The organism is Nonomuraea sp. NPDC049129 (assembly GCF_040648495.1).
GTDB lineage: Bacteria > Actinomycetota > Actinomycetes > Streptosporangiales > Streptosporangiaceae > Nonomuraea.
Genome location: NZ_JBEZDU010000015.1, coordinates 197,395 through 289,068 on the forward strand (window position 1 = coordinate 197,395; position 91,674 = coordinate 289,068).

90 protein-coding genes, 2 pseudogenes and 2 riboswitches are annotated in these 91,674 nt (G+C 70.8%); of the genes and pseudogenes, 48 read left to right on the plus strand and 44 right to left on the minus strand.

Features of this window, described 5'->3' with window-relative positions:
- Positions 1–50: 50 nt before the first annotated feature.
- Entirely contained in the window at positions 51–185 is a 135-nt protein-coding gene (locus AB0B64_RS38295) for a hypothetical protein (RefSeq protein ID WP_357960625.1), read from the minus strand.
- A gap of 180 nt (positions 186–365) precedes the next feature.
- Positions 366–1,013, minus strand: coding sequence for a TetR family transcriptional regulator (locus AB0B64_RS38300; protein ID WP_358183893.1), 648 nt, complete (start codon positions 1,011–1,013; stop codon positions 366–368).
- A 227-nt stretch (positions 1,014–1,240) separates the two neighbouring features.
- Here AB0B64_RS38300 and AB0B64_RS38305 point away from each other — a divergent pair, with 227 nt between their 5' ends.
- From AB0B64_RS38305 to AB0B64_RS38320, 4 genes are all read left to right on the plus strand, one after another.
- Positions 1,241–2,467: a cytochrome P450 gene (locus tag AB0B64_RS38305; protein WP_358183896.1), complete on the plus strand. Its 1,227-nt coding sequence runs from the start codon at positions 1,241–1,243 to the stop codon at positions 2,465–2,467.
- Between the two features lie 8 nt (positions 2,468–2,475).
- Positions 2,476–2,670: a ferredoxin gene (locus AB0B64_RS38310; protein ID WP_357960616.1), complete on the plus strand. Its 195-nt coding sequence runs from the start codon at positions 2,476–2,478 to the stop codon at positions 2,668–2,670.
- Between the two features lie 288 nt (positions 2,671–2,958).
- Positions 2,959–4,788 (plus strand): RICIN domain-containing protein, encoded by a 1,830-nt coding sequence (locus AB0B64_RS38315; RefSeq protein ID WP_358183899.1) that lies wholly within the window; start codon positions 2,959–2,961, stop codon positions 4,786–4,788.
- A gap of 384 nt (positions 4,789–5,172) precedes the next feature.
- Positions 5,173–6,189 carry a LacI family DNA-binding transcriptional regulator gene (locus AB0B64_RS38320; protein ID WP_357960611.1) on the plus strand — a complete coding sequence of 339 codons (1,017 nt, stop codon included), beginning with the start codon at positions 5,173–5,175 and terminating at the stop codon, positions 6,187–6,189.
- A gap of 118 nt (positions 6,190–6,307) precedes the next feature.
- On the opposite strand, the gene AB0B64_RS38325 is transcribed toward AB0B64_RS38320, so the two are convergent.
- A complete protein-coding gene (locus tag AB0B64_RS38325) occupies positions 6,308–7,924 on the minus strand; it encodes an MFS transporter (RefSeq protein WP_358183902.1) in 1,617 nt (538 codons plus the stop codon).
- Positions 7,925–8,012: 88 nt separating this feature from the next.
- Between AB0B64_RS38325 and AB0B64_RS38330 the strand changes: the two genes are divergently transcribed.
- Positions 8,013–8,609, plus strand: coding sequence for an XRE family transcriptional regulator (locus AB0B64_RS38330; protein WP_357960605.1), 597 nt, complete (start codon positions 8,013–8,015; stop codon positions 8,607–8,609).
- A 142-nt stretch (positions 8,610–8,751) separates the two neighbouring features.
- Entirely contained in the window at positions 8,752–9,582 is an 831-nt protein-coding gene (locus AB0B64_RS38335; RefSeq protein WP_358183905.1) for a glutamate ABC transporter substrate-binding protein, read from the plus strand.
- Between the two features lie 4 nt (positions 9,583–9,586).
- On the opposite strand, the gene AB0B64_RS38340 is transcribed toward AB0B64_RS38335, so the two are convergent.
- Positions 9,587–10,297, minus strand: coding sequence for a helix-turn-helix domain-containing protein (locus AB0B64_RS38340; protein WP_357960600.1), 711 nt, complete (start codon positions 10,295–10,297; stop codon positions 9,587–9,589).
- 98 nt (positions 10,298–10,395) lie between these two features.
- Between AB0B64_RS38340 and AB0B64_RS38345 the strand changes: the two genes are divergently transcribed.
- From AB0B64_RS38345 to AB0B64_RS38355, 3 genes are all read left to right on the plus strand, one after another.
- Positions 10,396–11,334 (plus strand): NADP-dependent oxidoreductase, encoded by a 939-nt coding sequence (locus AB0B64_RS38345; RefSeq protein WP_358183909.1) that lies wholly within the window; start codon positions 10,396–10,398, stop codon positions 11,332–11,334.
- A 32-nt stretch (positions 11,335–11,366) separates the two neighbouring features.
- The gene (locus AB0B64_RS38350; protein ID WP_358183912.1) at positions 11,367–12,047 is read left to right on the plus strand and encodes an SDR family NAD(P)-dependent oxidoreductase; all 681 of its coding nucleotides are present in this window, start codon (positions 11,367–11,369) and stop codon (positions 12,045–12,047) included.
- A 131-nt stretch (positions 12,048–12,178) separates the two neighbouring features.
- Complete coding sequence (locus AB0B64_RS38355; protein ID WP_358183915.1) at positions 12,179–12,598, plus strand: pyridoxamine 5'-phosphate oxidase family protein; 420 nt, start codon at positions 12,179–12,181, stop codon at positions 12,596–12,598.
- A gap of 30 nt (positions 12,599–12,628) precedes the next feature.
- Here AB0B64_RS38355 and AB0B64_RS38360 read toward each other — a convergent pair whose 3' ends face one another.
- Complete coding sequence (locus AB0B64_RS38360) at positions 12,629–14,257, minus strand: GAF domain-containing protein (RefSeq protein WP_358183918.1); 1,629 nt, start codon at positions 14,255–14,257, stop codon at positions 12,629–12,631.
- 99 nt (positions 14,258–14,356) lie between these two features.
- Between AB0B64_RS38360 and AB0B64_RS38365 the strand changes: the two genes are divergently transcribed.
- Both AB0B64_RS38365 and dxs read left to right on the plus strand, forming a co-directional pair.
- Positions 14,357–15,037 (plus strand): GntR family transcriptional regulator, encoded by a 681-nt coding sequence (locus AB0B64_RS38365; protein ID WP_358183921.1) that lies wholly within the window; start codon positions 14,357–14,359, stop codon positions 15,035–15,037.
- Between the two features lie 37 nt (positions 15,038–15,074).
- Positions 15,075–17,000: a 1-deoxy-D-xylulose-5-phosphate synthase gene (gene dxs, locus AB0B64_RS38370; RefSeq protein ID WP_358183924.1), complete on the plus strand. Its 1,926-nt coding sequence runs from the start codon at positions 15,075–15,077 to the stop codon at positions 16,998–17,000.
- A 22-nt stretch (positions 17,001–17,022) separates the two neighbouring features.
- Here the strand turns inward: dxs and AB0B64_RS38375 are convergent, their stop codons facing one another.
- The 3 genes from AB0B64_RS38375 to AB0B64_RS38385 all read right to left on the minus strand — a co-directional run bounded on the left by AB0B64_RS38375 (position 17,023) and on the right by AB0B64_RS38385 (position 19,622).
- Positions 17,023–18,054 (minus strand): hypothetical protein, encoded by a 1,032-nt coding sequence (locus tag AB0B64_RS38375; RefSeq protein WP_358183927.1) that lies wholly within the window; start codon positions 18,052–18,054, stop codon positions 17,023–17,025.
- Positions 18,055–18,225: 171 nt separating this feature from the next.
- The gene (gene ppk2 / locus AB0B64_RS38380) at positions 18,226–19,026 is read right to left on the minus strand and encodes a polyphosphate kinase 2 (RefSeq protein ID WP_357960578.1); all 801 of its coding nucleotides are present in this window, start codon (positions 19,024–19,026) and stop codon (positions 18,226–18,228) included.
- Positions 19,023–19,622 (minus strand): hypothetical protein, encoded by a 600-nt coding sequence (locus AB0B64_RS38385; protein WP_357960575.1) that lies wholly within the window; start codon positions 19,620–19,622, stop codon positions 19,023–19,025. The genes ppk2 and AB0B64_RS38385 overlap by 4 nt, the downstream gene beginning before the upstream one ends.
- A gap of 191 nt (positions 19,623–19,813) precedes the next feature.
- Here AB0B64_RS38385 and AB0B64_RS38390 point away from each other — a divergent pair, with 191 nt between their 5' ends.
- On the plus strand, positions 19,814–20,455 hold the full coding sequence (locus AB0B64_RS38390) for a response regulator transcription factor (RefSeq protein WP_358183930.1): 642 nt from the start codon (positions 19,814–19,816) through the stop codon (positions 20,453–20,455).
- 24 nt (positions 20,456–20,479) lie between these two features.
- Here AB0B64_RS38390 and AB0B64_RS38395 read toward each other — a convergent pair whose 3' ends face one another.
- Positions 20,480–21,346, minus strand: coding sequence for a universal stress protein (locus AB0B64_RS38395; RefSeq protein WP_358183933.1), 867 nt, complete (start codon positions 21,344–21,346; stop codon positions 20,480–20,482).
- Between the two features lie 30 nt (positions 21,347–21,376).
- Entirely contained in the window at positions 21,377–22,222 is an 846-nt protein-coding gene (locus AB0B64_RS38400; RefSeq protein WP_358183936.1) for a universal stress protein, read from the minus strand.
- Positions 22,223–22,448: 226 nt separating this feature from the next.
- Between AB0B64_RS38400 and AB0B64_RS38405 the strand changes: the two genes are divergently transcribed.
- From AB0B64_RS38405 to AB0B64_RS38430, 6 genes are all read left to right on the plus strand, one after another.
- Positions 22,449–22,886 (plus strand): S26 family signal peptidase, encoded by a 438-nt coding sequence (locus AB0B64_RS38405; protein WP_357960564.1) that lies wholly within the window; start codon positions 22,449–22,451, stop codon positions 22,884–22,886.
- A gap of 12 nt (positions 22,887–22,898) precedes the next feature.
- Positions 22,899–25,838, plus strand: coding sequence for a BTAD domain-containing putative transcriptional regulator (locus AB0B64_RS38410; protein WP_358183939.1), 2,940 nt, complete (start codon positions 22,899–22,901; stop codon positions 25,836–25,838).
- 74 nt (positions 25,839–25,912) lie between these two features.
- The gene (locus AB0B64_RS38415) at positions 25,913–26,107 is read left to right on the plus strand and encodes a hypothetical protein (RefSeq protein WP_357960560.1); all 195 of its coding nucleotides are present in this window, start codon (positions 25,913–25,915) and stop codon (positions 26,105–26,107) included.
- A gap of 75 nt (positions 26,108–26,182) precedes the next feature.
- Positions 26,183–26,671 (plus strand): hypothetical protein, encoded by a 489-nt coding sequence (locus tag AB0B64_RS38420; RefSeq protein ID WP_357960558.1) that lies wholly within the window; start codon positions 26,183–26,185, stop codon positions 26,669–26,671.
- The gene (locus tag AB0B64_RS38425) at positions 26,668–28,464 is read left to right on the plus strand and encodes an ABC transporter ATP-binding protein (RefSeq protein WP_358183942.1); all 1,797 of its coding nucleotides are present in this window, start codon (positions 26,668–26,670) and stop codon (positions 28,462–28,464) included. Before AB0B64_RS38420 ends, AB0B64_RS38425 begins: the two co-directional genes overlap by 4 nt.
- Before the next feature lie 173 nt (positions 28,465–28,637).
- Positions 28,638–28,928: a hypothetical protein gene (locus tag AB0B64_RS38430; protein WP_357960553.1), complete on the plus strand. Its 291-nt coding sequence runs from the start codon at positions 28,638–28,640 to the stop codon at positions 28,926–28,928.
- Positions 28,929–28,941: 13 nt separating this feature from the next.
- On the opposite strand, the gene AB0B64_RS38435 is transcribed toward AB0B64_RS38430, so the two are convergent.
- Together AB0B64_RS38435 and AB0B64_RS38440 are read right to left on the minus strand one after the other, a co-directional pair.
- Entirely contained in the window at positions 28,942–29,901 is a 960-nt protein-coding gene (locus AB0B64_RS38435) for a chlorophyllase (protein WP_358183945.1), read from the minus strand.
- 15 nt (positions 29,902–29,916) lie between these two features.
- Entirely contained in the window at positions 29,917–30,759 is an 843-nt protein-coding gene (locus tag AB0B64_RS38440; RefSeq protein ID WP_357960547.1) for an LLM class flavin-dependent oxidoreductase, read from the minus strand.
- A 277-nt stretch (positions 30,760–31,036) separates the two neighbouring features.
- Here AB0B64_RS38440 and AB0B64_RS38445 point away from each other — a divergent pair, with 277 nt between their 5' ends.
- The 3 genes from AB0B64_RS38445 to AB0B64_RS38455 all read left to right on the plus strand — a co-directional run bounded on the left by AB0B64_RS38445 (position 31,037) and on the right by AB0B64_RS38455 (position 32,967).
- A complete protein-coding gene (locus AB0B64_RS38445; RefSeq protein WP_357960544.1) occupies positions 31,037–31,618 on the plus strand; it encodes a helix-turn-helix domain-containing protein in 582 nt (193 codons plus the stop codon).
- Positions 31,619–32,252: 634 nt separating this feature from the next.
- A complete protein-coding gene (locus AB0B64_RS38450) occupies positions 32,253–32,408 on the plus strand; it encodes a hypothetical protein (RefSeq protein WP_357960538.1) in 156 nt (51 codons plus the stop codon).
- Between the two features lie 208 nt (positions 32,409–32,616).
- Positions 32,617–32,967, plus strand: a complete 351-nt coding sequence (locus tag AB0B64_RS38455; RefSeq protein ID WP_358184065.1) for a hypothetical protein — start codon at positions 32,617–32,619, stop codon at positions 32,965–32,967.
- 23 nt (positions 32,968–32,990) lie between these two features.
- Here AB0B64_RS38455 and AB0B64_RS38460 read toward each other — a convergent pair.
- Positions 32,991–33,122 (minus strand): annotated as a pseudogene (locus AB0B64_RS38460) (FAD-dependent monooxygenase); the annotation flags it as partial.
- 6 nt (positions 33,123–33,128) lie between these two features.
- The gene (locus AB0B64_RS38465) at positions 33,129–33,635 is read right to left on the minus strand and encodes a hypothetical protein (protein WP_358183948.1); all 507 of its coding nucleotides are present in this window, start codon (positions 33,633–33,635) and stop codon (positions 33,129–33,131) included.
- A gap of 165 nt (positions 33,636–33,800) precedes the next feature.
- On the opposite strand from AB0B64_RS38465, the gene AB0B64_RS38470 reads away from it, so the two are divergent.
- Both AB0B64_RS38470 and AB0B64_RS38475 read left to right on the plus strand, forming a co-directional pair.
- Positions 33,801–34,454, plus strand: a complete 654-nt coding sequence (locus AB0B64_RS38470) for an aquaporin (protein WP_357960526.1) — start codon at positions 33,801–33,803, stop codon at positions 34,452–34,454.
- 16 nt (positions 34,455–34,470) lie between these two features.
- Complete coding sequence (locus AB0B64_RS38475) at positions 34,471–35,040, plus strand: ferritin-like domain-containing protein (protein ID WP_358183951.1); 570 nt, start codon at positions 34,471–34,473, stop codon at positions 35,038–35,040.
- A gap of 122 nt (positions 35,041–35,162) precedes the next feature.
- Here the strand turns inward: AB0B64_RS38475 and AB0B64_RS38480 are convergent.
- Positions 35,163–35,367, minus strand: a pseudogene (locus AB0B64_RS38480) (hypothetical protein); the annotation flags it as partial.
- A 41-nt stretch (positions 35,368–35,408) separates the two neighbouring features.
- Between AB0B64_RS38480 and AB0B64_RS38485 the strand changes: the two are divergent.
- On the plus strand, positions 35,409–35,633 hold the full coding sequence (locus AB0B64_RS38485; protein WP_358183954.1) for a Tn3 family transposase: 225 nt from the start codon (positions 35,409–35,411) through the stop codon (positions 35,631–35,633).
- A gap of 149 nt (positions 35,634–35,782) precedes the next feature.
- Here the strand turns inward: AB0B64_RS38485 and AB0B64_RS38490 are convergent, their stop codons facing one another.
- From AB0B64_RS38490 to AB0B64_RS38505, 4 genes are all read right to left on the minus strand, one after another.
- Positions 35,783–36,850 carry an MBL fold metallo-hydrolase gene (locus AB0B64_RS38490; RefSeq protein WP_357960518.1) on the minus strand — a complete coding sequence of 356 codons (1,068 nt, stop codon included), beginning with the start codon at positions 36,848–36,850 and terminating at the stop codon, positions 35,783–35,785.
- Between the two features lie 215 nt (positions 36,851–37,065).
- On the minus strand, positions 37,066–37,926 hold the full coding sequence (locus AB0B64_RS38495) for an alpha/beta hydrolase (RefSeq protein WP_358183959.1): 861 nt from the start codon (positions 37,924–37,926) through the stop codon (positions 37,066–37,068).
- Between the two features lie 127 nt (positions 37,927–38,053).
- Positions 38,054–38,527: a cupin domain-containing protein gene (locus AB0B64_RS38500; protein WP_357960513.1), complete on the minus strand. Its 474-nt coding sequence runs from the start codon at positions 38,525–38,527 to the stop codon at positions 38,054–38,056.
- 26 nt (positions 38,528–38,553) lie between these two features.
- Positions 38,554–39,588 carry an alpha/beta hydrolase gene (locus tag AB0B64_RS38505; protein WP_357960510.1) on the minus strand — a complete coding sequence of 345 codons (1,035 nt, stop codon included), beginning with the start codon at positions 39,586–39,588 and terminating at the stop codon, positions 38,554–38,556.
- Positions 39,589–39,994: 406 nt separating this feature from the next.
- Between AB0B64_RS38505 and AB0B64_RS38510 the strand changes: the two genes are divergently transcribed.
- The 5 genes from AB0B64_RS38510 to AB0B64_RS38530 all read left to right on the plus strand — a co-directional run bounded on the left by AB0B64_RS38510 (position 39,995) and on the right by AB0B64_RS38530 (position 47,795).
- A complete protein-coding gene (locus AB0B64_RS38510) occupies positions 39,995–42,220 on the plus strand; it encodes a helix-turn-helix transcriptional regulator (RefSeq protein ID WP_358183962.1) in 2,226 nt (741 codons plus the stop codon).
- Between the two features lie 114 nt (positions 42,221–42,334).
- The gene (locus AB0B64_RS38515) at positions 42,335–42,889 is read left to right on the plus strand and encodes an alpha/beta hydrolase (protein ID WP_357960503.1); all 555 of its coding nucleotides are present in this window, start codon (positions 42,335–42,337) and stop codon (positions 42,887–42,889) included.
- A gap of 488 nt (positions 42,890–43,377) precedes the next feature.
- Positions 43,378–46,125, plus strand: coding sequence for an AAA family ATPase (locus AB0B64_RS38520; protein WP_358183965.1), 2,748 nt, complete (start codon positions 43,378–43,380; stop codon positions 46,123–46,125).
- A gap of 84 nt (positions 46,126–46,209) precedes the next feature.
- Positions 46,210–46,974 carry an alpha/beta hydrolase gene (locus AB0B64_RS38525; protein WP_358183968.1) on the plus strand — a complete coding sequence of 255 codons (765 nt, stop codon included), beginning with the start codon at positions 46,210–46,212 and terminating at the stop codon, positions 46,972–46,974.
- 11 nt (positions 46,975–46,985) lie between these two features.
- Complete coding sequence (locus AB0B64_RS38530; protein ID WP_358183971.1) at positions 46,986–47,795, plus strand: alpha/beta hydrolase; 810 nt, start codon at positions 46,986–46,988, stop codon at positions 47,793–47,795.
- Positions 47,796–48,018: 223 nt separating this feature from the next.
- On the opposite strand, the gene AB0B64_RS38535 is transcribed toward AB0B64_RS38530, so the two are convergent.
- From AB0B64_RS38535 to AB0B64_RS38560, 6 genes are all read right to left on the minus strand, one after another.
- Positions 48,019–48,831, minus strand: coding sequence for a hypothetical protein (locus AB0B64_RS38535; protein WP_358183974.1), 813 nt, complete (start codon positions 48,829–48,831; stop codon positions 48,019–48,021).
- The gene (locus AB0B64_RS38540) at positions 48,828–50,051 is read right to left on the minus strand and encodes a divalent metal cation transporter (protein ID WP_358183977.1); all 1,224 of its coding nucleotides are present in this window, start codon (positions 50,049–50,051) and stop codon (positions 48,828–48,830) included. Before AB0B64_RS38540 ends, AB0B64_RS38535 begins: the two co-directional genes overlap by 4 nt.
- Positions 50,048–50,485 carry a hypothetical protein gene (locus AB0B64_RS38545; protein WP_357960485.1) on the minus strand — a complete coding sequence of 146 codons (438 nt, stop codon included), beginning with the start codon at positions 50,483–50,485 and terminating at the stop codon, positions 50,048–50,050. Before AB0B64_RS38545 ends, AB0B64_RS38540 begins: the two co-directional genes overlap by 4 nt.
- A 192-nt stretch (positions 50,486–50,677) precedes the next feature.
- Entirely contained in the window at positions 50,678–51,496 is an 819-nt protein-coding gene (locus tag AB0B64_RS38550) for an NAD(P)H-binding protein (protein ID WP_357960482.1), read from the minus strand.
- A gap of 150 nt (positions 51,497–51,646) precedes the next feature.
- Positions 51,647–52,075, minus strand: coding sequence for an MmcQ/YjbR family DNA-binding protein (locus AB0B64_RS38555; protein ID WP_358183980.1), 429 nt, complete (start codon positions 52,073–52,075; stop codon positions 51,647–51,649).
- 40 nt (positions 52,076–52,115) lie between these two features.
- Positions 52,116–53,111, minus strand: a complete 996-nt coding sequence (locus tag AB0B64_RS38560; RefSeq protein WP_358183983.1) for a LacI family DNA-binding transcriptional regulator — start codon at positions 53,109–53,111, stop codon at positions 52,116–52,118.
- Positions 53,112–53,179: 68 nt separating this feature from the next.
- Here AB0B64_RS38560 and AB0B64_RS38565 point away from each other — a divergent pair, with 68 nt between their 5' ends.
- Together AB0B64_RS38565 and add are read left to right on the plus strand one after the other, a co-directional pair.
- Complete coding sequence (locus tag AB0B64_RS38565; protein WP_358183986.1) at positions 53,180–54,154, plus strand: nucleoside hydrolase; 975 nt, start codon at positions 53,180–53,182, stop codon at positions 54,152–54,154.
- A complete protein-coding gene (gene add / locus AB0B64_RS38570; RefSeq protein ID WP_357960471.1) occupies positions 54,151–55,095 on the plus strand; it encodes an adenosine deaminase in 945 nt (314 codons plus the stop codon). Before AB0B64_RS38565 ends, add begins: the two co-directional genes overlap by 4 nt.
- 13 nt (positions 55,096–55,108) lie before the next feature.
- Here the strand turns inward: add and AB0B64_RS38575 are convergent, their stop codons facing one another.
- Positions 55,109–56,254 carry an NAD(P)/FAD-dependent oxidoreductase gene (locus AB0B64_RS38575; RefSeq protein ID WP_357960468.1) on the minus strand — a complete coding sequence of 382 codons (1,146 nt, stop codon included), beginning with the start codon at positions 56,252–56,254 and terminating at the stop codon, positions 55,109–55,111.
- Positions 56,255–56,369: 115 nt separating this feature from the next.
- Between AB0B64_RS38575 and AB0B64_RS38580 the strand changes: the two genes are divergently transcribed.
- Complete coding sequence (locus AB0B64_RS38580) at positions 56,370–57,056, plus strand: TetR/AcrR family transcriptional regulator C-terminal domain-containing protein (protein WP_358183989.1); 687 nt, start codon at positions 56,370–56,372, stop codon at positions 57,054–57,056.
- Positions 57,057–57,065: 9 nt separating this feature from the next.
- Here the strand turns inward: AB0B64_RS38580 and AB0B64_RS38585 are convergent, their stop codons facing one another.
- A complete protein-coding gene (locus tag AB0B64_RS38585) occupies positions 57,066–57,227 on the minus strand; it encodes a hypothetical protein (RefSeq protein WP_358183992.1) in 162 nt (53 codons plus the stop codon).
- A 123-nt stretch (positions 57,228–57,350) separates the two neighbouring features.
- Between AB0B64_RS38585 and AB0B64_RS38590 the strand changes: the two genes are divergently transcribed.
- Positions 57,351–58,031, plus strand: a complete 681-nt coding sequence (locus tag AB0B64_RS38590) for an ABC transporter permease (RefSeq protein WP_358183994.1) — start codon at positions 57,351–57,353, stop codon at positions 58,029–58,031.
- A 115-nt stretch (positions 58,032–58,146) separates the two neighbouring features.
- Here the strand turns inward: AB0B64_RS38590 and AB0B64_RS38595 are convergent, their stop codons facing one another.
- The 6 genes from AB0B64_RS38595 to crcB all read right to left on the minus strand — a co-directional run bounded on the left by AB0B64_RS38595 (position 58,147) and on the right by crcB (position 61,414).
- Positions 58,147–58,575 (minus strand): DUF1232 domain-containing protein, encoded by a 429-nt coding sequence (locus AB0B64_RS38595; RefSeq protein ID WP_357960458.1) that lies wholly within the window; start codon positions 58,573–58,575, stop codon positions 58,147–58,149.
- Positions 58,572–59,222 (minus strand): Chromate resistance protein ChrB, encoded by a 651-nt coding sequence (locus AB0B64_RS38600; RefSeq protein ID WP_358183996.1) that lies wholly within the window; start codon positions 59,220–59,222, stop codon positions 58,572–58,574. The genes AB0B64_RS38595 and AB0B64_RS38600 overlap by 4 nt, the downstream gene beginning before the upstream one ends.
- 161 nt (positions 59,223–59,383) lie before the next feature.
- The gene (locus AB0B64_RS38605; RefSeq protein WP_358183999.1) at positions 59,384–60,202 is read right to left on the minus strand and encodes a sulfite exporter TauE/SafE family protein; all 819 of its coding nucleotides are present in this window, start codon (positions 60,200–60,202) and stop codon (positions 59,384–59,386) included.
- An 8-nt stretch (positions 60,203–60,210) separates the two neighbouring features.
- Positions 60,211–60,573, minus strand: coding sequence for a CrcB family protein (locus AB0B64_RS38610; protein ID WP_357960631.1), 363 nt, complete (start codon positions 60,571–60,573; stop codon positions 60,211–60,213).
- An 11-nt stretch (positions 60,574–60,584) separates the two neighbouring features.
- A complete protein-coding gene (locus AB0B64_RS38615; RefSeq protein WP_357960450.1) occupies positions 60,585–60,938 on the minus strand; it encodes a DUF190 domain-containing protein in 354 nt (117 codons plus the stop codon).
- On the minus strand, positions 60,935–61,414 hold the full coding sequence (gene crcB, locus AB0B64_RS38620; protein ID WP_357960447.1) for a fluoride efflux transporter CrcB: 480 nt from the start codon (positions 61,412–61,414) through the stop codon (positions 60,935–60,937). Before crcB ends, AB0B64_RS38615 begins: the two co-directional genes overlap by 4 nt.
- 170 nt (positions 61,415–61,584) lie before the next feature.
- On the opposite strand from crcB, the gene AB0B64_RS38625 reads away from it, so the two are divergent.
- The 8 genes from AB0B64_RS38625 to AB0B64_RS38660 all read left to right on the plus strand — a co-directional run bounded on the left by AB0B64_RS38625 (position 61,585) and on the right by AB0B64_RS38660 (position 70,228).
- Entirely contained in the window at positions 61,585–62,541 is a 957-nt protein-coding gene (locus tag AB0B64_RS38625) for a hypothetical protein (RefSeq protein WP_358184003.1), read from the plus strand.
- 240 nt (positions 62,542–62,781) lie between these two features.
- Positions 62,782–64,332 carry a M28 family peptidase gene (locus tag AB0B64_RS38630; protein ID WP_358184006.1) on the plus strand — a complete coding sequence of 517 codons (1,551 nt, stop codon included), beginning with the start codon at positions 62,782–62,784 and terminating at the stop codon, positions 64,330–64,332.
- Positions 64,310–64,439, plus strand: a riboswitch (cobalamin riboswitch). (Overlaps the previous gene by 23 nt.)
- A gap of 34 nt (positions 64,440–64,473) precedes the next feature.
- A complete protein-coding gene (locus tag AB0B64_RS38635; RefSeq protein WP_357960438.1) occupies positions 64,474–64,662 on the plus strand; it encodes a CbtB-domain containing protein in 189 nt (62 codons plus the stop codon).
- Between the two features lie 8 nt (positions 64,663–64,670).
- A complete protein-coding gene (locus AB0B64_RS38640) occupies positions 64,671–65,411 on the plus strand; it encodes a CbtA family protein (RefSeq protein WP_358184008.1) in 741 nt (246 codons plus the stop codon).
- Between the two features lie 6 nt (positions 65,412–65,417).
- Positions 65,418–66,035 carry a histidine phosphatase family protein gene (locus AB0B64_RS38645; RefSeq protein WP_358184011.1) on the plus strand — a complete coding sequence of 206 codons (618 nt, stop codon included), beginning with the start codon at positions 65,418–65,420 and terminating at the stop codon, positions 66,033–66,035.
- Between the two features lie 19 nt (positions 66,036–66,054).
- Positions 66,055–68,235 carry a VWA domain-containing protein gene (locus tag AB0B64_RS38650; RefSeq protein ID WP_358184014.1) on the plus strand — a complete coding sequence of 727 codons (2,181 nt, stop codon included), beginning with the start codon at positions 66,055–66,057 and terminating at the stop codon, positions 68,233–68,235.
- A 2-nt stretch (positions 68,236–68,237) separates the two neighbouring features.
- Positions 68,238–68,840: a cob(I)yrinic acid a,c-diamide adenosyltransferase gene (gene cobO, locus AB0B64_RS38655; protein ID WP_357960427.1), complete on the plus strand. Its 603-nt coding sequence runs from the start codon at positions 68,238–68,240 to the stop codon at positions 68,838–68,840.
- An 8-nt stretch (positions 68,841–68,848) separates the two neighbouring features.
- Entirely contained in the window at positions 68,849–70,228 is a 1,380-nt protein-coding gene (locus tag AB0B64_RS38660) for a cobyrinate a,c-diamide synthase (RefSeq protein WP_358184062.1), read from the plus strand.
- On the opposite strand, the gene cobN is transcribed toward AB0B64_RS38660, so the two are convergent.
- Complete coding sequence (gene cobN, locus AB0B64_RS38665) at positions 70,183–73,770, minus strand: cobaltochelatase subunit CobN (protein ID WP_358184017.1); 3,588 nt, start codon at positions 73,768–73,770, stop codon at positions 70,183–70,185. The two genes, AB0B64_RS38660 and cobN, sit on opposite strands and share 46 nt — an antisense overlap.
- Positions 73,771–73,804: 34 nt before the next feature.
- Positions 73,805–73,993: riboswitch (cobalamin riboswitch) on the minus strand.
- A gap of 28 nt (positions 73,994–74,021) precedes the next feature.
- On the opposite strand from cobN, the gene cobG reads away from it, so the two are divergent.
- From cobG to AB0B64_RS38680, 3 genes are read left to right on the plus strand one after another with little or no spacing between them, the layout of a single operon-like run.
- Positions 74,022–75,269, plus strand: coding sequence for a precorrin-3B synthase (gene cobG, locus AB0B64_RS38670; protein ID WP_358184020.1), 1,248 nt, complete (start codon positions 74,022–74,024; stop codon positions 75,267–75,269).
- Between the two features lie 37 nt (positions 75,270–75,306).
- Positions 75,307–75,927 (plus strand): precorrin-8X methylmutase, encoded by a 621-nt coding sequence (locus tag AB0B64_RS38675; protein WP_357960418.1) that lies wholly within the window; start codon positions 75,307–75,309, stop codon positions 75,925–75,927.
- Between the two features lie 5 nt (positions 75,928–75,932).
- Positions 75,933–77,414: a precorrin-2 C(20)-methyltransferase gene (locus AB0B64_RS38680; RefSeq protein WP_358184023.1), complete on the plus strand. Its 1,482-nt coding sequence runs from the start codon at positions 75,933–75,935 to the stop codon at positions 77,412–77,414.
- Here the strand turns inward: AB0B64_RS38680 and AB0B64_RS38685 are convergent.
- The 4 genes from AB0B64_RS38685 to AB0B64_RS38700 form a co-directional block, all read right to left on the minus strand.
- Positions 77,405–78,145 carry a cobalt-precorrin-6A reductase gene (locus AB0B64_RS38685; RefSeq protein WP_358184026.1) on the minus strand — a complete coding sequence of 247 codons (741 nt, stop codon included), beginning with the start codon at positions 78,143–78,145 and terminating at the stop codon, positions 77,405–77,407. The two genes, AB0B64_RS38680 and AB0B64_RS38685, sit on opposite strands and share 10 nt — an antisense overlap.
- A gap of 73 nt (positions 78,146–78,218) precedes the next feature.
- On the minus strand, positions 78,219–78,974 hold the full coding sequence (gene cobM / locus AB0B64_RS38690; RefSeq protein WP_357960409.1) for a precorrin-4 C(11)-methyltransferase: 756 nt from the start codon (positions 78,972–78,974) through the stop codon (positions 78,219–78,221).
- A complete protein-coding gene (cbiE, locus tag AB0B64_RS38695) occupies positions 78,971–80,176 on the minus strand; it encodes a precorrin-6y C5,15-methyltransferase (decarboxylating) subunit CbiE (RefSeq protein WP_357960407.1) in 1,206 nt (401 codons plus the stop codon). The genes cobM and cbiE overlap by 4 nt, the downstream gene beginning before the upstream one ends.
- Positions 80,173–80,559: a pyridoxamine 5'-phosphate oxidase family protein gene (locus AB0B64_RS38700; protein WP_357960405.1), complete on the minus strand. Its 387-nt coding sequence runs from the start codon at positions 80,557–80,559 to the stop codon at positions 80,173–80,175. Before AB0B64_RS38700 ends, cbiE begins: the two co-directional genes overlap by 4 nt.
- Positions 80,560–80,622: 63 nt before the next feature.
- On the opposite strand from AB0B64_RS38700, the gene cobF reads away from it, so the two are divergent.
- Positions 80,623–81,381, plus strand: a complete 759-nt coding sequence (gene cobF / locus AB0B64_RS38705) for a precorrin-6A synthase (deacetylating) (RefSeq protein ID WP_357960403.1) — start codon at positions 80,623–80,625, stop codon at positions 81,379–81,381.
- Between the two features lies 1 nt (position 81,382).
- On the opposite strand, the gene AB0B64_RS38710 is transcribed toward cobF, so the two are convergent.
- The 3 genes from AB0B64_RS38710 to AB0B64_RS38720 are packed head-to-tail and all read right to left on the minus strand — an operon-like array spanning position 81,383 to position 84,995.
- Positions 81,383–83,566 (minus strand): xanthine dehydrogenase family protein molybdopterin-binding subunit, encoded by a 2,184-nt coding sequence (locus AB0B64_RS38710; protein WP_358184029.1) that lies wholly within the window; start codon positions 83,564–83,566, stop codon positions 81,383–81,385.
- The gene (locus AB0B64_RS38715) at positions 83,563–84,543 is read right to left on the minus strand and encodes a xanthine dehydrogenase family protein subunit M (protein ID WP_358184032.1); all 981 of its coding nucleotides are present in this window, start codon (positions 84,541–84,543) and stop codon (positions 83,563–83,565) included. Before AB0B64_RS38715 ends, AB0B64_RS38710 begins: the two co-directional genes overlap by 4 nt.
- Positions 84,543–84,995: a (2Fe-2S)-binding protein gene (locus AB0B64_RS38720; protein WP_263655841.1), complete on the minus strand. Its 453-nt coding sequence runs from the start codon at positions 84,993–84,995 to the stop codon at positions 84,543–84,545. The genes AB0B64_RS38715 and AB0B64_RS38720 overlap by 1 nt, the downstream gene beginning before the upstream one ends.
- A gap of 582 nt (positions 84,996–85,577) precedes the next feature.
- Between AB0B64_RS38720 and AB0B64_RS38725 the strand changes: the two genes are divergently transcribed.
- The 3 genes from AB0B64_RS38725 (at position 85,578) to AB0B64_RS38735 (ending at position 88,179) form a co-directional block, all read left to right on the plus strand.
- The gene (locus AB0B64_RS38725) at positions 85,578–86,198 is read left to right on the plus strand and encodes a DJ-1/PfpI family protein (protein ID WP_358184035.1); all 621 of its coding nucleotides are present in this window, start codon (positions 85,578–85,580) and stop codon (positions 86,196–86,198) included.
- A 282-nt stretch (positions 86,199–86,480) separates the two neighbouring features.
- Positions 86,481–87,653, plus strand: a complete 1,173-nt coding sequence (locus tag AB0B64_RS38730; protein WP_358184038.1) for an MFS transporter — start codon at positions 86,481–86,483, stop codon at positions 87,651–87,653.
- A 358-nt stretch (positions 87,654–88,011) separates the two neighbouring features.
- The gene (locus AB0B64_RS38735; RefSeq protein WP_358184041.1) at positions 88,012–88,179 is read left to right on the plus strand and encodes a hypothetical protein; all 168 of its coding nucleotides are present in this window, start codon (positions 88,012–88,014) and stop codon (positions 88,177–88,179) included.
- 234 nt (positions 88,180–88,413) lie between these two features.
- Here the strand turns inward: AB0B64_RS38735 and AB0B64_RS38740 are convergent, their stop codons facing one another.
- The 3 genes from AB0B64_RS38740 to AB0B64_RS38750 all read right to left on the minus strand — a co-directional run.
- Positions 88,414–88,731 carry a glyoxalase/bleomycin resistance/dioxygenase family protein gene (locus AB0B64_RS38740; RefSeq protein WP_358184044.1) on the minus strand — a complete coding sequence of 106 codons (318 nt, stop codon included), beginning with the start codon at positions 88,729–88,731 and terminating at the stop codon, positions 88,414–88,416.
- Positions 88,732–88,875: 144 nt separating this feature from the next.
- The gene (locus tag AB0B64_RS38745) at positions 88,876–90,120 is read right to left on the minus strand and encodes an FAD-dependent oxidoreductase (protein ID WP_358184047.1); all 1,245 of its coding nucleotides are present in this window, start codon (positions 90,118–90,120) and stop codon (positions 88,876–88,878) included.
- A 187-nt stretch (positions 90,121–90,307) separates the two neighbouring features.
- A partial coding sequence (locus tag AB0B64_RS38750) for a helix-turn-helix domain-containing protein (protein ID WP_358184050.1) occupies positions 90,308–91,674 on the minus strand: 1,367 nt, incomplete at its 5' end.

The following is a 91,674-nucleotide window of genomic DNA, read 5'->3' on the forward strand; positions in this document are numbered from 1 at the left end:
CTACCCTTTTGGGGGGGGGGGTCCCCGCCCCCCCCCCCCACCTCCATGGGTCACCAGGTGACGGGCAGTTCGTGCACGCCGTAGACCGACCCGTTGAACTTGACCGGGACCTGGTGCAGGTCGGTGGCCAGTTTCAGCGTCGGAACGTGCCGGTAAAGGGTGCCGTGGACCACCTGCAGCTCCATGCGGGCCAGCGGCTTGACCCAGGCACTGGTGCGCGCCGAACCACAGGGCGTGCCATGCCACGCAAGTAAACCAGATGATTTAGCCAAGTCAAGCACGCGATTTAACAGGGCTCAAGTCGTCCACTTGGGGGGCCGCCTGCCGCCTCGACTGGTCGGCGGGCTGGGCAGACGGCGGGCCGGTTATGAGCGGGGTGTCACCGGGGCCTGCCACAGGCCGACGATCGCGTCGATCAGGCTGGCGGCCAGGTCGTCCCAGGTCGGATGGAGGGTGGGGGCATCGTCCGCGAGGGCCCGTTCCCGCTCGACGCACATCTGCACGATGAGGTGGCGGGCCATGGTGACGCGTTCGCGGCGGATCTCGTCGGGCAGGTCAGGCAGGGACCGGGCCAGGCCGTCCCGGAACAACCGCAAGATCGGGGCGGCCGTCAGGGCTTCGTCGACCATGACCGCGTTGAGCGCGGGGTCCGCCATGACCTGCGCGGTGAACCGGGCGTACCAGGTGGGGCTGCCCAGGGTCTCCAGGTGTTCGGCGAAGGGGCGGACCAGGCACGACGCCCAGTCCCGCGGGTCGGCGGAGTCGCCGATGCCGGTCATCATGCGTTCGCGGATGCGCTCGATATGCCCGGTGTGCTTGCGGGCGATCGCGCGGATCAGGTCGGCCTTGGTGCCGAAGTGGTAGCTGACCGCGGCGTTGTTGCCCTGCCCGGCGGCCTCGCTGATCTGGCGGTTGCCGACGGCGTGCACCCCGCGTTCGGCGAACAGCCGCTCGGCCGCGGCGAGAAGGGCTTCCCGCGTCGCGCTGACCTGCTCGTCTCGTGTCATCTTCATGATCGTCGTCTTCTACCGCACCGGGACTTCGCGCAGCCCGCGACGGCCTCAGTCCCTCAGGTCGTCGCAGGTCCTCGGCCGTGTACGGCGAGGCGTGATGGAAGGACAGCTTATGCAATGGGCCGATCAGCGGCTCTGCCCGCCGTTTGACAGGTGCCCATCCACCGCTAGAGTTTAAATCAATCGATTGATTTAATTGCTTAGCCTTTCGATTCGAGGAGGAAGCAGTGACGACAATCCCGGAGTACGACATCGCCAGGTCGGCGACGTGCCCGATGGACCCGGCGCCCGCGATGCGAGCCCGGCAGGAGGAGGGCCCGCTGACCCGGGTCCGGCTGTGGGACGGCAGCACCCCATGGCTGGTGACCGGCCACGCCGAGCACCGCGCCCTGCTCGGCGACCCGAGGGTCAGCGTCGAACCGGCGCGCGGCATCCCCCGGCTCTCCCCGGCGGAGGCCGCGTCGATGGAGAGCATGGCCGCCCAGGAGGGGGGCTCGGGCGGCATCGGCTTCATCATGATGGACGACCCCGAGCACGCCCGGCTGCGGCGCATGGTCACCTCGGCGTTCACCGTCAAGCGGGTGGAGGCGATGCGGCCGGCCACGCAGCAGATCGCGGACGACCTGATCGACCGGCTGCTGGCCGGGCCGAAGCCCGCCGACCTCGTCGAGGGGTTCGCCCTGCCGCTGCCCTCGCTGGTCATCTCCAACCTGCTCGGCGTGCCCTACGACGACCACGACTTCTTCCAGGCCAACAGCAGGACCATCATCAACCGCAACTCGACCCCCGAGCAGCGGGGAGGAGCCCAGCGGCGGCTGGCCGAGTACCTGGACGGGCTGATCGGCGAGAAGCTCGCCAAGCCCGCCGACGACTTGCTGTCCGGGCTGGTCGAGCGGGTCAAGGCCGGTGAGCTGACCCGGCCGGAGGCCGCCCAGATGGGGGTGCTGATGCTGTTCGCCGGGCACGAGACCACCGCGAACATGATCACGCTGGGCACGCTGGCCCTCCTGCAGAACCCGGACCAGGCGGCTCTCGTACGGGAGAGCGACGACCCGAAGCTGGTCGCCTCGGCGGTCGAGGAGCTGCTGCGCTACCTGACGATCACCCACGGCGGGCTGCGCCGGGTGGCCCTGGCCGACATCGAGATCGCCGGCCAGGTCATCAAGGCGGGCGAGGGCATCATCGCGGTCAACGAGACCGCCAACCGCGACCCGTCCGTCTTCCCCGCCCCGGACCGGCTCGACCTCCAGCGCAACGCCCGGCTCCACGTGACCTTCGGGTACGGGATTCACCAGTGCCTGGGACAGCCGCTGGCGCGGATGGAGCTGCAGGTCGCCTACACCGCCCTCCTGCGGCGGATCCCCACCCTGGCACTCGCCGCCGAGCTGGATGAGATCCCTTTCAAGCACGACGGCTTCATCTTCGGCGCCTACGAACTGCCCGTCACCTGGTAGAGGACATCATGAAGATCATTATTGACCAAGACAAGTGCGTCGCTTCCGGGCAGTGCGTGCTGGCCGCCGACGACGTGTTCGACCAGCGCGACGAGGACGGGATCGTGGTGCTGCTGAACGACGACCCGTCGCCCGAGCGGCTGGCGGACGTCCAACAGGCCGCCATGGTCTGCCCGGCCCTGGCCATCACCGTCGAGGAATGACCCCCGCGCCCATGCGCGTCCAGGTCTCCGTCACGACGTGCGCACCGTAATCGTGCGGCCCGAACACCATGTCTCCACGGCGGTCAGCGATCCTGACCGCCGTGGTTCCCGCCCCGGAGCCCGCGCGAGGAACGCGGGACATGAAGGCCATTGACACACCTTCGACACCGGATCTACGCTCCGGTCGAATCGATTCGTCAGAGCCGCCGCAGACGTGTCCGTGCGATGGGCGAAAGCCCGGCCATACGTACGGGCACAGCCGTCGAATTGATTCCGAAGGAGCCGCACATGTTCACGGCAACCCCACGACCGCCCGGTAGACGGCTCGCTCGCGTCACCGGGCTTCTGGCCGGGATGCTCATCGCCTTCACCATCCCGGCGCCGGCGCACGCCGCGGACGAATCCATCAGTGTCGACTTCGGCTCGGCCGGTGGCGCCCCTACCTACCGCGCGTCCGGGTGGATCTACGGCATGACGGAGAACGCGTCCGGACCGGCGGATCACTTCTACCGTGACGTCAAGTTCCGGTACATGCGGGCCGGTGGCGCGCAGCTCGGCTCACCCGGCGGCTGGGTGTCGGGCGCCTACGACCGCAGGTGGAACGCGACGCTGGCCCAGGCCCGGCGGACGATCGCGCTCGGCGGCCAGTTCATCATCCTTCCGCATGATTTATGGGGCGCGGACGGGTATCCGATCTCCCGCTTTCCGGGCGACAACGGCAACTGGGCCGATTACGACGCCTTCCTCACTCGCCTGATCAACGACGTACGAGCCGCCGGAATCACCGTGCAGTGGGACATCTGGAACGAGCCGAACATCTCCCTGTTCTGGAACCGCCCGCAGGCCCAGTACTTCGAGCTGTGGCGGCGCAGTTACCAGCGCATCCGTGCCGCCTTCCCGAACCATTTGATCGTGGGGCCGAGCTGCGCCTGTGTGCCCTCCACGACGAACGCCTGGTGGAACGGCTACCTCGACTTCGTCCGCGCCAACAACGTCATCCCTGACATCGTCAGCTGGCACTCCCTGCCCGGCGACCCGGTGGCCAACGTGGCGGCCGCCAACGCCACGCTCGACCCGCGCGGCGTCCCGCACCCGCGGCCGTACCAGATCAACGAGTACGGCGCCTCCAACGAGCAGAACCCGGGAGACGGGTCGTGGTACATCGCCCGACTGGAGCGCGCGGGCGCCGACGGGTTACGCGCGAACTGGGCGAGCGCCGGCAACCTGCACAACGATCTGGGCAACCTGCTCGTCCGCGACAGCGCCGGCCGGCATCTGCCCAAGGGCGAATGGTGGGTCTACCGCTTCTACGCCTCCCAGACCGGCCAGATCGTCTCGACGACCCCGAGTGCCGCCTACGACGCCTTCGCCACCAAGGCGGCCGGCGTGGCCAAGGTCCTGGTGGGCGGGGGCGGGACGACCGGCAACATCGCCGTCGGTCTGCGCCGCCTCGACACCACCAGCGGCATCGTGCAGAACAACCAGGTCCGCGCGGTCGTGCAGCGCGTCCCGTACAACGGCGGCGGCGCGGTCCAGGGGCCGATCACCGTGCAGAACACGGTCCTGACGCTGTCGGGGAACGCGATCACGCTGAACCTGCCGCACACCAACGCCGACGACACGTTCACCGTCACGCTGCTGCCGCCATCGGACGGCGGCTTCCAGTCCGTGGCGGTCGCGCAGCACTCCCAGCAATGCCTGGACAACACCGATCTGAGCACCGCCGACGGCAACGTACAGCAGCAGTTCCCCTGCGAGGGCGGCGACCAGCAACTGTGGAACTTCCAGCCGGTGACCGGCGTGACCGGCACGTACACACTGGTCAACCAGCAGAGCGGAAAGTGCCTTGAGGTGAACGCGGCGGCCACAGCCGACGGCACGCCGGTGAGCCAGCGGACTTGCGCCGGCGGGGCGCAGAACCAGCAGTTCGCCCTGCGCAAGGTGACCTACGCGGGCAACGATCCCCGGGACTATCAGCTCGTCGCCCGGCACAGCGGCAAGTGCGTCGACGTCAGCACCATCTCGACCGCCCCCAGGGCGCCCATTCTTCAGTGGACCTGCAACCCGGTTGGCCAGGCCAGTCCGCTCAACCAGACCTGGCGGCTCTGGGGCCGGTGACGGGTACGGGCTTGGCACACCGCCGCTCGTGGGCCGCGGCGAGAATGAGGTACGCGCCGGCCGTCCTCGATCAGCACGGTCGAGGGCGCCCAGATGGGTCGCGACAGCTCCTCCCCCAGCACGATCGGCATGAGGTCGAGCACTGATCCGGTAGCGGCGGCCGGTCTGGTAGACGGTGAAGACGTACGAGCCGTCGACAGGGTCCTGGTAGAAGTACGGGCCGCTGAACAGCGTCAAGACGGGGTCGGCGGCCGAGCGCCATAGATGTCGCGAGCGATGCGCGGCAGACGACCCGTCCGCGCCACGGAATGCGATGACGTGCCATCTCGTGAACCGGTTCGACTTACGATGGTCGCCGAGCGGTGGATTGGACGAGGAGTACGGGTGAACATCGGAGAGATCGCCAGGCGGGCGGGCGTGTCGCGCAGCACCGTCTCGTACGCGCTCACCGGCAAGCGCCCGGTGTCGGAGGAGACCAAGCGCCGCATCCAGTCCGTCATCGACGAGCTGGGCTACCGGCCCAACGCCGCCGCCAGGGCGCTCAAGGAGGGCCGTACCCGCACCATCGGCCTGGTCATCCCGCCGGCCAGCCAGCGCCTGACCGACATGCAGCTCGGCTTCGTGGCCAGCATGGTCGACGCCGCCGCCCGCGCCGACCTCGACGTCCTGCTGTCACCCTCGGGCGGCGAGCACGACCGCTCCTTCGAGCGCGTGGTCACCGGCCGGCGCGTGGACGGCGTCATCCTGATGGAGATCCGGCTGGAGGACGACCGGGTGACCCGGCTGCTGGAGAGCGGCCCGCCGTTCGTCGGCATCGGCCGTACCCGCCGGCCGGAGGACATGTCCTGGGTGGACATCGACTACGAGACGCTCATCGCCAAGTGCGTCCACCACCTGGCCGATCTCGGCCACCGGCACCTGGCGCTGGTCAACCGCAACGCCGAGCTGGTCGCCGCCGGCTATGGGCCGGGCCACCGCGCGCAGGCCGGCTTCGATCGCGCCATCGCCGAACGCGGCCTGCACGGCGTGCGGGTCTGCTGCGCCGACGACGCCCAGGCCGGGCAGAGCTGCCTGCGGCAGCTGCTCGCCGACCATCCGGAGCTGACCGCCATCGCCACCATCAACGAGGCGGCGGTGTCCGGCATGTACCGGGCGCTGGCCGAGGCGGGTTTGACCGTGCCCGGAGACTTCTCCATCGCCGGCGTCGCCGCCCAGCACTGGGCCGAGAACCTGCACCCGCCGCTCACCGCCGCCGACGTCCCCGCCGGCGAGATGGGCGCCCGCGCCGTCGAGCTGCTCATCCAGCGCATCGCCGACCCGGCCACCCCGCACCGTCACCTCCTGATCGCCCCGCCGATCTCGCTGCGCGCCACGACCGGGCCCGCCCGGCCCCGCTCCTGACGACTGACGACTGACGCCGGCGCCTGAGACCCACTCCAGGTCCCATCCAGGTCCGGTCCGCGCGACGGCGGCATGTCGCGACCGTTTCCTGGCTCTTGATCACCCCGCCAAGAGACGCTCATGGCCCAGTCGAATCGATTCGACTTGCCTTTTGAGCACTCCCCCGGACAGGAATGGATTCCCGGTTGTCGCTATCGGAGCCCAGGGTACGTTGCCGCGGACCTCGCGCGAGAACGTAGACGAACAGGACCGCCATGACCGCCGCGCCTGCCCACATGGCCTGCTGCCAGCCGTCGACGAAGGACTCCTGGGCGGCTCGGATCAGCGCCCGCGCCTGGGGGCCGGCCCCGTCGGCGGCCGTGAGGGCGTTGACGACGCCTTCACGGGCGGTGTCGGCGCCTGGTACTCCGTCGAGGCGGGCATCGATGGCACCGCGGTAGCCGGCGGTCAGGACCGCTCCGAGCAGCGCGACACCGAGCGCGGTGCCGAATTCCCGGGTGACGTCGTTGAGCGCGGACGCGACACCTTGACGCGCGCGCGGCAAGGCGGCGGTGATGGCCTCGGTGGCGGGCGTCATCGTCAAACCCATGCCGAGTCCCATGGCGAGCATGCCGGGGAGGATCGACAGGTAGCCGCCGTCGACGGAGACGAAGGTGGCCATGAGGACCAGCCCCGCGCCGCCCAGGAAGATCCCCGAGGCCATCGTGGAGCGGCCGCCGACGCGCGCGGCCACCCTCGGGGCGAGACCGGAGGCGAACATCATCAGCAGCGCCATCGGCATGAGCGCCAGGGTGGAGCGCAGGCCGGACCAGCCGAGCACCGCCTGGAAGTACGGGAAGAGGACTACGAAGATCCCTGCCTGCACGCCGAAGACGGCCAGGAGCGACACGGAACCACTCGCGAGACCTCGCTCGCGGAACAGGCGGACGTCGAGAAGTGGCGCCGGCCGGCGTAGCTCCCATGCCACGAATCCGGCGGCGGCGATGACGCCGACGAGGAGGCTCAGTAGCGTCGCGGGCGCGGTCCAGCCCCGTTCGGGGCCCTCCTGGAGAAAGAAGACGAGACCGACCACCGCGACCACGGACGACAGCGAACCGACGGCGTCGAACCCGTGCCCGGACGCCTCGCGCGAGTTCGGGACGGATCGCAGCGTCATGGCGATGGCGACGACGACGAGCACGACCGGCAGGACGAAGAGCCACCGCCAGCTCGCCAGGTCGACCAGGATGGCCGACAGGTACATCCCCAAGATGCCGCCACCGCCGGCGACGCCGGTCCACACGCCGATCGCCTTGGCGCGTTCCTCGTCCGGGAAGGTCGAGGTGATGACCGCGAGGGTGGCCGGCATGATCATCGCCGCGCCTACGCCGCTCAGGAAACGCGCGGCGAGCATGAGCTCGGACGACGTGGCAACCCCGGCCGCCGCACTCGCCACGCCGAAGACGAGCAGGCCGGCGAGCAGCACCGGCCTGCGGCCCCACCGATCGCCCAGCGCGCCGAGCGGCAGGAGCAACGCGGCCAGAGTGAGGGTGTAGATGTTGATGAACCACAGGACCTCGGATTGCGAGGTGTCGAACGCGACGCTGAGCTCCGGCTGGGCGACGTTCAACCCGGACACCGAAGCGATGACCGCCATGAGCGCGACGCAGACCCCGGCCAAGATCGTACGTCGTTGTCGTGGGTCTTGGACGGTCGGGCCGGGGGCTTCCGTGTCTGAGGACGGGTTCGTACTCACGGGATTCCTTTCATGCAGGTGCGTTCCTCATGGTGCTGAGCGTCAAGGCGGATGTGCAAACGTTGTTGCCGAATGGCAAAATGGCGGGATGGATGAGGCCATTGACCGCACTCTCGACGCCGTCGGACCGAGGTTGAAACGCCTTCGGCTGCATCGGGACGTCACACTCGCCGACCTCGCGGCGGAGACCGGGATCTCCACCAGCACCTTGTCCCGGCTCGAGGCGGGCTTGCGACGTCCCACGCTCGAGCAGTTGCTACCGCTGGCTCGCGCCTACGGGGTCACCCTCGACGAGCTCGTGGACGCGCCGCCGACCGGCGACCCCCGCGTCAATCTGCGGCCCATCTCCCGTGGCGACGGCGCCGTCATCCTGCCGCTGACCCGGAGGCCCGGAGGGATCCAGGCCTACAAGTTCGTCCTCCCGGCCGGAAGCGACGACGCCGAACCCGACCTGCGCAGCCACGAGGGCTATGACTGGGCCTATGTCCTCAACGGAACGCTCCGCCTCGTACTCGGCGAACACGACCTCATCCTGAAGCCCGGGGAGGCGGCGGAGTTCGACACGCGCACCCCGCACTGGTTCGGGGCCACCAGCGCCGGTCCCGTCGAGTTCCTGAGTCTCATCGGGAGACAGGGCGAACGCACGCACATCCGCGCGGCACCGAGACCTGGCTCGGCCGAGTGAGAGAGCTCGGGGACCTCAGGTCCTAGAAACCGCGTCCGCCGTCATCATCTCGACCGGGTGCCGCCACCGCTGGTTCACTCTTGCTTCATCGTCCTTCCCTACCGTGGGGCTCGCGTCGGCAGGCCCGCACCCCGGAGGAGCGATGAGCAAGTTAGTCGGCGGCCTCGCGCGAGTCGCCGTGGCAGCGGCCATCACCCTGACATCGGCCGGGTGCGGGATGAGCGTCCTCCGCCATACCCCGTCCATCCTGGACAAGGACGAGCTGATCGTCGCGGTGAAGCCGGACCAGCCCGGCCTGGGCCTGCGGACCAAGCAGGGCACCTTCGAGGGCTTCGACGTCGACGTGGCCACCTATGTGGCCGGCCACCTGGGCAAGAAGGTCTCCTTCGTCGCCACGACGTCGGAAGGCCGGGAGGCCAAACTGAACTCCGGCGAGGCGGACATGGTGGTGGCCACCTACTCCATCAGCCCACCGCGCAAGATGCAGGTGACGTTCGCGGGGCCGTACTACGTCTCGCAGCAGGACATCCTGGTCCGCAACGGCACGACGAACATCGGCAACGTACGAGATCTCGCGGGGCGCAAACTGTGCGAGGCCCAGGGCTCCATCTCCACGTCACGGATCATTGAAGGCCGCGGCGTGGCCGCCGTCCTGGTCCCGGCCCGCACCTACAGCGAGTGTGTGGACCTCCTCAGATCCGGCGCGGTGGACGCGGTCTCCACCGGCGACCTGATCCTCGCCGGGTTCGCCGCCCGGGACAAGGGCGCGTACACCATCGTTCACGCCCCGTTCACGGAGGAGCGGTACGGCGTGGCCCTCCGCCATGGCGACGTCGCGGGATGCGAGGCGGTCAACCGGGCCATCACCGCGATGTACCAGTCCCTAACGGCGCCCAAGCTCCTCCGCAAACACTTCGGCGCGACGGGTCTTTCGATATCCACCTCAGTGCCGCAGTTCGAAGGCTGCGCCTAAGAGGTCATCGGCGTTCTGCGGGGGCGCGGCTCAAGCGGATCATCGCCCGGTACAGGGCCGTCGGGGTGGGCGCGGGCGGCAGGGGCTCGGGGTTCGCGGGGTCCGGGACGGCGTACGACTGGATCATGCAGCCGACGAGCCGGCGCCACGCCTCCGGGGCCGCGCCGGCCGTGGCCGCGATGACACCGGCGTTGGCCATCAGCAGGATGACCAGGTCCTCGGTGGTGAAGTCGGGGCGCAGCCGGCCGGCTTCCTTGGCGCGTACGACCAGCTCGCTGAAGCCGCGGTAGGCCTCGTCCCGTTTGGCCTCCATGGCCCTGGCGCTGGGAAAGGTCATGGTCAGCACCTCGGAGAAACCGCGATCCGCGGCCTGCATGCCGCAGACGGTCTCGATGTACCAGGTGAATCCGTGCCACGGATCGGGGTCGGCCAGCGCGGTGGCGGCGGCATCGGCGTACGTCTGCATGGTGTCGGCGAAGACGGCCGCGACGAGGTCCTCGCGAGCGGAGAAATGCCGGAAGAGCGTCGCGATCCCGACCCCCGCCTCGCGCGCCACGGAGGCCATCGACGCTTCGATGCCGTCGCGCGCGTAGACCCGCCGGGCCGCGGCCAGGATGCGATCGCGGTTGTGCCGGGCATCGATGCGCAGGCCCTGGGTCGAGGGGTCTGCCGAGGGGTCTGGGGAAGCGGGGACGCGGCGGGCGGCAGGGCTCATGAAGCCATCATACAGAATCGGAATGGTCTATCCGATTCTGGTGTTACGCTGCACAGAACAAACGGATAAGCCGTTCCGATTAATTGAGGAGAGTCGCCATGCGCGCAATCGCCCTGAGTTCCGTCCCCGCGAGCCCCGCCATCACCGAGGTGGCCGCGCCCCGGCCCGAAGCCGGTGAGCTGCTGGTGAAGGTCGCCGCTTCGTCGATCAACGGCTTCGACGCGGCGACCGCGGCCGGCTACCTGCAGCAGGTGATGGAGCACCGCTATCCGCTGATCCCGGGCAAGGACTTCGCGGGCACGGTCGAGGCCGTGGGCGAAGGCGCCGAGGGGTTCGCCGTCGGGGACCACGTCTTCGGCGTGGCGATGAAGCCGTTCCTGGGCACCGGCTCGCTCGCCGAGTACCTCGTCGTGCCCGCCGCCTACGGCGTGGCGCACATTCCCCAGGGGCTCTCGACCGCTACGGCCGGAGCGCTGGGACTGGCCGGAACGGCCGCCCTGGACAGCATCGACGCCGTGGACCCGCAGAAGGGCGAGACCGTCCTGATCTCCGGCGCCACCGGCGGCGTGGGCGCGCTCGCCGTACAGGTCGCGGTGGCTCGCGGCGCCCGAGTGCTCGCCACCGCGCGACCAGGCGCGGAGAGCGATTTCGTACGAGGGCTGACCGACGCCGAGATCCACCTGGTGGACTTCACCGCGGAGGTGGAGGCGCAGGTGCGCGCCCTGGCCCCGAACGGCGTGGACGCGGTGCTGCACCTGGCCGGCGACGGCGCTCAGCTGGCGGCGCTGCTGCGGCCGGGCGGCCGGCTCGCCTCCACTCTCGGCTTCGGCCCCGACGCGGTCGAGGGCCGGGAGGTCAGCGTCACCTCGGTGATGGCCGACCCGAACCAGGTCACCTTGGACAAGCTGGCCACCGATGCCGTCGCCGGCGCCCTGCGAGTGCCCATCACCGCCACCTACCCGCTGGACCAGGTCGCCCAGGCGTTCGCCGACTTCGGCGCCGGCGCGCAGGGCAAGCTCGCGGTCTCCATCGCCTGAGTCTGTTTCCCTTCACCTGACAGGAGTTGATCATGCCCACCCTCGCCATCGTCGGTGCCGGCCCCGGTATGGGCCTGTCCATCGCCAAGCTGTTCGGCGGACACGGCTTCGACGTCGCCCTGATCGCCCGCGGCAAGGACAAACTGGATGAGCTTGTCGCCGAGCTCGCCGGCTCGGGCGTCACCGCGGCGGCCTTCCCCGCCGACATCATGGACCGCCCCGCCCTGGCCGTCGCCCTGGAACAAGCGGCGGCGCACTTCGGCGGTATCGACGTACTGGAGTACTCCCCCGCCCCGCACACCCCGGTCCCGGGCATCACCATGGCCGGCCCGCTGGAGGTGACCGTGGACAACCTCCAGCCGCAGATCGACTACTACCTGTACGGCGCGGTCACCGCCGCCAACCAGGTGCTCCCCGCGATGCTCGAAGCCGGCGCCGGCACCCTCCTGTTCACCACGGGAGGCGGCTCCATCACGCCGAACCCGATGATGGGCAACATCAACGCGGCCGCCGCCGCCCTGCGCAACTGGGTGCTCAACCTCAACGGCGTCCTGGCCGACCGAGGCGTCTACGCCGCGCACGTGGCGATCAGCGTCTGGATCGGCTCGAACGCGCCGGCGGGCTTCCCCACGGCGGAGGCGGACGACATCGCGGCGGTCTACTGGGATCTGTACAGCGGCCGCGACCGGGCCGAGCTGGAGTTCACGGGCTGATATCCGGGGTTGCTCGTGGACGCTCCTGTCAGGGCGGGGATGCGGCCAGGACGGCGGTCCTGGCCGCATGGCCGGGAAGCAAGGACGAAAGACTCTAACGTCTCCTCCCCGATCCGCTGATGCTGGGAAGCATGCAACTAGACGCGTCCGGCCTGCAGGTGCTCTCTCGCCAGGAGTGCCTCGACCTGCTGGACACGGCGCGGATCGGCCGGATCGTCTTCACCGACCGGGCCCTGCCCGCCGTCCAGCCGGTCAACTTCTGCCTGTACGGCGAGCACATCGTGATCCGCACCTCCGTCGGCTCCAAGCTGGCCGCGGCCACCCAGCGGAGCGTGGTCGCCTTCGAGGCCGACGAGTTCGACCCCGACGCGCGTACCGGCTGGTCCGTGACCGCGGTCGGGCACGCGCGAGCCGTACACGAGCCCGAGGAGATGGCCCGCCTCGCACAGCTCCCCCTGGTGCCGTGGGCGCCGGGCAGCCGTGACCACTACATCGTGGTGGCGGCCGAGCAGGTTTCCGGCCGCCGCATCACCGCGGCACCGACCACCTGAGCAGCCAGACCGACCAGCTGAACCACCGCATCACAGCGGGACCGACCAGCTGAGCCGGGTTCCGCCGCCCTCGGGTGAATCGACGGTGAACGTGCCGCCCAGCCGGGTGGCACGTTCCTCCAGGTTGGCCAGCCCGCTGTGCCGGCCATCGGGCTCGATGCCCACCCCGTTGTCGGTGACGACCAGGGTCAGCCGGCCGGCCGCCGCCTCCAGCAGAATGTCGGCCTTGGCCGCCTTGGCGTGCCGTACCAGGTTGGACAGGGCCTCGCGCAGCACGGCCGCCACCTGCTCGGCCACCGATTGGCTGACCAATGTGTCGAGCTGCCCCTCTAGCCGCAGTCCGGGACGGAAGCCCAGGTGCGCGGCGGCCCCGTCGACCAGCTCGGCGACCTGACCGCGCAGCCCGCTCGTCCCCGAGCCCTGCAGGGCGAAGATGCTGGCTCGGATCTGCCGGATCGTCTCGTCCAGCTCGTCGACCGCGTGCTGGACCCTGCTCGTGGCCTCAGGACGCTCGATCAGCCTGACGGCGCCCATCAGCGTCATGGCCACCGCGAACAGCCGCTGGATCACCACGTCGTGCAGGTCCCTGGCGATTCTGTCACGGTCTTCCAGCAGGCTGAGCCGCTCCGCGGCGCGACGCACCTCGGCCAGCTCCACCGCGATGGCCGCCTGGCCCGCGAAGGCCCCCAGCATGTGGCCGTCGGCCTCGCTGAACGGCAGCCGCCCCGAGCGCTTGCTCATGGCGACCACCCCGCGTACCGAAGGCGGCGCGCCCAAGGGCACCAGCAGCCGCATGTCGCCCTCGGTGAGCGACTCGCCGCGGGTGTAGACCTCCCCCGCCATCGTCGTGGCCACCGCGCACGAGGTGCCCAGCAGCTCGTCCGCCCGGTCACCCTCGGCGATCTCCACCACCAGCCGGGTGCCGCCGTCGGCGGGCACCATCAGCTCGACCAGGTCGGCATCCGTCATCTCCTTGGCCTTGCTGGTCAGTGTGACGAGGACGTCGCGCGGATCGGTGCCGGACAGAAGGCTGGTGGTGATCTCCGAGGAGGCCCGTAGCCACTTCTCCCGCCGCCGGGTCTGCTCGTACAGGCGCGCGTTCTCCACCGCCACGCCCGCCGCGGTGGCCAGGGCGATGACGACGGCCTCGTCCTCCTCGTCGAATTCGCCGCCACCGCGCTTCTCCGTCAGGTAGAGGTTGCCGAACACCTCCTCCCGCATCCGGATCGGCACGCCCAGGAAGGTGCCCATGGGCGGATGGCCGGGCGGGAAACCGTAGGATTCCGGGTGATCGGCGATCCGCGCCAGTCGCAGCGGCCGGGCGTCCTTGATCAACAATCCGAGCAGGCCGAGCCCGTGCGGCCAGTGTTCGATCTTGGCGATCTCTTCCTCGGTCAATCCCACGGGTATGAACTCGATCAGCGTGCTCTCATGGCCGATCACCCCCAGTGCGCCGTAACTGGCGTCCACCAGGTTGGCCGCGGTCTCCACGATCCGCCGCAGCACCGTTCCCAGATCGAGATCGCTGCCCACCGACACCACCGCGTCCAGCAGCGCGTGCACGCGGTCGCGCGTGGCGAGCACCGCGTTCAGCCGCACCTGCAGCTCAGCCAGCAGCTCGTCCAGCCGCATGGACGGCATCACCGATCCATCGCTCATACTCGCAGTTTCTGCCCGAACGATCGATCGGTAAAGCTCCCTCGAACAGCCCTGGTGGCCTATGAGACGTGACGGCTAATCGGTGATATAGTACTGGCCATGGTTTTGACGGGAGCTTCCCTGCAGCGGACGAGTCTGCGCGATCAGGCGCTGTCGGTGCTGAGGGAGGCGCTGGTCACGGGCTCCCTGGAGCCGGGCGAGGTGTATTCGGCGGCATCGCTGGCGACGGAGCTGGGGGTGTCCACGAGTCCGGTACGCGAGGCGATGCTCGCCCTGGTCGATGAGGGTCTGCTGGAGGCGCTGCCCAATCGGGGATTCCGTGTCGTGTCGTTCACCGAGCAGGACTTCACCGAGATCTTCGAGCTGCGCATGATGCTCGAGGTTCCCGGGGTGGGCCGGGCGGCCGAGTTGGGCTTGGGGGATCGTGTGGAGCGGCTGTCGCACCTTGTCGATGTCATCGAGCGGACGGCCGAGGAGCACGATCTGGCCGGCAACCTTCAGGCCGATCGCGACTTTCACCTCCTGCTGCTGGAGGCGACCGGGAACCGGCGACTGGTCGACTCGGTGGCGTGCCTGCGCGACCAGACCCGCCTGTACAACCTGCGCCGCCTCACCGCGGACGGTGACCTGGCCGGCTCCGCGGCGGAGCACCGTCCGTTGCTGGCGGCGGTCCTGAAGGGCGACCGTGCGCTCGCCGAAGAGCTGATGCGTCGGCATCTGTCGCACATTCCGGGTGACTGGTCGTCGGGCGGCGAGCCGCAGCGCGGGCCCACCACTTGAGGTTAAGAAGACTTCGCGAAGGAGCAGTGGTCGTCCCATGAGCGTTCTGTCGTCGATCAGCGGTCCGGCGGATCTCAACGGGTTAAGCCCCGCGGAGCTGGACCGGCTCGCCGCCGAGATCCGTGAGTTCCTGATCGACGCGGTCTCCCGCACGGGCGGCCATCTGGGGCCGAACCTCGGCGTCGTGGAGCTGACCATCGCCTTGCACCGGGTCTACGACTCCCCCACCGACCGCGTCATCTTCGACGTCGGCCACCAGGCGTACGTGCATAAATTGCTCACAGGGCGGCAGGACTTCTCGCGATTGCGGCAGGAAGGCGGGCTTTCCGGCTACCCGAGCCGGGTCGAGTCCCCGCACGATGTCGTGGAGAACCAGCACGCCTCGACCGCCCTCAGCTGGGCGTACGGGCTGGCCAAGGCCCACCGTCTCACCGGTCTGCGCGACCGCCACGTCGTCGCCGTGATCGGGGACGGCGCCCTGACCGGCGGGATGGCATGGGAGGCGCTGAACAACATCGCCGCCGACCCGTCGCTGCCGCTGGTGATCGTCGTCAACGACAACGAGCGCTCCTATTCACCGACGATCGGCGGCCTGGCCACCCACCTGGCGGCGCTGCGCACCACCGACGGCTACGAACGGTTCCTGCGGCGTACCCGGGACATCCTCGACCGCACCCCGATGATCGGGCGTCCGTTGTTCGACGCTCTGCACGGTGCCAAGAAGGGGCTCAAGGACTTCGTCGCGCCGCAGGGCATGTTCGAAGACCTTGGCCTGAAGTACGTCGGCCCGATCGACGGTCACGACCGGGCGGCGGTGGAGCAGGCGCTGCACCTGGCCAAACAGTTCTCCGGCCCGGTGATCGTGCACTGCATCACGGAGAAGGGGCGGGGCTATCCGCCGGCCGAGCAGTCCGACGAGCGGTTCCACCAGGTCAAGGTGATCGATCCGGACACCGGGGTGCCGCTGCGCGTGGCCGGAGAGGACTGGACCTCGGTGTTCGCCGGGGAGCTGGTGCGGATCGGTGCCGAACGACCTGACGTGGTGGCGATCACGGCGGCGATGCTGCGCTCGACCGGGTTGGAACCCTTCGCCCAGCGCTTCCCCGACAGGGTCCTCGACGTGGGCATCGCCGAGCAACACGCGGCCACCGCCGCGGCGGGACTCGCCACGGGCGGGCTGCATCCGGTCGTCGCCGTGTACGCCACATTCGCCAACCGTTGTTTCGACCAGTTGCTGATGGATGTGGCATTGCACCGGTGCGGGGTGACGTTCGTCCTGGACCGGGCGGGGATCACCGGTGACGACGGCGCCTCTCACAACGGCGTATGGGACCTGGCCGTCCTTCAGGTCGTACCGGGGCTGCGGATCGCGGCACCCCGGGACGGCGAACGCCTGCGGGAACAGTTGCGCGAGGCGCTGGCGGTGGACGACGCGCCCACACTGGTCCGCTATCCGAAGGGAAGCGTCGGTGCCCCGATCCCGGCCGTCGGGCGGATCGGCGGCATGGACGTGCTCCGGGAAGCCACTGCTGATCGCCAGAGCACGGACACCGAACCGGTGGCAGATGTCCTGATCGTGGCCGTCGGCGCGCTGGCTCCGCTGTGCCTGCGGGTCGCCGAGCGCCTGGCCGATCACGGCATCACCGCGACGGTGGTCGACCCGCGCTGGGTCAAGCCGGTCGATGACCTGCTGCCCGGCCTCGCCGCCCGGCACCGCATGGTGCTGACGGTGGAAGACGGGGTACGGGCCGGCGGCGTCGGCTCCGCCGTCGCGCAGGCTCTGCGCGACGCGGGGGTCGACGTGCCGATGCGTGACTTCGGGGTACCGGTGGCGTTCCTCGACCACGCCGGCCGCGATCGCGTGCTCGCCCGCCTCGGCCTGACCGCGGCGGACATCGCCCGCCAGGTCGAGGAGACCTTCCTGCGGCTCACGCGCCAACCCCAGGACGCCTCCGCCTCCTGACTCCTATGGATCGGGCGGAGGATCATGAGTCGGTCAGGTCGGAGAGCGGGCGGCGGACCCCGTGGCTCTCGTCGGCGGCGATGCCGAGCCGCATGAGCATCTGCGGGTAGGCGCCCGCGCACATCCGCTGCCGGAGGAAGTCGCGTAGGTGCGGCTCCTCCAGCGCCTGGGTGTGGAAGGCGGCGCTCACTCCGTGAGCCGAGGCGTGCAGCAGCACGTGTTGCAGCGCCTGCCCGGCCGCCAGCCAGGCCTCGCGGGTGTCCTCACGGGTGGTCAGCAGTGCCACCACCCCGGTGGCGCGTGACATGCTCTGGTCGGTGTCGGTCCCCCAGGGGTGCTGGTGGGCGAAGTCGCGCTGGGCGAATTCACCGCTCAGCTGTTCGGGGTACGCGCCGGTCGGCTGCTCAAGGTCGGCGTCAGCCGGCCGCTTGGGGTAGGAGTCGGCGGGCACGCCGTCACCTCGGGTGCTTCCCGGTGGGCGCGCCCACCGCATGACCTCGAGGGTGAAGGGCCAGTCCTGCGACTGGACGGCCTGGGCCGCCTCGGTCAGCGCGGCCAGGGCCCGTACGGCGGCGGGCGCCCCGACGGGCGTGAAGGTCGCGCCCTCGGTGGCGGCCTCGCGCTGCCACTGTGCCACGAGCCGCTCGGGCACGGGCGTCTTGGTGAATCCCGCCCGGTGCGTACGCCGCACCTCGATCTGCCCGGCCAGCATGCTGGTGTGCTCGTCCGGCTCGACGGCCTCGCCCAGCCGTACCGTCGCCAGCAGCGAGGGCCGGTCGGGATCGGGCAGGATCCGCACGATCGGCTCGCGGCCGGCCTGATGCAGCGCGGTACGCAGGTTGAACACGGCCGCCCCGCAGCTGATCAGCATTTCCCTGCCGCCAGGGTCTTCCAGGGCCAGTTTGCGATCGGTGCTCGCGCGGACGGCGATCTCCTGGCCCGTGACGGCGAAGGTCCAGGGCTGGGTGTTGTGCACCGACGGCGCCCAGCGCGCCGCCTCGAGCGCGATGTCGATGGTCATGTCGTTCTCCCAGGTCAGGCCGCGGATCGCCATAGCCCCACGATCCGCCCGTGTGCCTGCCACCGGCAGAGGCCAAAGTCCCATCGATCACGGCCATACGGCACTCTTCGGGTCCGCCTCGGTCAGGCCGCCAGGGCGTACGGGATCCGGTCGGCCGGCGCCATTCGCACGACTCCTTCATCCATCAGCGCTTCGATCGTCATGTCATGGCAAGCGCAGGTCCGCCGCGGCGTCCGGCACGAAGGTCTCCGGCCTGCGCGGCGGGCGCCGGTAGCCGGTGGCGGGCGGGCGGTGCGGGATCTTCAGCTCCGCCCGCCGCACCTCCTCATAGGGGATCGTGGACAGCAGGTGCGCGATCATGTTGATCCTGGCCCGCCGCTTGTCCTCGCTCTCCACCTCGTACCACGGCGCCTCTGGGATGTCGGTGTGCACCAGCATCTCGTCCTTGGCCCTGGAGTAGTCCTCCCAGCGATTGATCGACTCCAGGTCCATCGGCGACAGCTTCCACTGCCGCATCGGATCCTTCAGCCGGGCGTGGAAGCGCCGCTCCTGCTCCTCGTCGCTCACCGAGAACCAGTACTTGCGCAGCAGGATCCCGTCCTCCACCAGCAACCGTTCAAAAATCGGACACTGGTGCAGGAATCGCGTGTATTCCTCCTGGGTGCAGAATCCCATCACCCGTTCGACACCCGCGCGGTTGTACCAGCTGCGGTCGAACAGCACGATCTCCCCGGCGGCGGGCAGATGCTCGATGTAGCGCTGGAAGTACCATTGCGACCGCTCACGCTCGGTCGGTGCCGGGAGCGCCGCGATGCGCGCCACGCGCGGGTTGAGGTATTCGGAGACCCGCTTGATCGTGCTCCCCTTGCCCGCCGCGTCCCTCCCCTCGAAGATCACGACCACTCGCCGGCCTCGCACGCGCACCCACTCCTGCAGCTTCACCAGCTCTCCTTGCAGGCGGAAGAGCTCCTTCTCGTACACCTTGCGCGGCAGTCTCTTCGTCATCGGGCTTCCTCGGCGAACGGTCCGAACGGCACCGGTAGCGCGGCGGAGCGCCGCCTGGCCGTGGCACGCACCGCGGTCAAAGTCAGCACCAGCGTCAGCACCGACACTCCGGCCAGCAGGGCCAGGCCCACCCCGTAGGAGCCGAACAGACCGTAGACGAACCCCATCTCCACCGGCGGCACGAACCCGCCCAGCCCACCGGCGGCGCCGACCAGGCCCGTGACCGAGCCGACCTTGTCGACCGGGGCCGCCACCGCGACCAGGGCGAAGGTGGCCCCGCTGCCGGCGCCGAGCGCCGCGGCCATGGTCAGGAACGCGACCGTGCCCAGCGGCATCAGCGGTGGGGTGAACGCCAGGACCGTGGCGCAGAGCGCGACGACGGCGAACACTGCGGCCAGGATCACGAACCCGCCCACCGGCAGCGCCTGCTGGGCCGCCGACAGTCCCAGCAGTTCCTTGAAGCGCGGGCCCAGTGGGCTGAGCAGCGCCCACGCCCAGAAGTTCACCGCGAATCCCACGGTCGCCACCGCCGGCATCAGCGCCGGCCGACGGGTACCGGCGCGTGGGACTGCTCGGTCGATCCTGTCGGTGCCCATCTAACCCGTTCCTGTCGTATTCACCGGCTGCCACCTGCTGTTTTTGCCCTGCCTCATCCCCTCGCATCCCACAGCGGCAGCTCCATGCCTCCTAGGGGCGAAAGTCCTGCCTATTGAGTGCTTTGGTCTTCACTCGCTTTTGGGACTTTGGCCTCTATTCCGCGGTTGACCTGGCCGGTTAGCGTCGGAGCATGATTCGGGTGTTCCTCGTTGACGATCACGAAGTGGTACGGCGCGGCGTGGCCGCCCTGCTGGATGCCGAGGACGACATAGAGGTGATCGGCGAGGCCGGGACCGCGGAGTCGGCGATCGCCCGCATCCCGGCGCTCAAGCCGGACGTGGCGGTGCTGGACGTCCGGCTGCCCGACGGTAACGGCGTGGACGTGTGCCGCGAGGCCCGGTCCAGGCTGCCGCGGCTGGCGTGCCTGATGCTGACCTCCTACGCCGACGACGACGCGCTGTTCGAGGCGGTGATGGCGGGCGCGGCCGGGTACGTGCTCAAGCAGATCCACGGCTCCGACCTGGTCGGCGCGGTGCGTACGGTCGCCTCGGGGCAGTCGCTGCTCGATCCGCAGACCACCGCGGCGATGCTTCAGCGGCTTCGGGAGCAGGCCGCCAGGAGGGACCCGCTGGCGGCGCTGTCGGAGCAGGAGCGCAACATCCTCGACCTGATCGGCGAGGGGCTGACCAACCGGCAGATCGGCGAGCGGATGTTCCTGGCCGAGAAGACGGTCAAGAACTACGTGTCCAATCTGCTGTCCAAGCTCGACATGCAGCGCCGTACGCAGGCGGCGGCACTCTCGGCACGACTGCGGATGGATCGGCGAGACTGACGGCCCGAGACCTCGGATGGTCTGTCACGTCGTGATCCGCGGAGCGCCCACCACGGCCACCGGACAGCGAGCCCGGTGCAGGACACCGTGGCTGACCGACCCGAGCGCCGCCGCGGCGAAGCCGCCCAGTCCGCGCGATCCGACCACCACGAGCGCCGCCCTCTCGGACGCCCTGGCCAGGGCGGGGACCGGGTGTCCCGGGACGATCGACTCGATCATCTCGACGTCGACGTACTTCTCGCGCCACGGTGCCAGGCGCAGCCGGATCTCCGCCTCCTCATCGGCCGGCGTCCCGGTCAGGAGCGGGCCGTACCCCGTGAGCTGCGGGGCGAGCATCGGTGTCCGCCGGGCGTACACGGCACGAACCAGTGTGCGCCGCGCTCTGGCCTGTTCCAGGGCGTATTCCAGCGCCGACTCCGCGAACGGGGAGCCGTCGAAGCCGACCACGATCTCCGCGTGGCCCCCGGGGCCGGGCACCCGGACGACGACCACCGGGCTGCGCGCGTGCCCGGCCAGGCCGAGCCCGACCGAGCCCAGCACCAGTCCGGCGAATCCGCCGAGCCCTCTGCTGCCCACCACCACGCTGTCGGCCGTCTCCGACTCGATCTTCAGCCGCTCGATCACCGCGCCCGTGACCAGAGCCGTCGAGACCTCCAGCTCGGGGATGAGTCTCCGTACCTGGTCGGCGGCCGTGTCGAGCACGTACGTGCACCGCTCGGTCAGCGTCTGCCGGTCACCGGCCGCGGTGGGCGGATGCTCGGCCGCCCAGGGTTCGCGCACGAGCACGATCCGCAGGGGAAGTCCCCTGCGGGAGGCGTCGTCGGCGGCCCAGCCGAGCGCCGATCCGGCCGATGGCGAGCCGTCCACGCCGACCACGATCGTTCCGCTCATCGTCGTCCTCCGTGGTCGGCGAGTCGCCGTTCATGGCCTCTCCGGGTGCGGCCGTACGACCGCGACCGGGCACGTGGCGTGGTGCAGCACGGCGCGGCTGACCGAGCCCAGCACCGCCGAGGCGAAGCCGCCCAGCCCACGCGACCCGACGACGACCAGGTCGGCCGTGGTCGAGGCCTTGATCAGGGCGCCGGCCGGGTGCTCGCACAGTTGCTCGTCGGTGATCTCGATGTCGGGGTACTTCTCGCGCCAGGGGTTCACCCGTTCGCCGGCCGTACGGACCTCGTGCTGGAAGGCGTTCTCCAGCAGGCTGTCGTAGGCGGCCGCGTACGGGGAGAACAGCGGCAGTTGCCAGGCGTACAGGAGGTGCAGCCGCGCGTGGCGGACGCGGGCCTGCTCGATGGCGTATTGCATGGCGAATTCGGAGTCCTCGGACCCGTCATAGCCGACGACGATCCGGCCGTGCTCTTCCTGGCCGGGCCCGCGGACGATCACCACCGGGCCCCAGGCGTGGCCCGCGACGGCGGTGCCGACCGAGCCGAGCAGCATGCCGCTGAAACCGCCGAGCCCTCTGCTGCCCAGCACCAGGCTGTCAGCCGCGGCCGACTCGCCGATCAGCTCGTCGACCAGGTTCCCGGTGTGCAGTTCCGTCGTCACCTCCACGCCCTCCGCCAGCTCACGCGCCTGGTCGGCGGCGGCATCCAGCGTGCCCGCGCAGTACTCCGCGCTGAACGCGGCGAGCCCGTACGGCCACGGCTCGCAGACATGCACGATCCGCAGGGCCAGTCCCCTGCGCCGCGCGTCGGCGGCGGCCCACCGCACCGCCGCTGTCGCCGGCTCGGACCCGTCCACGCCGACCACGATCCGTCTGGTCATCACGCATTCCCCTTCCTGAACGGTCCCCTTCCCGCACTGGAACCTCAGCTCCAGCCTGGCGAAACAGGCGGCCGACCACAGGGGGCCGAAGTCCCGAATACGATTGCCATTGGTCCCGCGATGGAGCAATCCGCGGAATCCGCGCCTTGACAGGGTCACGTCCCAACGTAGATCGTTTCGCGGGAAGAAGACTCATTCCTCGCAGGGCCGACCGTGGAAGAGCGCCATGAAGATGATCATCGGTGGGTTCGTACTGGCGGCGGTGGCGGGCGCCCTGTGGGCGCGAAGGCGCTACGTGGTGGTCACGGTCGAGGGGACGAGCATGGCCCCGACGCTCTCCGACGGAGATCTGGTTCTGGTACGCAGGCGCCGGATCGACCAGGTCGCCACGGGCGACGTGGTCGTGCTCGAACCGCCGCTCACCGCCGCGGGGCTCGGACCGCCGGGACGGGACGGCCGGCACTGGAACATCAAGCGCGCCGTCGCGTTACCCGGCGACCCCGTTCCGCCGGGGATCGGGGACGGCGTGGCCCGGGTGCCCGCCGGCGCGCTGGTCGTCCTGGGTGACAACATCGACAGCGTCGACTCCCGGCAGCGCGGGTTCTTCGACGCCGACCGCCTGCTCGGTGTCGCGCTGCGCCGGTTGGGCGGGTCACCGCTGTAAAGCGGGTACATCGTGCGGTTTCGACTTCTCGGGCCGATGCGGATCCAGGTCAACGGATCGCCGGTCAGGATCACGGCGCCCAAGCAACGTACCGTTCTCGCCATGCTGCTGGCCCGGGCGGGTCACGTCGTACCGATCAGGTCGTTGGTGGCGGAGGTGTGGGACGAGCGGCCGCCCCGCTCCGCGGTGGCGAACCTGCGTACGTACCTCATGCAGCTGCGCAAGCTGCTGCCGGATGAGGAGCGGCTGGTCACCTCCGACGTCGGCTACCTGCTGCGGGCCGGACCGGAGGAGCTCGACCTCCTGGAGTTCGAGGCGCTGTCCGCGCGCGGCCGCCAGGCGCTGGCCAAGCGCGACACGAGCGCCGCCGAGGAGGCCTTCACCCAGGCCCTGGCCCTGTGGGAGGGGACGGCGGCGGAGGACGTGCCGCTCGGGCCCACGCTGCGCGAGGTGGTCGCCCGTCTCACCAACCACTACCTGGGCGTGGTGGAGGAACACGCCGACATCCAGCTCGCCCTCGGCAGGAACGAGCTCGCGGCCGCGCGGTTGCGCGAGGTGATCCGCCAGTATCCGCTGCGCGAGCGGCTGCACGGTCAGCTCATGACGGCCCTCTACCGCTGCGGCGACGTGGTCGGCGCGCTGGACGCGTTCGGGGCCGCCCGCCGGGTGCTGGCCGACGAGCTGGGCATCGATCCAGGCCCGGACCTGCGTCTGCTGCAGCAGGCGATCCTGCGCAGGGACACCGCCCTGCTGGCGGCCGACCGTGACACCGTGGCCGTGCCCGTCGACGACGGGCGTCCGCGCCCACGTCTGCTTCCCCGGGCGCCGCTGGTGTTCGTGGGCCGCTCGGCCGAGCGGGCTCACCTGCACAGCATCCTGTACGGGGAGCCGGGCGCGGCCGTGATCGGTTCCGGCGCGGGTCCGCCCGTGGAGACGCCGCACGGGCGCGACGCGGCGAGTCCGCCTGTGGCGGCGTTGCACGGTCCCGGTGGGGCGGGTAAGTCGGCGCTCGCCCTCACGGTGGCGCACGGCGTGGCCGACCGCTATCCCGACGGCCAGCTCTACGTGGATCTCCAGGGATCCACGCCGGGCCTGCCACCGTTGCGGCCGGCCGAGGTGCTCGGCCGTTTCCTGCGCGCGCTCGGAGTGCCGCCCGGCGACGTCCCGGCGGCACCGGCGGAGGCGGCCACTCACTACCAGTCGTTGCTGGCCGACCGCCGCGTCCTGGTCGTCCTCGACAACGCCGTCGGCGCCGCCCAGGTGGCGCCGTTGCTACCGGCGGGCGGCGGCTGCGCGGCGCTGGTCACCAGCCGCGCCGCGCTGACCACCATGGACGCCGTGCCCATCGCCGTCGGCATGCTCGACGAGGTGGAGTCGGTGCGCCTGCTGACGCTGCTGGCCGGTCCCGAGCGGGTGAGCGCCGAGGCGGAGGCGGCCGCGGAGATCGCCCGCTGGTGCGGCTTCCATCCGCTGGCCCTGCGCATCGCCGGTGCCCGGCTGGCGGGCCGGCCCGACTGGTCGCTGGCCCGCTTCGGCGAGCGGCTGGGCGACCAGCAACGGCGGCTGGACGAGCTCCAGGCCGCCGACCTGCGGGTGCGAACCTGCTTCGAGGTCGGGTACGGAACGCTGGCCAGTACCGCGAAGGCGGTCTTCCGGGCGTTCGGCGTGCTGGAAGTGCCCGAGGCCGGCGTCGAGCTCACCGCCGCGCTGGCCGACATCGACCAGACGACGGCGGAGGCCGCGCTCGACGAGCTGACCGAGGCCCGGCTGCTCGAGCCGGTCGGCGACGGCCGGTTCCGCATGCACGACCTGCTGCGGCTGTTCGCCGCGGAGCTGGCCGCCGCCCATGACGCGCCGCGGGAGCGTACGCGGGCGCTCGGACGGGCCCTGGGGTGGTACCTCGATCGCCTCCGACGGCTGCAGGCCCTGCTGCAACCGCACTTGATGCATGCCGGCGGGGGCGAGCACGCCTCCGATGTGGGCCTGCCGGATCTCGCCGCGGCCGTACGGTGGCTGGAGACGGACCTGCCGTGCCTGGTGGCGGCGGCCGTACAGGCGGCGAAAGGTGAGCAGGGCGGCTTCGTCATCGAGCTGATGGCCCTGATCAAGTCCATCGCGATGAAGAGCGGCTACTGGCGGGAGGTCGAGACCATCGCGCGGCTCGCCATCGAGGTCGCGCGGCGTGACGGCGACCGCGTCGCGGAGGCGGCCACGCTGGCGACGCTGGGACTGCTGGAGTGGAAGTCCGGCCGTCCCGAGGCGGCCCGCGCCCTCCTGCAACGGGCGCTCGACCTCTGGCGGGCCGTGGGCGAACGCGGTGAGGAAGGGCTGGCGCTGCACAATCTCGGCTGGCTGTGCATGCAGACCGGGGATCTCGACGCGGCCTTCGACCACATCGGCGCGGGCCTGCTGCTGCTGAAGACGTACCGGCCGAACCGGGTCGGACTGGTCTCGCACAACCTGGGCGAGGTGCTGCTCCGGCTGGGCCGCCACAGCGAGGCGGTGGACCGCTTCGAACGGTGCCTGGCCATCCGGCGGGCCGATCGCGACCTGTACGGCGAGAGCATCACCCTGGCCGCGCTCGGCCGCGCCCACTGCCTGCTCGACCAGCGGGACAAGGCACTGGCGGTACTGGCGGAGGCACTGGTCCGCTGCGAGGCGACCGGCAACCGGGAGGACCAGTGGGAGGTGCTGCTCAGCAGGTCCGAGATCCATCTTCGGCAGGGCGATCCGGCCGCGGCGGTGGCCGACCTGGCCCGCGTCCTGGAGCTGACCACCAAGATCGGCGACGCGTACGGCCAGGCCGCCTGCCTCCGGCAGCTCGCCAGAGCACGCGCGGCCCTCGGCGACCCGCGTGCCGCGGCGGACGCCGGCAAGGCCGCGGGGCTGTTCGCCGATCCCGCGACGCGCTGCGATCCGGTGCTGGAAAGGCTGCTCACCGCCCGGCTGTAGCGCGGCTGTATGGGGTGCTGTATGCCGCCCGAATAGGTTTCGGTTAACCGCATCGCTACGAAAGGAACGAGTCCATGACTGCTGTTCTTGGCCGGCTCGGCGACCGGATTCTCGGCAAGCTGGTGCCCAAGGCGTCCGCGAAAGCAGCCGCCGAGTGGTACGTCCACTGCTACTGCCGGGAGCGCTCCGACTTCCGCAAGATCTGCACCACCGCCGGCGGCACGACCCGATGCGGCGCCTGCTACGCGTTCAGAGTCTGCGGTGGCTAGGTAGTACACGCAGGTCTGGCGGCGGCGGCCACCCGCCGCCAGACCCCGGCTCGCTTGAAGTGAGGTTGTTTCCTGATGGCTTTCCTGGTTGCCGCTGTCGTGTTCCTCGCCCTCCTGTGCCTGTTCAACCTGGTGCTCAACCTGGGGGTGCTCCGCCGGCTCCGCGAGCACACCGCTGAGCTGGAACGCCTGGCCGGGCACGCGATGCTCATGCCGTACGATCCCGGCGTCCTGGTCGGTCGCACGCTGCCCGAGGCGGCGGCGGGCGCGCGGCTGGTCGGCTTCTTCGACGTCGGCTGTAGCACGTGTCACGAGCGCGCACCGCAGTTCGCCGAGGAGGCGGGCAAGCAGCCCGCCCTGGCGGTCATCACCGGCGATGGCGCGAAAGTGGCCGATCTCGTCACCGTGGTCGGCGGCGTGTCGAGCGTGATCACAGGCGATGAGGCCGGCAGTCTCGCGCACGCCCTCGGCGTGGAGGCCTTCCCCACCTTCCTCCGGGCCGACCAGGAGGGCAAAGTACTGGCCGCGGACACGGAACTCACCGCCATGGCGACCATCGGATGATGCCGGACCGGCTGCGGCGGGCCGCCACCCTGGGGTTGCTGTGCTGGCGGGCGGGACCTGTGCTGGCGGTGTCCCAGCTGGTGGTCACCGTCGTGGCCGGGCTGCTGCCCACGGGCGCCTTGTGGGCGACGAAGCTGCTCATCGACGGGCTGGCGACGGGCCTCGCGGAACGGGCGCTGGGGCCGGTCGCCGGGCTCGTCGCGCTGGGATTGGCCTCCGGGGTGCTGCCGCACGTCACGGGGTACCTGCGGGGCGAGTCGGACCGCCGGCTCGACCTGTTGCTGCAGGACCGCCTGTACACGAGGGTGAACGAGTTCCAAGGGCTGTCACGCTTCGAGGACCCGGTCTTCCTCGACGAGTTGCGGATGGCCACGCAGGCCACGGGCGGCGCGATGGGGCCGATCACCTCGGGCCTGTTCGACCTCTGCCGCAACGTCATCGCCCTGGCCGGGCTCCTCGGCGCTCTGGCCGTGCTGAGCCCGCTGATGGCCGGGCTGGTGGCGGTCGCGGCGCTGCCCACCCTCGCCGCCAGGATGTCCCTGGAGAAGCGGCGGGCCAAGATGCTCGCCGGGCAGTCGGCGGCGGCCCGGCGGCAGATCTTCTACTCCTCCTTGCTCACCGACGTGGAGGCCGCCAAGGAGGTACGGCTCTTCGGGCTCGGCGACTTCCTCAGGCGCCGGGTCATCGGCGAGCTCACCACGATGCAGACGGCCGAGCGGCGCCTCGACCGGCGCGAAGCGCTCACGCAGTCGTCACTGGCGGCTGTGTCCGCCCTGGTCAGCGGCATCGGCTTGATCTGGGCGGTGTACTCGGCCCTGTCCGGGCGGCTGACCCTGGGCGACGTCACGGCCTTCGCCGGCGCGGTGGCCGGCACCCAGGCCGCCCTCATCGCGACCGTGGAGAACGCGGCCAACGCCGGCCACTCACTGCTCCTGTTCGACCACCACGAGCGGGTGATGTCGCTCTCCGACGACCTCCCACCGCCGCACCGCCCCGCCGCGCTGCCCGCCCTGCGGCGCGGCATCGAACTGCGTGACGTGTGGTTCCGGTACGCCGACGGCCACCCCTGGGTGCTGCGCGGCGTCGACCTGACCATCCCCCACGGCGCGTCGGTCGCGTTGATCGGACTCAACGGAGCCGGCAAGAGCACGCTGATCAAGCTGCTGTGCCGCTTCTACGATCCCTCCCGGGGGGCGATCCTCTGGGACGGCGTGGACATTCGCGACGTACCGCCGGCCGAGCTCCGCGCCCGGATGGGCGTGCTCTTCCAGGACTACATGAGCTACGACCTCACCGCGGCGGAGAACATCGGCGTCGGCGAGATCGAGGCGATGTCCGACCGGAGCCGGATCCAGGCCGCCGCCGAGATGTCCGGAGCCGACCAGACCGTACGGGCCCTGCCCCGCGGGTACGACACGATGCTGAGCCGGATCTTCTTCGGACCGGAGGACAAGGCCGGAGTGGTGCTGTCCGGAGGCCAGTGGCAACGGCTGGCCCTGGCCCGCGCGCTCGTCCGCGAACAGCGCGACCTGCTCATCCTCGACGAACCCAGCTCGGGACTCGACGCGGAGGCCGAATACGAGGTGCACCGGCGGCTGCGTGAGCACCGGGCGGGCCGTACCAGCCTGCTCGTCTCACACCGGCTCGGCGCCGTGCGGGACGCCGACCTCATCGTGGTGCTCGGCGACGGGCGGATCGTCGAGCGGGGCACCCACGACGACCTCATGGCCGCGGACAGCGGCTACGCCCGGCTGTTCGAGACCCAGGCCAGCGGCTACCGCGTCGAGGCGTAGCGGGCTACGGAGGCCGATGAGTGGCCGGAACCGGACAACACTCGGTGACGACCTGGCTGGAATGCCCGGTGAATGCCCTGCTGGTGCCCTGGGACAGGGTTCTGTTCGTACATAGAGTCGAGCCGATCCCGCAGACGCCATAGGCGGGTCCCCTTTGTGCGAAAGGATGTGCCGTGCGCAGCAGACGTACCGTTATCGGGCTGGCGTTGATTCTCGGCAGCCTCGCCGGCTCAGCGCTTGTCCCCTCAGCAGCCATCGCGGCATCTTCCACGGCCGCGATTTCGGCCCGGCCTCAGATCTGCAACCCCTCCTGCACCTGGAATTCGCAAGTAACGACACAGCTGATCGCCACTCAGATCCTGCTGCAGAAATACCAGATCCTCGTCCAGGAGGGCTACACCATCCTTTCCGCACAGGTGCAGGCGGCAACTGGCGGCTACCGGGCGCACCTGGTCTACCGGTAGGGCCGGGGCCGCCTCAGTCGCTCTCGACCCGTCCCAGCGGCTCAGGATCGTCCGCCAGCGCGGAGCGCGCCGCGAGCCAGCTCGGGTCTTCGGGGTAGAAGACATGGCGAAGGTAGGCCCAGGTGAGCCGCTGGATCAGGGCGACACGTCCGGGGTGTTCGTCCGTCGTCTCCGCGACGTCGTACCCGGAGACTCCGCCGAGCGAGTGCTCCGCCCCGAACAGGGTGAGCAGGCTCTTGCCGCCCGGACTCAAGAAGTAGGGGTCGGTGAACCACTCCGGCCCTCGGGCGGTCAGGTGGGACTGGTCTCGGTCCCCCGCGACCACGAGGGCCGGCGTGGTCATGGCCGCGAAGCTCGGATTCATGAAGGGGAAGTGCTCGGCCGCGAACGGGCTCAGCTCGGCTCCGCCCCGGCCGGGCGTGGCGAGCAGCACCCCCGCCTTGATCCGGGAGTCGGACATGTCCTCTCCCGGTTCGCCCTCGGGATCGAGGACTCGCGCACCCAGCAGCATGCTCGCCGTCTGGCCGCCCCAGGAGTGCCCGGCCGCGGCGATGCGGCCGTGGTCGAGCCGCCCGCCGAGACCGGGTACGGCGGCTTCGAGGAGATCGAGCTGGTCGAGGACGCGCTTCATGTCCTCGACCCGGTAACGCCAGATCTGTGGGGTACGGGGATCTTCTGGCGGCAGGCTCAGCGTCCTCGAGTCGAGATGGGTGGGTTGAATCACCACGAAGCCGTGAGCGGCCCAGAAGTCGGCCAGCGGGGCGTACCCGTCCGACGACCAGCCGAAGCCGTGCGAGAAGACGATGACCGGCAGTTCGCGCCCGGCCGTGGGCGCGGACACGCGCACCCGCAGGTCCTCACCACGGCCCGGGGCCGACAGCACCACCGGCTTCACCGAGACGACCGGAGCGGGCACGCTGACGGCCACGTCGCCATCGCCCGCAGCCGGGACCGCCATGTCTGTTTCGATCATGATTTTGATGCTCCTTCAGTGGTCTTTGGTAATGAACTGGTCGGCGACCCACCGTGCGACGTCGGCGGGATAGGGCGCCGACAACCCGAGGACGATGTGCCGGAAACCAGCGTCGATCGCTTCGCCGATCGCGTCCCGGGTGGTGCCGGGCTGGTCGTAGGAGACGGGCAGGTGGATCGAGCGGGTGATCGAGGCGGGGTCGCGGCCGATCTCGGTGCAGTAGCGGTCCAGCAGCGCGCTGCGGCTGACGACGTCGTCGATGTCGCCGCCGGGGATGTTCCACAGGTCGGCGTGCTCGGCGACCACGCGCAGCGTCGCGGACGAGCGTCCGCCGATGAGGATCGGCGGGTGGGGGCGCTGGACCGGCTTGGGGTTGCCGAAGGCGTTGGTGACCTGGACGTACGTGCCGTGGAAGTCGAACGGTTCGGTCTCCGTCCACAATCGCCTGATCACCGTGCACGCTTCGGCGAGGCTGCCCACGGCGTGGGCGGTGTCGTGGAAGGGCAGGCCGTGCGCTTCGTACTCGCGCCGGGCCCAGGGGACGCTGGGTCGTGAGCCGACGCCGATGCCGAAGTCGAGGCGTCCGCCGGAGACGATGTCGACGGTCGTGGCGATCTTGGCCAGCATCGCGGGCGGTCGGATGCGGTTGCTGGTCACGAGCACGCCCAGCCGCAGCCGTCGGGTCTGTGCGGCGAGGGCCGAGAGCAGCGTCCAGCCCTCGTAGATCGTTCCGTTCGGGTCGCCGAAGATGGGCAGGAGATGATCGAACAGCCACGCGTGTTCGATCTCGGGGATCGTGTCCGCCTCGCGCCAGACCCGCAGGACATCGTGGTAGTCGACCTGCGACGGGGCGGTCATGATCCCGAAGCGAGGCCGGGTGGTATGCGGCATTGAGGGCTTTGGTCCTTTCGACACTGGGCGCTACCAGAGATTAAACGGAACGGGTTTCCGATATGTATAACCGACGCCCATCGCATCGACTTACTGCGATCCCATGCCCAGGTGTGATGCGATGACGATGCTTGGGTTGGCCGTCGGTCGGCGCTCTGGCATGATGAGTAAACGGAATCCTGTTCCGACTACTATAAGGAACACGGTTCCGGTTCGCAACCCAGCAGTGGAGGGAACGGTAACGGTGAACGACGGCGACGGAGGCGCGGGCCCCCGCAAGCGGGCCGATGCCCGGCGCAACGAGAGGACGCTGCTCGACGCCGCCGCGGCCGTCTTCGTGACCTCGGGCGTCGAGGCGCCGGTGCGCGACATCGCGGCCAGGGCGGGCGTCGGAGTGGCCACGATCTACCGCCACTTCCCGACTCGGGCGGATCTCATCATCGCCGTCTACCGGCACCAGGTCGAGGCCTGCGCCGAGGCCGGTCCAGCCCTGCTGGCGGCCGTCGCGAGTCCTTACGCCGCGCTGGGGCGATGGATCAACCTGTTCGTCGACTTCCTGGTCACCAAGCACGGGCTCGCCGCCGTACTCCGCTCCGACGACGCCGGCTTCGACGCGCTGCACGCCTACTTCCTCGACCGGCTCGTACCCGTGTGCGGCCAACTGCTCCAAGCCGCGGCCGCCGCCGGCGAGATCCGCGCCGACGTCGACGCCCTGGAGCTCATGCGCGGCGTCGGGAACCTCTGCATCGGCGCGGAGAACGATCCCCGCTACGACGCGCGGCGGCTGGTCGAATTCCTCATCGCGGGACTCCGCCTACCGCGCTAGCGACGCGCGCGTGTTCATACCGTCGGTATTTTACAAACGCGCGGTCGGCGAGGTCGGGCCTAGGTAGGGAGACCGCTCGCGCGGCGTCGAGGGCGCCAGGCGATGGGCGGACGACGCGATCCTCGTCAACCCGATTCACCCCGGCGCCATCCTCGAGACCGGGCTGGTGCGGCATGTCGAGATGACCCCGGAGCTCCAGGCGCGGATCGACAGCACCGAGTGGAAGACCGTCGGGCAGGGGGCGGCGACATCGGTGTTCGTCGCCTCCTCAGGCGCTCGCTCTCTGCCCGGCTACCTTCACCGCGAACATCACCCACTACGAGCTCGTGCGTGCTCTCACGCTCATCGGTAAGGGCCACATTGAGGATGGGCTCGCACACGCGGTGACCACTGCCCATGCGTGGCCCATCAGTACGATCCGCCGCCGTACCCTCGGTCGCATCCTGGATGCCCTGCCAGGGAAGGCCCACGCTCTGGATACCGCCCACGAATTGCGCAGCCTGGCTGCCAGTCCTGCAGGCGGAGAGTAGCCCGCGGGCCGGACAGCAGGAGCTCGGGGGCTGAGCTCGGTACCCCGCCTTGGAACGTCCGCATCTGGACATCCCCGAACGCTCCGGGATATCGAGTGGCTGGCGTGATCATCACGGACCTGCGCGTCCTCGCCGAGTTGGAGGCCGATGTGACCGTGCCGCCGCAGCACGTGGACCTCGCCGATCCAGTCGGCAACGAGGTCGCCCATGGACCCATCGGATCGCGGTTCGGCTCCGGCTCCGGCTGGAGCAGGGGGTGAATGTACGCCAACAACTCTGCGCTATCCCAGGTCGTCGTCGGCGAAGCAGCCGCGAACTGTCGTGTCGGCTGACTATGGTGCAGCCATGACGATGACGGGCCAGTTCTCCGGGTTGTGGCTGGGCTCGTCGACGCGGAACCGGGAGAAAGGCCGTCCTCGCCCCGAGTTGTATGGATGAGGAGGACGCGCGGTCATCCTCTGCCCCAGCGTGGCCGACAAGCTGCCCGAGATCCCAGCGGCGGCCAAGGCCGAGGTCGACCGGAACCTGGCGCTGCTGGAGACGCAGATCCAGGAGGCCAACAACCGCCTGGCCAACTCCGCAGGCCAGGGCGGCCCCAACTTCGTCCGCAACGCCATCCTCAGCCCCCTCGCCTCCAAACGATGCGCCACCCCGGACCGCATCGCCATAGCCATCGGCCGCGTCGCCGGGAATGCGGCCAGGCGGAGCATCCAGTCGCGGGCCATGATGCGCAGGCGGCTTGAGGGGGCCATCCACTGGATGAAGCGGCGGCCGAATGCCTGCACGTCGGCGATGGTGGGGCGCATGCGCTGTTCGTAGCGGGCGAGGGCGACCGGCAGGTCGTCGCCGGTAAGCTCGTCGGCCAGGACCCAGGCGGCGGCCATGGCCATGGAGGCGCCGTGTCCGGCGAACAGCGACACCGCCTGGCACGCGTCGCCCAGCAGCACCACCCTGCCCCGGCTCCAGGTGTCCATCTCGACTTAAGTGACCTGGTCGTAGTACAGATCCTCGGGAAGTCGGGACAGGGCGGCGGGCAGGATCCAGCCGAGATCGCCGTAGTGGCGGCGGAGCGTCCCGGCCGGGTCGGCGGCGATGGCGGGATCGTCCTCGCGCCACAGGAACAGCAGAGCGAGCTGGTCCTGCAGATCCGCCGTGCGTTGCGTGCCGTCGGCGAGGGTGAGCGCGACCTCGTCGCCGTCCTGGTGGACGGCCTCGATGGTGGTGCCGTACTGGATGGGGGCCCTGACCTGGTCAGCGATGGTACGGGCGAGATCGCTGCGCAGCAGGCTGACTACTTCGCGGAACGTGGGCGGCAGGGTGAACCGGCTGGTCTGGCGGCCGTCATGGTTGACGTAGGTCAGCCCGGTGACGGGATAGCGCAGCTCTTGCAGCCGGGCGGCCAGGCCCATGCGCTCGGCCACCTGGTAACCGGCACCGTAGAAGTCGACCATGTAGCCGCCGTTCCGGAACTGCGAGGCCTGGACCATCTCCTGACAGTCCAGCCAGCGCGATCTTCGTCCCAAAATGCCGTCCGGCAGAGCCGTAAATGAGCCGTAAGGCCATCAGGTCCTCTTCCCGGCGGGGCACGATGCCAAGATCTGGATGGCCGCCATTTTCAGCACACCTAGAACCTCATTCCGCAGGAGGACGTCGTGCGCAGGTACATCACGGAGTTCATAGGCACCTTCTTTCTGGTCTTCACGGTCGGCGCCACGGTCCTGGCAATGGCGCCCCTCGCCCCGGTTGCCATCGGAGCGATTCTCATGGTCATGGTGTACGCGGGCGGCCACATCTCCGGTGCCCATTACAACCCTGCGGTGACCCTGGCCGTACTGTTGCGCGGTCGGATCAGTCTGACGGACGCCATTCCGTACTGGATCGCCCAGCTCGCCGCCGGCGTCCTCGCGGCCGTAGTCGCGGGCTTCGTGGTGAACCCCGCGAAAGTGACCCCGGTGTCGCCCGAGGGCCGCGAGTTGTGGGTGGCGCTCCTGGCCGAGGCGCTGTTCACCTTCGCGCTCGCCTACGTCGTCCTGAACGCGGCCACCAGCCGGGACCATCCGGGCAACAGCTTCTACGGCCTGGCGATCGGATTCACCGTGGCCGCGGGGGCGTTCGCCGTGGGCGGTATCTCGGGTGGCGCCTTCAACCCGGCGGTCGCCATCGGCGCCGCGACCATGGGGATCTTCGACTGGTCGAAGATCTGGATCTGGCTCCTGGCCGACCTTGTCGGCGGCGCCCTGGCCGGGGTGACGTTCCTCGCGCTCAACCCCAAGGAACGCGCGCCGCTGGAAGCCTCCGCCGCCTGAAATCCGGAGCCCTTCCATGACCACTCCACGCGAAGCCCTCCAACGAGCGGGTATCGACGTCAACGCCCTGATCGGCCATCTCACCTCGGCCGCGAAAGCAGAGCTGAGCGCCGTCTATCGCTACACGATCCTGGCGGCTCATTCGATCGGCTTCGCGGACGAAGGGCTGCGGGAGATCCTCAGGGACATTCGAGATGAGGACCGCAACCATTTCGACACGCTCGTCACGCGCATCTGCGAACTCGGCGGCAGGCTGCCGGAGGATATCCAGAGCTTTCTGCAACATGAAGACGAGCCGATAGGCAGCATCTTCGCCGACTGGGACAACCTGCCCGAAGCCCTCATCGGATCCGTGCAGCAGGCCGCACATTCCTATTCCGGTCTCCGCCACCTCACCGAAGCAAAAGACCCCCGGACCCATGCGATGGCCCAGGCCATCCACAACGAGAAGACCGAGCACGTCGCCTGGCTGCGCGAGTTCTTCGGTCTCGGCCCACCCGGACGCTTTCATCGTGGATTCCGGGGCGGATCCCCCTCGCTGGCCGGCCTGTACGACGCCGAGCAAGGGACGGGACCACCGTCCTGATCTCAGCCGTGGCGGCTCCCTGATTCTGAAGGCTGCGCAAAACCATTGGATTATGCGACCAATTCGGTCTGCCTCCCGCGCCACCCGGTTTTCCATGGTCACACTAACCGCCACGGGGCCGCTCAGGTCAGGTAGCGCAGCCACAGGTACGGGGTGGCGATGGCGATGGCGACAGCGGTGACGATCAGGCCGCCTGGTGAACTGCCAGAAGCTGATCGGCGTGCCGTTACGGGCGGCGATGCCCAGGACAACGACGTTGGCCGCCGCGCCCACCGCCGTGGCGTTGCCGCCCAGATCCGCGCCGAGGGCCAGCGCCCACCACAGCACCTTGCCAGGGCCGTTGCCGGGAGAAGATGTGGCCCGACCTCATGCCGGTGGCGATCTCCATCCGCGAGGGCCGGCTCAACTCCGTCACGCTGCTGCGCCGGCTTGGCTCGCACTCGCGCAAGAACGAGATCTACCGGGCGTTTCGGGAGGTCGGCCGCAGCGTGCGCACTGTGGCACGGCTGCGTTTCCTCGCCGATCCGGCGCTGCGGCGGCGCATCACCGCGGTCACCAAACAAGGTCGAGGGGTTAACGGATTCTTCGCTTAGCTGCGCTTCGGCGACGGCAACCAACGAAGACGGTATCCAACGCGGCCGTCCTCCTGATCGGTGTGGGGGTGGTGTTCGTGGGACCACGACTTCTGGCCGCCCGTAACGGCACGCCGATCAGTCTCTTCGCTGGCAATCGGGCGTGTTGGTCAGGGACGGATGCCGAAGGGGCCGAGCAGGCCGGTGTCGATTCGCATGGATTCCAGCAGGCCGAAGGCGTTGTCCTTGGTGAACACGTCGGCGGCGGCCAGCGTGCCGAGGTAGCCGGCGATGACCGGGGCGGCGGCCTGCTGGGCGACAGCGTTCAGGTAACCGGCGAAGATCGCCCACGCGTTGCCTGCCGGACCGTACTTGCCGAAGAACGGCGCCGGATCGAGGCTGGAGACCGTGTCACGGACGCTGGTCTGCAGGTCAGCCAGGTATCGCTGTTGCAGGTGTCCGTCGGCGCGGATGCCGAGGCGGCCGAGGTGGCCGCCGACGAGGGTGCGCCACGGATATCTCATGGCGGTGTCGTGGGCCCGCAGCCAGCCGGGGATGTCCTGGGAGACGGCGAGGTTCTTGAACGGCACCCAGCCGGGATAGAGCACGTCGACCACCATCAGGGTCTCGTGTTTGGGGGCGTAGACGAAGATGTTGTCGGGTGAGTGGTTGGGGCCGTGGTAGGCCAGTTCGAGACGCTCACCACCGACCCACAGGACGTGGTGGTCGTCGAAAGTGAGCGTGGGCGCCGGCCGAGTCGGGTCCGCGTCCCGGCGCAGAAATCTCGCGGTCTCGGTATGTCCGATGCGGATGACGTCCTTGCCGAGGATCGAGGCGGCTCCGATGTGGTCGGCGTGCGAGTGGGAGTAGATGAGGTGGGTCACCTTCCGGGGGCGGCCGTTGGCCCGGGTGACCTCCTCGATGGCGCGCAGCAGGTTGTAACCGATGGTGGGTGGCGCATCGACGAGGACGACGCCCTGGCGCGTGGTCAGGAACATGGCCTGATAGGAGGAGTCGGTGACCCAGTACAGGTCGCCGTCGATCCGGCCGACGAAGTAGCCCTTCTCATTGAGTTTCGGGCCCTTCGACGCCTCGGGGATGGGCGCGTAGTCGGGCAGGGCGCCGGATGCCGGCGCCTCGCCGGCCCCGAGCAGGCCGGCGGCCAGGGGCAGCGCCGATGCGACGGTCGCTCGGGTGAGGAAGGTTCGCCTGCTCGAGGGGGCGGTGGAGCGGACCATGGGGTTGTCTCCATTCGGAAGGTGTGGCTGCCGGGCGAACGTGGGACGGGCGGAGCGGCGCGACGGGTCCGGTGGTGGGGGTGGTCAGCCGGTGTCCTGGGCAGTCACGATCCGGTCGAGTCCGCGGGGCGAACGCTTCGGCGGCCAGGGTGAGAACCGCGACAGGCGCGGGGTCTCGCCTGTCGCGGTGCCGGACGGACCGTCGTCGTGTGGGATCAGCTGGTGGTGCGGGCCGCCGCTGTGATGAGGGCGGTGGTGGCGTCAGGCCGGGAGATCATGACCACGTGTGAGGCTTCCCCGACTTCGCTGGTGTGCGCGCCGGCGCGCTGGGCCATGAACCGCTGGGCCGCGGATGGGATGGCCTGGTCGGCGCCAGCGACCAGGTACCAGGAGGGGATGGTCTTCCAGGCGGGCGGTCCGCTCGGGGAGCCGAGCGCGGCCAGGGCGGCCGGGCGCTGGGTGGCGGCCATCAGCTTGGTGTCGCGGGCGGGTAGGTCGGCGGCGAAGGCGGCGTGGAACTTGGCCGGATCTACGTAGGCGTCGGTGCCGGTGCCGCCGCCGGGCAGCGGGTACTGGCGGGTGATCAGGCTGGTGGGCAGTTGGCTGCCGGGGAACTTGCCGGTCAGGTCAAGAGCTGACTCGCCTTCCTCGGGTGCGAACGCGGCGATGAAGACCAGCGCCTTGACGTTGGGGTGGCCGGTGGCGGCGTTGGAGATGACCGCTCCGCCGTAGGAGTGGCCGACCAGGATGACCGGTCCGTCGATGGTGGAGACGACGCTCGACAGGTAGGCCGAATCACCTGCCAGGTCACGCAGGGGGTTGGCGGGGGCGATCACCGGGTAGCCGGCCCCTTGGAGCCGGGCGACGACCTTGTTCCAGCTCGAGGCGTCGGCGAACGCACCGTGGACCAGCACCACGGTGGGTTTGGCCGTACTGCGGCTCGCCGCGGTGACGGCGGCGGCCGACGAGGAGAGAGCCGTGACCAGCACGGCCAGGACGGCCAGCATCACGGACAGCAGGATCCGAGTGCTCGGCCGGGAGAGCGGAGAGGTCTGTGGGGACGCGTACGCCGACATGGCGGATCTCCTTGGTAGGGATGGGGGTTCTCAAGCGAGGCGATGAGGCAGCGGGGGGCTCCAGCCGTTGTCCGCCCGTCGAGCAGGGCCGGGGCACAGGGTGGCGCGGCGTGGTGGCACGGTGCGCCTAGGCCACCGGCGGAGGACCCGCCACGCGCAGGCGGTATGCCTCGGCCGAGGCGATAATGGCTTCGATGTCGAAGGAGGCCGGCGCGTCGTTCACGTCGGAGATGGGCGAGCCGTTGGCGGCGAACCACTTCTCGAGGCCGGCGGGGCCGAAGGCGGCGACCATGCGGGCGCTCGGTGAGCGGACCAGGTAGCTGTGCGGGACGCCGCAGGGACCGTGCGCGACGGCACCGGCGTCTAGGTCGTAGCGGTCGTCCCCGACGAAGAAGGTGATCTCACCGTCGAGCACGATCCAGATCTCGTCCTCTGCCTCGTGAACGTGCAGGGGTGGCGCGTGGCCCTTGGGGTCGGTGAACTCCATCACGCTCAAGGTGCCGCCGGTCGCCGTGCCCGGCACCAGGATCTGGACCCGGCCGCCGAGGAACCAGAAGGGGTTCTGCGTGTCGCCGGTCTGGGGTGGACGTTCCTTGTTCATGTGGGTGCTCCTGTTTCGGTGTCGGGTCAGTTCTTTTTGAGGAAGCGCAGGAGTGTGCGGGTGAGCTGTTCGGGCTGTTCCTCGAAGATCCAGTGACCGGAGTCCTCGATGACGATCCCGGTCACATGGCTGGCGTACTGGCGGACTTGGGTGGGGACGGAGTCACCGAGGCTGCCGCGGGCGCCGATGGCGAGCACGGGCATGGTGAGCTTCTTCGCGCTGTACGCGCTGTTGTCGGCGACGTCCTTGGGAAAGGCGCGGAACCATGCGAAACTCGCCCGCAGGTGAGCGTCATCGCGCAGGTAGCGGGCGTACTCGCGGACCTGTTTGTCGCTGACGCCGTTCTTCCTGACTTCGAGGGAGTCGACGAAACGCTCCACCCACTGCTCTTCCCTGCCGTTCACCATGCGCTCGGGCAGGCCGTTGGTGAGGCTGAAATAGCCGAAGTTCCAAAAGCCGGGCCCCTTCGCGGTGAGGGAGGGGAAGGTGTAGAGGGTCTTGTCGGGGATGGGGGCCTCGCTGAGGACCAGCTTGGTGACGTCACCGGGGTGGCCGGCGGCGTAGGCGTAGGCGACCATCGTGCCGATGTCGTGCCCCACGAGCCTGATGTCCCGCCTGAGGCCGAGCGTGGTCAGCAAGCCGTACAGGTCAGCGGCGAGGGTCTTCTTGTCGTAGCCACGGGCGGGTGCGTCGCTCTTGCCTGCTCCGCGTAGATCCGGCGCGATGACCGTGTAGTGCTTGGCGAGTTCGGGCAGGATTTCGCGCCAGGTGTACCAGGTTTGCGGGTATCCGTGCAGCAGGACCAGCGTCGGCCCGTGTCCACCCCGCACATAGTTGATCGCGACGTTGCCGACCTGAACTCTCTTCTCGCGGAAACCTGCCGGAATGCGCGGCTCATGGCCGGTCTTCGACGGCGTCTTGGAGGCGATGGCTGTGATGCGCGCCGGGACGGCCTGAGCGGCGGCGGCAGGGGCGAAGGAGGCGAGCATGCCGATCACCGCGATCGGGACGACGACGCGGCCGCGGATCTTCGGGTCAAGGGTGAAATGGATTGCTTTCACAAGACGTTCCCCTTTTCGAGGCGAGCGAGGGTCGTAGGCTGCCGAATGCGCCGACTGTGCGGTCCGGCTCGCCGGTGTCTCCACGGTGGACCGGGGCGTCGCCGACGGTCCCCGGCATCGCTGCTCAAGGAGCGCTGGGTGCTCATGGGGCAAACCGTAGAAACCGGCTCGCTTGCCGCGCGAGCGTCACCTGACTGCGTCACCGAGCGCTACGTGACTGCAGGTCTTGTTCCAGGTTCAGAGCGGGCTTGACGCGGGTGTCTCGTGCCGCCGATCTGCGCGGGGTGAACGTGCCCGTGACCGATGACCAAGGCCGCTGTCACCGGTCTTCCCGTAAGCTTTGGGTGATCTCCACTAGGGCGCGGAGAAGGAGCACTCGATCACTGCCCCACCCAGCTTCGCGGAGGTGCTGCGTCGCCATCGGCACGCGGCACGTCTGACGCTGGAGCAGCTCGCCGAGGCCTCGGGGGTCAGCGCCCGGACGCTGTCGGACATGGAACGCGGACGCAGCAAGGGCCCCCAGCATCGGACCGTCACCGCGCTGGCCGATGCCCTCGGTCTGGCCGAGGCCGACCGCAAACAGCTCGTCGAGCTGGCGCGCGAGGGCCGCCTGCGCGATCACTGGGCCCGCCCGACCGGTCTGTGCGAGCTGCCGCGCTCCGTCGACGACTTCACCGGCCGAGCCGCGGAACTGGCCTGGACCAGCGAGCTCTTACGCGCCGGGGACGCGCCGGGCACCGCTGGCGTTTGGCTCATCACCGGCTCTGCCGGGCTGGGCAAGACCACGCTGACCGTCCGCGCCGCCCACGCCCTGCGGCCGGACTTCCCCCACGGGGTGTTCTTCCTCGACCTGTTCGGTATGTCCGCGCAGCCACTGCCCGTCGACGAGGCCCTGGGCATGCTGCTTCGCGCACTCGGCATCGCGGATCAGCAGATCCCGGGCGACGTCGCCGGGCGCGCGTCCTTGTACCGGTCTCTGCTGCGTGACCGGCGCGCACTGATCGTGCTCGACAACGCCGCCTCCGAGGAGCAGGTCCGGCCGCTGCTGCCGGGCGGTGGCGCGGGCAAGGCCCTGGTGACCAGCCGCCGCCTGCTGGCCGGCCTGGAAGGAGTGCGCAGACTCGGTCTCGGGCCCTTGCCCCTGCTGGAGGCAACCGAACTGCTGACCGGAATCCTGAAGGACCGCGGCGCCTCGGACGAAGGCGCGGCCGTCTGGCAGCTCGCGCAGCTGTGCGGCGGTCTGCCCCTCGCGCTCCGGATCACCGGAAATCGGTTGGTCAGCCGGCCCGACTGGAACGCCACCGACCTCGCCGCCCGGCTGACAAACGAGGAGCGCCGCCTGGACCAGCTCAGCGCCGGCGACCTCAAGATCGCCACCGCGTTCGGGTTGTCCTACGAGCAGCTGGCCCCCTCAACGCGGCGAGTCTTCCGCCGGCTCGCCCTGGTGCCGGGTCGCAGCTTCGACGCCGCTCTCGCCGCCGTGGTAGGCGGCACATCGATCGAGGGGGCATGGGACGCCCTCGACGAACTCGTCGACCTCGGTCTGCTGCAGGACAGCACATTGGGACGCTACCGCTTCCACGACCTGGTCCGGCTGTTCGCCCGCGACCGGCTTCGGGAGGAGGAACCCGCGGCCGAGCGCGACGCGCTCACCATGACGATGACGTCGTGGCTGGTGCGGATGGCCACCACCGCCGGGCGGTGGTTCGAGCCCCTGTACGGCCGTCCCGACCGGCCTGACCCCGACCTCGCCGACCTGGCCTCCCCCGAGGAGGCCGACCACTGGCTACGCGTGAATGCGGACAACTGGCTGGGCGCGTTACGTTACGCGGCGAGCATCGGCCGGTTCACCGCCGTCCTCGACTGCGCCGAGTCGATGGACTGGTTCTCCGATCAGTGGATGCACGCGCCGCACTGGTACGAGGTGTTCACCCTCGGTGCCGAGGCCGCCGCTGTTCTGGGGGATCCTGCCCGGCAGGCCGCGCAGCTGAACATGCTGGCCTGGGTCCATCTGGTGCCGCGAGAGGACCTGGAGACCACACTGCGCTACACAGCCCAGGCGATAGACCTGGCAACCCGCAGCGGTGCCACCACGCAGATCGCCCTGGCCCACCACCACGCGGCTGGCGCGCTTCGACGGCTCGGGCGGCTCGATGAGGCCATCGCGGCGGAAACCCAGGCGGCGCGGATCCACCTGGCCAACGGCGACATGGATCGGTACTGCCACTGTCTCGGCGCCCTCGGCACCTGCCTTCGCGATGCGGGACACCACGCCAAGGCACTGGAGCAGTACCTCGACCTGCTGGCCCTGCTGAACGACGACCGCTCGGGGGTAACGCCGAGCGTCGCGGCGTTCGCCCGGCCGATCGCGCTTGCCCGCGTCGGCGAATGTCTGGGACTGCTCGGCCACCGCGCCGAAGCGATCACCAAGCTCACCAAGGCGATCAGCCTCATGGAGCAGGCTCAGCTGCCCGTCCCGCAGGCACGCTCCCTGGAGACACTGGCGGCCTTGCTGGCCGACGAGGACCGGACCGGCGAGAGCCGCCATACCTACGCGCGGGCGGCCGAGGTGTATGAGGCCATCGGCGACGCCGAGGCGAGCAGCCGCTGCCGCGATCTGGCGAACGACTGACGGTTTCCGCGCTACTTCTGCGTCCTGTTCTGCGTGGTCGGGCCATGCGCGCGCGACTTGGATGGAGTGCACGGGGACCGGCGCCGGGCCTGTCCATCCAGCTCAGGAGCGACCATGACCACCATCGGGAACATCGTGCTCGTGCACGGTGGCTTCGTCGACGGATCCGGCTGGCAGGGCATCTGCGACGAGCTGACCAGGGACGGACTCCGCGTCCACATCGTACGGAACCCGGCGCTGTCGCTGGAGGATGACGCCGCGGAGACCCGCCGGATCCTGGACCGCCTCGACGGCCCGGCCATCCTGGTCGGTCACTCCTACGGCGGGGCCGTCATCAGCGAGGCCGGCACCCACCCCAACGTCGCGTCGCTGGTGTACATCGCCGCGTTCGCCCCCGACAGGGGCGAATCGGTCAACACCCTCATCGCCTCTGACTCCCAGGTCCCGTGGGGCGTGGACGCCGTCGGCGGGGCGGTCACCGAACCGGCCTGGCGGCACAAGCCCAGCTGGTACCTCGTCGCGACCGAGGACCGGATGATCCCGCCACCGGCTCAGCGCACGATGGCCGCGCGCGCCGGAGCGAAGGTCGTCGAGGTCATCGGCAGCCATGCCGTCTACGTCTCCCAGCCCGCCGCCGTCGCCGACCTCATCCGCGAGGCCGCCGCCTGACCTCCGCCCCGGATATCGGTCACATCCGACCGGACAGTTCCACCAAGTGACAAGGCGCTGCTCAGAGGCGTTCGAACAGGGGATGAGGGACTCTCCCTCGCGACGACGCCGGAACCGGCCGGGCTGCCGCCGGCCCTGGTCTTCACCAGGGACTTCGCGCCACGGAAGCCGATCCCGGGCTGGAGCCGGCGTGATCGAGATGAATCCGCGCCGCCTGCGAGCCGCCCAGAACACGCGCACCCGCAGAACTGAACGCATCAGTGAAGGGCGGAATCCTCATGACCCACGTTCCCGACGCAGGCATGCTGTTCATCCCCGGCGGCACCCTCATCACCGCCACACCCGCAGATTCCACCACAGCGCACGACCGGCCTGGTCAGAAGCGATCTGTCAACGGATGGGACAGTGACTCCGGCTCAGCGGTCCGCTTCTACCCGGAGGCCGGGTTCGCTGGACGGGACTCCGAGAGCAAGCGACCATGGCTTTATATGCCGGCAAACCAGCCAGTAAGAGCACTTTTCGGGCGGGAGTCCGAACAGCGGCGTCTCGACGATTTCGTGGACGGCGTCCGCATGAGCGGCGGGGCGATGCTGGTGCGCGGCGAGGCGGGGATCGGGAAGTCGGCCCTGTTGCTGGACACGGCGGGGATCGCGGCCGCGCGTGGCATGCGGATCTTGCGGACGGTGGGTGTGGAATCAGAGACGCACATGCCCTTCGCCGGTCTGCATCAGGTGCTGCTTCCGCTCCGTGCCGAGATCGGAGAACTGCCCGCCCCGCAGCGCGACGCGCTGGGAGCGGCCTTCGGGTTGACCGACGCCCGGGTACCCGATCCGTTCCTCATCGCCTTGGCGGCGCTGAACCTCCTGGGCGAAGCCGCCGCCCGCTCGCCCGTCCTGCTCCTGGTCGAAGACGCTCACTGGCTGGACCGCGCCAGCGCCGACGTGCTCGCGTTCGTCGCGCGACGGCTGGACTCCGAACCGATCGTGCTGCTGGCCGCGATACGCGACGGTTTCCGGAGTCCACTTGACGGGGCGGAGCTGCCGGAGTTGCTCCTCGATCGGCTCGATGACACGGCCGCGACCGCCTTGCTGGACGCCTGCAGCCCCACCCTTACGCCGACGGTGCGCACACGGTTGCTGAGGGAGGCCGCGGGAAACCCGTTGGCCCTGGTCGAGCTGCCGATCGCCGCAGAAACGCAGGACGGGAAGGGGCCCCTGCCGCCGGGGTGGCTCCCGCTGACCACCCGGCTGGAACAGACCTTCACCGCCCGCATGTCGGAGTTGCCGTCGAACCTCAGGACCATGCTGCTGGTCGCCGCGCTCAACGACAGCACCGCCCTTTCCGAGACCCTCGACGCCACTGCGCTGATCACCGGCGTGCCGGTCACGGCAGACGATCTGGCGCCCGCTGTCACCGTACGGCTGGTCGACGTGCACGAAGCCGGAGTGTCGTTCCGGCACCCGCTCATGCGCTCGGCGATCTACCAGGGGGCGAGCATCTCCCAGCGGCACGCGGTGCACGCCGCCTTAGCCGACGTCCTCACCGGCCGGCCGGACCGCTGCCTCTGGCACCGCGCGGCATCCACCTCCAGGCCGGATGAGACCATCGCCGTCGAGCTGGAGACTACGGCCAAAAGCGTGCGACGTCGGGGCGACCTGTTGTCGGCCGTCGCGGCGCTGGAACACGCCGCCAGACTCAGCGAGAATCCCGCTCACCGGTGCGAACGGCTGGTGCGGGCCGCCGAGTACGCGGCTGAGATGGGACGGCGCGATATCGTCGTGCGACTGCTGGGCGAAGGCGAGCGGCTGCAGCTGTCGGCCCAGCAGCGGGCCCGTATCGTGTGGATCCGCGAGACCTTCGAAGACGGCATCCGCGACGACAGCGCGGCAGCGCACTCGCTGGCCGACCTCGCCGAGAGCATGGCGGCGCAGGGAGACGTCGATCTCGCGCTGAAACTCCTGTCCAGTGCGTCCTTGCGATGTTTCTGGGCTCATGCCGACGAGCGGTCGCGGCAACGCGTCGTCACCGTGGCCGAGGGCCTGCCCGTCGACGATCTGGACGGGCGGTTGCTGACGGTCTTGGCGTTCGCGGCTCCCATCGAGCGTGGCAAGGTCGTGATCGAGCGATTACGCCATCTGGCCGCCCACCCGGCCGGCGACCAGCTGGCGGCCCGCCTGCTCGGCAGTTCGGCGTTGATGGTGGGGGCGTTCGACCTGTCAGAGGAATTCTGCGCCGCCTCGCTGCCGGCGCTGCGCGCGCAGGGCCGGCTCAGCCTCCTGGCACGAGACCTCGGCGCCCAGGCGTGGAGCGCGGCCCGGCTGGCCGACCTGAGCGTGGCCATTCCCGCGGCCGAGGAGGCCGCCCGTCTGGCGCACGAGACATCCCAGCCGCTGATGCACGCCATCGCTCAGGCCTCGGGCGCGGTGCTCGCCGCGCTACGCGGCGAACAGGATCGCGTGGAGAGCCTCGCGGTGGCGGCCGAGCAGGTGGCCCTGCCCATCGGAGCCCGCCCCGTGCTGGCCACGGTGCAGCATGCGCGTGGGCTCGCCGCGCTGGGCGAGGGACGTTATGCCGACGCCTTCGACCATCTGCGACGGATGCACGACCCCGCCGATCCGGCCTTCCACCTGGCGCTACGCTGCTTTTCCATCGCCGAACTCGCAGACGCCGCGGTGCACAGCGGTCAAAGCCGCGCGGTCGCCGGCATCATCGAGGAACTGGAGACGGTGGCGCTCACCACACCGTCGCCGTCCTTGCACGCCGACCTGCGCTACGCCCGGGCCGTTCTGGCCGATGAGGCGGCGGCAGAGCCTCTCTTCGACGCCGCGCTCGGGGCCGACCTGCGGCGATGGCCCTTCGTGCGGGCCCGGGTGCAGCTGGCGTACGGTGAATGGCTCCGGCGCCAACGGCGTACGGCCGAGTCGCGGGCGCCCTTGCGCATGGCTCGTGAGACGTTCGACGCCTTGGGGGCCATCCCCTGGAGCGAGCGAGCGCGCCAGGAACTGCGGGCCTCCGGCGAAAGCAGCCGCAGCCGCAGCAGCGAAGCACGCGACGTGCTGACAGCGCAGGAACTCCAGATCGCCCAGATGGCGGCCGACGGCCTGACGAACCGGGAGATCGGCGAGAAACTCTACCTGTCCCATCGAACCGTCAGTTCCCACCTCTACAGGATCTTCCCCAAACTGGGGATCACCTCGCGATCGGCGTTGACCACAACCCTGCGCATATCAGCCTGACCCCACCGCTTCTCTCCGGTAACGCTCGGTGACGCAGTCATGTGACGTACGCGAGGCGCGCAGAGAGGTTCCTACGGTGAGGCCATGACCACAGCGAGATCCTTCAAGAACGGCAGCACGCCGACCGTCGTGCTGGTCCACGGTGCCTTCGCGGACGCCTCGAGCTGGGCGGGCGTGATCGCCGAGCTGCAGGATTCCGGGATTCCCGTGATCGCGGTTGCCAACCCGCTGCGCGGACCGGCCACCGACGCCGCCTACCTCGCCGGCGTCGTCGCCGCGATCGACGGCCCGGTCCTGCTGGTGGGTCACTCCTACGGCGGCGTGGTCATCACCGGGGCCGCGGACCAACTGGGCAACGTGGTCGGGCTGGTCTACGTGACCGCTTTCGCCCTGGAGGCAGGGGAAAGCGTGCTGAATATCACGGGCCGCTTCCCCGACAGCCTGCTGGGCCCGGCGCTGCGGCCGGCCGTCTTCCGCACAGGCGATGGGCAGGAGGCCGTGGAGCTGTACCTCAAGGACGACCAGTTTCCGGCTGTGTTCGCCGCCGACCTGCCTGAGCGTCTCACCTCGGTGGCGGCCGTCGCGCAGCGCCCCATCGCGGCTGTGGCGTTCGAGCAGAGCTCTCCCTCCGCGAGCTGGAAGAGCCTGCCGTCCTGGTACGTCGTGGCGACCGCCGACCAGGCGATCCATCCCGCCGCCCAGCGTTTCATGGCCAAGCGCGCCGGGGCCGACACCATCGAGGTCGATGCCTCACATGCGATCGCGCTGTCGCAACCGGCAGCCGTGGCCGACCACATCCGCACCGCCGCGACCGCGACCCAGGCGGTCAAGCACCCCCATCCGGCATAGAGGAGCAACCGATGACCGCACCGACCACTCCCGTCATCTTCATTCACGGCCTGTGGCTGCACGCCACCTCCTGGTCCTCCTGGATCGAGTTGTTCACGGCCGCCGGCTACGACGCGATGGCCCCCGGCTGGCCGGGCGACAGCGAAAGCGTCGAACAGTCCCGCAAGGACCCCGACACTATCGCCGACCATGGCATCGACGACGTCGTCGCCCACTACACGGAGATCATCAACGCTCTGGAGGTCAAGCCGATCCTGATCGGCCACTCCTTCGGTGGCATGATCGCCGAGAAGCTGCTCGGGCAGGACCTGGCCAGAGCCGCGATCGCGATCGACGCCGCACAGATCAAGGGCGTGCTGCCGCTGCCGCTGTCGGCGCTGCGCTCGACCCTGCCGGTGTTCAAGAACCCGGCCAACAAGCACCGGGCCGTCTCCCTCACCCTCGACCAGTTCACCTACGCATTCGGCAACGCCATCCCGGCTCAGGAGGCCGCCGACCTGTACGAACGCTGGACCATCCCCGCGCCGGGCAAGCCGCTGTTCGAGGCCGCCGTCGCCAACGTCTCCCCCCACTCACCCGCCAAGGTCGACACCGGCAACAACGCCCGGGGACCGCTGCTCCTGATCGCCGGCGGCAAGGACCACACCGTCCCCGAGACCGTCACCAAGGCGACCCTCAAGCAGTACCGGGACTCCACCGCGATCACCGACTTCCAGGAGTTCCCCGACCGCGGCCACTCCCTGACCATCGACCATGGCTGGCGTGAGGTCGCCGACGCCTGCCTGACCTGGCTCACCAGGAACGACCTACACACGAGCTGAGAGCGATCCGTAGCCTTGATCGCCATCACCGGTCAACGCTGCGGCTGTGCCGCAGAAAGGGATGCCATGGACTTGAAACTTCAGGGCAAGGTCGCGGTGGTGACCGGCGCCAGCAATGCGTGGCACCCCGGTCAGACAGTAGATGTCGTCGATGAACCGGTCGAGTGGCGGGGCGGGCACCCGGCCGACGTATCGCATGGGCTCAGTGTGGCCGACGAGGCATTCATGATGTTGGACCGCTGTCTTGCCCCTCGTCTGCTGAGATCGGCCGGTAGAGGTCGGAGAGCGGCAAGAGCGCGTCCATCTCGGCGTTGAGCCGCACGTCCTCGCCGAGGGTGTCCACCTGCTCCCAGGTGACGTAGCGGCTGTCGCGGTGCAGTCCTCTGACGAGGGCCCGGACGAGTGCTGGGCCGGGTCCGTGCGGGCCGCGTTCGTAGCCGAACAGTCGGCCGGTGTGACGAGGGACCACGATGAGGCCGGCGACGCGAAAAGCGTGCTGCACGTCGCCGAGCATCGGCCCGTCCTGGCGGAGCCGTACATCGGCCACCTGCCCGACCGGCCTGCCGTCCTCGTCGAGGACGCGGCGGCCGAGCAGGGCGCTCATCCGCAACTCGCCCGTGACCTCGCCGATCCTGGCCGGGCGCCGGTCGCGGGCGACCGGCTCGGCGCCGCTGCCCGGCAGCGGGGCGATGAGGTTGACCCGGGCCCAGTGTTCGAGAGCCGCCTCCTGAGGCGTACCGCCCACCGTGACAGCGCTGTTGATGTCGGATACCAGGCGCATGGGGAGGCGCTGCGGGCCCGGATCCTCTTCGGGGCGGAACAGTTCGGTGACCGCCACCATCAGGCGGCCGGCGAGGCCGCCGAGGCGCGGGCCCAGCGCGAGCGGGCCGGTCAGGATCGACACGAGGTAAGGGCACCCCTCCTCGTCGAAGGTCAGCTCCAGGTCGTCGATCTTGCACACCGGGCGCCCGTCGTCAGCGCTGATCACCTGCCGGTCGAGCAGGTGCAGGTTCGCGTGCAGTTCCCTGGCCCTCATTGCCCCGCCTTCGTCGCGATCATCAGCGGGACGGCCGCCACGGCCACCACGAGCAGAAGGATCATGTACGCGGTCCCGAGTGCGTTGCTGAACCGGCCGTTGACCTGGCCGCCCATGTAGTCGGGATCGTTGGCGATCATGAGCACCGGCAGGTACGTCAGGGGAAGTGCCGCCGCCGAGAAGACCAGCGAGTACTCAGTGACCATGATCGGATCGATGGTCGTCAGGATCAGCGCGGTCGCGATGACGACCCACGCCAGCACCACGGAGTGGAAGCGCGCGGCGTCGCGGGGGCGGACCAGCTTGCCCCACTGCCAGCCGAAGTACTGGCTGATGGTGTAGCCCGACGACAGCGCGGTCTCCAGCGTCGCGCCGAACGTCGCCGCGAACACCCCGAAGATCACCGCGGCCAGGCCGAGCTGCCCCAGCCCGATCCCGGCGGGCAGCAGCATCTGGCCGAGCGTGTCGACCTCCGCCTTCACCGGGAAGAACACCACCGCCGCGCAGCCCGCGATGGCCAGCGACAGGAATCCGCCCAGCGGGAAGCCGACGAACACGTTGGCCCGTGAGGTGATCAGGTCCTTGCGGGTCCACTTCTCCTCGACCCCGCCGGAGGAGAAGAAGAACACCTCATACGGCGTCATCGCACCGCCGAGCAGGGCGATCGCGTAGTACCAGTACGTCGGCGCGCCCTCGTCGGCCGGCGGCCGGGTGAGCTGGCGGCCCAGCTCGTGCCAGTCGGGCCCGAGCTGCCACAGCGCCACCGCGAACGCCACCAGCGCCAGCCCGGCCAGCCCGAAGATCCGCTCCATCGTCTCGAACTTGACCCGCCACATCACCAGCCACGCCACCAGCGCGACGCCCGGCACCCACAGCAGGTAGTTGATCCCGGTGGCCAGCTCCAGAGCCAGTGACGCGCCGCCGATCTCGGCGGCCAGGGTGAGGACGTTGATGAAAAACGACGCCCCCAGGTTGACCAGGCCGGCCCGTGGCCCCATCCGCTCCCTGACCAGGTCGAACACCGGCCGCCCCGAGACGGCCGCGATCCGGCCCGACATCTCGGCGAACAGGCAGATCCCGATGACGCCGACCACGACCACCCAGGCGAGCGACATCCCGAACCTGGCGCCGACCAGTGAGTTCGCGACCAGGTCCCCGATGTCGACGAACCCCCCGAAGGCGGTGAGGATGCCCAGCGTCACCGCGAAGAGCTTCTTCACCGATGTGCCTCCTCGAAGGCCCGCAGCTTCACGGCGACCTCTTCAAGATCCTTTGCGGCCGCCGCCGGGTCCTTGATCCCGTCCCGCCTGACCTGGATGAGCAGCGACGCCACCTGGTCCTCGGCCTCGCCGGTGAGGTCGAGCAGCCGCCCGCGCACCTCGTCGGCGGCGGGGGACGGCGGCTGCACCCCGCCGAACTGGCTGTTGACGCTGCCCAGATCCTTGACCGTCTCGGTGAACAACGTCTTGAGGTAGGGCGTGGTCAGGCGGTCCTCATGGCGTACGGCCAGCCGTACGATCTCCAGGCTTGAGGCGGCCGACTGCGCCGACTGGGCGGCCTTCAGCCCGTAGTCGTGGTCATCCCAGGCCGGGCTCGCACACCCGCTCAGCAGCAGCACAGCCAGGATCGGCGCGACGCGCTTCGAGCCCGTCATGAACGGCGCCGCAGGAGGAAATAACCCAGCAGCACCAGCAGCACCAGGAATTGCCCCCAGGCCGCGAGTAACACCAACCCCTCATCTTGCACGAGCGTGCACCTGCCCAGCCGCCCAGCGATCATGCACCTTGCGACGGCGAAGGCTCCCGGTCCTGCGAGACCTGTCAGAGCAGGACCGGCCTGAAGGTGGTCAGCGGAAGTCGGCGGCGTGGTCCCGCGCCCATTCCGCGAAGGTCTGGGCGGGGCGTCCGGTGAGTTTCTCGACGATGACGGAGGTCTCCGGGACGGTCTCGGCGCCGGCCGCCCACGCGCCCATGATCGCCTCCACTCCCATGGCGGGCATCGTCCTGCCCAGGTCGGCCCGCGCCTGTTCGGGTGTGACCACCTCGATCGGGATCTCCCTGCCGATGGCCGCGCCGATGTGCCCGACCTGCTCGCGCAGGGTGAGCGCCTGCGGCCCGTACAACGTGTACGCCTGCCGCCCGTGCCCGCGCTCGGTCAGCGCCGTCACCGCGAGCGCGGCCATGTCCCGCTCGCTGACGGGAGCCGTCATCGCCTCCGGGTACGGCAGTCGCACCGCCTCCCCACCCTTGATCGCCCGCGTCCACCACCATCGGGCGTTGGTCGCGAACATCCCCGGCCGCAGGAAGGTCCAGGACAGCCCGGACTCCTCCAGGGCCGACTCCACGATGCGATGGTCCCGCGCGATCGGATTGCGGTCGGCGCCGGGCTGCACGACCGCCCCGGACGAGAGCAACACCACGTGCCGCACCCCCGCCGTAAGGGCAGCCGTCACGAAACCAGCGATGCCCGCGGGCTTGGCATAGAGGAAGACCTGCGAGGCGCCTTCCAGCGCGGCGGGCAACGTTTCCGGCGCGTCCAGATCCGCCGCTATGTGGGAGCTGTCCGGTGTCCTGCTCGTCAGCCGGACCTGCTTGCCCAAAGCGGTCAGACCCGCGGCGACATGGCGGCCGACACTCCCCCGGGCGCCGAAAACAACCGTGACCATGATGTGGGGCCTCCCCTGATCCTCGGTGAGCATGCCGTTCCTTTGGCGGCATGTCGCACATACTACTCAATCAATTAATTGAATGAACCTTCAAGCCGGAGCATGGGACGGACCCGGACCCGTGAGCAAGCTTTCCCAGGCGAAGTGTGATCACGCCGGAGGATGCGCGCTCAGCCACGCTGCCGCTCTGCGCGCTGACGCACGGGACAGCCACGCGTCCTGGACCACCTCGGCCAGCTCGTTCCGGGTGAGCTCACCGATCCGGCCGGCCCGCAGGAGTACCGACGGGTGACCGTCGAAGTGCGGGGTGGTGAAGAACTGCGACGCCTCGTCCTGCACCAGCGCCTGCTTGTCCGCCTCGGACTCGACCCAGAAGACGATCACATCCGAATAGCGCTGCCCGGTTTCGGGGTCGACCGCATCAGGCCGTGGGTTGCGGAAGAAAATGAACGACTTCCCGCCTACCTGGTAGACCGGATTGCCGCCGGTCCCGTGTACGACGGTGACGTGCGGCATGGCCAGGGCCAGTTCATGCACGTCCTCGACGCGGGCGGGCCGAGTTCCATCATCGTCGGGCACACGCCCAGCGTAAGAAATTTCAGCGTGTTGGACGAGATCATCAAGCCGCACAGCCGCAGCTGCGCCTGACGACCAAAGGGGCATGTGCGGCAAGCGCCCCGGAAATATCGCCGAACAGCAGCTCGACGGCCTGCTCCGCCATGGCCCGCAACGGCTGTTCGGTGACGGTCAGCGCCGGAGCGGTGTGGGCGCTCTCCGGCGTACCGTCGAGGCTGATCAGCGCCAGCCGGTCGGGGACCGCAAGCCCGCGGGCCCACGCCCCGGACAGGACCCCGATGGCGTGCTCGTCCGTGGCGGTGATCAAGGCGCGCGGCATGGTCCCTTCGGCGATGAGGTGGCGGGTCAAGGCGTCCGCGGCGCCGCGTGAGTAGTCGCAGCGCAGGAGTACGGCGTCCGGATCGCCGGTCACGGCCGCGGCCCATGCCTCGCGGCGCACTCCCACGGGCCCATCGTCGGTGGGGCCGGCCAGGAAGGCGAGGCTCCGGTGCCCGTGCCGGCGCAGGTGTCCGACGGCTTCGCGCACGGCGGCCTGGTTGTCGGCCGCCACCACCTGTCCGTGCCCGCCGGGGTGCCCGTGATGGACGTACACGGCCGGTACGCCCGCCGCTTCAGCCTGGGCCGCCACATCTCCCCCGCCGTCCGCGGCGACGATCACCAGCCCGTCGACCTGGGCGGCCAGGAACCGTTCGGTGAGATGCCGCTGGCGCTCCGCGGAGTATCCGGCGTTGCCGACCAGCGTGAGGCGGTCGCGCTTCTCAAGCGCTTGCTCGATGTGTCTGGCCAGGGCCCCGAAGTAGGGATTGGACGCGTCGGCCAGCACCAGGCCGACCACGCCCGTCGTACGCGAGCGCAGTGCCCGGGCGATGCGGTTGGGCCGGTAGCGCAGCTCGGCCGCGGCCGCCAGGACGCGTTCGCGCGTCGCGGCGGCGACGGGACGCGGACCGTCGTTGATCACATAGCTGACCACCGCCGTGGAGGTCCCCGCCCGGCGGGCCACATCGGCGAGCGTGATGGGCTTGTCTGCGCGTTTCGTCATGGCGGTTTACATTCTGCCAGCTAATCGATTAGATAGCGTGGTCTAACCGATTAGATGAAAGGTGAGCAGTGTCGGCTCTTCCCTTGATCATCGACACCGACACCGGGTCGGACGACGCGGTGGCGCTGCTGCTGGCCGCCGCCGGCGGTCTGGGCGACATCCGCGCCGTGACCACGGTGGCGGGCAACGTACCCCTGGCGACGGGGACCCGCAACGCGCTCTTTTCCCTGCAAGTGGCCGGGCGCGTCGACATCCCCGTCCATCCGGGATGCGAACGCCCGATGACACGTCCGCTGTCCACCGCCCAGCAGGTGCACGGCCAGGACGGGATGGGCGACATCGGCTTACCCGACCCCCTGCGGCCGGCCGAGGAGCGGCACGCCGTCGAGGTCCTGCTGTCCTCCCCGCGCGGTCATCCGGGCGAGTTGACGCTGGTCACGCTCGGCCCGCTCACCAATCTCGCGGCCGCGCTGGTCCGCGACCGCGATCTGCTGACCCGCTACCGGCATGTGTACTGCATGGCCGGCGCCGCGGACCTGAGCGGCAACATCACGGCCACCGCCGAGTTCAACGCCTGGGCCGACCCCGAGGCGGCCCGGGTGGTGTTGGAGAGCGCCACGCCCGACAAGGTGACCTGGATCGGCTGGGACGTCTCCCGCCGGGACGCCGTCATGACGCCCGCGGACCAGTCCCGGCTGGAGCGGCTCGGTACTCCGATGGCCACCTTCGCCCACCGCGTGAACCGTACTCTCGCCGACTGGGCCCGCGACGTCACCGGCCTGGCCGGCTATGACCTCCCCGACCCCGTCGCCATGGCCGTGGCACTGCGGCCCGAACTGATCACCGAACAGGAGCGGGCCCATGTGGACATCGCCCTCGGCGACGAGACCCGCGGCCAGCTGATCATCGACCGCCGCCGCTCCGCCCCGCCGCCCAATCTGACGCTGGTCCGCCGGGTCAATGAAGCCGGTTTCAAGGACCTGCTGTTCACCACCTGCGCCGGAATCCGCCAAAGCCGACATGACGTGAAAGAGCACCAATGACCGCCGCTTCCGTACCGCGTCACGAACTGCACTGTCATCTCGACGGATCGGTACGCCCCGGCACTGTCGCCGACCTGGCACACCACCAGGGCATCGCCTTGACCGCCCCCGTCGAGCAACTGGTCACGGCACCCGCCTCCTGCGGCAGCCTGGCCCACTTCCTCACCTACATCGACCTGCCGCTATGCGTACTGCAGACCCCCGACGCCCTTCACCGGGCCGCCCGCGAGCTGGTCGAAGACTGGAGCGCCGATGGGGTGGTCTACGGCGAGGCGCGTTTCGCCCCGCAGTTGCACGGCCATCGTGGCATGACTCTGGACGAGGCGGTCCAAGCGGTCTCCGAGGGGCTGGCGGCGGGGCGGCAGGCCACCGGCGTACGCACCGGGCTGCTGTTGTGCTGCCTGCGGCACCAGACGCCCGAGGAGAGCCTCGCCGTCGCCGAGACGGCGCTGCGGCACCGCGACAAGGTGGCCGGACTCGATCTCGCGGGCGATGAGCGGCTGCACCCCGCGACCCCGCACCGGGCCGCCTTCGATCTCGCCCACGGGGCGGGGCTCCCCTGTACGGTCCATGCCGGTGAGGCGGCGGGCGCTGACAGCATGTGGGAGGCGATCGACGTGCTCGGCGCGCGCCGGATCGGCCATGGCGTCAGGTGCGTCGGCGAGCACGCGCTCCTCGAGCGGCTGCGGCGCGACGGTATCGCCTTGGAGATGTGCCCGACGAGCAATGTGCTCACCGGCGCGGTCTCCAGCCTCCAGGCGCATCCCGCGCCCCGGCTCCTGGCCGACGGGCTGGCCGTCACCATCAGCACCGACGCGCGCACCACCTCGGGGACCACCCTGTCCCAGGAGTTCGACCAGCTGCGCGCGGCGACCGGGTGGACGGCTGAGCAGGACAGGCTCGCGCAGGATCACGCGGCCGCCGCGGCCTTCACCCCGTGATCGGCGCTGTGGCTCAGGGCTGCCCCTGGGAATCACCGTTGATGAGGTCGATGAGTCCGAACGGTGCGCGGTCGCCGAGGCAGAGGTCCAGCATTTCGTGGGCGTCGGCGTAGAAGGCCTCGGTACGCGGGAACAGCTCCTTCTCGTAGGCGGTGAGTGCCGCTTCGATGTCGCCGGGGTGTGCGGCGATCGCCTTGGCGAGTTCGGCGCCGTCGAACATCGCCAGGTTCGCGCCGTCGCCTGACGGCGGCATCAGGTGCGCGGCATCGCCGAGGAGCGTCACGCCGGGCACGCGATCCCATCGGTGTCCGTCCGGGAGTGTGTGGATCATGCGCGCGACCGGAGCGGTCTCGCCGTCGGTGATCAGCGCGGTGAGTTCCGGTGCCCACCCGTCGAACTCGGCCGCGACCCGAGCGGTCACGGCGGCGGCATCGGTGAAGTCGAGGTCGGCGATCCACTCGGCGGGGCGGTTCAGCTCGACGTAGGTGTGCAGGATGTTCCCCGCCTCGCGGTGCGCGATGATCCCCTTTCCCGGGGTCAGCGCGTACATCGCGCCGGCGCCGACCGCCTGGGCCGTCGCGGGGTGCCGCTCGTCGGCGTCGTACAGGTAGGTGTCGATGAACGTCGTGCCCGTGTACTCGGGCTCGGCGTCGGACAGCAGTGGGCGGATCTTCGACCAGGCGCCGTCGGCACCCACGAGCAGGCCGCTGGTCACGCTCGCGCCGTCGGCGAAGGTCAGCTCGTGCCGGCCGTCGCCGAGGGGCCGGACACCGGTGACCTTGCGCCCCCACTGGACCGTCTGGCCGGGCAGGGAGTCGAGCAGGATCCGGCGCAGGTCTCCGCGAAGCACTTCGGGACGCCGCGCCATGCCGTCGTCGGGGGCCTCGAACAGCGGCTTGCCGTGCTGGTCGAGCACGCGCAGCGCCTCAGCGCCCTCGTGGATGATCGCGCGGAACTCGGCGGTGAGACCGGCGTCGGCGAGCGCGCGCTGCCCGTCGTCCTCGTGGATGTCGAGCTGGCCGCCCTGCGTACGGGACTTCGCCGAGGGGTCGGCCTCGTAGACCGTCGCGGGGATGCCGTGGACGTGCAGGACCCGGGCGAGGGTCAAGCCGCCGAGGCCGGCGCCGACGATGGCGATCGGGTGGTGGCTGGTGTTCATGGGGCTTCCTCGTTCCCGTACGGGCGGAGCGCCGGGCGGCTGCCCGGACACCAATATGGATCGGCGTTCCATAAGTAATATGGAACGCCGATCCAGGATGTGTCAAAATGAGGTCATGCCACGGACCCGCGGAAGAGCACCCACCGGGGGACGCGCCGGCGCCCTTTCGCGAGAGGTGATCGTCGACGCGGCCGTCGCGCTGCTGGACGAGCACGGCGAGCGGGGACTCACCTTCCGGCTGCTGGCCAAACAGCTGAACACCGGACCCGGCGCGCTCTACTGGCACATGACGAACAAGGACGAGCTCGTCGCCCTGGCCGCCGACCAGGTGCTCGGCCACGCCTTCGCCGCGGTTCCGCGCCTCGAGGAAGGCGCCGGCGCCGGGCTGCGCGCGCTCGCCATCGCCGTCTTCGACGCCCTTGATCGGCACCCTTGGGCGGCCTCCCACGTCACCGCGCCGGCCACGCTGGCGAACGCTCTGCGCCTGCTCGACCGCATCGGCACCCTTGTCGCACGGACCGGGCTGCCCGCCGAACGGCATTTCGCGGTCTCCACCGCGATCTCCTACTACATCACCGGCGTCAGCGCCCAGATCATCACCCCACGCGCCACCCTCGACGCGGCCACCAGCCGCGACGCCTACCTCGCGCAGACCGCCGAAAGCTGGGCAGAACTCGACCCCGCCGACTACCCCTTCCTGACGCGCACCACCACGGACCTGCGCGAGCACGCCGACCGCGACCAGTTCATCACCGGCCTCGACCTGCTCCTGGACGGCCTGAACACGACCGCGGACCCGTGATGCCGCGCTTCAGGCGGTGCGGAACCCCGAAGGATGTGCCCAGTGCACGCCCACGACCTGCTCGCCGCCTTCCCCGTGGTCGGTCTCGACTGCCCACCAGCACGGCACCACCGTGTTCCTGTCCAGCCACCTGCTGGCCGAGGTCGCCCGCCTGGCCACCCGCATCGGCATCCTGCACCACGGCCGCCTGATCGGCGAGCACGACGCCGACCACCTGGACCGGCACCGCCGCCGCCACCTGCGCCTGGCCACCCGCGACGACCACGCCGCCTGCGCGGTGCTCCGCGCCGACGGATGTTCATGTTCATCCTGGCCGACCCCGCCCGCGCCCGGGCGTTCGGCCTGCTCGGCGCCAAGGCCCAGCTGTCCGGCGCCGGCGCCGACTGGTCCGGCTATCTCGCCCTGCTCGCCCAGGCCGTCGCGGTGGGCGGCCTGGGCCTCTACGGGATGATCGCGATCTGGCTGTTCGGCCGCGAGTTCAGCGACCACACCGCCACCGACCTGCTGGCCCTGCCCACCTCCCGCACCGCCATTGTGGCCGCCAAGTTCACCATCGCCGCGCACTGGGCACTGCTGCTGGCCTTGCTACTCGCCGGGCTCGGTCTGCTGATCGGCACCTTGCTCGCCCTGCCCGGCTGGTCAGGGCCGACCGTGGGAGACGGCGTCGCACGCGTCGTGGCCGCGGCCGCGCTGGCCGCGCTGACCAGCACGCCATTGGCCCTGGCCGCCAGCGTCGGCCGCGGCTACCTGGCCGCCGTCGGCGTCCTGCTCGCCATCGTCTTCACCGCTCAGGTGATCGCCGCGCTCGGTTATGGCGCCGCCTTCCCCTGGTCGGTGCCCGCCCTGTACGCCCGCATCGCCGACCCCGGCCAGGACCCGCCTGGCCTCGCCGGACTGCTCCTGGTCACGGCCACCGGCGCGGCCGGAGCCGTCACGACCGCCCTCTGGTGGAACCGCGCCGACCATACCCGATGACGAGCACGCAGCCTGCGGGACAGAAGAGTGCTGCCCATACCCGCTGACCGGCAGTCGGCAAGATGCCACAAAGCTGGCCAGCGGTCGGCAGGATGCCACCCGCTCTCAGCGAGACTCAGGACGCCGAGCCGCGCTCGGCCAGGCCGGTCAGGCGGCACAGCGCGGTGAATCCGTCCTCGGTGCCGGGCCAGTGGCGGCGCACAGCCTGCAGCCCGGCGCGGCGGACCACCGAGCGCAGCACCGCCGTGACGATGATCGCGTCGTCGGCGTAGCCCAGGACCGGGATGAAGTCGGGCACAAGGTCGAGAGGCATGGCCAGGTAAGCGAGCAGCAGCCCCAGACGTACCCGCACCCCACGTGGCAGCTCGCGGTCGGCGGCCAGGCGGCGCACCAGCCGCAGCACGTCGGGCAGCAGCCGCAACGCCTCGCGCAGCAGCCCGCCGCGCGGCCGGAGGACTGCCAGCGCCGCGATCAGCGCCAGCCAGGTGACCAGCAGCGCGACGGCGACCCCGATCAGCAGATCCCATCCCCACCAGCCGGTCATGCCCGCTCCCCCGTTCCGTTCTCCGTCACGGGGAGACCGCTCTCGGTGGCGGGCACTTCGGCCGCAACCCGCGCCGGCACAGTGAGACCGCTCTCCGTGGCCGGGGACTCGGCCGCGAGCGCGTCCTGCTCGAAGGCGGCCAGGTCGGCTGCGGCCTCCTCGACCCCGGCTCCCGCCGCCGCGCCGGCCGGAGCGGCGAAATAGTCGCGGGCGGCGATCTTGGCCAGCCAGGAGCGGAAGCGCTCCAGGTCGGCCTCCGACTCCTCGACCTCGGCGTAGGTGGCCCTGCCGCGCTCCCGCTCGCGCGCCAGTTCCTGCCGGAAGGCCGGCAGGCGCTCCAGCACCTCGGCGTACTCGGCGTCTCGGGCGGCGTTGAATTCGCCGATGACCTGCCGCTCCTCGGCCTGATCGGTCATCGCCACGTGCAGGAGGCGGCCGGTGCCGCCCTGCTGACGCACCCGGTCGAGCAAGCGGCGTACCTGCCGCAGGGTCTGCTCATGTTCGGGCAGCAGGCACACCGACTGCTGCAGATACAGCCCGCCCAGCGAGCGCAGCTTGCGCCACACCTGCACCCGCAGCGTGGGGGCGGCTCCCGCCGTGGACACGCTGATCAACAACCAGCCCTGCTCGTCCGCGCTCTCCGTCACGCGCCCATGTTACATCCGTAACAATCAACAGCAACGAATAGCTCCGGCGTCATGGCTGGCTCTCCCTGATCGCCGAGTCGCGTCACCGCCGCCATTCGCGGTTATTCGCGGCCAAGCCCACACCGGCCGTTGAAAGCGGCCACCACGGGAATCCGCCCGGGTCAGAGACCGATCAGCAACAACACGCCGACCACCACCAGCCCGACCTCCACCGCCACGACGAACACCCCGTCGCTGACCCGGGCGACGATCTTCTTGCCCAGCCAGGCGCCGGCCAGCGTGGCCGGGGTCAGGGCCGCGCCGTAGGTCAGCACGCGCAAGCCGAGCAGATCTCCGGCACCATAAGCGGCGATCTTGGCCAGGTGCATGACGAGGGCGCTGGCCGCTTCAGTGCCGATATAGGCGGCTCGCGTCAGGCCGTACGCCAGGAAGAACGGCGCGGTGAGCGGTCCGACCGAGCCCAGCAGCGCCGAGCCGAGACCGGAGGCCGCCCCGACCGCCGCGAAGGCCGGGGCGGCCGGCGAGCGGGGATGGGGACGCAGGCGCCGCCAGGCGACCACGACCAGTAGGAAGATGCCCAACAGCCGCTTGAGCGGCCCCAGCGGAGCGTGCGCCAGCAGCAGGCCGCCGGCCACGGCCAGCGGGACGGCGCCGAGGGCGAACCAGCCCACCAGCGACCAGCGCAGCTCACGCCGATTGAACACGACGCGGGAGCCGTTGCTGGCCAGTTGGGCCAGCGTCAGCATCGGCACCGCCACGCGTAACCCGAACAACGCGGTGAAGACCGGCAGCAACAGCACCCCACCACCGAACCCGGCCACCGCCGAGACCACCGCCAGCACGAACGCCGCCGCGCACGCGGCGGCAAGCGTCAGCGCGAACCTGGCATCGATCACCGACGTCAGCGCGAACGTGCCGTCGATCACCGACGTCGGCACGAACGCCGCATCCGAGGCCGACGCGTACACGGCATCGATCACCACCGGGCTCAGCCCGTTACGGCATGGGCCAGCGCGAAGCCGAACACGCCCGCGCCCAGGCCGCCGGCCACGCTGGCCACCACATTGGCCCAGGCGACGAAGCGAGCTCCATCCTGGGCGAGCCGCAGGGTCTCATAGCTGAAGGTCGAGTAGGTGGTCAGCGCGCCACAGAACCCGGCGCCGGCGAAGGCCATCACCGCGCCGTCGGCGGGCAGTCCGGCCAGGAAGCCCAGCAGCGCCGAGCCGGCCAGGTTGACGGTGAAGGTGCCCCACGGGAACAGGGAATCGTGGCGCGCCTGGACGAACCGGTCGGCCAGGTAACGCAGCGGCGCGCCGATCGCCCCGCCGAGAACGACCAGCGCCACTGTCAGCGGGCCGCCGCTCACTGGGCCGGCCCGCTGCTGGGGCGGCCGACATAGCGGATCACCTCGACCTCGTCCAAGATGACCAGCCCCTCAGAGATCAGCTCGTCCAGCTGCGGCAGGAAGGCCCGGATCCGTTCGGCGGCGTCGACGATGACGACCGACACCGGCAAGTCCCCCGACAGCGACAGGATGCGCGAGGTGTGGATGTGGTTCGAGGCCCCGTAGCCCTCCATGCCGCGAAACACGCTCGCGCCGGCCAGCCCGGCCGCATGCGCGCGATGGACGATCTCGTGGTAAAGCGGCTTGTGGTGCCAGGTGTCGGTGTCGCCGACGTAGATGGTCAGCCGTAGCGCCGCTCCGGCCAGTTTCATGCCCGCCTGCTCTTTCCGACGCACCAGCGGGCTGCCGCGCTGCCCGCCCATACCGCGGTCAAGGCCAGCAGGGGGGTCAGCGCCAGGTACGCCAGCGCCATGCGAGCCGCGTCGCCCGCCAGCAACTGGCTGGTCTCCAGGATGTACGTGGAGAAGGTGGTGAACCCGCCCAGCACGCCGACGCCCAGCAGCGGGCGCACCCATCCGGGCGCGGACCAGACCTCGGTGATGGCCACCATGAGCACCCCGATCAGCAGACACCCGACGGTGTTGACGGCCAGCGTCGTCCACGGAAAGGCCCCGGCCTGGCGCGGAAAGGCCACGCCCAGGCCGTAGCGGGCCAGCGCACCCGCCGCGCCGCCGAGCGCGATCACCCCCAGCGTCGCCCACGGAGCCCGGCGCAGCTCGGCACGCTGGGCGGCCACGCGCAGGTCGACATCGGCGTCCACGGGACGCTCCGTTTCGGGACGGGACATGAAGATCCTCCTACCAGCAGCACAAAACAACCTCTGGTAGGGACCGTTGGCGGCTGGGTGCCACGGTTACCCGCCACCGGATCGGCGGCGAGGCGGTGGGCCCCACCACCGCGACCTCCCCCGGGGAGGTTCCCCTCGACTATACCGATCGGCCGAAACAGGACCCGGTAGTGGCCTCTCCTGCCGGCGCCTCCGCAAGACGTCAGGCCGCGGTGATGGTGGGGTTCCTCAAGGCCGCCCGCGACATGCGGCAGAAGCCGCTGGTGATCGCGCACCACGCGGCGCGGTCGGCGACCGGGCTCGGCGTGTGGGGGCAGGACACTCCGCGCGAGTTCCGCAACGGCAACAACACCGCCCCCGACGTGTACGTGGGCTTCGAGGGCGCCCCCGGGCACCAGGCCGGCCCGCTGAACGGCGGCGCCCGCGGCGGGTACGGCAACCACCCCACCTACGGCGGCTTCGACCAGATGACCGCGCGGGTCGGCGGCCTGTGGGACTCGCTGCTGGGCGAGGGGCGGCACTGGTGGATCACGGCCACCTCCGACTCGCACGTGCACTGGACCCGCGGCGGTTCGGACTTCTGGCCGGGCGAGTACAGCAAGACGTACGTGATGGCCCGCCAGGACTACGGCGACATCATGGACGCCCTGCGCAACGGCCGCATCTTCGTCACCACCGGGGACCTGATCACCGCTCTCGACGTCACCGCCGGCAACCAGGGCCGCCAGGCCACCGTGGGCGAGACGCTGGTGGTCAACCGGCGCAACCGCACCGACGTCGAGGTCGAGATCCGGTTCCGGCCGCTGGAGGGCAAGAACGGCAACGGCGACCGCCCGGAGGTGCGGCGCGTCGACCTCATCACCGGGCAGGTGAGCGGCGTGAGCGCCAACCTGGACGCCGACACCAACCCCACCACCAAGGTCGTGGCGCGCTTCGGCCCGGGCGACTGGCGTCGGCAGGGCCGGGACTACGTCATCCGGCACACGCTGAGCGACGTGCAGACCGACAGCTACCTGCGGGTACGCGGCACCAGCACCGACGAGATGGAGCCGGCGGCCGACGGCAAGGAGAGCCCGTGGCAGGACCTGTGGTTCTACTCCAACCCCGTCTTCGTCCGCGTCCGCTAGCCCGCCGGCCTTGGGCGGTCCCGTTCAGCCGCGTCCGCTGACCCGCTCATCCCGGCCGGCCCGCTGACCTGGGGCGGTCCCATGTACCACGCGGGGCCGCCCTCTCTCCGCACCAAGCGCGGCGCCGGGGGTCTTTCAACTGGGGGTCTTTTCAACGGTTACGGGGCCGGGTTACGTTCGCGTTCGGCGAGACTCGGGGATCGTCTGCCTTCCCGTTCCTGTCCCACAGGGGGAATCCGAATGCGCAGAGTCATCACCATCCTGGTCACCGCGCTCTCCGTGACCATCGCCATGGCCGTGCCCGCCAACGCCGACGGCCTGGACGACGTCTTCGCCAAGCTGCTGGTCAAGCAGGTCAAGGGGACGAACGTCGCCAAGCACCTGCGAGCCCTGCAGGACATCACCACCGCCCACGGCGGCATCCGCGCGACCGGCACCAGCGGCTACGACGCCTCCCGCGACTACGTGGCGAACAAACTGCGCAAGGCCGGATACAAGGTCACGCGGCAGCCGATCAACTTCGTCGAGAGCTGGGCCGAGAACACCCCGCCGACGCTGGCGCTCACCGCGCCGAGCGCGAAGACGTACCTACCGAACGAGGACTTCTTCACCTTCCAGCCCTCCCCGTCGGGCGAGGTGACCGCGCCGGTCCAGGGCGTGGACCTCACGCTGCCACCCACCCCCACGCCGACCTCGACCAGTGGCTGCGAAGCGGCGGACTTCGCCGGGTTCGTGGCCGGACGTGTCGCGCTCGTCCAGCGCGGCACCTGCCCGTTCGTCACGAAGGTGCAGAACGCGGCCGCGGCGGGTGCGACCGGGCTCATCATCTTCAACGAAGGCCAGCCGGGTCGTACTGACGCGTTCCCGTTGGACATCGGCGAGTGGCGGGGCGGGATCCCCATGGTGTTCGCCGACTTCGCCGTGGGCAACGAACTCGCGAGCACGCCGGGCGCGACCGTACACCTCAAGGTCGACGCCAACCTCGTGCTCGGCAGCACGGACAACGTGATCGCCGAGACCCGCTTCGGCGACCCGCGCAATGTCGTCATGGTGGGCGCGCACCTCGACAGCGTGACGGCGGGGCCCGGCATCAACGACAACGGCTCGGGCAGCGCGGCGATCCTGGAGGTCGCCGAGGAGATGGCGCTCTACCCGGTCAGGAACAAGGTCCGCTTCGCCTTCTGGGCGGCCGAGGAGATCGGGCTGCTCGGCTCCGATCAGTACGTCGGGTCGCTGTCGCAGGCGCAGCGGGACCGCATCCGGGTGTACTTGAACTTCGACATGGTGGCCACGCCGAACTACGCCTACAAGCTGTACGACGGCGACAATTCCGACAACGTCGGCTCTCCCGCCGGTCCGCCCGGTTCGGCCGAGATCGAGCAGCAGCTGGCGGCGTTCTACGGCTCCCGCGGCCTGCCCACGGTGGGCACGGACTTCGACGGGCGCTCGGACTACGGGCCGTTCATCGCGGTCGGGATCCCGGCCGGCGGCATCTTCACCGGCGCCGAGGGGATCAAGACGGCCGCTGAGGCGGCGCTGTTCGGCGGGACGGCCGGGGTCGCCTACGACGCCTGCTGCCACCAGGCGTGCGACACCATCGCCAACATCAACGCCACGGCGCTGGACGTGGACACGGACGCCATCGCCGACTCCGTTGCCCGATACGCCTCCAACCTCCGCTCCATCCCGCCGCGAGTGGCACCCGCGACCAGCCGTGCGCGCTTCACCCCGCCAACGTCAGCCTTCCTCGATGTGTTGACGCGAACGGGAGGAAAGGATACGTTCCGGTAGATTTCACGGTTGTCCAAGGGAAATCCGGTGAGATGCCGGTGCGGACGCGCCACTGTATCCGGGACGTAGATCCCGGGAGCCAGGTCGCTTGGGCCTCCGTGACCTCATTTGTTGGGACGCGTCATCCCTGAGGAGGCACTGATGAGTGGTCTGTCCGCTCCTACCGTCATTCCGTTCCCCCGTCTGCGGCTGTGGTTGCTGGCCGTACCGGTACTGCTGCTGGTCGCCTACCTGGTGCTGATGGACAACGGCGCCATCTCGCAGACGGGTGCGTACCTGCACGAACTCATGCACGACGGGCGTCACCTGCTCGGCGTGCCCTGCCACTAGACCTCGGCATGGTACGCACCCTGCTGGTCAGGGGCCTGCTTCTGGGCCTGCTGGCCGGATTGATCGCGGGCGGCTTCGCCTTCGCCTTCGGGGAACCGCAGGTGGACAGTGCCATCGCACTGGAACAGGCGCACGCCGCGCAGGAACCTGGCCATGACCACGGCGAGGCGGAGCTGGTCAGCAGGCCAGGCCAGAAGGCCGGGCTCTTCCTAGCCACCGGCCTGTACGGGCTGGCCGTGGGAGGGGTCTTCGCCCTGGTGTACGCGGGTCTGCGGGGCCGGGTCGGTCCCCGGTCGGAGGGCGGGCTGGCGCTCGCCGCCGCCGGGGCGGCGTTCGGGGCGGTGATCCTCGTACCGTTCGTGAAATATCCGGCCAATCCGCCGGCTGTCGGAGACCCGGAAACGATCAACAGCCGGACCGCCCTCTATGTCGTGATGATCCTTGTCGGCCTGGCCGCGATCGCGATCGCGGTGGCGACCGCGCGCCGGGTGACCGCCGGGCCATGGGCGCGGTGGGTCACGGCAGGGGTCGCGTACCTGGTCCCGGTGGTCGCCGCGTGGCTGCTGCTGCCGACCGTGGACGAGGTGCCCGAGGGCTTTCCTGCCACGTTGCTGTGGCAGTTCAGGCTCGTGTCGCTGGGGACGCAGCTCGTCTTCTGGACGGCCTTCGGTGTGCTGTTCGGGTGGGTGAGCGACAGGGCGGCGCGGCGGGCGGCGGCCGTACCCGCGACTGCCGTCTCGCCGGGCTGAGCCGGCGTGCTGTTCGTCCGGCACGCCAGCACGCCGGGGATGCGGACCGCCTGCTTTCCCCTGGCCGATGAGGACGCCGACACGGCGAGCCTGGCCAGAGCACACGGCTTGGCTTCGGTGGTGGCCGACTCGATGGCGGTCGGCTCGGCGGCGACCGGCTCGGCGCTGACCGGCTCGGTGGCGGGCGGCTCGGTGGCGTGGGTCGCTCCCAGTGTCGCGGCGCGGCAGACCGCCGCCGCGCTCGGCCGGGAAGCGTGCGTGGTCGCCGCGCTCGCCGAGGCGGATCACGGCCGGTGGCGCGGCCTGCCGTACGGGCGGGTCGCGCGGGAGGAGCCGGACGCGCTGGCGAGCTGGCTGGCGGATCCGGACGCGGCGCCGCACGGCGGGGAGAGCCTGGCCGTGCTGGCGGCGCGGGTGGCCGGCTGGCTCGACTCGGTACGCGCGGAGCCCGAGGCGGTCGCCGTCTGCGACGCGGGCGCCATCCGGGCGGCCCTCGGCCATGCGCTGGGGCTGGACCCCCTGCGCGCCGCCCGTTTCGATCTCGCGCCGCTGTCCGTCACCGAACTGACCGTCACGCGAGGCGGCTGGCGGGTCGCCCACGTCAACCGGAAGATCCTGTCTTGAACGTACGGAAGGTCCTGTCTTGATCGTCTCGTATCCGTTCAGCGCCGTCGTCGGGCTCGACGACCTGAAGCTGGCGCTGGTGCTCAACGCCGTCTCGCCCCGGGTGGGCGGTGTGCTGGTACGAGGTGAGAAGGGCACCGCCAAGTCCACCATCGTGCGCGCGCTGGCCGCCCAGCTTCCCCCGGTGAACGTGGTGCCCGGCTGCCGGTTCGCCTGCGATCCGGCCACGTCCGACGCCGAGTGCCCGGACGGCCCGCACGAGCCGGACGCCCAAGGGCTTCGCCGTCCGGCCGCGTTGGTGGAGCTGCCGGTCGGCGCGTCGGAGGACCGCCTGGCCGGCTCGCTCGACGTCGAGCGGGCGCTGACGGAGGGGGTGAAGGCGTTCGAGCCGGGCCTGCTGGCGGCCGCGCATCGCGGCGTCCTGTACGTGGACGAGGTGAACCTGCTGCACGACCACCTGGTCGACCTCCTGCTGGACGCGGCGGCCCTGGGGACCTGTTACGTGGAGCGGGAGTCGGTGTCGGTCCGGCATCCGGCCCGGTTCCTGCTGGTCGGGACCATGAATCCGGAGGAGGGTGAGCTGCGGCCGCAGTTGCTGGACCGGTTCGGGCTGACGGTGGAGGTGAAGGCGTCCAGGGATCCGGTGGAACGCGCCGAGGTGGTACGACGCCGGCTGGCCTTCGACGCGGACGCCGAGAAGTTCGCGGCCCGGTGGGCGGCCGAGGAATCGGCGCTGGCGGCCAGGATCGCCCGGGCTCGCGGCCGGGTGTCCGGCGTGCGGCTGCCCGACGCGCGCCTGCGGCAGATCGCGACGGTGTGCGCGGCGTTCGAGGTCGACGGATTGCGGGCCGACCTGGTCACGGCCAACGCCGCCATCGCCCATGCCGCCTGGCATGGGCGCGAGAGGGTGACGACCGAGGATGTACGGGCGGCGGCCCGCCTGTCGCTGCCGCATCGGCGGCGGCGCGACCCCTTCGACGCTCCGGGGCTGGACGAGTCGCTGCTCGACGAGCTGCTGGAAAGCACGTCGGAGGACGACGATCCGGACGGTCCGGAGGGTCCCGATGGCGGGAATCCTGGCGCCTGTGGGCCTCCTGACGCCTCCGGGCCTGCTGACCATTCCGGGCCTGGGGAGGACGGCGGCCCGGCGAGCGCCGCGCCACCGGCGGGTGACGGCGAAACGCCGATGCGCGATCAGCCGACCGGTCCCTCCGACGGCCGGATGATGAATGACAGCCGCGTCCCGGATGATGGCCGCCTACCGAATGACGGCCGCGTACCGAACGACGGCTGGATGCCGAATTACGGCTGGATGCCGGATGGCAAGGGATCGGCGAAGCAGCTGGCCGATGCCGGGCAGTCGCCGGACGCCGGGAGCATCTATGGGCAGGAGCCGCCGGGCCGAGTGGCCGGGCTGGCGGCGCCGTACCGGGTGCCGTTGCTTCAGGTGCCAGGGATCGGCGAGGGCGTGGCGGGGCGGCGCTCGCGCTCACGCACCACACGCGGCCGGGCCACCGCCTCGCGCCGCCCCGGCGGACGGGTCCGCGATCTCCACATGCTGGCGACGGTGCTGGCGGCGGCGCCGCACCAGGTGAGGCGCGGGCGTACCGGTCCCGGGCTGGTGCTGCGCCAGGACGACCTGCGCGAGGTGGTGCGTGAGGGCAGGGAGGGCAACCTCGTGCTGTTCGTGGTGGACGCCAGTGGCTCGATGGCGGCTCGCCGGCGGATGAGCGCCGTCAAGACGGCGGTGCTCAGTCTGCTGCTTGACGCCTACCAGCGGCGCGACAAGGTCGGCCTGGTCACCTTCCGTGGCGCGGGCGCCGTGCTGGCGCTGCCGCCGACCTCGTCGGTTGAGGCGGGCGCGGCCCGGCTGCGCTCGCTGCCGACCGGCGGCCGTACCCCGTTGGCGGCCGGGCTCGTGCGGGCGGCGGAGGTGCTGCGCGTGGAGCGGCTGCGCGACCCCGCACGGCGGCCGCTGCTGGTGCTGGTGACCGACGGGCGGGTGACGGCGGGCGGCGATGTGGAACGGGCCGCCACCCTGCTGGACGGCACGGCGAGCGTGGTGGTGGACTGCGAGAGCGGCCCGGTGCGGCTGGGCCTGGCGGTCCGGCTGGCGGCACGGCTGCGGGCGCGCCTCGTCCCGCTCGACGCGCTCTCCGACCTGAGTTCGGTCGTACGCGATCACCGGAAGGCGGTCTGATCATGCCGCAAGGGAAGCCCGCCACCGTCCCCGACGACGGTCTCACGACCCGGCAGCGCCGGACGCGGCCGCTGCTGATCGTGCACACCGGGCCGGGCAAGGGGAAGTCGACGGCCGCGTTCGGGATGGCGTTGCGCGCCTGGAACCAGGGGTGGCCGATCGGGGTGTTCCAGTTCGTGAAGTCGGCCAAGTGGCGCATCGGTGAGGAACGGGCGCTCAAGGTGCTCGGCGACACGGCCGAGGGGGGCTCGGTGACCTGGCACAAGATGGGCGAGGGCTGGTCGTGGATCCAGCGTCCCGGCACCGAGGAGGATCACGCGGCCGACGCCCGTGAGGGCTGGGCGCAGATCAAACGCGACCTGGCGGCCGAGACGTACCGGTTCTACGTGCTGGACGAGTTCACCTACCCGCTGAAGTGGGGGTGGCTCGATCTGGACGACGTGCTGGAGACGCTCGCCGGGCGGCCGGGCAACCAGCACCTGGTGATCACCGGCAGGGACGCGCCCGAGCGGCTGGTCGAACTCGCCGATCTGGTGACGGAGATGGGCAAGGTACGTCATCCCATGGACGCCGGGCAGAAGGGTCAGAAAGGCATCGAGTGGTAGTGCCGCGGCTGGTGATCGCCGCGCCTGCCTCGGGCAGCGGCAAGACGACCGTGGCCACCGGGCTGATGGCGGCGCTGCGGGCGCGCGGGCTGGCGGTCTCGCCGCACAAGGTGGGCCCCGACTACATCGATCCGGGCTATCACGCGCTGGCCGCCGGGCGTCCCGGGCGCAACCTGGATCCGTGGCTGGTGGGCGAGGAGCGGGTGGCGCCGCTGTTCCTGCACGGTGCGGCCGGGTGCGACGTTGCGGTGGTCGAGGGCGTGATGGGGCTGTTCGACGGCAAGGGCGACGGCGACTTCGCCTCCACCGCGCACGTCGCCCGGCTGCTGGACGCGCCGGTGGTGCTGGTCGTGGACGCGGCCCGGCAGAGCCGGTCGGTGGCGGCCGTGGTGCACGGGTTCGCCACGTTCGACCCGCGCGTACGGGTGGGCGGGGTGGTACTCAACCGGGTGGCCTCGGACCGGCACGAGGAGCTGTGCCGGGCCGCGCTGAACGCGGCGGGCATGCCGGTGCTCGGCGCGATCCGCCGTGACGACGCCGTCTCCACGCCCTCCCGCCATCTGGGTCTGGTGCCCGCCGCCGAACGTGAAGCCGAGGCCGTACAGGCCGTGGAACGGCTCGGCGCCCTGGTGGCGCGCTCCTGCGACCTGGACGGGCTGATGCGGCTGGCGACGACGGCGCCCCCGCTCACCGCCACGGCATGGGACCCCGCGACGGCGTCTGCCCTCACTGGCCCGGTATGGGACCCGACGAAGGAGAGCGCCGGCGTCGAGGAGAGAGCGCGCGTCGGAGAGGGTGTCGTCGTGGCGGTGGCGGGCGGGGCGGCGTTCACGTTCGGGTACGCCGAGCACGTCGAGCTGCTGCGTGCGGCCGGCGCGGACGTGGCGACCTTCGACCCGTTGCGCGACGACAAGCTGCCGGACGGCACCGCCGCGGTGGTGCTCGGCGGCGGCTTCCCCGAGGTGTACGCCGCCGAGCTGGCCGCCAACGAGCCGCTGCGTGAGCAGGTGGCCTCCTTCGGCGGCCCGATCGCCGCCGAGTGCGCGGGGCTGCTCTACCTGTGCGAGGAGCTGGACGGGCGGCGCATGTGCGGGCGGGTGCCGGGCCGGGCGCGGATGACCGGCAGGCTCACGCTCGGCTACCGGGACGCCGTGGCTCTGAAGGATTCACCCCTGACGAGGGCGGGCGAGCGCTTCCACGGGCACGAGTTCCACCGGACCACGGTCGAGCACGGGGGCGAGCCGCTGTTCCGGAACCGGGGAGGCGGCACGGACGGACACGGCGACCCGCTGGTCACCGCGTCCTACCTGCACCTTCACTGGGCCGGATCGCCGGCCCTCGCTCACCGGCTCGTGTCGTCCTCCAGGTCCCCTTCGGTCTTGAGATAGACCTCCTGCAGACCGCGCAGGATCTCCGGGTCCGGGTGCTCCCACATGCGACGTTCGGCGGCCTCCAGGAGCCGTTCGGCGATCCCGTGCAGCGCCCACGGGTTGGACCGGGCCATGAACTCCTGGTTCTCCCGGTCCAGCACGTACGTCTCGGCGAGCTTGTCGTACATCCAGTCCGCCACCACGCCCGTCGTGGCGTCGTAGCCGAACAGGTAGTCCACGGTCGCGGCCAGCTCGAAGGCGCCCTTGTAGCCGTGCCGCCGCATCGCCGCCAGCCAGCGCGGGTTGACCACCCTGGCGCGGAAGATCCGTGAGGTCTCCTCCGACAGGGTGCGGGTGCGTACGGCGTCGGGGCGGGTGCTGTCGCCCACGTACGCGGCCGGGGCCCGGCCGGTGAGCGCGCGGACGGTGGCGATCATGCCGCCGTGGTACTGGAAGTAGTCGTCGGAGTCGGCGATGTCGTGCTCGCGCGTGTCGACGTTCTTGGCGGCCACGGCGATCCTGCGGTAGGCGTCCTCCATCTGCGGGCGCGCGGCCACGCCGTCGAGGTCGCGGCCGTAGGCGTAGCCGCCCCAGACCGCGTACACCTCGGCCAGGTCGGCGTCGTCGCGCCAGTTGCGGCTGTCGATCAGCGGCAGCAGGCCGGCCCCGTAGGCGCCCGGCGCGGAGCCGAAGATGCGCATCGTGGCGTGGCGTTCCTCGCCGCCGGTCGCGGTCACGTGGGCGCGTACGTAGTTGTGCTCGGGCGGCTCGTCCAGCCCGGCGGCCAGCCGTACGGCGTCGTCCAGCATGGCCACCACGTGCGGGAACGCGTCGCGGAAGAAGCCGCTGATGCGGACGGTCACGTCGACGCGCGGCCGGCCCAGCTCGGCGAGCGGGATCGGCTCCAGGTCCGTGACCCGGCGGGACGCCTCATCCCATACGGGGCGGATGCCGAGCAGGGCCAGCACCTCGGCCACGTCGTCGCCGGCCGTACGCATGGCGCTGGTGCCCCAGACGGACAGTCCCACCGAGCGGGGCCAGTCGCCGGTGTCGGCGCGGTAGCGCTCCAGCAGTGATTCGGCCATCGCCTGGCCGGTCTCCCAGGCCAGGCGGCTGGGCACCGCCCGGGGATCGACGGAGTAGAAGTTGCGGCCGGTCGGCAGCACGTTGATCAGGCCGCGCAGCGGCGATCCGCTCGGCCCGGCGGGCACGTAGCCGCCGTCCAGGGCGTGCAGGACGTGGTCGAGCTCGTCGGTCGTCCGGGCCAGGCGCGGGATGACCTCCGTGGCGGCGAACGCGAGCACCCGCGTGACGAGCTCGCGCCGATCGGCGGGCAGCGTGCGAGCGACCTCCTCGGCCGCCTCCGGTGCCCAGCCTCGCTCCTCCATCGCCTCGACCAGGGCACGAGCGGTCGCCTCGGCCCGGTCCGCCTCGGCCAGCCCCGCCGTGCCGTCCTCGGCCAGGCCGAGCGCCTCACGTAAGCCGGGCAGGGTCTCGCGGCCCGACCACATCTGCCTGGCGCGCAGCATGGCCAGCACCAGGTCCACCCTGACCTGCCCGGCCGGCGCCTGGCCGAGCACGTGGAGGCCGTCGCGGATCTGCGCGTCCTTCACCTCGCAGAGCCAGCCGTCCACGTGCAGGATGAAGTCGTCGAACTCGGTGTCGTGCGGCCGATCGGCCAGCCCGAGGTCGTGGTCGAGTCGGGCGGCCTGGATCAGTGTCCAGATCTGGGCGCGGATCGCCGGGAGCTTGGCCGGGTCCATGGCGGCGATGGTGGCGTGCTCGTCCAGGAGCTGTTCCAGCCGGGCGATGTCGCCGTACGTCTCCGCCCGCGCCATCGGCGGCACCATGTGGTCCACCAGCACCGCGTGCGCCCGCCGCTTGGCCTGGGTGCCCTCGCCCGGATCGTTGACCAGGAACGGGTAGATCAGCGGCAGGTCGCCGATGGCCGCGTCGGTGCCGCACGAGGCGGACATGCCGGCCGACTTGCCCGGCAGCCATTCCAGGTTGCCGTGCTTTCCCACGTGCACCATCGCGTGCGCGCCGAACTCGGCCGACAGCCAGCGGTAGGCGGCCAGGTAGTGGTGGCTGGGCGGCAGGTCGGGGTCGTGGTAGATGGCGATCGGGTTGTCGCCGAAGCCGCGTGGCGGCTGGACCATGACCACGACGTTCCCGGCGCGCAGCGCCGCCAGGACGATGTCGCCGTCATGGACGAAGAGCTCGCCGGGCGGGGGTCCCCAGTGCCGCTCGATCCCGGTGCGCAGGCCGGCGGGGAGTGTGCGGTACCAGCGTTCGTAGGAGGCGGCGGAGATGCGTACCGGGTTGCCCGCCAGGTGCTCCTCGGTCAGCCAGTCCTGGTCCTGGCCGCCCGCGGCGATGAGCGCGTGGATGAGCGCGTCGCCGTCCTGCTCGGCCACGCCGGGGAAGCCCTCGCCCAGGTCGTAGCCCGCTTCGGCGAGCCGGGCCAGCAGCCGTACGGTGCTGGCGGGGGTGTCCAGCCCGACGGCGTTGCCGACGCGCGAGTGCTTGGTCGGGTACGCCGACAGCATCACCACCAGCCGCCGCCCGCCGGGCGGGGTGTGGCGCAGCAGCCCGTGGCGTACGGCGATGCCCGCCACCCGCGCGGCCCGCTCCGGGTCGGCGACATAGACGGTCAGCCCGTCCGGATCGATCTCCTTGAAGGAGAACGGCACCGTGATGATCCGCCCGTCGAACTCGGGGATGGCCACCTGCGAGGCGGCGTCCAGCGGCGACAGGCCGTCGTCGTTGTCCTCCCACGCCTGCCTGGACGTGGTCAGGCACAGACCTTGCAGGATCGGCACGTCGAGCGCGGCCAGCGCGCCCACGTCCCACGCCTCGTCGTCCCCGCCCGCGCCCGCCGTCGCGGGACGCGAGCCGCCCGCCGCCAGCACGGTCACCACCAGCGCGTCGGCGGCCCGCAGGGTCTCCAGCAGCTCGGGTTCGGCGGTGCGCAACGAGGAGCAGAACACCGGCAGCGCCTGCCCGCCCGCCTCCTCGACGGCGGCGCAGAGCGTCTCGACGAAGGCCGTGTTGCCCGCCATGTGGTGCGCCCGGTAGTAGAGCACCCCGATCACGGGCCCCTCGTGTGACCGTGCCTCGCGCTCCAGCCGCCCCCAGGACGGCGTGGGCGCCGGCTGCGCGAACCCGCGCCCGGTCAGCAGGACGGTGTCGGACAGGAAGGCGTGCAGCTCGGTCAGGTTGGCGGGCCCGCCGTGCGCCAGGTACGCGTGCGCGTCGGCGCAGACGCCGCCGCTCACCGTGGACAGCTCCATCAGCTCGGCGTCCGGCGCCTGCTCGCCGCCCAGCACCACGACCGGACGGGGCCCGGCCAGCAGCGCGTCGAGCCCCTCCTGCCAGGCGCGGCGACCGCCGAGCAGCCGTACGACGACCAGGTCGGCCCCCTCCAGCAGGCCGGGCAGATCGTCGGGGTCGAGCCGGGCGGGGTTGCCCAGACGGTAGGCGGCGCCACAGGCACGCGCGCTCAGCAGGTCGGTGTCGGAGGTGGAGAGCAGCAGGACGGTATGGCTGTCGCCAGGCACGGCACGATCCTCCCTCGGGGTCCTCGCCCCGGTCGTGGGTGTCGCGACGGCAGGAGTCTCCTGGCTCCCGGATCAGCGCTCACCCCGGCCTTCCCACCCGTTGCCGGGCAGTGGCCTGCGGTGGGGTTCGCTCCCCGGTCACAGTGGCGGGACCGCGCCGGATTCGCACCGGCTTCCTCCCTTTGCCATCGCCTACCCAGGAGCCTACGGCAGGAGCAACCTCCACCAGAAGTGGCGTTACCATCCTCATCGTGTCCATAGCCGACTTTTCCGGACGGGTCCGGCCCGACGCCTGTCCGGGAGCGCTCCAGGTGCACGAGGCCGCCGACGGCCCGCTGGCCCGGGTCCGCCTGCCCGGCGGCGCGGTCTCCGGCGTCCAGCTCCGCGAGCTGGCGGCCTGCGCGGCGGAGCTGGGCTCCGGGGTGGTCGAGCTCACGTCGCGGGCGAACGTACAGGTGCGGGGCCTGCGCGCGCCGGCCGTCTTCGCCGAACGGATCGCCGGCGTCGGGCTGCTGCCCTCGGCCGCGCACGAACGGGTACGCAACATCGTCGCCTCGCCGCTCGGCGGCCGCGGTCCTGCGGGTTTGGTGGACACGCAACCCCTGGTCGAGGCCCTGGACCTGGCGCTGTGCGCGCGGACCCGGCTGGCCGGGCTGCCAGGGCGCTTCCTGTTCGCGCTGGACGACGGCACGGGTGACATGCGGCAGCTGGCCGCCGATGTCACTCTCGTGCCTGCGGCAGTGAATGGTGACGCCTGGGCGGCACTGCCCGACGGCGCGGTGGCGGGCGGTGACGCCTGGGTGTCACTGCTGCTGGCGGGCGTGGACACCGGGCTTGTCGTGCCTCGTGACGCGGCGGTCGGGCAGATGATCGCCGCCGCCGAGGCGTTCCTCGACGAACGGGAGCGCGGGCTTTCCGATCGTGACCGGGGCGCGTGGCGGATCGCGGAGTTAGCGGACGGTCCCGCCCGAATCGCCGCCCACCTCGGCGTTGCGGGCGAGCGTGCGACGACCGCTCTGGACGCATCCTCTCCCCGCTCGGCCCATCGTCCCGGACCTGTCGATCAGCGGGACGGCCGCGTGGCGCTGGAGGCCGTGGTGCCGCTCGGGCGGCTGTCCGCCGCTCAGGTACGCGCTATCGCCGACACCGCCGACGACGGCGGGGCGGTTCCCGTACGGCTGACGCCGTGGCGGACGGTCGTCCTGCTGGACCTGTCCCCCGCCGCGGCCGAGCGGGCGGTGCGGCAGCTGTCCGCGGCAGGGCTGGTGACCGATCCGGCGTCGCCCTGGGTCGGGGTGAGCGCCTGCACCGGACGTCCCGGCTGCGCCAAGTCGCTGGCGGACGTGCAGGAGGACGTACGGCGGTGGGTGGCGACCCTGGACGCGCCCGCTGCGACGCCGGTGCATTGGGCGGGTTGCGAGCGGCGCTGCGGGCTGCCCCGCGGCCGGGTGGTCCAAATGGTGGCCACCGCCGACGGCTACGAGGAACGACCGCTTTGATGGCGGTCAGCTTCGACCGATACGAGGAAAGGCAGCAGTGACCGACTACCTGCGCGACGGCGCCGAGATCTACCGGCGCTCATTCGCGACCATCCGTGCCGAGGCCGACCTCACCGGGATGCCCCCGGATGTGGCCCAGGTGGCGGTGCGGATGATCCACGCGTGTGGCATGACCGACCTCGTCGCCGACCTGGACTGGTCGCCTTCGGTGGTCGTCCGGGCCCGCGCGGCGCTGCGGCGCGGCGCGCCCGTGCTGTGCGACGCGCAGATGGTCGCCTCCGGCGTCACCAGGCGCAGGCTGCCCGCCGGCAACGACGTGGTGTGCACTCTGGGCGAGCCAGGCGTGCCGGAGCTGGCCGAACGCCTCGGCACCACACGCAGCGCCGCCGCCCTGGAGCTGTGGCGCGACCGGCTGGACGGCGCCGTGGTGGCGATCGGCAACGCCCCGACCGCCCTGTTCCGGCTGCTCGAACTGGTCGCCGACGGGGCCGGCAGGCCGGCGGCGGTGCTCGGCGTGCCGGTCGGCTTCATCGGCGCGGCCGAGTCCAAGCGGGCCCTGGCGGACAGCGACCTGGAATACCTGGTGGTGCACGGGCGCCGCGGCGGCAGTGCGATGACGGCGGCGGCGGTCAACGCCATCGCGAACGAGACGGAGTGACGGCGATGACGGGACGGATGTACGGGGTCGGACTGGGCCCGGGAGACCCTGAGCTGGTCACGGTCAAGACGGCCCGGCTGATCGGCGAGGCGGACGTGATCGCGTACCACGCCGCCAGGCACGGCCGCAGCATCGCCCGCTCGATCGCGCTGCCGTACCTGCGGGAGGGGCAGATCGAGGAGTTGCTGCTGTACCCGCTGACCACGGAGACCACCGACCACCCCAGCGGCTACCAGGGCGCGCTGGACGACTTCTACGCCGACTGCGCCGAACGGCTGGCCGCCCACCTGGACGCGGGCCGGACCGTGGTCGTGCTGAGCGAGGGCGACCCGCTGTTCTACGGCTCCTACATGCACATGCACAAGCGGCTGGCCCACCGCTATCCGACCGAGGTGGTGCCGGGCGTGACCTCGGTCAGCGCCGCCTCCGCCGTACTGGGGCGGCCGCTGGTGGAGCGGGACGAGGTGCTGACCGTACTGCCCGGCACGCTGCCCGCCGAGGTGCTGGCCGAGCGGCTGCGCGGCACCGACTCGGCGGCGGTGCTGAAGCTGGGCAGGACGTTCGAGAAGGTCCGCGACGCCCTGGCCGAGGCCGGGCGGCTGGACGACGCCTGGTACGTCGAGCGCGCCACCATGGGCGCCGAACGCGTCGCGCCGCTCAAGGACGTGGACGCCGACGGCGTTCCGTACTTCTCGCTGGCCCTGCTCGCCAGCCCGGCCGAGCGCACCTTCGTCCCCGAGCCCTCATCGACCGAGGGGCGCGGCGAGGTGACCGTCATCGGTCTCGGCCCGGCCGGGCGGCCGTGGCTCACGCCGGAGGCGCAGGAGGCCCTCGCCGCGGCCACCGACCTGGTCGGCTACGGCCCGTACGTGGACCGGGTGGCGCCCAACCCGCGCCAGCGCCGCCACCGAACCGACAACCGGGTCGAGGCCGAACGCGCCAGGCACGCGCTGGAGCTGGCCGCGGCGGGCGCGCGGGTGGCCGTGGTGTCCTCCGGCGATCCCGGGGTGTTCGCCATGGCCAGCGCGGTGCTGGAGGAGGCGGCGGCCGGGTTCCCCGACGTGCCGGTACGGATCGTGCCCGGCCTGACGGCCGCGCAGGCGGTGGCCAGCAGGGCGGGGGCGCCGCTCGGCCACGACTACTGCGTACTGTCGCTGTCGGACCTGCTCAAACCGTGGGAGGTGGTGGCCGACCGGCTGACCGCGGCCGCCAAGGCCGACCTGGTGCTGGCGCTGTACAACCCGGCCTCGCGCAGCCGTACGTGGCAGCTCGCCGCCGCGCGTGACCTGCTGCTGGAGCATCGCGACGCGGCCACTCCGGTGGTGATCGGCCGCGACGTCGGCGGCGCACAGGAGAGCGTCACCGTCACCACGCTCGGCGAGCTCGACCCGGCCCAGGTGGACATGCGCTGCCTGCTGATCGTCGGCTCCTCCACGACCCGGGTCACCGCTCGCGGCGTCGTCTACACCCCCCGCCGCTACCCCTGAGCCCAGAGCGCCGCCGCGTTCACGGTCTCCACCAGGCGGACACCCGTCGGCAGCGGCGGCCGGTCCACCATGATCACCGGTAGCCCCAGCTCGCGGGCCGCGACGAGCTTGGCGGCCGTGAGCCGGCCGCCGCTGTCCTTGGTGACCAGCACGTCCAGACGGTGCTCGCGGATGAGGGCCAGCTCGCCCTCGACCGTGTAGGGCCCACGGTCGAGCAGTACGTGTACGTGGGGCGGGACCGGCGGTTCGGGCGGATCGACGGACCTGGCCAGCAGCCACACCCCGGCCAGCCCGGTGAAGACGGGCAGACTCCGGCGCCCGGTAGTGAGAAACACCCGCACCGGCCCGGCCGACTCGGCGAGGCGGGTGGCGGCGGCCTGCAGGGAGTCGACGCGCTGCCAGGTGTCGGCTGGTCCCTGCGGCCAGCCCGGTCGGCGCAGGACGAGGAGCGGCACGCCCGTGCGCGCCGACACCTCGGCCGCCGAAGCCGTCATCCGCGCCGCGAACGGGTGGGTGGCGTCCACCATGGCGTCGATCCGCTCGGCGGCCAGCCACGTGGCCAGCCCGTCCGGCCCGCCGAATCCGCCCGCGCGCACATCGCCGACCGGCAGCCTCGGGTTCGTCACCCGCCCGGCCAGCGACGACACCACGTGCACGCTCGGGACGTCGGCCAGCTCGGCGGCCAACGCCCGCGCCTCCGCCGTGCCGCCCAGGATCAGAACCCGTCTCATGCCGCCATCCTGCGCGCCTGCGCTGTGCCGCTGCCCCTGCGGCACCGCCTGCCCTGCCGCAGGGGCAGCGCGATCAGGTCCCGTCGCATGATCGTTCCCGCTCCGCGCTGTACAGGTGGCTGTCGGGAAACTGTGTCGCCGACAGCGCCCGGCCGACGACGATCACCGCGGTGCGGCGGATCCCGGCCTCGTGGACCTGCTCGGCGATGTCCCTCAACGTGCCGCGCAGAACGACCTCATCGGCCCGGCTCGCCCGCGCCACCACCGCGACCGGGCAGTCGGCCCCGTAGGAGGGCAGCAGCTCCGCCACCACCGCGTCGATCCGCTGTACGGCCAGGTGCAGCACCATCGTGGCACGGCTGGCGCCCAGCGTGGTCAGGTCCTCGCCGTCGGGCATCGGCGTGGCCCGCGCCGACGTACGGGTCAGGATGACCGTCTGGCCGACACCGGGCACGGTCAGCTCCCTGCCCAGCGCGGCCGCCGCCGCCGCGAACGCCGGAACGCCCGGCACCACCTCGTACGGCACGCCGAGCGCGTCCAGCCTGCGCATCTGCTCGGCCACCGCGCTGAACACCGACGGGTCCCCCGAGTGCAGCCGCGCCACGTCCATGCCCTTGGCGTGGGCGGCGGCCAGCTCCGCGACGATCTCGTCGAGCGTCAGGTTCGCGGTGTCCACCAGCCTGGCGTCTGCCGGGCAGGACTCCAGCAGTTCGCGGGGTACGAGCGAGCCCGCGTACAGGCAGACCGGCGACGATTCCAACCGCCGCAACCCCCGCACCGTGATCAGATCCGCGGCACCGGGGCCCGCCCCGATGAAGTAGACGGTCACGAAACGTCCTCCCTGACGATCGACCACACGGTCACCGGCATCGCGGCCCGCCAGCCGGTGAACCCGCCGACGGGCGCGGCCCGCTGCACGGACAGGCGCACCAGATCGCCGCCCAGCCGGGCGTACCATCCGGCGACGAGGGACTCCGACTCCAAGGTCACGGCGTTCACCACGAGCCTGCCGCCGGGCCGCAGCGCCGCCCAGCAGGTCTCCAGCATTCCGGGCGCGGTGGCGCCGCCGCCGACGAACACCGCGTCCGGCGCGGGCAGGCCCTCCAGCGCCACCGGCGCTCGCCCCTCCACGACGCGCAGGGCGGGAACCCCGAGCCGGTCGGCGTTGCGGCGGATGGCAGCGACGCGATCGGCCCTGCTCTCGACCGCCACGGCGGCGTTCGACGGGTGGGCGCGCAGCCATTCGACGGCGATGCTGCCCGCGCCCGCGCCCACGTCCCACAGCAGTTCGCCGGGCAGCGGCGCCAGCCGTGACAGGCTGACGGCCCGGACCTCGCGCTTGGTGAGCTGCCCGTCATGCTCGAAGGCCGTGTCCGGCAGTCCGGGCACGCGAGCGAACGGCTCGGCGCCGGGTCCGGCGACGCACTCGACCGCGATCACCTGCAACACCGATGTCGCTCCCGCCCATTTCTCGGCCGTTCCCGTCCGGACGGACTCCGACGCCGCGCCCAGGTCCGACAAGACCGTCATCGGGCTCGGACCGTACCCGAGCCCGGTCAGCAGCCCCGCCACCAGAGCCGGGGCGTCCCGACCGGCGCCCAGCACCAGGACCCGGCGCCCGGGAAGGATCGCGGCGTTCAGCGCGGCCAGCGGGCGGCCCACCAGGCTGACCACGTCCACCTGCTCGACCGGCCAGCCCAGCCGAGCGCACGCCAGCGACAGCGACGACAGATGCGGCAGCACCCTGACCCGGGCCGCGCCGAGCAGCCGCACCAGGGTGGAGCCGATGCCGTAGAACATCGGATCGCCGCTGGCCAGCACGCACACCTGGCGATCGGCGTACCGCTCCATGAGCTCGGGCAGCGCGGGCAGCAGCGGCGAGGGCCAGGCCACCCGCTCAGCACCGGACCGGGGCACGAGGCCGAGTTGGCGGGAGGCGCCCATGAGCACCTCCGCCGCCTCCAGTACGCGTCGCGACTCCGCCGGCAGGCCGTCCCAGCCGTCCGCGCCGATGCCGACGACGGTGATCACACGTTGCCCAGCACGCGCGTCACCTGGATCTCCACCACCACCCGCGCCGGATTGGGCCGGGGCGGCTTGTAGCGGGCGGTGTAACGGCGCTCGGCGTCGGCCACCTGCTCCGGTTCGGTACGCACCACGGCCCGCCCCTCCAGCGTCGACCACCGCCGGCCGTCCACCTGGCTGAGCGCGACCAGCGCGCCGTCCGCTCCGATGAGCCGGGCTTTGTACGAGGAACCGGAGGTGATCACCCGGGCGACGCCGGTCTCCAGATCCAGCGTCGCGCCGACCGGCACCGCGTGCGGCGGCCCGCCGGAACGCGCCGTTGAGAGCGTGCACAGGTGCCGTTCCTGCCAGAACGCGGCGAAAGCGGCGCCCTGCTCGACCAGATTCACGAGCCTCCTCGAGGGAATTGCGGAGGCATATCGTATATCCAGCTCTCTGGCAGACTCGTGCGGGTGAAGCGGCTACTCATCATCGGCATCGGCGCCGGAGATCCCGACCATCTCACTCTGCAGGCGGCCAAGGCCATCTCCGCCACGGACGTGTTCTTCATCGTCGACAAGGGCGAGGTCAAACAGGATCTCGTACGTCTCCGGCTGGACCTGATCGACCAGCACGGCCGCCCGCCGTACCGGATCGCCGAGGCCCGCGACCCCGAGCGCGACCGCACCACCCCCGCCTACACCGCCGCCGTCGAGGACTGGCGCTCCCGCCGCGCGCTGGCCTGCGAGGCGCTGATCCGTGAGGAGCTGAAGGAGGGCCAGACGGGGGCGTTCCTGGTGTGGGGCGATCCGGGCGTGTACGACAGCACGCTGACCATCGTCGAGGAGATCCTCCAACGCGGAAACGTCACGTTCGACTACGAGGTGATCCCAGGGGTCAGCAGCGTGGCCGCGCTCACCGCCCGCCACCGCACCAGCCTCACCCAGGTCGGCCGCCCCGTGCACCTGACCACTGGCCGCCGCCTGGCCGAGGACGGCCCGTCCGCCGACGATGTCGTGGTCATGCTGGACGCCCACTGCTCCTTCGCCGGCCTCGACGACTTCCACATCCACTGGGGCGCCTATCTGGGCAGCCCCGACGAGATCCTGGTGTCCGGCCCGGTGGCCGAGGTCGGCGACCGGATCCGCGAGCTTCGCGCCGAGGCCAGGGCCCGCAAGGGCTGGATCATGGACACCTACCTGCTGCGCCGCCTTCCTCGTACGGACAGTTGAGTCAAAGCAGCGCATCGGCGGTGATGGGCAGTTCGCGGACGCGGCGGCCGGTGGCGTGGAAGACGGCGTTGGCGATGGCGGGCGCCACGCCGGTGTACACGACCTCGCCGAGGCCCTTGACGCCGATGGGGTCGGCCTCGCGGTCGTCACCGTCGAGGTAGATCGCGCGCAGGGAGGGCACGTCGGCGTTGACGGGGACGAGGTAGTCGGCGAGGTTGGCGTTGACGATCCGGCCGTCGCGAGGATCGGTGACCGTGTGCTCCAGCAGGGCGGCGCCGATACCGCCGACCATCCCGCCGATCGCCTGGCTGTCGGCGAGTTTGGGGCTGATGATGCGTCCCGCGTCGTAGACGCCGAGCATCCGCCGGATGCGGACCAGGCCGAGACGGTGGTCGACGGCGACCTCGGCGAACGTGGCGTTATAGGCATACATCGAGAAACGACTCTCTCCTGGGGTGAAGGAGCCGAGCGTTTCGAGGTGGGTGCGGTTGTTACGGGCAAGGAGCTGCTGGTACGTCTCCCCGCGCGCGGAATCGCCCTTCACGTGCAGCCGGCCGTCACCGGCCACGACGTCGCCCGCGTCGACGCCGTGCAGCGGCGACCGCTCATCCGCGACGGCCAGCTCGACGGCCTGACGGCGCAGCTTGTCGCAGGCGTCCTGGACGGCGGAGCCGACACTGGCCATGGTCATGGAACCGCCGTGGGGCGGGGTCGGCGGCATGATGGAGTCGCCGAGCCGGAAGGTCACGGCGCTCACGCTCAACCCGAGGGCGTCGGCGGCGACCTGGGTCATGGAGGTGTACGTGCCCGGTCCCATGTCGCTGGACGCGGCTTCGACCAGGGCGCTCCCCCGGGCATCGAGCCTGGCCCGCGCCTGGGCCGCGCCGCGCTGGGTGTCATAGACGCCGGCGGCCATGCCCATGCCGATCAGCCAGTCGCCGTCGCGGGTGGAGCGCGGCTTGGGGTCACGCCGGTCCCAGCCGAATTCGCGGGCGCCGACGGTGTAGCACTCGCGCAGCCGCCGGGTGGAGAACGGCCGCCCCGTCGCGGGATCGTCGTCGGGTTCGTTGCGCCGGCGTAGCTCGATCGGGTCGAGGCCGAGCTCGTGGGCGAGTTCGTCCATCGCCGACTCGACGATGTAGGAGGTGGTCGAGTGACCGGGGCCGCGCATGTACAGCGGAGTGTTCACATCCAGCGGCACCCTCTCATACGTCTGCGAGACGTTGGGCATGCTGTAAAGCATCTGCCCCGTCGTCAGGACGCCCTCCTGGCAATCCTCGTACGTGGAGGTCTCGGCCCTGATGTCGTGCGTCATGGCGAGCAGGCGCCCCCGCCGGTCGCCGCCCAGCCGCACCTTGTACTCATAGGCGGGCCGGTAGCCCGTCCCGAAGTACTGCTGCCTGCGGGCCAGGACGAGTTTGACCGGGCGGCCGGTCTCGCGGGCGGCCAGGGCCGCGATGGTGACGTGCGGCCAGGCCCGCAGGCCGCTGCCGAACGCGCCGCCGACGAACGGCGAGATGACCCGCACCGACTCCTTCGGCATGCCGAACACGGCGGCGAGCTCTTCCTGGGTGCCGTTCACCCACTGGGTCTTGTCCCACACCGTGAGCCGATGGCCGTTCCAGCGGGCGATGGTGGCGTGCGGCTCCATCGCGTTGTGATGGTTGCGGGCGGTACGGTACGTCATCTCCATCCGTACCTCCGCCGAGCGCAGGGCCTGCTCCGCGTCACCCCGCGCGTAGGTCACGGGCTTGTTCGTCCGGTCACCGGCCAGGCCGGTCGACGGTTTCTCGGCGGCGTAGCGGACCTCGACCAGGCGGGCCGCGTGCTGCGCGGCCTCGAGCGTGGTGGCCACCACGACGGCGACCGGCTGACCGAAGAAGCGCACCCGATCGTCCTGGAAGACGTGCAGCCGCTCACCGCCCTCCGGGTTGTTCGATCCCGCGTTGGGACGGTAAGCGAGCTTGGGCGCGTTGAGGTGGCTGATCACCTTCAGGACACCGGACTGACCGAGGGCGGCGCGCGCGTCGAGGCCGGTGATGCGGCCTCGCCCGACGCCGCTGTCGACGATGACGGCGTACACCACGCCATCAACGTCATGCTCGGCGGCGTACGTCGCCCGCCCGGTCACTTTCAGCCGCCCATCCACCCGGGACAGCGGCGCCCCCACGGCTCGCCGGCTCATTCGCTTCCTCCCACGACGCGCAGTTGCCGTTCGACGGTACGTTTCAGCAGTTCGACCTTGAAGCGGTTGTGCGCGAGCGGGCGGGCTCCATCCGCCGCGTGCTCGGCCGCCTCAGTCCACAGCGCCGGCGACGGCCGCTCGCCGATGAGGCGGCGTTCGACGGCGGGCAGCTTCCACGGCACGGTGCCCACGCCTCCGGCTGCGACCTTCGCCTCCCGGATCACCCCGCCCTTGACGTGCAGCGCGACCGCCGCCGAGGTCAGCGCGAACTCGTACGACTGCCGGTCACGCACCTTGAGGTAGCCGGACCTGAGCGGACGCGGCAGGGCAGGAAGCTCCACGGCGGTGATCAGCTCGCCGGGCCGCAGGCCCTGTTCCCGGTCCGGGGTGCCGCCCGGCCGCAGCAGGAAGTCGGCGAAGGCGACGCCGCGCTCCCCGTCCGGGCCCCGCAGGCGCACACTCGCCTCCAGCGCCGCGAACGCCACGGCGACGTCGGAAGGGTGGGTGGCCACGCACTGGTCGGAGCCGCCCATGATCGCGTGAGCGCGGTTGAACCCCTCCAGCGCCGCGCATCCCGAGCCGGGCTCGCGCTTGTTGCAGGGCGCTGTCACGTCACGGAAGTACGTACACCGGGTGCGCTGCATGATGTTGCCGCCGATGGTGGCCATGTTGCGCAGCTGGGCCGACGCGCTCAGCTCCAGCGCCTGCGACACGACCGGGAAGGTGGCCCGCACCTTGGGATCGGCGGCGGCCTCGGCCATCGAGACCAGCGCGCCGATGCGCAGGCCCCCGCCCGCGGTGGCGGTGACCTCCCCCAGGGGCAGGGCACTGATGTCGACCAGCGCGCCGGGGCGCTCGACGCTCTCGCGCATCAGGTCGACCAGGGTGGTGCCGCCGGCGATGTAGCGCCCGCCCCGCCGCCCGGCGGCAAGGGCTCCCTCGAGGTCGGAGACCTTGGTGTAGGAGAAGGGATGCATCAGGTCCTCCGCGCCGCTTGCTCAACCGCTCTGACGATCTTCACGTAACAGCCGCAGCGGCAGATGTTGCCGCTCATCCACTCCCGGATCTCCGCCGGCGACCCGGCGTGACCCTCCCGGATGCAGCCGATCCCGGACATGATCTGACCCGGGGTGCAGTAGCCGCACTGGAAGGCGTCCTGCTCGACGAACGCCTCCTGCAACGGATGCAGCTCGTCACCCTCTCCCGGGGCGAGCCCCTCGATGGTGGTGACCTCCGCGCCCTCCAGCCGTACCGCCAGCGTCAGGCACGCGTTGACCCGGCGACCGCCGACCAGAACCGTGCACGCTCCGCAGGCCCCGGCGTCGCAGCCCTTCTTGGTGCCCGTCAGCCCGAACCGCTCGCGCAGCAGGTCCAGCAGCGAGGTCCGATTGTCGATCATCGCGGCGTGCCGCTCGCCGTTGACGGTCAGCGAGACGCGCCCGCTGAGCGGCCCCTCGGCGGCGCCCGCCGCCTCCGCGACCGCCGTCTCCGCGCTCACCAGGTCGCCCGCGACAACGACCGCCGCGGTGGTCGTGGCGATGAACGTACGCCGAGACACCGTCGAGGCGGGCCCCGGAACATATGAGTCAGGAAGTTCGGAAGACATAGGCACCCTCTCGGTTGGGCGAAGGACCGGCGTTCACACTCATCCGCGCGCCGGAGGCATGGCCGCGCCACGCGATTCAAGGATTCCGGCGCCGCGGCCGTAGCCTTATCCGCGCCCGGCGGCCAGCGGCAAGAGGCGGCGACGCCAGCCGTCTCTCTGGGCCGCTCCCCATGAAAGCACTGGTCAGCGGCCTGAGGGAGACCCTGCTGAGACATGTACTGACAGGGCACCTTTGAGTCTGGCCATGCGGCGACGTCGGATGGACACGACGTAGACGATCATGGCGAGGACGACCGTGATGAGCCCGAGCGGAACGGCATCGTCGGCCCCAGGACAGGTGCCGACCTGGGCTGTCAGGCGTGAGACTTGTACCATATGAGCTTGCTATGGAGAGCTGCGCAGGGAGTGAGCTTGCAGGTCGCGGTCGTCACCTTTGACGGATTCAACGAGCTCGACAGCTTTATCGCGTACGGGCTGATCAATCGCGCTCGCGTGCAAGGTCAGGACGTGACCGCGTACATCACGACACCAACGCCCGTCGTGACCTCGATGAACGGCGTGGAGGTGACCGGTCAGCGGCCGTTGGGCTTCATCACCGAGGCCGACGTCGTACTCCTCGGCAGCGGCATCAAGACCCGTGATGTCGTGGCCGATGACACCCTGCTGACGCGTCTCCCCCTTGATCCCGCACGTCAGTTGATCGGCTCGCAGTGCTCCGGAGCCCTGGTGCTCGCGCACCTCGGCCTCCTCACCGGACGACCCGCCTGCACCGACGCCATCACCCGGCCTTGGCTCGAAGAGCGCGGAGTGACGGTCCTGGACGCGCCGTTCCACGCGGAGGGCGCGATCGCGACCGCGGGCGGATGCCTGGCATCTGTCTATCTGGCGGCGTGGACACTCCTCCACACGGTCGGCGAGTCCGCCGCCTGGGCCGCGATCGAGTACGCGGCGCCTGTAGGTGAGAAACAGGAGATCGTTCAGCGCGTCATGTCCAGGGTGCGTACGGTCGAAGCGGCGCTGCGCTGACCGGTCTCACGAGGACCGCAACGGGATAGGGGCGGGGTCGGCTTACGCGGCTCGGGCGGGCTCTCCGTGCCAGACGCTGCCGCCATCACCGAAGTAGTACGCCACCCATGACGAGGCCGGCCGTCGGGCCTGCCGCCGCCCGACCGGCGAACGCCGAGCCTGGCCGACCAGCCGAGCCGCAGGTCGCCGAGCTCTCACGGTGCCGCCAGGCTCCAGGAGGGCGCTGGAATCGTCGGTGGCGTCTGTGAGGATGGCGTCTTTGTCGGCGTCTCTGGGGGTTCCATGTGGAGGTCGCTGCCGGTGGCGGCGCGGGTGCTGTTGTGGGTCCGGATTCTCAACGCGCTCGGCGCCTACGCACTGTCGTTCCTGGCGGTGCTGGCCGGGCCGGAGCTGGCCGCGGCGGCGCTGGCCCTGTTCGGGGTGGCCGCGCTGCTCTCACGCTGGGCGGGGGCGCTGCTGCTGGAGCGGTTCTCGCCGCGCGGTGTACTGAGTGCCGGGCTGGCCGCGACCGGCCTGGCCCTGTTCACGCTCGTCCTGGCCCAGGGCCCGGCGCAGGTGCTGATCGCCATCGCGTTGGTCGGACTGGCCTTCGAGGTGTACGAGCCGCCCTCGCAGGAACTGCTGGCGCGGGCGAGCGAGGGTGAGCAGCGCCATGCCACCTTCGCCGTCCTGGGAGTGGCGCTGTCGGCCGCCGGGGCCGCGGCGGGACTGCTGGCGGCGGTGCTCTTGCCGCTGGGAGTGCGCTGGCTGGTGACCGCCGACGCGCTCACCTGCCTGGTCGCGGCGGCCGTCGCTGTGTCGTTCCTACCACGCGATGATGCCCGATCCGGCGGGCGCCGCGCCGCGCGGCAGACTGGGAAGAGCGACCGCCGCACCGAGCGGCCCGCCGGGCTGAGCGGGCGCTTCCGGCCACCCGCCGTCTTGATGCGGCTGACCGTGGCGGGCACCGCGTTCGCGATCGGCTCTCTGGCGGTGATGATGTACGTGCCGCTGGCGCTGCTGGAGCGGGGCGCCGCATCGTGGCTGCCCGGCCTGACGCTGGCGAGCGCCGCCGCGCTGGCCCCCCTCACGCTGTGGGCCGCCCGCCGGCTGCTCGCCGGGCGCTCGCACGGGCTGATCCTCGGGATGGGCGCACTGCTGCTCGGGGCGCTCGCGCTGGTAATGGCCGCCACCACCAGTGTGCCGCTCACCATCGCCGCCTACCTGGGCTGTACCGCGACCAACAGCGTCCTGCTCGGCCGCTGGCAAGCGGCGGTCGCCGATGCCGCGCCGGAAGACGACCGGCCACGCTGGTTCGCCGTACAAGGATCGTCGTGGGGCGTGGCGCAGCCCATGGTCCCACCACTGGCCGCGGCCGCCGCAACCATCGCCGGCGCTGTCGGAGCCGGTGCTTTCCTGGCTGCCGGCTTAGCGTTCCTGCTGGTGCCATTGATGCTGCGGCGCCTGCCAGGTTGACGGCGAAGATCTGCCTGACGGTTGTCGTGCTCGTTGATGGGTTGGCGCGTCACGGCCCGGGCCGGTTGCCGGCGGATGCCGTGGCCGAACGTTAGGTGGCCCGTGGCGGGCCGGGCCAGGTCGAGGGCGTCGGATGACGTCCGGCAGAGCGGTGTAGTTTTTGACGCGCTCAGCCCTGTTCGCCTACGTAGGAAACACAACAAGATCGTTGATCCACCATGGGGTGGTACACAACTGGGCGTCGTCGTTGTCCGGGGGGTTTGTGATGAGTGAAATCCTTCAGACCTAGCCCTTTACATTGTAGATTTATTTGACTTGCGCCGCGCAGGGCTGCGCGGTCACGCGATCGCAGACGACCGTGCTTCTCGACGCCTTCGCCAGTGATCCGATCGGCATCATCGACCCGCTCGATATTTCCTGGGAGTCTGAACCTCTTAAAGTCGGTGGCCGAGTCTCCGCCGAGGTCATCGCCGTTGATCTCCGAGGGCAGCATGCACCTGGGAATCCGGGCGATCCCGCAGGCTGATCTGTCTCCCAGCCGCCATCTATGGGTGGTGGTCACAACGCAGTTTCGTTCCGGACGAGAAGCACGCTCCAGGGGGTTCTGAAGCGGGCCGACCTCTTGGCTGGGTGCCGGGGGTCGAGCAAGCCCAGGAGACGTTGTTGGGCCTGCAGCACGGCTAGACGGGCGGGACTGCTCGCGATGACGGGCCTTTTGAGCGTCCCCGCCGAGGGTGGCGGCGATGGCTTGCCAGGCGCGCTACTCGTTGATGTTCGTCTCCTTGGTGATCTCCAGCTCTACCATGCGGCCGTCTGGGTCGGTGAGAAGGTGCCTGCCGGTCGGGAGCCTGCCGACGACCGCGTGCGCGGGGACGCGGAAACCCAGACGCAGGCTGCCTGTGGGGGGTCGGCGGTCGGAGGCCGGGTAGACCTCGAAGACCGTCCCGCCAAGCTCGGCGGCGTAATGCTCGGGGCCGTTGCCGTGCTGTTCGAGCTGTAACGGCAGACCAAGGCTGAGGTAGAAGTCGGCGCACTCCCGCAGGTGGTCGGTGTACAGGACGATCAAGCTGGTGTACATGGTGCTCCTTGTGCGCGCCGGCGCCTGACCTGCCGAGCCGACCGATCAGGGTATTTCCTTTGACGATCTCTCGGCTCCGGCGCTCGGCAGCGAAACTTCGACACAGTGGCCGGCCCGCGTGCTCGGCCGGACAGGAGAAGCCCGTCAGCGCAGGGGGGCGAAGTCGGCAAGGGCGGTGGGCTGCTTGCCGGTGGTGATGTGCTCGGCGAGCAGCCGTCCCGTAATGGGGCCGTGGGCCAGACCCCACATGCCGTGACCGCCGGCCACGTAGATACCGGGGGCTTTGGTCGCGCCGATGAGCGGCCGGCCGTCCGGGGTGATCGGGCGAGGGCCCACCCAGACATCCGTGCGTTCATCCCAGTGCACACCGCGCAGCAGGGGCTGGGCGGAGGCGACGATGGCCTCCAGCCGGGCGGGCACCTGCGGGGCGTCCGGGTCGCGGAATTCCATGGTGCCTGCCACGCGCAGCCCGTTGCGATACGGCGTGCACGCCACCCGTACGTCGGGCAGGTAGATCGGGCCGGGGACGGGGTGGTCCACCGGCACGGTGAAGGAGTAGCCCCGGCCGGCCCGGACCGGGACGCGCACGCCCCACTGCCGGGCCAGGCGGGGCAGCCACGCGCCGGTGGCCAGCACCACCGCGTCGGCCGACAGGACGGTGCCCTTGCCCGAGCGCACGATCACCTTCCTGCCGTCGGTGCGCACCTCGTCGACCTCGAAGGCGTACACGGTCGCGCCGCGGCTCATCACGGCCTTGCCCAGGGCGTGCGCGAACGCGCCCGGGTCGACGTAGCGCTGCCCGTCGATGCGCACCCCCACGCCCAGCGCCTGACCGGCGAGCGGCACGTGCTCGGCCAGTCGCCGGGCGTCCAGCAGGGTATGGTCGACCCGCTGCCCGGCCGCTTCCAGTCGGCGCAGTTCGCGCAGCAGGCTCTCGGCATGGCGTGGTGTGCGGAACGCGGCGGTGATCGGCGCCGCGATGACCGGGGCGGACACGCCGTTGGCGGCCAGTACCTCGTAAGCCTCGACGCATTCCTCGTTGAGCGGCAGGTTGGCGCGCACGGCGCGCATCCACGATCGCCAGCGGCAGTTGGCGGCGAACCGGGCCAGAAACGCCCACAGCCCCGCATCGAGGCTCGCCGGCACGTGCAGCGGCGCGTCCGCGTTCAGCAGCGAGCGCAGGCCGTAGCGCAGGACCGCGGGCTCGTTCAGCGGGATGGCCAGGCCTGGGGCGACCCATCCGGCGTTGCCCCAGGATGCGCCGGCCGCCACGCCGCCACGGTCGACCACCTTGACCTCGACGCCGCGCTCCTGCAGGAACCACGCGGTCGACAGGCCCACGATGCCCGCGCCCACCACGATCACCGATCGCGGCCAGTTGCCGACCATGCCCAACCTCCAACGGGTACGAATGCCGATGTCCAAGCCAGCATGGCGCGCGCGGCAGCCGGCGGCGTTGTGGGCGGCCGACAATCACTTCGCGGCCGTTGTGCCATCGTCACAACGCCCGGCCCCCAGCCACGCCTCGACGGCGTTGACCGGCCGCGTCGGCGTCAGTGACAGGCCTGGTACAAGATCATCGGCGGGGGTCGTCCTCGGCGTCGGAGGCGGCCAGCATGATGATCATGGCGAGGCGTTTACGGGGGTCGTCCAGGTCCAGGAGAGTGACCTCGCTCATCTTGCGCAGCCGGTTGCGGACGGTGTTGGGATGCACCTGCAGTCGTTCGGCGGCCAAAGCGGGGTCGCCCTGGGTTTCCAGCCAGGCCCGCAACGTGGGCACGTAGCGTGTGCCGTGGCGGGCGTCATGTCGCAGCAGCGTGCTCAGCGGCCCGCGGGCCGGGACACGGCCGGTGCGCGAGGCCGCGCGTAGCCGCCGCAGCAAGATGTCGTCCCACGACTCGTCATAGGCGGGCGCGACAGTGCCGGGCCGGCCGGTCTCGGGCAAAGCCAGGCACTCGTCGGCCTCCTGGCGGCCGGCGGGCAGTTCCTCGGTCGCGGCGGGCGCGCCGATTCCGGCCGCGATGCGTACCCGGGCGGGCAGTTCGACCCGCAGCGCGGTGATCCAGTGGCGGGCCATGTCCGCCTGCTCGGCGGGCAGGATCGTGTACAGCGTGTCGCCGAGCAGGGTGCTGCGGCCGGGTCTGGACCAGCCGAAGCCGGTGGTGGCCTGTTCGAAGGCCAGCAGCAGCGCGGCATGGGGCTCCTCGCCGTCGGTGTGGGCGCGGATCGCGATGACCCGCAGCGCCTGCGACGGCAGGCCCAGCCGGCTGATCACCGTCTCCGCGTCGACGCTGCCCTCCAGCAGCCGGATGACCAGGTCGGACTCCACCTGCCGCTCCAGGTCGGCGCTGGCCCGCGAGCGCAGCAGGTGCAGCGCCACCGTGCGTGCGCCGTGCGCCAGCGCGCGCCGGCGGGCGCCGGTCAGCGGGCGCTCGCAGCTCACCCAGACCGAACCGAGCAACTCGCGGCCGGCCCGCACCGCCACCGCCATCCGCCCGGTCAGGCCGTGCCCGGGATCGGCGGGGACGAACACCGGCTCGTCCGTCGCCGCCAGCTGGGCGAACACCCCCCGCTGCTGGAACAGCTCGCGTAGCCGGTCCGGGACCCGCCGGCCGAGGATCGTCTCCACCCGGGCCGGATCCCCCGCCTGCTGGGAGCGGGAGTAGGCCAGCACCCGCGAGTGCCGGTCCTCGATGGTCACCGCACCGCTGATCGTGTCGGCCAGGCTGTCGGCCAGGGCGAACAGGTCGGTCGGGCCGCGTCCCGAAGCGGTCTCGCGGCTCTCCAGCACCAGCCCGTACACCACGCCGGCGAGCTGGCTCCAGGAGACCGCGGAATCGGCCACCAGCACAGCCACCCCGAACTGGTCGCCGAGCGCGGCGGCCGCGCGCTCGGCCGCCGCGCGCCGCGTGGCGCCCGGGGCGGCAGCGCCCGTCCCCGGCG

Excerpts from the sequence above, each read along its gene's own strand:
- AB0B64_RS38485 (WP_358183954.1), top strand. The coding sequence starts at position 35,409 with ATGCCGGTGGCGATCTCCATCCGCGAGGGCCGGCTCAACTCCGTCACG.
- AB0B64_RS38745 (WP_358184047.1), bottom strand. The coding sequence starts at position 90,120 with ATGGTCGGCAACTGGCCGCGATCGGTGATCGTGGTGGGCGCGGGCATC.
- AB0B64_RS38590 (WP_358183994.1), top strand. The coding sequence starts at position 57,351 with ATGTTCATGTTCATCCTGGCCGACCCCGCCCGCGCCCGGGCGTTCGGC.
- AB0B64_RS38420 (WP_357960558.1), top strand. The coding sequence starts at position 26,183 with ATGGCTTTCCTGGTTGCCGCTGTCGTGTTCCTCGCCCTCCTGTGCCTG.
- AB0B64_RS38400 (WP_358183936.1), bottom strand. The coding sequence starts at position 22,222 with ATGACCAGACGGATCGTGGTCGGCGTGGACGGGTCCGAGCCGGCGACA.
- AB0B64_RS38440 (WP_357960547.1), bottom strand. The coding sequence starts at position 30,759 with ATGACCGCCCCGTCGCAGGTCGACTACCACGATGTCCTGCGGGTCTGG.
- AB0B64_RS38580 (WP_358183989.1), top strand. The coding sequence starts at position 56,370 with ATGCCACGGACCCGCGGAAGAGCACCCACCGGGGGACGCGCCGGCGCC.
- AB0B64_RS38615 (WP_357960450.1), bottom strand. The coding sequence starts at position 60,938 with ATGAAACTGGCCGGAGCGGCGCTACGGCTGACCATCTACGTCGGCGAC.
- AB0B64_RS38425 (WP_358183942.1), top strand. The coding sequence starts at position 26,668 with ATGATGCCGGACCGGCTGCGGCGGGCCGCCACCCTGGGGTTGCTGTGC.
- AB0B64_RS38465 (WP_358183948.1), bottom strand. The coding sequence starts at position 33,635 with ATGGTCCAGGCCTCGCAGTTCCGGAACGGCGGCTACATGGTCGACTTC.
- AB0B64_RS38395 (WP_358183933.1), bottom strand. The coding sequence starts at position 21,346 with ATGAGCGGAACGATCGTGGTCGGCGTGGACGGCTCGCCATCGGCCGGA.
- AB0B64_RS38340 (WP_357960600.1), bottom strand. The coding sequence starts at position 10,297 with ATGAGCCCTGCCGCCCGCCGCGTCCCCGCTTCCCCAGACCCCTCGGCA.
- dxs (WP_358183924.1), top strand. The coding sequence starts at position 15,075 with ATGAGCGTTCTGTCGTCGATCAGCGGTCCGGCGGATCTCAACGGGTTA.
- AB0B64_RS38575 (WP_357960468.1), bottom strand. The coding sequence starts at position 56,254 with ATGAACACCAGCCACCACCCGATCGCCATCGTCGGCGCCGGCCTCGGC.
- AB0B64_RS38295 (WP_357960625.1), bottom strand. The coding sequence starts at position 185 with ATGGAGCTGCAGGTGGTCCACGGCACCCTTTACCGGCACGTTCCGACG.
- AB0B64_RS38530 (WP_358183971.1), top strand. The coding sequence starts at position 46,986 with ATGACCGCACCGACCACTCCCGTCATCTTCATTCACGGCCTGTGGCTG.
- AB0B64_RS38740 (WP_358184044.1), bottom strand. The coding sequence starts at position 88,731 with ATGTACACCAGCTTGATCGTCCTGTACACCGACCACCTGCGGGAGTGC.
- AB0B64_RS38685 (WP_358184026.1), bottom strand. The coding sequence starts at position 78,145 with ATGAGACGGGTTCTGATCCTGGGCGGCACGGCGGAGGCGCGGGCGTTG.
- AB0B64_RS38495 (WP_358183959.1), bottom strand. The coding sequence starts at position 37,926 with ATGTCGGCGTACGCGTCCCCACAGACCTCTCCGCTCTCCCGGCCGAGC.
- AB0B64_RS38475 (WP_358183951.1), top strand. The coding sequence starts at position 34,471 with ATGACCACTCCACGCGAAGCCCTCCAACGAGCGGGTATCGACGTCAAC.
- AB0B64_RS38490 (WP_357960518.1), bottom strand. The coding sequence starts at position 36,850 with ATGGTCCGCTCCACCGCCCCCTCGAGCAGGCGAACCTTCCTCACCCGA.
- AB0B64_RS38560 (WP_358183983.1), bottom strand. The coding sequence starts at position 53,111 with ATGACGAAACGCGCAGACAAGCCCATCACGCTCGCCGATGTGGCCCGC.
- crcB (WP_357960447.1), bottom strand. The coding sequence starts at position 61,414 with ATGTCCCGTCCCGAAACGGAGCGTCCCGTGGACGCCGATGTCGACCTG.
- AB0B64_RS38515 (WP_357960503.1), top strand. The coding sequence starts at position 42,335 with ATGACCACCATCGGGAACATCGTGCTCGTGCACGGTGGCTTCGTCGAC.
- AB0B64_RS38520 (WP_358183965.1), top strand. The coding sequence starts at position 43,378 with ATGCCGGCAAACCAGCCAGTAAGAGCACTTTTCGGGCGGGAGTCCGAA.
- AB0B64_RS38715 (WP_358184032.1), bottom strand. The coding sequence starts at position 84,543 with ATGCATCCCTTCTCCTACACCAAGGTCTCCGACCTCGAGGGAGCCCTT.
- AB0B64_RS38345 (WP_358183909.1), top strand. The coding sequence starts at position 10,396 with ATGCGCGCAATCGCCCTGAGTTCCGTCCCCGCGAGCCCCGCCATCACC.
- AB0B64_RS38545 (WP_357960485.1), bottom strand. The coding sequence starts at position 50,485 with ATGACGGGCTCGAAGCGCGTCGCGCCGATCCTGGCTGTGCTGCTGCTG.
- AB0B64_RS38315 (WP_358183899.1), top strand. The coding sequence starts at position 2,959 with ATGTTCACGGCAACCCCACGACCGCCCGGTAGACGGCTCGCTCGCGTC.
- AB0B64_RS38385 (WP_357960575.1), bottom strand. The coding sequence starts at position 19,622 with ATGGGCACCGACAGGATCGACCGAGCAGTCCCACGCGCCGGTACCCGT.
- cobO (WP_357960427.1), top strand. The coding sequence starts at position 68,238 with ATGCCGCAAGGGAAGCCCGCCACCGTCCCCGACGACGGTCTCACGACC.
- AB0B64_RS38730 (WP_358184038.1), top strand. The coding sequence starts at position 86,481 with ATGTGGAGGTCGCTGCCGGTGGCGGCGCGGGTGCTGTTGTGGGTCCGG.
- AB0B64_RS38330 (WP_357960605.1), top strand. The coding sequence starts at position 8,013 with ATGGATGAGGCCATTGACCGCACTCTCGACGCCGTCGGACCGAGGTTG.
- AB0B64_RS38595 (WP_357960458.1), bottom strand. The coding sequence starts at position 58,575 with ATGACCGGCTGGTGGGGATGGGATCTGCTGATCGGGGTCGCCGTCGCG.
- AB0B64_RS38585 (WP_358183992.1), bottom strand. The coding sequence starts at position 57,227 with ATGCCGATGCGGGTGGCCAGGCGGGCGACCTCGGCCAGCAGGTGGCTG.
- AB0B64_RS38390 (WP_358183930.1), top strand. The coding sequence starts at position 19,814 with ATGATTCGGGTGTTCCTCGTTGACGATCACGAAGTGGTACGGCGCGGC.
- ppk2 (WP_357960578.1), bottom strand. The coding sequence starts at position 19,026 with ATGACGAAGAGACTGCCGCGCAAGGTGTACGAGAAGGAGCTCTTCCGC.
- AB0B64_RS38535 (WP_358183974.1), bottom strand. The coding sequence starts at position 48,831 with ATGAGGGCCAGGGAACTGCACGCGAACCTGCACCTGCTCGACCGGCAG.
- AB0B64_RS38525 (WP_358183968.1), top strand. The coding sequence starts at position 46,210 with ATGACCACAGCGAGATCCTTCAAGAACGGCAGCACGCCGACCGTCGTG.
- AB0B64_RS38415 (WP_357960560.1), top strand. The coding sequence starts at position 25,913 with ATGACTGCTGTTCTTGGCCGGCTCGGCGACCGGATTCTCGGCAAGCTG.
- AB0B64_RS38355 (WP_358183915.1), top strand. The coding sequence starts at position 12,179 with ATGCAACTAGACGCGTCCGGCCTGCAGGTGCTCTCTCGCCAGGAGTGC.
- AB0B64_RS38500 (WP_357960513.1), bottom strand. The coding sequence starts at position 38,527 with ATGAACAAGGAACGTCCACCCCAGACCGGCGACACGCAGAACCCCTTC.
- AB0B64_RS38630 (WP_358184006.1), top strand. The coding sequence starts at position 62,782 with ATGCGCAGAGTCATCACCATCCTGGTCACCGCGCTCTCCGTGACCATC.
- AB0B64_RS38360 (WP_358183918.1), bottom strand. The coding sequence starts at position 14,257 with ATGAGCGATGGATCGGTGATGCCGTCCATGCGGCTGGACGAGCTGCTG.
- AB0B64_RS38550 (WP_357960482.1), bottom strand. The coding sequence starts at position 51,496 with ATGGTCACGGTTGTTTTCGGCGCCCGGGGGAGTGTCGGCCGCCATGTC.
- AB0B64_RS38365 (WP_358183921.1), top strand. The coding sequence starts at position 14,357 with ATGGTTTTGACGGGAGCTTCCCTGCAGCGGACGAGTCTGCGCGATCAG.
- AB0B64_RS38405 (WP_357960564.1), top strand. The coding sequence starts at position 22,449 with ATGAAGATGATCATCGGTGGGTTCGTACTGGCGGCGGTGGCGGGCGCC.
- AB0B64_RS38640 (WP_358184008.1), top strand. The coding sequence starts at position 64,671 with ATGGTACGCACCCTGCTGGTCAGGGGCCTGCTTCTGGGCCTGCTGGCC.
- AB0B64_RS38375 (WP_358183927.1), bottom strand. The coding sequence starts at position 18,054 with ATGGCGATCCGCGGCCTGACCTGGGAGAACGACATGACCATCGACATC.
- AB0B64_RS38335 (WP_358183905.1), top strand. The coding sequence starts at position 8,752 with ATGAGCAAGTTAGTCGGCGGCCTCGCGCGAGTCGCCGTGGCAGCGGCC.
- AB0B64_RS38300 (WP_358183893.1), bottom strand. The coding sequence starts at position 1,013 with ATGAAGATGACACGAGACGAGCAGGTCAGCGCGACGCGGGAAGCCCTT.
- AB0B64_RS38680 (WP_358184023.1), top strand. The coding sequence starts at position 75,933 with ATGACGGGACGGATGTACGGGGTCGGACTGGGCCCGGGAGACCCTGAG.
- add (WP_357960471.1), top strand. The coding sequence starts at position 54,151 with ATGACCGCCGCTTCCGTACCGCGTCACGAACTGCACTGTCATCTCGAC.
- AB0B64_RS38635 (WP_357960438.1), top strand. The coding sequence starts at position 64,474 with ATGAGTGGTCTGTCCGCTCCTACCGTCATTCCGTTCCCCCGTCTGCGG.
- AB0B64_RS38310 (WP_357960616.1), top strand. The coding sequence starts at position 2,476 with ATGAAGATCATTATTGACCAAGACAAGTGCGTCGCTTCCGGGCAGTGC.
- AB0B64_RS38350 (WP_358183912.1), top strand. The coding sequence starts at position 11,367 with ATGCCCACCCTCGCCATCGTCGGTGCCGGCCCCGGTATGGGCCTGTCC.
- AB0B64_RS38710 (WP_358184029.1), bottom strand. The coding sequence starts at position 83,566 with ATGAGCCGGCGAGCCGTGGGGGCGCCGCTGTCCCGGGTGGATGGGCGG.
- AB0B64_RS38435 (WP_358183945.1), bottom strand. The coding sequence starts at position 29,901 with ATGATCGAAACAGACATGGCGGTCCCGGCTGCGGGCGATGGCGACGTG.